Source organism: Pseudomonas sp. NFACC05-1 (assembly GCF_900100135.1).
In the GTDB taxonomy this organism is placed as follows: domain Bacteria; phylum Pseudomonadota; class Gammaproteobacteria; order Pseudomonadales; family Pseudomonadaceae; genus Aquipseudomonas; species Aquipseudomonas fluorescens_Q.
The window spans coordinates 171985-260076 of sequence record NZ_FMTR01000008.1 but is presented as its reverse complement, the minus strand read 5'-3'; the positions used below and the strand labels follow the sequence as shown (position 1 = coordinate 260076).

Below are 88092 nucleotides of genomic sequence, written 5' to 3'. Positions count from 1 at the left end.
ATTTCAACCTGACCCACAGCCAGCCCATCGGCGACTGGACCCTGGGCGCCAACCTCGGCTACTTCACCGGCAAGGAAAACGGCAGTGCGCTGGCCGGCGACCTGGACAACAAAACCGCGTTCGCCATGCTCTCGGCCAAGTACGGCGGCAACACCTTTTATGTCGGCCTGCAGAAAGTCGGCGGCGATGATGCCTGGATGCGCGTCAACGGCACCAGCGGCGGCACCCTGGCCAACGACAGCTACAACTCCAGCTACGACAACGCCAAGGAAAAATCCTGGCAACTGCGCCACGACTTCAACTTCGCTGCCGTCGGCGTGCCGGGCCTGACCCTGATGAACCGCTACATCAGTGGTGACAATGTGCACACCGCCACCGTTGACGACGGCAAGGAATGGGGTCGCGAAACCGAACTGGCCTACACCGTGCAGAGCGGCGCGCTGAAAAACCTCAACGTGAAATGGCGCAATGCGTCGATTCGCCGGGACTTCAGCACCAATGAGTTTGATGAAAACCGGATTTTCATCAATTACCCTATCTCGCTGCTATAAAACATCTTCGGTTCCACTTGATGAGTAGCGGCGTGCAGGTACGCCGCTATTTTTTCAATAATTTCTGCGCCAGCGCCAAGGCTTCATCTTCAGTGGTTGCGATGAGCATGGGATAACCCCAAAATTTTTCATACATGATTGCGAACGCTTTGCCTGCCAGCCGTTTGGCGAGACTTGATTCGATATGAATCGAGGCTTTGACATAACGCTTGAGTTCGCTTTTGTGGCGCTTCATCCACAGGGTCATTTGTTTCAGTTCCTCTGGCGAGTGTTCCGGTTGCTCCTTGTCCAGACCTTCATTGCTGATCAATACGAAGGGCTCATTGCGAGCAAGCACGGCTTCGAACTCGGCGAGAGACTCTTCTTGGCTATGGCCCAGTGTGGCTCTTTGCATCCAAACGAACGGAAATTGTGTGGCGTCTATACGCATTTCTATAGTCCTTCGACACGTTGCCAAACTTCTGTGATGTCCCGCGGTTTCAGGATACTCTGCAAGCGAGTCGGCTTAATTGCACAGTCTAGCCACAATATTGTTCAAATCAGCCGTTTTGAGGGGATTAGCGTGGGGCGCACACCTGTTATGGCGAACACGGCCAATAGAGACACGGTGACTGTTTGGGACGTCGACAGCATTTCCCGGCCTGTCGTTGCCCTCAGCGCTTCGATGGTGAGCAAGGATTGGGAGCAGGCCAGCCATCAACATCGTAAGGCGCAACTGCTTTATTCCGTGCGCGGCATCCTTAATTGTGAAATAGAAGATGGCATCTGGATCGTTCCACCCCAATGTGCCGTATGGATACCCGGTGGTTTGTCACATGCGACACGTGGTTCAGGAGAAACAGAATGTTATTGCCTGTTTGTTGAACCTGATGCCGCTCCGGATCTTCCGCGAAGCTGCTGCACGATTGGCGTATCACCGCTGTTGCGCGAGTTGCTGCTGAAGGCGGCGGCGTTCTCGGGAGACGCTGTCAATGTCGCGCGCGAAGACCGCCTGATCGCAACGTTGCTGGACGAATTGTCGGCAGCCCCCGTGGAGGACCTGCATTTGCCGATGCCTCGCGACACGCGTCTGCGCAGGCTCGCTGAAATGCTCTTGGCCGACCCTGCTGTTAAGGTTTCGGTGCGCGAGTGGGCTACTCGCATTGGCATGAGTGAGCGCAGCATGAGTCGCCTTTTGCTGCAGGAAATAGGGATGAGTTTTGGACGTTGGCGTCGGCAATTGCATGTGATTGTGTCACTGCAACGCATGACCAGGGGCGAGAGCGTCCAATCGGTTGCGTTGGAACTCGGTTATGAGGGACCCAGTGGTTTCATCACGATGTTCCGCAAAACCGTAGGCAAACCGCCTGTGCAATATCTCTCCGCACGCTCAGCCAGCGCTCTCATCTCAGGTGAATCATTGCCGGTGCCGTCAATCCTGTTTCCTGACGACCTGTAATGGCTTGTAGGCCATCTATCCGAACCTGACCATCCTCGTGGCGGAAGGAAAACGGCCAATCGCTGACATTGGCTGAACTGGAAAATAATCTGGCCATCCTTCGATATCTGGCAACGGCGGCTTGTTGCTAGATTGCGCGACAACGAATGCAAATCAGTTTCACTTGAGACTGATTTGTCACTTCTGTTTTCCGGCCTGGCGCCGGTTGAGTTGTCGGCCCTTTCTCAAACCCGTCTCTTGACGGTCGGCCGCTGTCTGTTTTTTTCTTGATAAGGAATGGCTGATGTGGAGTTCGTTGACTTACTGCGGTGAGAGGCGTCCTTGCGTGCCTGAGCGTTTGCTGAAAAATCCGGTTACTGCAGCGCTGTTGGTGCTTTTAGGCAGTTCGAATTGTGTAATGGCGCAGGACCCTGTCGAAGCCGATGAGAGCACTCAGTCTCAAGGCGTGATAATTCTCCCATCGGTGACGATAAGCGGGACGAGGACACCTGATACCACCCCGACGGAAGGGACGGGACTTTACACCATCGGTCAAACCACGGCCGCGACTCGCTTGCCGCTGACGTTGCGGGAGACGCCGCAATCCATTTCCGTGGTAACACGTCAGCGCATGGACGATCAAAAGCTGGATACAGTCCAGGGGGTGCTGGAGAACACGACTGGCATCTCGTCTTACCAATCAGATAGCCAACGTACGAGTTTTTATTCCCGAGGCTTTCTGATCGACAACATCCAGTATGACGGCATACCCGCCGTCATCGGCGATGTCATAAACGGCAGCGGAATCAGCGATCTGGAAACGGCATTTTACGACCGTGTCGAAATTGTGCGCGGGGCTAACGGGCTGCTCACCGGCACGGGTAATCCGTCAGCTGCGATCAACTTGGTGCGCAAAAGACCAACGCCAGAGTTCTCGGCCTCCACTTCTATCAGTGCGGGGTCTTGGGACAATTTCCGAGAGATGGGGGATATTTCCGTACCGTTGACAACCGACGGTCGTATCCGAGCACGTATGGTAGGGGTCAATAACGATGGTCACTCCTACATCGATGGTTACCAAACACAAAAGCAAGCTTTCTACGGGATCATTGAGGCAGATCTCACCGAAGACACCACCTTGGATATAGGGTACGACTATCAGAACAGTTCCCCTGAGCGACCGACATGGGGTGGTGTTCCTCTCTGGTTCAGCAACGGCTCAGAGGCAGAATGGTCGCGCTCCAAATCCCTGGCCGCGGACTGGAATCGCTGGGACAGCACCCGGCAGACTGCCTTTGCCGAACTTGAACACCGGTTTGATAACGGTTGGAAAGTTCACAGTATGGTGAACCAGTACCGCACTAAGTATGACTCCCAGTTATTGGGCGGCTTTGGTACACCCGACCAGGAGACTGGATTAGGTATTTTCCCTAATGGCGCTTATCCGGTTGCGTTGGCCGGCAAAGGGAAAAGCCGTCAAAACACCTTTGATGTGATGGCGAGCGGTCCCTTCGATTTTATGGGGCGCCAACATGATCTGGTAGTAGGCGCTATGAGTTCTCGGTATACGTCGAACAAAGACGATATCAGTCCCTTTTTTGTAGGGTTCACGCCCGGCAATATCTACAATTGGAATAATCATTTCCCCAAGCCCGACTTTGATTCAATGGCGTCTGTGCCGACCGATACCGAGGTTAAACAGCGCGGCTTCTATAGCACAGCGAGATTTTCATTGGCCGACCCATTGAAACTGGTTGTCGGAGGTCGGTTCAGTCGGTACGAGATCGACGAGACCGCAGGTGGGACGCCGTTCAATTATAAAAAGAGTAACGAGTTCACGCCCTACGCAGGTCTGATATACGAGATTGATAGTACGTATTCCGTCTATATCAGTTATACCGGCATATTTAACCCGCAAACATCGTTCCGAGACAGCAATGGCAATGTCCTCACGCCGACGGAAGGCAAGACGAAAGAGATTGGCGTCAAGGCTGAATACCTGGAGGGGCGATTGAATGCGTCTGTCGCATTGTTCGACACTGAACTGGACAATGCTGCACAACCGGATGGCAGTCTTCTTACGCCAGCCGGTGCGCAGGCTTACAAAGGTGTTGACGGCACCAAATCCCGCGGGATTGAGTTTGACATGCAAGGTGAAGTCGCTCGCGATTGGAACATCTACGCTGGCGTCGCCGCCTTCACTGCCAAGGATGGCAACGACGCCAGGCTGAACGCACAGGTACCGCGCACTACCGCTCAGATGTTCACTACGTACAAATTACCTGGCATGTTGGAAAAGTTGACTTTGGGCGGAGGCGTCAGATGGCAAAGCCGCTTCTTAAGCAGCAGTACGAGCACACGGGTAGCGGAACAAGACCCCTATGCGCTGACGTCACTGATGGCACGTTATGAGTTGTCAAGGAACATGGACCTATCAATCAATGTCAACAATGTGTTCGATAAAAAATATGCAACCCAGAAAGGCGATTTCGATACTGTCAGTTACGGAGCGCCGCGTAATGCCCTGATGACGTTGAACTATAAACTGTAGTTTGCGCGGCAACCGAATCACTCCATCACCTTAAGCTCCGCGGCCTCGTCAAACTTCGACCGGGCCGCTTCAACCTCGGGCAATTTGTCGAGCGTCCATTTATGCAACTCGCGAAATGGCTGCTGCAATGTTCGACCCAGCGGGGTGATCTCATACTGCACTGCCACGGGCGAGAACGAAATGATCTGGCGCGAGACGAGACCGTTGCGTTCCAGCCGCCGCAGGCACTGGGTAAGTGCCTTCTGGGTGACGCCCTCCAGGCGACGTTTGATGGCGTTAAAGCGATGCGGTCCGTCATCGAGCACCGCCAGAACCATCATTGACCACTTATCCGCGATCTGGTCGAACAACGCCCGACTTGGGCACTCCGACGAAAAACACTGCGGCTTTAATTCCAGCATTGAAGTTTCCTCACGTATACCTAGGCGGCTTTAAGTGCCTAATTGACATCAGGTTTACAAAATATACTTTATGGCCTCCGAAAACAAATGGAGTCCATCCGATGTCGATCCTCGATACCAGCATCTTATTCCGTCCTTTTTCCATCCGGTCGCTCGAACTGAAAAACCGCATTGTCATGGCGCCGATGACGCGTCTGTTCTCACCCGAGGGCATCCCGGGGGACGCGAGCACTGCCTATTACCGGCGGCGGGCAGAGGGAGGTGTCGGGCTGATTTTGTCGGAAGGCACCGTGATTGATCGCCCGGCATCGCGTAATGATGCCGGTATTCCTTTTTTTCACGGCGAAGCGGCGCTGGCTGGATGGAAGAACGTGATCGATGCCGTCCACACGGCTGGCGGGCGCATGGCACCGCAGATCTGGCACACCGGCTCCACGCGTTACATCAACGACTGGGAGCCAGATGCACCCGTTGAAAGCCCGTCGGGCCTTGTTTCGCCAGGTGACCTGCGTGGCGTGGTGATGAGTGAAGAGGACATCGCCGACACGGTAGCGGCGTTCGCCAAGGCCGCAGCAGATGCCAAGCGACTGGGCTTCGATACCGTTGAGATCCACGGAGCCCATGGTTATCTGATCGATCAGTTTTTCTGGTCTGGTAGCAATCTGCGCACCGACCGCTACGGCGGCCCGACAATCAAGGAACGCTCGCGTTTTGCCAGTGAGGTCGTCTCTGCCGTTCGTCAGGCTGTTGGCCCGCAATTCCCGATCATCATGCGCGTCAGCCAGTGGAAGCAACAGGACTACGGGGTGCGCGTTGCTGAAACGCCGGCGGTGATGGAGGACTGGTTGTTGCCACTGGTCGAGGGCGGTGTCGACGTCCTGCACTGCTCGCAGCGCCGCTTCTGGGAACCTGAGTTTCCCGAAATTGACGGTGAGAACGGGTTGAACTGCGCGGGTTGGGCGAAGAAAGTCACTGGCGCCACCACCATCAGCGTCGGTTCGGTTGGGCTGGAGAATGATGTCACTAACGCCTTCGCCGGAAAGGGCTCAACTCCCGCGAGTCTGGATCGGCTCATCGAGCGCATGGAGCGCGGAGAGTTCGATCTGATTGCAGTAGGGCGTGTGTTGCTGAGTGACAAGGATTGGGTCGCCAAGGTGGAAAGAGGCGATTACGCGGATTTGAAGGGCTTCAATCCGGCCTCTTTAGCTGAATTGGTTTGAATTGCGGGGTGGCCCGGGCATTTACGCGCAGGCCACACCTTCAATCTAATGAGAATGGATGCACAGCTTGAACTCAGTACCTCTCGATCATGTCGGCCGCCTGCTGGGTGGCCTGGCTGGTGCGGGTGGCCAGCTTGCGGACCTCGTCGGCGACCACTGCGAAACCCCTTCCGGCCTCACCGGCTCTGGCCGCTTCTATCGCCGCGTTCAAGGCCAGTAGATTGGTCTGTTTGGCGATGCTTTGGATGGCGGCGACTATCTGCGTCAGCTTGGCGAGGTTTTCCTGCATCGCTTGATGCTGACGTTCCTGAGTCTGACGCAACTGGCTTTCCTCGCGATGGGCGTGCACGTCTGTGATCGCCCCCACTGTACGCAAGGGCGTGCCGTCGTTGCTTCGCTGGGTCTGACCCCGGCCTCTGAACCAACGGTACTCGTCGTTGCGGTGCCTGAGGCGGTAGGTCACATCGAAGGGTGTTTGGCCGGAGCGGTCGGTGACATGTTCGACAAACGCTTGCACGGCCCGTTGGCTGTCTTCGGGATGCAGGCGGGACAACCAGCTTTCGAACACATTGGGAAACTCTTCGATGGTTTCGTAGCCGAGCAGGCGACGCATCTGTGACGAGAACCAGATGGCGTTATGGGGATTGGCTGGATCGCCTGCGATGATATTGATATCCCAGAGTGCATCCTGAATGCATTCGCGGGAAATCTCGAAGCGGGCTGAGAGCATCGCGAACTCTTCGTCTTGCAAGCGTTGTCTGTGGATGTCACGCACAATACCGACGCTGATCTGTGGCAGCCCCCGTTCGTCACGGAGCGTTTCGCCGACGATCTGGACCCAGCGGTATTCTCCCGAGTGGCTCGCGAGGCGCACCTCCACCTGGTAGGGCGCGTGCCCGCTGCGATCGGCCAGGTGGCGAGCCAGGGCATCCAGGTTGGCCTGGCGGTCGTCAGGGTGAAGGCAATCGTTCCAGGAGCCTAGATAGACGGGGAGGTCCGCCTGAGTGGGCAGGTTGCCGAACCATTGCAGTACTGCATCGCGGGCGGGCTGTAGGCTGCCATTGAACTGCAATTTCCAGAGCAAATCACCCGACCCGCAAGCCGCCAATTGCCAAAGTTGCGCTTGGTCGTGCAATTGCGTTTCGTATTCATCCAACTGAAGCTTGAGGCGTTGCAGTTCAGCATTCAGGTCGATCACGCTGGCCCGGAGCGCCGTGCGATCGGCGAGCAGGCGTTCGATGCCGGCCAGTACCCGTCGCAGTGACGAATCCTTCGCCGCTATCGATACTCCCTCGCCGTCGGGTTGTTCCAGTCGTTCGCCGAGCAGCTTCAATTCCTTGCGGGTGCTATTTCTGAAAAACATCAAATACCTCTAGTTTTACTCACGAGGTTTCGGGGCGGTTCTGGTTCTTGATGCCCCGAGCATTCCGGTCTTCGAATGCTCGGGGACTGTCTGACCTGGACTGGAGTCTGTCGACTCAGGCGGCCTGGTACAGGCGGCGCTCGATCAGCGCGCTGCCACGCAGGCGATGTGTTGCCTTGGCACCGGCCAGCACGGCCAGGTCCAACAGCGGTTCGAGGGTGACGACGGTCATGTAGGCACTGCCGAAGGTCAGAATTGACAGGGCGTTTCCTGCGGTGAAGCCTTGTCCATAGAAGGCCCAGAAGGCAACCCAGGCGACGATGCCGGCCTGGAAGGCGGTCGACAGCCCCAGCGCTTGTCTATAGCTCAGTTCCACATACGGCGTGTTTGGCGCGATGATGCGTTTCGCCAGGGCGGCGACTGTGAACAGCGGTACCAGAAGGGTGGTGACGTTCATGCCGTATTGCGGCAGGTCGAATGGCGCGAAGAACAGACTCTGGATCAGCAGTCCCAGGGCTAGACCCGCTGTCGCAGGTGCGGCGCCGAGCAGCAGAAACAGCGTTGACCCCAGGATGAGATGCACCTCGGAGACGCCGACTGGATGGTGCGGTAGTAGCTCGAAGAAGCTGAATACCAGGGCCGTGGCAGTGATAGTGCGAGCCAGCAGCGAGAAGACCCCACGCTCGCCTATGGCTTGGGCCGCGAGTTTGAGGGTGTAGGCGCCGGCACCCGCGGCAGTGACATAGCTCAGCCAGAGTTTTCCAGCTTCCACCAGGTTAGGTTCGATATGCATGACGATTGCCCCTTGGCCGCTTCGCGACCTCGAAAGTAAAAAACAGGACGACTCCGGCCTCAGCTGATGGCCCGGCTGATCGCTACCGGCTCATGCCGTGGCAAGTGCTCGTGGCCGTTTCCATGGGCCAGTGGGCAACTCGCATTGAGCAGCGTCACCGGTTGTCCGTGGGGGGTATTCAAGTAAGCCTGCTGCCATTCCTCGGTGCGCCGGCTGATATCTTCCATACCCGTTAAACCGAGTGTGGTGACCATTCTTTCCATCGCTGTGATCCATTGCCGGTAGTAAGTGTCGTTGACGCTTTCTCCGGGTTGCGCCGGGCTAGCCTTGATCTCGTCGCTGAATACCTGCACCCAGTCCTTCCAGGGGAATAGACCGATTTGGTGCAGGTGTACCAGCAGGGAAAACGCCTGGACCTGCCAAGGTTTGTCGAACACCGGGCCCTCATCGTCGGAAGACAGGCCGGCTATTGGGGGGATGTGATGCAGGCTGGCGCTCATACGGCCTCCAGATAGTTGTCCCACAGATCAATGCAAACGCTGTCCGGTCGCGCCACTCCCCACAGTTCTGTGGCAGTGAAGCGAACGGCATAGACCTGTTGGGGTTGTTCGCCGAGACCGTGGGCCATCGTGTCTGGGGTGGCAAACGCACCGTGTGCAATTTCGATGGTCCCGACCTTGCCGCGCGCGTAGCGCGGCAGTCGGGTGTGGGTGGTTGGATGGAGGTTCTTCGTCCGCACCCGGTCACCGACCCGGAAGCGGCCGTCGACGGGTTCCTTTGCCCGGGAAGAGGCGCCGCCGAGTACTACGGCCTCGACGATGTCCGGTGTTAAAACCGTGACGGGCTGTGCCGGTGGGGTTGGTTTGGCCGTACCCTGCAGTTCGCCAGTGCTGATCACGCCTTTTTCCAACAACAGGTTCTCGAAGGCATGCAGCCAATGCTCGTAGTAACTGGACTGCAAGTATTCAGCCGGTTCCATGCGTTCAATGGCGTGTCGGAATTCGTCGACATTGAAGTGTCCGCCGGCGAAGAGCGAGGCGAACAGCGGAAAGACCCTGCGCTCCCAGTCGTGATGGAAGATCGGTTCATCTTCCTCGGTAAGCACTGGGCCGAAACCGTGCATACCGCCTAAGTCGTGTACACCGTTCATGGGTTTTCTCCTTCTCGGGTTCAGGCTACTTGATCCGGATTCTTAGGCAGTCCGGTACCGATCATGGCGTCGCGCGTCACCAGCTCGACCAGTCGTTCCTCACTCCAGCCGTCAGTACCTGCCGGACGTTCCGGCAATACCAGATAGCGCAACTCGGCACTGCTGTCCCAGACGCGAACTTCCTTGTCATTGGGAATGATCAAGCCGAATTCGGCCAGCACGCTGCGCGGATCGATGACGATCCGTGACCGATAGGGCGCGGATTTGTACCAGACGGGTGGCAGACCCAGGGTCGGCCAGGGGTAGCAGGAGCACAGCGTGCAGACTGTCACGTTGTGTACGGTCGCGGTGTTTTCCACCACCACCATGTCTTCGCCCTGCACGCCGGAAAAACCCAGTTCGGCAATGGCCGCGGTGGCATCTTCCAGCAGCCGCTGCTTGTAATCGGGATCGAACCAGGCCTTGGCGACCACCTGAGCGCCGTTGCGCGGGCCGACCTTGTGTTGGTAAGTGTCCACCAGCGCATCCATGGCGGTTGGGTCGACCAAGCCCTTTTCGATCAACAGGGATTCGAGTGCCTTGACACGCAAGGCGATGGCCTCGGGTGGCTCGGTGTGATCGTGATCGTGATCGTGATCGTGATCGTGGTGATGTTCATGGGTATGGCTCATGTATTGGCTCCTCTGAAGTCGATACTCACTTTCAGTGCTACTTGCCGGTGTTCGTTCGCCAATGCGATGCGCAGGTCTACAACGTCCGCCAATCGACAGAAGCCTCGAATGCCGCTGCCGCTTGATAGAGGGTGCCTTCGGCATAATGTCTTCCGACAAGCATCAGCCCCACGGGCAGTCCGTCCACCAGGCCGCAAGGGATCGACAGGGCGGGGTGCCCCGTAATGTCTTGAGCGGCCGTATTGCCAAGCATCTCCAACGCACGCGTGACGGTCTCGGTGATTGAAGAACCCGGTTCCGGGAGCGGCTGAGCGGTGATTGGCACTGTCGGCATGACGAGCAGGTCATAGGTGTCCAGTGCCTTGTCGTAGGCCGCCCGGGCAAAGCGCGCAATGTTCTGGGCCTTGGCGTAGTAGCGACCGTTGTAGCGCTCCAGACCGAACTGGCCGACGAACATGCAAAGCTTGAGTGACGGCGACAATGCGTTCGCCTGGTCGCGCCAACCGGCCTGTTTGTCCAGCAGGCCCACGTCGTACAGCCCCTTCCAGTTAAAACCCGCGCCATTGCCGTGCATCATTTGCATGGTCAGGCCTTCACAACCGATAGGGCTCCATAACGACCCCGCCAGGTTGTGTTCGGGAACCGATACCTCCTCGACCCGCGCGCCCAACGCCTCTAGCCGGGCGATAGCGCTGCGTACCTTTTCTGCGATACGTGGATCCTGGTTAGCGAGTTGGAAGCCTTCCTGGAGGATCCCGATCCGGAGTCCGGTCACGCCTCGTTCCAGATAATCGCAATAGGCATCGACCTTGGGGGCGGCTTGGCGAGGGTCGAGCCCGTCGGCGCCGGCCATCACTTCGAGCATGAGCGCGTTATCGCGTACGTTGCTCGTCATGGGGCCGACATGATCGAAAGTGGACTCGATCGCCATGACCCCGGTGTAAGGCACTAGACCCCAGGTAGGTTTCATTCCATAAATGCCGCACCATGCGGCAGGAATGCGGATGGAACCGCCTTGGTCGCCACCGATAGCCAGGTCGACCGCGCCCGTCGCCACAAGCGCCGCGCTGCCTGAAGACGAACCGCCCGTCGTGTAACCATGGCGAAAAGGGTTGTGCACAGGCGCGGGGTCCGAGGTATGGCTACCACCGGAGAGGCAGTAATGTTCGCAGGTGGCTTTGCCGAGGATGGTTGCTCCTGCGTCGAGCAGACGCGTCACCACGGTGGCATCAAACGACGGTACGAAACCCTCCAGTGGCGCGGCGCCGTTCATCATCGGGACACCGGCCAGAGAGATATTGTCCTTGAGCGCGACCGTCTTGCCAGAAAGCTTGCCCGAACTGGCGCCCATCACCTCAGTTCTGTAGTACCAGGCGTTCAGCGGATTATCCGTGCTTGAAGGGCGGTAACCAGCACTGCGCTCGTAGCGCACTGGAGGGATGAAATCTGGCAACTCATCGACCAGGTCGTAGGCATCGAAACTGGATTGCATAAGCGCCAGGTATTCGCTGGCTTGCTCGGGTGTCAGCTGTATGTGCAGGCGGCTGGCGAGGTCCTGCACTTGTTCGAGAGTCGGGCGGATGATGGCCATGGGGTGTCCTGTGTCCTGTGCCAACCCGTAGGGGCTGGCAATGTCTGTTCAAACGTCATCTCGGGGATGCCCGGGCACGCTGCGCACTCTTGGCGAGCCGTGCTCGGGGCTGGTATCAAGCTATCTCCACAGATTGAGCAGCGCTTGGCTGAGGAGGACAGTCGCTTGGTTGAGCGGGACTCGCTTGCCCCTGTTTTTATAGCCACGCCACGGTAGCCGTCGGCGGCCAGAGCGAGCCCTGGCAGCCGTAGGCTGATGCCGAGCGCATTAGTCTTTGGATTCCGGCGTGGCCTGTTTCTGAGATGACTTCCCTGGTTTTGGCCAGACAACCCCAACGCTTCTCATGCCTTTGGCGGGGTCCATTTCCGGGTGCGCGAGCACGACGTCCCGATAGGAGGGGCTCCCGATCACCGCCGGTTTGAACTTGATGAGGAAGTCGTTGACCTCTTTGCGCAGATCCGGGGCCAGGCCGTAGTCGTCGTAGCACGCCTCGAGACAATCGAGCACCGCTTGCCAGTGCACCTCGGTCAGGCCCATCCCGCGATGCGCGGTGACCATGTCTCTACCCCGGTATTTGGCGCTTCCACCCCAGTGCTCGGAAAGGAAATCGACAAAATTGATGTGTTCCTTTTGGAACGTCGATTCCGACATATGGGCCCAGATGTGCCCGATGGCGGGGTGTCCCATTGTCTTTCTCAACACGGCGCCTGCGAACTGATAGATCGCGTCATAGCCGCCAAGACGGGTATAGAGGGAGGGTTGTTGTTCCATGGTGGATTGCTGGTCGGTCATTGTCTGGTTACTCCGTTTCGGGTGAGAGGCATCTCATTAGCCAACTGTCGCGCCGTTGGGCACACGCTTGGTTGATAAGGACAACGGGTGGTAGAGACGGGCGGGTCTAAAAAACCCTGACGTAACGCAGGTTCATGCGAAAGTCTTCTTTGGGGCCGTTCTCCACCGCAAGGTCGCGTCCAAGTTGCACTTGGAGTTGGTCCTTGGCGGTGAAAAACTTCCTGGCCGTGATACGGAAGTTGGTGGTTTCCATCCTGTCGTCCTGGTTGACACCATCGATCTGGTTTTCCCCGCCCCAACTGTGGCCGAAGCCGATAGCCAGCGCCGTGGTCTCGTCGGGCATGTAGCGCCCCATTAACTGAGCACCGTAGGAAACGTCCTGCTCCCGGCGGGCGGAGCTGGCGCCGAAGTCGTTGTTGTCTGCGTACCAGATGGCGTCACCGACGAGGTCGATGGCCCACTTCTGCGTGAAGTGCTTGACGTAAGCGGCCTGGAGATCAACCTTCCAACGGTTCTCGCCAATGTTGAGCGCGTCGTCTTTGTCATAGTCGCCAGTCGGCACGTACAAGTAGGCGGTCGCACCGAGGGTGTCGTTGGCGTCGTTGAGACGGTACTTGAGTGGCGCGGTGAGAATGAGGTCGCCGATGCCGCTGGCGTCGCCTAGACCAGAAGCGTCACCACCGCCCGAGACATGACCGAAGGGCAACAGGAATTGGGGCTCGATGGTCAGCCGCTCGCTCAACTGGTAGACGTGCAGCAGACGCAGAATGCCGATATCGGAAGTCAGGTTGAAATCGGAGCTGGTCTTGTGACCCTGGGCATAGGCACTGTCCGTGGTGGCGTGCTGGTAGTAGACCACGCCGATGGTCGCTCCGACGGGGAGCGGCTCGTAATCGCCAGGATCCACCTCGAGCGCGTGAGAAGAAAGGCTGGGGAGGAGGGCGGCAAGCGACAGGTAGCGGAACTGTTTCATGATCGACGATCCTTTTTTCGGGCAAAAAGAGCCCCGCAATCGCCAGTCAGGCAATGCGCAGGGCTAAAAGTGGAGTCAGCGATGAAGTCAGGTAGGCGACACTTGCGCGTCGCGCATCATCCCGGTCTGCGGGTGGCAGTTGATGTACTCGAACAGTTGCTGGCTACCGTCCGCTACCGAGACCTCGTGATACAGCCGCAGCTTCGAAAGGCCTCCGATTACTCGGAAGAACGTGGTGAAAATACGTAAATGAGTGGGGTGGGATTCTGCCCAGCGTTCCAGTTTGTCGAGGGATCGCCAGTGACCGATGTCATAGGCGATGTCGAGAAGATTGCCATCCAGGTCGACGTTGCGTACGAAGCGGTTGCTGTAGCAGCCCAGCGCCTGCCCCTCGTCACGCAGGAAGTTCATGCCGTCTTGCAGGGGCGGCAGCATCTCGTTGAAATAGAGCGCGCGCTCTTCCTCGCCGGCTTCGACCCAGTCTTGTCCGGAGCGGATCAGCGTCAGGTTGTCGTGGCCGCGCACCACGACCCTGCCGCCCTTGGCGGGGTCGCCTGAAATGACTTGCAGTTCGCTGGTCGGCTGCATCCAGTCGGTTTGTGAAATAGCAAAGCGGTCGCGCGCCGAGCCCCAGTAGCCGTGCTCCTCGATCTCGCCGCTGATGCCGTCCATGATCGCACCGACACCAGGCAAATCGTCCTGGAATGCATACAGCGTCTCGAACTGCTCGGCGCGCGGTGCGATGACTTCGCGGAAATACCCCAACCCCTCGTTCAGGCGCGCATCGTCGCCCCACCAATCGGCCACAGGCGCTGAAAGTAGCCATCGGTGGTAGGCGGCGGGATCACGCCAATAGCCCACGGCGATGAAGTTCCCATACCCCTGATTATCCAGGTGGTAGGTCAGGTCGTGATTCCCTGGGCCATCGGCGAGGGCAAAGCTGGCGTCAATGTAGCGCATGGCTTGCAGGGCGGCGGCGCGTTGCTCGTCGCGAAATTGCACCCCGAGGTAAGCCATCACCACTTGCTTCACGTTTTCGTCGGCTCGCCCCACATACATCGGGAAGGGTGGCTGGTAATCGTCGTGAACACGACGGGACAACGTCCGGGGACATTTGAGATGTTTATCAATCGCAGATTCCATGGGGAGCTCCTTTATTTCCGTCTCAAACGGACGGTTCGCTGTTCTACATCCCAGTGGATGTTGTTGTTTTGCGGTGAGTACCGCGCCATCGGCGTTGCAGCATCAAGGTCCCGAGCTGCACCAGGTAAGTGGCAATCTCTTCGGGTGCCATGTCCCATCGCTGTAAAAACCAGGATGAATCGGACAGTCGCTGCTGTTCTCGTGGATGCATGAGACACCTCATCATTCGTGCTTGTAGGGGCACGGCGTGGAGTAGAAATTATCCAGGGGGGATGCAACGTGCTTGGCTCGAATGGACAACCGTTTGGTTAAAAAGGACAGGCAAAAAAGGCCGGCATATCAGCGCGCAGCAATGGTGCGGGGCTAGTGAATCAAGGGGGCGAGGTGCCCCGAGAAGTGGCAGCAGGAGTATTGGAAGAATCGGCCCATGTAACGCGCAGGCACCTATCTTCCAGGTGTCTGACAGCGGGAATGAGGCGATGGCGATGGCCTGCTAATTGCTTGGCTCGCCAAAACGTTACCCCGCTTTTTTTGTTGAATCGCCGCCGCGAGGTGAATGCAATGAGCCAGACCTGTCAGTATTCAACGCTTGCCGTTACGGCCCCCCTCCGGTTCGATTACTGGAAGGAAGTGGTTTGTCACCACTGCCTGGACGCAGACAGCAAACTGCTGGCGCAGAGCGATTTTGACGGGGCGCTGGAGGTGCATGGCATGGGCGAGTTGGACATCTGCACGTTGTCCGCCCCCTTGCATTATTGGGAGCGCTCCGCCCAACACCTGCGCAGTGATCCCAATGACGACTTGTGGTTGGGCTTTACCAGGAGCGGTTATGGCGAACTGGAGCAGGCTGACCGACGGACGAAGCTGGCGGCGGACGATCTGTTTCTTTATGACGCATCCCAGCCGTTCAGATTCAGCTTCGGTGGTACTGATAACCACCTTGTCCGCATTCCGCGAAAACTGCTCAGTCAGCGCTTGCCCTCCATAGCAGACTGCACCGCTGTGGTTCTGGATGATCGTCGCCCGGGAGTGATTCCGTTACGCGAGATGTTACGTCAAGCCGCGAGTATGCCTTCAGGCTTCCATAACGAAGGAGTATCCAGTCGTTACTCCAGCACGTTGCTCGACCTTCTGGTGGTCAGCCTGGAACTCCAGGATTTAAAGCAGACTCATGACGAGTTGGATCTGCATGGCCGGATCATGAATTACATCCACCGGTATTTGACCGAGGCGGACCTGTCGCTCGAACGCATTGCTCAAGCCCACCATGTCTCCACGCGCACTGTGACGCGCGCTTTCGCCCGTCATCAGAAATCGCCGGTCGCAGAAATCTGGAAGGCACGATTGCTTGCCAGCCGCGACGCTATTGAGCGCGGTCAAGTCCGCAGTATTTCTCAGGCGGCGCTGGATTTCGGTTTCTCCGACTTCTCTCATTTCAGCCACGCTTTTCGCAAAGCCTTTGGCGTTGCCCCCCATACTCTCCTGCGACGAGAGTGAAAGAGGGGCTTGATCGCTCCTGAAGCGAAGCCTAACCATACAACCGCTGCTCAATCTCTTCGAGCGTGCTGCCGCGTGTCTCCGGTACCCATACCGCGACGAAGGTCAGGGACAGGAGTCCTGCTCCCACGAACACAAAGAAGGTTTGGCCGATCCCGATCATCGCAACCAAAGATGGAAAGAACATGCCGATCATCACGTTGGTCAACCAGAACGCTGCGATCGCCATACCCATGCATCCGCCGCGGATGCGCATTGGGAAAATTTCCGCCAGAAGCACCCAAAAAGCAGGCCCGATCAGCCCTTGCATGGAGGCCAGGAACATCGCCATGGCGCCGAGGATGAGCATGGCGCGGGTGACGGAGGGATCGACAAAAACTGAAACCAGGCCAATCAACAGCAAAGACAATGTGGTGCCAGTGAAACCGAGCAACATCATTGGACGACGGCCTACGCGGTCGAGCAAAGCAATGCCCACGAAGGTTGCGCCAATGGAGATAACGCCGTTTACAACATTGGCGATCAGTGCGCTACGTTGCTCCAGGCCTGCTTCTGTGAGGATCTGGGTGCCGAAGTACATGATTGAATTGACTCCGGTCAGCTGCGACGTAACAGCGATACCGATGCCAATCAAAAAGATTCGCCGCGCACCCTTTTGAGACAGGTCACGCCAGCCGCCTTTTTTGATGAATCGTTCGTTGCTGATCTGCTGGGTGATCGCCTCCATCTCAGCTTTGGCGTAGTACTCCTCCCGTACCAGTTTCAGCACCTCCAGGCCCTCTCTGAAGCGCCCTTTGGTGGCCAGCCAGCGCGGGCTTTCCGGCATGTAGAGCATTCCCAACCAGAGTGCCACTGCTGGCAGGGTTGCCAAGGCAAGCATCCATCGCCACACACCATCGAGATCGCTAAACAAATTGCCCAGTGTGGCGTTGGTGGTGAAGGCCAGGAATTGTCCGGTGACGATCATCAACTCGTTGCGGGTAATGATGCGACCGCGGATGCTGGATGGCGCCATCTCCGAAAGATACGCCGGCACGACGACCGATGCGCCGCCCACCGCTAACCCCAGCGTGAAGCGGGCGGCCACCATGACGTCGAGGGTTGGCGCCAGCGCACAAGCCAACGCGCCAAGAAAAAACACTACGGCGAGGAAAAGAATGATACGGCGGCGACCCTTGAGGTCCGATAAGCGACCGCTGAACAGTGCCCCCATCATTGCGCCGATCAATAGGGCGCTGGCGACCAGACCTTCCGTAAAGGGTGTCAGGCCCAGGTCATCTTTCATGTAGAGCAAGGCGCCGTTGATGACGCCGGTGTCGAAGCCGAATAGCAAGCCGCCAAACGTGGCAATCCAAGTGATTTTTTGCAGGTAGCGCTGTGCCTGGTGCTTTTCAGGGCTTACATAGGCGGCTGAAGTGTCTGCCGTATTTCCGTAGGAATTAATTGTCATTGTGATATTCCTGACTGAAACTCATGGGGATACTCACTCGCCATCGCGGTGAGCGTTTCAATATGCAATTACATGGGTTTTTCTCGTGGTGCGATTCAGATGGGTTGGGGTTTGAAATCGCTGGTGGCAACCGGCATGACGCTCTGTAGCAGTCTTACGGACTTTTCCAAACCCTCGAGGCTGTTGAGTAAAACGTCCTCATGCTCGATCGATAGCCAGCCATCGTAGCCAGCCATCTTCAGGCGGTAACAAAACTGCCGCCACCATTGCTCACCGTGGCCGAATCCAAGTGTGATGTAGGACCAGCTTCGGGATGAGATATCCATCAATGAGCCATTTTCCAGGAGTGAATCCACGGCCTGGACTGGCGCATTAAGCAAAGTGTCTTTGGCGTGCACATGATAAATGGCGTCGCCCAGTGCCTCGGCGGCGACCAGCGGATCAGCGCCCATCCAGAACAGATGCGAGGGATCGAGGTTGGCGCCAATTACCGGTCCGATGGCATTGCGTAGCTTCAGCAGCGAACGGACGTTGTAGACGCACTGGTTACCGTGCAATTCCAAAGCGATGCGCTCCACACCATTTTCCTTGGCCAGATCAGCTATCTCGCTCCAGAAGGGCAGCAGGCGTTCTTCCCATTGATAGCGCAGCATTGCCTGGGTTTCGGGAGGCCATGAGGCAACCACCCAGTTCGGCATCCTGTCGCCGGCCTGACCTTCAGGTAAGCCAGACATGGTGCAGACGGTCTTGACTCCCAACTCACCGGCTACGCGTATCGTGTCCCTGAGGCACTGGCCTTGTGCAGGCTGCGTGGGGTGCAAAGGGTTGCCGTTGGCGTTCAGGGAAATGATCTCCAGATTGTGTTCCTGGAAGCTGCGTTTGAGGGCCTGGCGGTGGTCGGCGCTGGCGAGCATCTGGGCCAAGTCAAAGTGCGGCGCGGTGGACCATCCGCCAGTGTTGATCTCCAGGCCCGACACTCCCAGCCGTTCAGCCTGCTTGAGCATCTCCCGCAGGGGCAGGTTGCCGAGGCTATCGGTGACGAATCCCAGCTTCATGACGTAGCTCCTTCTCGCGACCGGTAGAGGGGCGGTGCTTGCAGCGTCGGCAACACGATCCGGCGACGCTGATTGAGTGCCTCGATGCCGGCTTGGGCGACAATGGCTGCGCAATAGCCGTCCCAGGCATTCGCGGCATGGACTGGGAACCGACCTGTGTTGATGAACGCCACGAATGCTTTGTTCTGCAGGCGGTAGGCGTCGGCGAAACGCGGCCGCCAATCGGCCGCGTACCTTTCAAAACCCTGAAGACAGGTGTTGAAACGAGCATGTACGGGTGTGTTCAGTTGCACGGAACCTCGCTCACCCACCAACTCGCCACGGACGTCGTACCCGTAATGGGCGTTGTTGTTGATTTCGATGTTCACCAGATGGCCTTCCCGGGTTTCCAGCACCATGAACACCGGGGCGCCGACGCCGTCCTCAGACGTGTGGGTGGGTTGGAACACTGAGATGGCAACGTATTCAGTGTCGAGCACGTGACGTGCCACATCGAACTCATGCGGCGCGGAGTTACTGATTGCCATTTGCCCGCTGAAGTTGGCGGGGGCTTCTACGTTGCGGTGGAAGTTGTGCATCATCACAGCCCGACCTATCACGCCGTCGCTCAAGGCACTTTTCATTTCCCTATACGAAGGGTCAAACCGGCGCATGAAGCCCAGTTGCACGAATTGGCGACCCCGGGAGGCCTCTTTGTCGATGACTGCCAGGCACTGGTCCGGGCTTTGAGACAACGGCTTTTCACACAGTGCGGGCTTCCCTGCATCAATGGCTGCCATGGTCAGGACCGCATGGGTTTCGTCCGGGCTGGCGATGATGATTGCATCGACATCGGACCTTGAAAGCGTGAACAGTGGATCAGTGGAAACGTCAGCAGCGCCATAACGGTCAGCTATCAGCTTCGTTCGCTCTGGCGACGCATCACACACCACGTGCAAAGTGGCTCCCGGAAGGTCCTGGGCAATGATGCGGGCGTGATCCTCCCCCATAATCCCTGCGCCGATAACGGCGATTCGTATGCTCATATTCAACGACCTATCAATGGGCGACAGTCATCAACGCAACGTCGAACTCGCGTGCGTGTGGACTGGGAAGGGAGATGTATGTGGCCATAAGCGGCGTAGCCGTGGCGGTCGAAACCAACCGATGAGGCGAGTTATTCATGGGACTATCCTGGCGGTTTGTTGTGTTTGTTGTGCCTCGATTATTAGCACCGAACAAGCAATCATCAAGGCGCGCCATAGGCTATTTATGATGTGAAAAACCTCAAATTTGAAGGTGTAGTAGTGGTTTTCATTGCTCTTGAAAACAGCCATCAGTAATACGTATATGATGTAAATGACATCAAGAGAGAGCGAGCTATATGACCATGCAAACATCGGCGCGTTTATGGAAGGGGCCCACCGTTCAACAGGTCGCCAAGGTGGCCAGGGTCGGAGCAGCCACCGTCGACCGCGTGCTGAATAACCGCCCCGGCGTGCGAGAAAACACCCGTCTGAAAGTGCTGGCGGCGCTGGATAAGCTAAAGAAGGACTTGGCTGATGGCATGGCAACGTTGCAGATCAAGCTCTTTTGCGATTCGGGCGAAACCTTCAATGCAACATTGGCTGACGCCGAGGCATTGGTGAACGCTTCGACGCCAGGTGTCGTGGTGCATGGCTACTATGAACCGACCAACCAGGTCGATCCCGCCACGTTTGCTGATCAGGTTCAGGCGCAGGGCGCCTCGGCGGATGGGGTGATCGTCGTATCGCGCGAGCATCCGGCGATCAACCGAGCGATTCGCAAACTCTGCAGCCTGGGTATTCCAGTTGTGTGCCTGACCACCGACCTGCCTAATTCCGGGCGAAGCGCTTATGTAGGCAACGATCAATATGCGGCGGGCAGTGTCGCCGGGTTACTGATCGGCAATGCGTTACCTAAAGAGCCCGCGAAAATCCTGCTGGTGACCAGTGTGCCGTTTCGTTGTCAGCAAGAGCGGGAGATGGGGTTTCGCCGGGTGCTCCGCTCGGAGTTTCCCTATCTGAAGATCGACGAGCGGGTGATGTCCGATGATCGCCCTCAGACCACGACTGAACAATTGACGCGTTACTTTTCCAAACACGACTACCCGGCAGCCATCTACAACGTGGCCGGCGCCAATCGGGGCGTTGCTTGCGCAATAGATACCATTGCGGCTGAGGATCGGCCTATTTTCGTCGGCCATGAGCTTACGGTTCATACGCGGGCGATGCTGGAGTCCGGTGTCATGGATTACGTTATCTCTCATGATTTCGTTGGCGAGACGGCCGCAGCGGTGCGCTGGATACGAGGAGCGATCGAGGGCGCGGCGAGCGCGCCACCCTCAACACAGATCTTGATTCACACTCGATATAACTGTGGTGCGTAAGGCCAACGTTGCGTTCTACCCAACCGTGTCCCTCAGCAAAACCAAGGATGGAGGCCTATGTCGGAGTCAGTACCGATCGAGAAACGGTGCTCCTTGCCATGCAGCCGATACGATTACAGACTATCCGGATCCCCGAAGAACATTTTGACTGGGCTCCAGGACGGTAGTTACAGCCCGAAAGAAGGTCGCGTTGCACGCCTCATTAGACGCCACCAAAATACCTGCAAATGCAAAGCACGGTCGAGGTGGACAGTACTAAAAGAGTTGCAAAAATGCCGGCGTTACGACCAAAAGAATTGTCGTCTGTAAACGAAAGTGCGTAGCCATGTAGAATGCGTCCAACAAGTAGTACTGAACCGAGCGTGTGTAGTTGCCATTGCGGTGAGCCGGTTAATTCTAGAAATCCAATCAGCACGAGCGCCAGTGGAACGTACTCAGCGAAATTGCCATGTCCTCTAATGCGCCGAAACATGACGGAATTGCCACCGTCGCCAAGGCTAGGGCTGCCAGGCCCCATTCTTCCAATAATTACTCGGGCACTTAGTGCAATGAATAAGATTGCAAGTAGGCCACCGTAGAGAAGTGTAACCTTCACTGTATGCTCCCTGCCCCGCAAGGGGCCTAACTAGTGGCTAAAATTGCTCGCCTCGAAGCGTATGCACCCCGCGAAGGCTGTTGGCGCTTAGATCTTTGCTCTTCAATTGCGCTGCGCTAATCGGAGCTAAAGAACTGCTATTGGACGTTTCCCAAGGAAGGAGTGCGATTGTGATATTTAGCTGAAACAGGGCAAGGAATAGCTTGCCCTGTTACAGGGAATTACGCGTCAGCGCCGCCTAAAATATTCTCTAGTTGCATTTCTTTTAAAACACGGTCTTGAATGGGTTGTTTGGCAGCGTTAATTTCATCAACACCCCAAACCATGCCTACCGCTGTGCGTGTAGGACGTTTGCCGGCAGGCATATCTGCTAACGCTAAATAAGTATCGACGACCAACTGTGGATCTGGTGCCTGGTCAGACTGCATGAATTTCGCGAATTCTGCGAACATAGCATCAGGTATCTTTGCCAAGTCACCATAGCTCTCCAGTACGTCAAGACGGGAAGGCGCTTGCCCTCCAGCACTCAGACCAGTAGGGAACGGGCCTGGTTGCACGATGGCAACATCAATACCGAAGGGCGCCACTTCGTAACATAAGCCTTGGACGTAGCCTTCCAGAGCGTGCTTGGTGGCGGCGTATGTAGAGAAATACGGCGCCGAAATCTGGCCGACCATTGATGAGGTGTTAATGATCAGACCGGATTTGGCTTCCCGCATAGCGGGCAAGACAGCCTGTATAATGCGCATGGCGCCATAGTAGTTGGTTTCCATCTGTTCCCTGGCTTGGGCAATGCTAAATGCCTCCGTAATACCCAGGTACATTACGCCTGCATTGTTAATCAAAATATCAATCTTGCCCGCTTTAGCCAGCACACCAGCAATGGCTGTCTTGACGGATTCGTCGCTGGTGACATCCATATCTACGACATGGATGAGGTTGCTATACGCTTCCAGCGCGGTCTTGACTGCGGCGTTCTTGCCTTCTGTGCCACGCATGGTGGCGAACACTTGGTAGCCCTTGTCTGCAAAGTCTTTCACTGCTTTTAGGCCAAATCCACTGCTGCTACCGGTGATGATGACGCTTTTTTTGGCTTCGCTCATTTTTCTTTCCCGCTGGGTTGTCTATTAAGTACCATTCGGTACAAAATAGGAGGGGAGGGTGCCGTGTGTCAAGTTAAAATACCAGGTGGTACAAAATGAGCTTAAATCCGACAAAGCCTTCAAGGGGACGACCTAAGACCCTGGACCGTGATCACGTTTTGGATGTGGCAATGGAAGCCTATTGGAAAGAGGGCGTACGCAGCTTATCCCTTAATGAAATTTGCAGAAGGTGCGATATATCGAAGCCAGGTCTTTATCGTGAATTTTGGAATGAAGATGGCTTGATGAAAGCCGTTATTCTTAAATATCAGGAACAGGAGCTGGATTCTGTGCTGGAGATGTTAAAGGCAGAAAAGCCGTTTCGAGAGATGCTTGACAGCCTGGTGTCATTCGCCACCTCGGTGAGTGACAGTCAAGGGATACCAAAGGGATGTCTTTTGATAAAGATGCGCGAATCACGCATGCACTTGGGTGAGGCAACACGAGCACAAATCGATTTCATTCAAGAGCAAGCATTAACGGCTTACAGGAAATGGGTGGAGCGTGCAAAAGCCAAATGTGAATTCTCTGCAGACATGTCATCAGAGTTTGCATCTATCTATATTGATGCGCAATTAAGTAATGCTGCGTCACAGATATCTCGTGGCGAGGATCCGCAGATTGTAAAGAAGATGCTGTTAGTCGCTTTTTCTGTGTTCTGATGAGCATGCCTCTCAGCCCAGTGTTTCTGTAGAAGCAGGTATTCGTTCGTCTGGGGTAAAAAAGTGGCTTATCTGAATACTGTTTGATTGATATTTGCAGAGCCATTCATAACAATTCACGGCGCATGAGAATATTCTCGCTTCGCGCCCCGAAACTCCGGTGAGTGGGGCGTTAGGGTGTCTGCGTATAAGAAATTAATAGTGCTTTGTGGTGCTGAAAAAGCCGAGTTCAGGCTCTTGGGCGCACCCAGCCATGCGTGGGTTCTGTACGAAATCAGCTGAAACTCATTTGAACCCAGCAATCGTCGGGACTCAGTAAAGTCCGCGTCCATCAAAGGCAGGAGCCCAGTGTTCTGGTGCTCTGCTCGGGCGCTGCTAAAGAACCGCAAGATCATGCCCTCGGACGAAGCCGGGTCGGCCTGATGACGAAGATTCACATGCTGTGCGATGCCAATGGCGTAGCGTTGCGGCGCTACTGCGACCGCTATCGGATGCAGCCGGTTATCCCGCTGCGCACGATGAAGCGCAAATCCAAGCCAGGATTACCGAGACTTTGTGATCGCCCCAAATACCGACAACGCAACATCATTGAGTGCATGCTCAGCTGGCTGAAGGAGAACGGCCGCATCGTTGCGCGCTTCGACAAGCTCGCGAAAACTTATGCGGCGATGGTCTCACTGGCTTGCGCCATGCGGTGTTTGAGACAGTACTTTTCGTACAGTGCCTAGGCGCTTTGAATACAGATGAATGCGTCGCCGCTACACATTAGTACATTCTTATGTGTTAATGTGTTTGCACACTCAACTACCCCTATGAGCTCAACAATGTCCTCTCGCAGTCTTTTTGATGCTATGAACCTTGGCAGCATGGTGCTTCGAAATCGTATCGTCCTACCCCCACTCACTCGCTCCAGAAGCTCGCAGCCAGGTAACGTACCGAACTCGCTCATGGCAGCGTACTACCGCCAACGCGCTACAGCTGGCTTCATGGTCACCGAAGGCTCTCAAATCGAGCCACGTGGCCAAGGCTATGCTTGGACACCCGGTATTTACAGTGACGAACAGGTCGAAGGTTGGCGCCAGGTGACCGAAGCCGTTCATGCCGAGGGCGGCACCATCTTCTGCCAACTCTGGCACGTTGGTCGTGTTTCCCACGTCAGTTTGCAACCCGATAATCAGCCTCCAGTTGCCCCTTCAGCTATCCGTGCCACCAACGTTAAAGTGTTCATTGAAACCGGCCCTAACGAAGGACAGTTAGCAGATCCGAGCATGCCGCAAGAATTGACCACTCTCCAGGTCAAGGAGTTGGTAGAGCTTTATCGCCGAGCGGCTCAAAATGCGAAGCGTGCGGGGTTCGACGGCGTTGAGCTGCACTGCGCGAACGGATACCTCATCAACCAATTCATCTCAGAACACACTAATTGCAGAACTGACGAGTACGGGGGATCTCTCACAAACCGGCTGCGGTTCTTACGTGAAGTGACTGAAGCGGTCATTGGTGTATTCGCAAGCGAGCGCGTTGGTGTACGCTTCGCGCCATTATTTGAATCGACGGATGAAGAACGGGTCTATTTGGGGCTGGTCGAAAAAGATCCGCAAGAGACCTACGTCGAAGCGACCAAAATGCTGGAAGGCCTGCGCATCGGGTACCTTTCAATTGCAGAAGCAGATTGGGACAATAGCCCTGATCTTCCAGACTCATTCCGGCAGGCACTGCGTGAGACGTTCTCGGGCCCGATCATGTATGCCGGTAACTACACTCATGAGAAAGCCAAACGTATTCTCTCGACGGGTTACGGCGACTTTTTCGGCTTCGGACGTACGTTTATAGCAAATCCGGATTTGCCACTACGTTTCAAAGAAAACCACCCCCTCAACCCCGTGGATCCTTCAACTCTGTATGGCGGTGGGGAGCGGGGATACACCGACTATCCGCACAGCGCCTGACAGCGTGCGGGGTCACCCAACTGGGGGCAGCCCCACATTAGAGTCAAGGTTCAAGGTTTATGGAGTTAAGCGAAGCACTTAAGGTCTTGTCTCATCCGACCCGACGAGCTGTCCTCGCGTGGCTGGCAAACCCCCACGAGTCTTTCAAGAGCTACAGCCAGCTCTACGACTTCAGCGTATACGGTGTATGCGCAAGCTTGATTCAGGACAAAGCGGGGATGTCGCAACCTGCGACATCCCTTTGCCTGAAGGTTCTTCAAGACATGGATTTCGTGACAGCAACAAAAGTTGGAAAATGGACGTACTACAAGCGGAACGATGAGCAACTTTTTGCCGCGTTGTCCGAATTGCATTCCGAGCTGGACGTCTGAGCCCTGCGGCGGCCTGGGGCAAAATCGTATCAGCGCCAACAAGCGATGGGCCCCTGCTGGTTCGTGACTTGTTTGCGCCGGGGTGGCCTACTGGCCTCTCTCCACGGCTAATCGCGCACGTTCCGCTCCTTGAGTCGGTTTGCGTAGCGGAAATCAATGACCCTTGAATTCGAGCTCCAGGCGCGGCGTACCGGCCTTCAGGGCCTTGATGGCCGAAGCAAGCCCGTTCTTCACGTCTTCTGTCTCGAACAAGGGCATGGCAATGTTGAACATCACATCGTCGGCCGCCTGGATGCCGCCGTTGGCCCAGGCGCGCAGCAAGGCCTTGTGAGCGGCGTGGGCGCGTGTGGGGCCGTGCACGAACTTCGCGGCGAAGGCATGCGCCGCTGCAAGCAGTTCGGCATCGGCGACGACGCGGTTGATGACGCCGAAGCGCTCCATCGTCGCAGCGGGGACACGCTCGGAAGTCAGCGCCCATTCCATGGCTCGTACGCGTCCCGCGCGTTCGGCGACGCGGTAGATGCCGCCCAACAGGGTCACTAAGGCAAGCGACTGTTCCGGATGGCAGAATGTTGCGCTTTCGGCAGCAAAGATTACATCGGCACGCAACGCCAGTTCGAAACCACCGCCTGCGCACAAGCCCTGCACCATGGCGATGACAGGCAAGGGCAGACGTTCGAAGCGATTGAAGACGTCCATGTAACCCTCGAAGCGTGCACGCAACTGGCGGGGGGTGTCATCGGGCCAGGACGTGATGTCGCCGCCAAAGCTGAAGTTCTCGCCCTCGGCGCGCACCAGCACGACGCGTGCGTCACTGCGTTCGATCGCGCTGACTGCCGTAGCCAGTTCGTCAACCATCTGGTCGTCGATGCGGTTTTGCGGCGAGCGATCAAGAATGATCGTTGCTATGCCGTTCTCAATGGTATGGGTGAGATGAGACATGTCGGGCTCCTGCGTTGTCGCAAGCTGAAGTTAGGCGAGGTGTTCCTTGAACCAGTCCAGCGCGGCGGTACTTGATTGATCGAATCTGGTGATGTACGGATCGAAGTGGCCGCCGGGAATCGTCACGAGGCGCTTTGGCTCAAGGGCACGCTCGTAGGCGGCCAGCTCAAGATCGGTCAGCGTGATCGTGTCCTGCAGCGCGACGACCATCAGCAGTGGCGTGGGGGACACGCGCGCAATCCACGTGCCCGGTTCGTACATGCGCGCAGCGCGCGTCGAGCGCACCGTGACGCTGTTCTCCCAGGCGCCGTCGGGTACGGGCTGCAGATAAAACTCGACGGCTTCCTTGGTGCGGTACGAAGCAGGGACGGCCGGATCGGCGCTGACAATTGCCTGTCTACGCGGCGGCTCGCCGCGTGCTTGCGCGCGCTCGTCCGCCGCGAAGGCATCCTCGATGGCGGCGACCGCATCGGGCGGAATGCGGCGCAGTCCTTGCTCGAAGCCGCTGATCGTCGGCACCTGCGCGACGACCGCACGCAAGCGTCGTTCGGTTGCGCCAAGCACGAGTGCGTGACCGCCGGAATAGCTCGTGCCCCATAAGCCGATGCGCTTCGCGTCGACGGCTTCCTGGTCTTCGAGGAAGCTGATCGCGCGCCGCCAATCGGCGATCTGACACCATGGGTCGATATCCTGGCGCGGCGTGCCTTCGCTGGCGCCGAAGTTACGGTGATCGTGCAGGAGGACGACAAAGCCGTTGGAGGCAAACTGCTCAGCGAATGGCTCCAGGCCGTGCTCCTTCACGCCGGCATAACCATGCGCCATGGTGATGGCAGGATAGGGGGCGGTGCCGCCGATGGGAACATAGAGCCAGCCGCGCAGCGTGACGCCGCCCTCGGCTTCGAACGCGATATCGGTACGTCGAAACATGGAAGTTCTCCTTGTATAAAGAGGTCAGGCGGCGCCGTAAACCCTATGCGCAGCGGCAGTTCATGCCGTCCACCCTTTTGCCTCGGTCACTCGATGCCTGGTCAATTGCCTGGTCGCTTGAGCGTGAAGAGTTGCTCCGCGCCGATTTCGAAATAGTCGGCCGGCCCACCTCCGCGCAGGATCGGACGCGCCTGGGCCGTCTGATACACGCCGTCTTTGATCAGTTGCTGGTCAATGTGGATCGCTACTACTTCGCCCAACACCAGCCACGCCGGGAGCGCTGCACCGCCTTGCGCCTCAAGCTGCACGATCTGGGTGACCGCGCACTCGAACTGCACCGGGCTGGCCGCAACGCGCGATGGCCGTACTTTTGCGGAGGGCAGCGTCTCCAACTTGGCCAACTCGAATTCATCGATGTCCGCTGGCGCCATCGCTGCAGAGGCGTTCATTGCCTCTGCGAGTTCTCGCGTCGCCAGATTCCATGCGAACTCGCCGGTCGCACGCGCATTGGCGAGCGAGTCCTTCGCACCAAGCGAGCAAAAGCCGATAATCGGCGGCTTGTAGCTGAACAGGTTAAAAAAGCTGTAGGGAGCGAGGTTACGTACGCCATCGTTGGAGACAGTACTGATCCAGCCGATCGGGCGCGGAGCGACGATGGCGTTGAGCGGATCGTGCCGCAGGGAATGTCCCTGTGCCGGTTCGTAGAAATGCCAATCGGTCATAGCTTACCTCTTTGGGCGCGCGCAAGGACTGCCACCTGCTCGAGTCAATTCTGCTGCGCCGTTTCTAAAGAACGGGGCGGCGTTCGTATTTCTTACTTGTTTACCCAAGGCATGGAGAGGTCAATGTCAGAGACCAGCTTGCCACCGCCGAAGCTCATGTTCTCCAAGGGAACGGCATACATGATCAGGCTGATGTCGTCCTGGCTGACGCCCAATTTTTCTACCGCGTAACGGGTGACCAACTCCGCGAGCTTGCGCTTCTGCTCCACTGTCCTGCTCGAGCCTATCGTCACCGTTACGACCATGCGCTTGTCAGATCTCTTCATGTCAGGAAAAGTCGGATGGATGAAAAGCTCATCGTCCTTGTGCTCACTGATGATGACGAAGCGGTCATCCTTGGGCGTATCCATGGCTTCATGAAGAGCGAGATTCAAGGCATCCGCCAGCGCGCGTTTCTCTTCGCTAGAGAATTTCTGAGCTGGAATGTGGGCGTGAAAAATTGGCATGAGGGTTTCCTCAGTTGTGCTGTTCAGCTAATACGCGGCGACGAATTGGCCCGGCTTAGCTAAAGAAGTCTTGACCGAGTGTTTCTTCGAGTCGCTCTTTCAGGCCAGCCGAGAACTCACGAACGACGGGGAACGGGCTTTGAAAGAGCTTGATATTGTGGACGAGGCCAGACTCATTCCGAGTGATGATGGTGGTGCCGGCGATCGGCTTACCACCGTGGATGGCATCCCACTCAAGGTAAGTCTTCGCACCGTCAACCGTCTCCGCAGTGAACACGAAGTTTTCGTACATCGTGCTCGTCGCGGCAAAGAATGCCCCGATGGATGTCGGGCCGACCACCGTCTTGCTTAGGGCTGAGGTCTGAAGGCTGGCGTCAGCGGTGAACGACTTCGCGAAGTCGCTCGTTCCTTTCTTCTTGACGATTTGCATCCATGCTGTTCCCGGTGGGTTGGTGTCAGTAGTCATTACAATCTCCTATCGAGTGTCTGCAGTTTTGCAGTGTGTGTGCGTGCGCGTGCTAGTCAGCGAGGTGCCCGATGAGAAACTCGCCGGCTCTCTGGAGCGCGTCGTGGGCCTGGGGCAAAGAGGCTGTTTGAATGTGCCAGACGTGCAACATCTCCGGCCACACCTCAAGGTGCGATTCGCCACCGGCCGCGCGCACCTTTCGGTCAATTTCAAGCGCGTCGTCGAGAAGTACTTCGTCGCTTCCGACATGTATGAGCAGCGGAGGAAAACCGTGCATGTCGGCGAACAGGGGCGAGATGCGCGGATCCTTCAAATCGTGGTTGCCAGCGTAAGCCGCTACCATCTCCCGCATCGCGCTTGCGTTGACCATTGGGTCGCGGTGAGCCAGTTGCGTTAACGAGGGCAGCGTCAGCGTCAAGTCTGCCCATGGGCTAATGAGTAGCGCTGCTCGCGCGTCCTTGTGGCCTTTCGAGGCTGCATAGGCCAGAACGTTGAGAGCCATGCCCCCGCCACTGGAGTCACCTGTCACGGCGAATGGCTTGCCAAGCGCACGCAGTGCTTCGTAGCCGCGGATGGACTCGTCGTAGGACGCCGGAAATGGGTGCTCAGGTGCCTTGGAGTGGTCCAGAACGATGACCTGGGACTTTGCCGCTCGAGACAGCTCCCCAAGCATGCCTAAATGCGAGGAAGGAGAGCCAGCCACCCAGCCACCACCATGGAAATGGTAGATGACTCGGTCCTTGGAAGCGCCAGGAGCCGTAATCGCCACCGCAGCTACGCCACCGAGTTGGATCGTCTCGACGGTTAGGTCGGCCGCTGGCGGGTTCGCTTGTGAAATGGCCTCCATGCCGACGCGGAGCGTCTCGATGGTGCGTACGGGATGCGCAAAGTCGAAGGCAAACATCGCATCCCGAAGCTCACGGACGGAAGATGAATCGTAAGTCATGGTCAGTTCACTCCAGGTTGAGGAAAGTCGCCGGTACCCAGTCGTAGCCTTCGCCGTTGTCGGCTTTGCGAAGACGGCCCAGGCCAGGGAACGGCATGTGGGCTGCGGCAATCATCGTCTTGTCCGCAGCGAGTTTCACCAGCAGGTCTTCACGCGTTTTGACCGCCGACGCGCTGTCTGAGTCGAAGACGATGCTGATTTCCGGGTGCGGCATTTGGACGGCGCCAACATGAGCTACGTCGCCCCAGATGAGCAGCGACTGACCCTTTGAGGAAATCATGTAGCCGGTGTGACCGGGCGTGTGGCCGGGAATGGCATACGGTGCAATGCCGGGAACGATTTCGGCCATGCCTTCGTACGGCTTCCATTTACCCGCAGCGATATAAGGCGCGGCGCCATCCTGTGCGACCTTGAAGAAGATTTTCGATTCTTCCGGAGCCTTGGCCATGATTTCCTTCGACAGCCAGAAATCGGCGTCGGCCTTCGTCATCATCACGGTCGCGTTCGGAAAGACGCGTTTCCCGTTTTGGTAGATACCGCCAGCATGGTCAGCGTGAAGGTGAGTCAGTAGAACCAGGTCAATCTGCTCCGGCTTGTAGCCGGAGGCCTTCAAGTTCTGCGCGAGCTTGCCCAGTGTAGGAGGGCCCCAGTGACCGCCTGAACCGGTATCGATGAGAACGAGTTTGGAGCCGGTGTTGACGAGGAAGCCTTGGACGGTTGCCGAAACATGCTTGGGATCGTTTTGGAAGGAGCGCGCCAAGAGGGACTGAATGAGCGCGGGATCACCGTGTAGGAGACTGGAGTCGATACTACCGCCGCCGTCATAGAGCGCGGTGACTTCATAGTCGCCAATCATCGTGCGATAGAAGCCTGGAACCTGCTTGTGCTGCATCGGCGCAGCAGCTTGGACCGGAGCTACAGCAGCGAAGGCGCCCGCGAATGCTAACGATACCGCGAGTAGGGTGCGCGAAGTGATGGTGGAGAATTTCATCGTGTTCTTAACCATTGTGTGTGGTGGATATGTAGGTACGTACAGCTGTGATGACCTTCAGCAAAACGCCAACTCATCGTGCCATGTCGCTGTTACCGCCTTTCCGGCCATACGCAGCATCGAATTGCCGGTGTTACCCGTGATGAAAGCCCGGATGTTCGATTTTTTGCCGATCCGCCTGAGCTGTCATAGCGCTTGCATTGTGCAAGTGGTTGAATAATATTCGAGCACCTTGCACAATGCAAGTGGAAATTCGAGGAGAGTAGCTGTGCAACAAACAAGACGATCGGGCTGCCCGATCAACCTGACGCTTGAGCAGATCGGCGACCGCTGGAGCCTGATCGTTATCCGCGATGTCATGTTCGAGAACAGACGCAGTTATGGCGTCCTGCTGGAGAAAAACCAGGAAGGCATCGCCACGAACATCCTCGCAAGTAGGCTGAAACACTTGACCGCGTCTGGCCTGCTGACACGATGCCCGGATCCGAATCACCAGCAGAAAGTAATTTACAGCCTCACGGAAGCAGCAATACAGCTGGTACCTCTGCTCGCGCATGTGGCTGCCTGGGGTGTTCGGCATACGCAGCCGAGCAAGGAAGCGTCTTTGCGCGCGGAGGTGCTGGAGAAGGGCGGCCCTTCACTCTGGAGTGCCTTTATGGATGAACTACGTTACTTGCATCTCGGTGCACCGCGTCCGGAGCGTTCGGTATTGGACCAGCTCAGGGCCGACGACGAGCAGGCGATCGCTACTTAGTAGCCATCTTTGGCGTCATGACATGCAGCATGTGGTGCAAGGCTATCCATGCTCGAATAGCTTCCGCCTTGCGCGAGATGGGGCGTCATCGAGCGCACGCTGTTCATAAACGGGTGATTTTACCTTCGCGCCTTTGAGCCCGACATCGCTTACTCCATTTCGAGCAAGTGCTCCAGGAACAAGCCTGCCGCGACCGACAACGCCGTTCGCGACCTCACGCATACGCTGAGTTCGCGGGAGGCCCACGGCTCATCCAGCCTGATCACCTTCGCTCCGTCCATTTTGTAAATCGCCGCGCTCCCCTCGGGCATGATGCCAATGCCCAGGCCGGCCTGAACCGTCAGGCATAGCGCGTCGTAGCTGGAGACTTCCATTCGGATCCTTAGCGAGCGCCCCAGGTCGTTGGCCGCCTTGATCAACTGAAAGTTGAGATGAGTGCCACTGCGCAGTGAAAATCCATCACAGGCTATCCGGATCCCCAAAGAACATCTGAATCCGCGACCGCAACCAACGCTCCCCAGGATCGTTGTCCTGGGATCCGCGCCAAGCCATGTGCAGCTCAAAGCTACGCACTGGAATCGGTGGGTCTTCGGCGCGTACGCCGCCGGCGGCGGTCAGGGCGTCGGCGGTGTAGTCAGGGACGGTGGCGATGATGTCGGTGCCCGACAGCAGCGTGCTCAGGCCATTGAATTGCGGCACGGCCAGCACCACATGGCGCTTGCGGTCGAGTTTCGCCAGCTCTTCATCGATGAAACCGCTCAAATCACCCGCGAAAGACACCAGGGCATGGGGGCGAGCACAGAATTCGTCCAGGGTCAGTCGTCCCGGCGCGGTGTCGGCCCGCAACACTTTGGGCAAGCTGCGTCGCAGGACCTTGCGCTTGGCGTTGGCCGGCAGGTCGTCGGTGTAGCTGACACCGATGGAGATTTCACCGGACGCCAGCAAGCCAGGCATCAGAATGTAGTTGACCCGGCGCACCACCAGCACGATGCCGGGCGCCTCGGCCCGCAGGCGCTTGAGCAGCATCGGCAGCAGGGCGAATTCGGCGTCGTCCGACAGGCCAATGCGAAACACCGAGGTGCTGGTGGCCGGGTCGAATTCCGCCGCCCGGCTGACCGCCGTGGAAATCGAATCCAGGGCCGGGGAGAGCAGGGCGAAGATCTCGACCGCCCGGGCCGAAGGCTCCATGCTGCGACCGGTACGTACGAACAACGGGTCATCGAACAGGCTGCGCAGGCGCGACAGCGCGGCGCTGATGGCCGGTTGGCCTAGGAACAGTTTCTCGGCCGCGCGAGTCACACTGCGTTCATGCATCAATGTTTCGAACACGATCAACAGGTTCAGGTCGACACGCCGCAGGTCATTACGATTCATCTGGGGTCCTGGCAGATTCGGCAAGCTTGACGTGAGCGGCCATATGGGAACAATGGCCGGCATGAATCTTACGGGGAAAGACTGGTACTCTGCACCGGCTAATTGAGTTTTCTTAGGTTAAGTCCTACGCAATGGCTTGGTTTTTCTTGCTGCGGAATCAATGACAGGCATGTCGACTATTAATAGCCACTGATGGTCTTGGGTACAAAGCCCGGATAGAGTTCATGGCATTAGAGGTTACTTTGACGAGGTTTGCGATGTCCCGCACGATCCGTTTTCACAAGTTTGGTGGTGCCGAGGTGCTCAAATGCGAAGAGCATACGGCGGCTCTTCCTGCGCCAGGAGAAGTGCAGGTCCGTGTCGAAGCGATCGGCATCAGTTGGTACGACACCTTGTGGCGCCAGAACCTGGCGTCGTCCCAGGCGCGCCTGCCTTCGGGCCTGGGCCATGAAATGGCCGGCGTGGTCACGGCCGTCGGCGACGGCGTCGATGACTTGGCCGTGGGCGACAAGGTCGCCAGTTTTCCGGCCGAAAGCCCGAACGATTATCCGGTGTACGGTGAGGTCATCGTGCTGCCACGCACCGCCCTGACCCGTTATCCCGACGTGCTCAGCCCGATCGAAGCCGCCGTGCATTACACGCCGCTGCTGATCGCCTATTTCGCCTACATGGACCTGGCACGGGTCAAACCGGGGCAATTCGCCCTGGTCACCGATGCCAGCCATTGCGCCGGTCCTTCCTTCGTACAACTGGGCAAGGCCCTGGGTGTGCGGGTGATCGCGGCCACCAAGACGGCTGACGAGCGTGAGTACCTGTTGTCGCTGGGCGCCGAGAAGGTCATCGTCACCGAAGAGCAGGACTTGCTGATGCAAATCAACAAGCTCACCGACAACCGTGGCGTCGATGTGGTCTTCGACGGCCTCGGCGGGCCGCAGATGTCGCTGCTGGGTGACGTGTTGGCACCGCGTGGCAGCCTGGTGCTGTATGGCTTGCAGGGCGGCAACCAGACGCCGTTTCCAGCCTGCGCGGCGTTCCAGAAGAACATTCAGTTCTTTGTGCACTGCATCGGCAATTTCACCGGCAAGCCGGAACTGGGCATTCTCCAGGACCAGGTGGCCTTGCAACGAGCACTGCGCGATATCAATCAACTGACCGCCGACCGTGTGCTGTTGCCACTCAAGACTCGGGTCTTCCCGTTCTCCGAGTTTGTCGAGGCTCACCGTTACATGGGCGAATGCCCTTGCCGTGAACGTGTTGCCCTTCAGGTCATCGACCCGGTCTGAACCCTGCCTTGCGCAAGAGTCATCACCTGGGCTCTTGCGCTGCCTTCGTCCTGACACCTTCTTATCCTTTCTGACGGCACCTCCTGCCTGGCGGTGCTGCGTTCTTACCTGGCCTTTCGTGCCTTGAATGGCCTGTCCCGGTTCGCTCAAGCCTGAAACGGTCTGCCGACCAACATCTGAACTGGTTTTTGCCCTCAATCTGTATCTTCTAATCATTGTTTAAGTCTTGATAATTGAACGCTGATTTCCATATCAAGGAAGAAGTCGTGGTGCTGTATAACTTTTTCGAAGGTCTTCATCCTTCAAGATGCATTCAAGGGGCAATAAACGTTAATGGGTGCGGGGCTATCTATCGACCCCGGGGAAAACAGGGCGGGGTAGAGAGTCAATTAAAGTTCGGCAAGTTCTTTATTTCTCGTACTCATTGTCTGTGGGACGTTGTCGGAATTCTCCTAGGACGTGCCGTTTGGTCGGTTAGGCCCCCTGATTTAAAGGCTTTCGGCGGAGGGTTGCTGGGGCGTGAGCCGACTCTCAGTATATGTATCAAATGATTACAACAAGCAATGCTCGAGCGTATTGCTAATACTCTTTGAGTGCTAGAACAATCATCTAGACCAACACGTCGTGCAGTCACGTTGGTGCGGGTGCGACGCCGATAGTTGAATTTCCAGGTAAATGGCTATGAGTGCAATTCATGAGCAGGCAATGACTCACGTGTATCAACAGATACTGCAACGACTGTCAGGTTTTTATTCCCGGGCAGAACGTACCGCGTTGCAGCTTTTGATCCAGCGTTTAATTGTCGCCGCCGGAGGCATCGAGCGGATTGGCGATTATCGCGTGTTGACGGTCCTGAACGGGAGCCGGGAAAGCTTTTATGTGCTGACCGCCTTGCGGGCCGCACAGCTGAGTATCGCGGGGCGACATCCGGTGACCTTCACCTTGCGTGTCGCCACGCCACGCTTGAGCGAAACCACCCAGGCGACGCTGGAAAACATCCACCGCTGCTACAGCGCGCTGTTTGTCTACGATGATCCCCGGGTCGAATTGCTGATGGCGGATAACCGCGAGGTGTTGCCGTTCAATCACCGGCAGCCCTTGTCGGTGGCAGGGCACGAAGCCAATCGCATGGACCTGCTGGTCCTGGGGCATCTTCGTGCGGTCGACAGCCCCTTGGAGATTGGGGATGACGGCTACCTGGCGATGGCCGAATTCTATCGGCATATGGCTCGCTGGGAGTCGGGCGTGGATTCGTTGGTCAGCAGCGATACACCGCGCCAGCAAAAACAATTCATATCAGGCCTTCGCCGCGCGACTCGCAAGATCGGCCTGCAGACCGAGCACGCCTGCGGTTTCGACAACCTCTTTGCCCACCTCGACACCCTGGGTGGTGATATCTACCGGCATTTCTATGGGCCGGATCGCCTCGATGCCTGGAGGCCCGAGGGTCACTTCGAGGCTTGCCGGCGAGTGGGCCACGTCGGCATCGACGACCTGATCGTCGTTCGTTCGGAGGGGACCAACTGGCCGCTCTTCAACGAGTTCCTGCGGGTGCAGACCGAGGGGCTTGTGCCATCGGCGCCTGAAAACGAATACATCAGCCCGCTGCTGTCGGCCCATCTGCACGGTCTGCAGGCCTGCTACCTGCATGGACGCAGCTATGAAACCGGCTATGGAGACTACGCGCAGCGAGCGATCATGATCATGCATCGCAAGCAACTGCCGGAACACGCCTGCGAACAGGCCCGGGCACTGTTCGGCTCACCGTCGTCGATTCCCGAGCGTCGTGCCTACGCCGCCCTTGAAGCGCAAAAGATCCTGGGGCTCAGCGAAACGCAACTGGTGTGCATGCTGTTCGCGCCCTTCGTGGGGCAGGGTGCGGGCCTGGAGCATTTCCTGCGTTGCTGCCATCCCGGCATGCTGGTGGCGATGCCGGACCTGCACAAGGCCATGCAGGGCGCGACCGTCGTCGATCAGGTTGCGCAGTGGATGGTCGAGGTCAGCGGCCTGCCCATCGACATCCTTGGCAAGCTGTACCGGGCGAGCGTCTCACTGCCGGAACAACCGGACATTGCCCCGGGCGCCGATCTGCAGCAGACCATTGACGGCATCGACACTGCAGAAGCCGGGTCGCCTGCCGATGGGCTGCATGAACGCTCGGCAAGGCATTGAGGAACGAGGTTTGACGCAATCATCTACCTCGTCCCCAGTCCTTGTACCCGGCGTTGCGACTGGGTCGGCGGCGACCCGCTGTCCTGGCCTGAGCCGATGAAAGGTTGCCGGGAGACAGGCTTCGCCTACCAGGCGGTTTATCGCTACCTGACCACGCTGATCAACGAGCTGGAGGTTGATGCGCGGGTTCGCCTGCCGTCGCTGCGGCAACTGGCCGAGCGTCTGAACGTATCGATATCGACCATTCAGTACGCGTATTCGCTGCTGGAAAAGGAAGGGCGGGTCTATTCGATCGCCAAGTCCGGCTACTACGCGCTGCCAGTGCCCAGCATGGCCACCCTGGACGGCGGTGACGATTTGCTCGAGACCCTGTACGTCAATGCCCGACGACCAGGCATGCGGGTGCTCAGTGCGGACGAACCGGCGTCGATGCAGCCATTGGACAGCCCGCTGTTGCTGCTCGAACGCGAACTGCTGCGCCAGTACCCACGCTCCTCGCAGACACCCTCGCAACCCTGGGGTGAGCTGGAGCTGCGCACCGCGCTGGCTGCCCGCTACACGTCTTCGCCGGCCCGTTGCTGGAATGCCGATGACGTCTACATTGGCGCCGACCTGCGTGGCGTGCTGGAGATCCTGATCGCGGTGCTGGCACTGCGCGGGTCCGCCGTGCTGATCGAATCGCCCTGCGATTGGGCAGTGTTGCGCCTGCTGCAGTCGGCGGAGGTCAACGTCATCGAGCTGCCACTGCTGACCAGCGGCGAGCTCAATGTCGAGCAACTGGAACAACTGCTGGTGAACGAAACTGTACGCCTGGTGGTGCTGTCGTCGGTCTTGAACATGCCGAGGGGGACGCTCGTTCCTGAAGAGAACCGTCGTGCCATCGCGCATCTGCTGGAGCGGCACGGAACTTGGGTGCTGGAGAACGACAGCCATACGGACCTGGCGTTCGAGGCGAGGGGGACGCCTTTTCGAGACTTGCTCGACCCGGACCGGTTGATCGTCTATTCGACGTTCGAGAAAACCATCGGGCCAGAGGCGCCGTATGGCTACGTGTTGTCGCGCCAGTTGACCTTGCACCTGCAGCGACATTTCCTGCTGCGCGCGTTTTGCTTGTCGCCGATTCGCCAGAAAGCCATCGCCCGGCTGTACAGCAACGGTCGGATTGACCAGCATTTGCTGGTGTTGCGGCGCCTGCTGCGCGAAAGCGCGGTTTCGACGACGCAATTGCTGCGCGAGCGGCTAGGGGATAGCCTGCAATGGGCAGAACCTCAAGGTGGTGCGACGATCTGGATGCAATCGACGCGACGGGTCGACTTGCGGCGAGTCTTCCATCGGCTGCTTGCCCAGCGAATCGTCATCGCGCCAGGGGAGTTGTTCAGCCTCCAGGGCCTGTATGCGCAACATATGCGCCTCACCCATGCCCTGAACGGGCCACAGGACATGGACGCTGCCCTCTGCGCGCTGGCCGATGCCTTGAGGCTCGAACAGGCGTAGTCGGCAGCAATGGATCGAACCCATCGCGCCATGGTCGAACTGTCAGTAAACTGCACCCCATTTACCGAGCCACTCCACTCAGAGGTTTTGCATGACAGTCAGTCCATTTGCGGGCAAGCCGGCACCGGCAGAGTTGTTGATCGATATCCCGCGACTGGTGACGGCCTACTACACCGGCCGACCCGATGCCTCGGTTGCGACCCAGCGCGTGGCTTTTGGCACTTCCGGGCACCGTGGCAGCTCCTTCGACCTGGGCTTCAACGAGTGGCACGTGTTGGCCATCAGCCAGGCGATCTGTCTGTACCGCGAAGCCCAGGGCATCAACGGGCCGCTGTTCGTCGGTATCGACACCCACGCGCTATCGACCCCGGCGGGTGCCAGCGCGCTGGAAGTATTCGCGGCCAATGGCGTCACCGTAATGATCGCCGAAGGCGATGAATACACCCCGACACCGGCGGTTTCCCACGCCATTCTTTGCTACAACCGTGGCCGCACCTCGGGCCTGGCGGACGGTATCGTCATCACGCCGTCCCACAACCCACCGCAAAGTGGCGGTTACAAGTACAACCCTACCAACGGTGGCCCGGCCGATACCCACATCACCAAATGGATCGAAGCCAAGGCCAACGAATTGCTGGCCAACCAGCTCGCCGGCGTCAAGCGCGTCAGCTACGAGCAGGCCCTGAAAGCCGATACCACCCACCGTCACGACTATGTAAACACCTACGTGGCAGACCTGATCAACGTCATCGATTTCGATGCCATCCGTACTGCCGGGTTGCGTCTGGGCGTCGATCCGTTGGGCGGCGCGGGCGTGCGCTACTGGCCGGCCATTGCCGAGCATTACCGCCTGGACCTGGAAGTGGTGAACACTCACGTGGATTCCACCTTCCGTTTCATGACCGTCGACTGGGACGGGCAGATCCGCATGGACCCGTCCTCCAGCCATGCGATGCAAGGGTTGATTGGCCTGAAGGAACGTTTCGACGTGGCCTTTGCCTGCGACCCGGACCATGACCGCCATGGCATCGTGACCCCATCCGGTGGCCTGTTGGCGCCGAACAACTACCTGGCGGTCTCCATCGACTACCTGTTCCAGAATCGCCCGCAATGGCGCGCCGATGCCGCCGTGGGCAAGACGGTGGTGAGCAGCGGCCTGATCGATCGCGTGGCCAAGCGCCTGGGGCGCCGTCTCTATGAAGTGCCGGTTGGCTTCAAGTGGTTTGCCGATGGCTTGTTCGATGGTTCCCTGGGCTTTGGGGGTGAAGAAAGTGCCGGTGCTTCGTTCCTGCGCAAGGACGGAGGCGTCTGGAGTACCGACAAGGACGGCCTGATCCCGGCGCTGTTGGCAGCTGAAATGACCGCGCGCACCGCTCGCGACCCGAGCCAGGCCTACCGCGCGTTGACTGACGAGCTGGGCGAACCATTCTCGGTACGCGTCGATGCCAAGGCCAGCCCCCAACAGAAGGCGCTGTTGAGCAAGCTGTCGCCCGATCAGGTGGCCTCCACCGAACTGGCCGGGGAGAAGATCCAGAATATCCTCAGTCATGCGCCGGGCAATGACCAGGCCATTGGCGGTCTGAAGGTCATGACCGAAAACGGCTGGTTTGCGGCACGCCCGTCCGGGACCGAGGATATCTACAAGATCTACGCCGAAAGCTTCCTTGGCGATGCGCACCTCAAGCAATTGGTGGCTGAGGCGCAAACGTTGGTGGATGGGGCTATCACCAGCAAGTGATACATGTGATGTGAGCTTGTGGCGAGGGAGCTTGCTCCCGCTGGGCTGCGCAGCAGCCCCCCTCAAGCTCACTCAATCGACCTGATCCACCGCGTCGCCGGGTTCTAGGGCCGCTGCGCGACCCAGCGGGAGCAAGCTCCCTCGCCACAAGAGCAGGAGTGCTGCGATGCAGGGCTTAGGCGAGGTCAACGAGCACGATTTCGCTGTCTTCGATCGCGGTCACCCGCAATATCCGTTCATCTTCAATCGCAACACCGTCTCGAGCTTGTGCACGCAAGCCGTTGATTTCTATCAACCCTGTGGCCGGCACAAGATAGGCCCGACGTGCGGCGTCCAGCCGATACTCCGCACTTTCACCCGCCTTGAGATTGGCCGCTACCAGTCGTGCGTCAGCGCGAATGCGCAGGCTCTGGTCATCGCCGGCCTTGCCACTGGCCAACGTCACGAAGCCTTCGCGCGAGTCCTTGGGAAACGGCTTGGCCCCCCATGACGGTGCCAGGCCTTCTTCGTTGGGGATGATCCATATCTGGAAGATGCGGGTGGCCGTCGACTCCAGGTTGTATTCGCTATGGGCAATGCCGGTGCCGGCGCTCATGACCTGTACATCACCGGCCTGCGTACGGCCTTTGTTACCCAGATTGTCCTGGTGGCTGATCGCGCCTTCACGCACATAGGTGATGATTTCCATGTCCCGGTGCGGGTGTTGGGGAAAACCGCTGCCAGGGGCGATGACATCATCGTTCCAGACCCGCAAGTTGCCCCAGCTCATGCGCTGTGGGTCGTAATACTCGGCGAACGAAAAATGGTGGTGGGCATCCAACCAGCCGTGGTTGGCGGCGCCCAAGGTGGCGAAGGGCCTGAGTTCGAGCATGTTCGTGTCCTTTTCGCTGGGAGCGAAAGCGATGGTTGATGCGCTATTCTCGCGAAGGAAACCATCGACAAAAAGCGTAAAAAACGCGTCAAACCTATCGACTAACCAGATATGAATTCGTGAGCCAACTTTCACTTCATCGCCTAAACCCATGACTTAAAAGCTTTTGGGTGGAACCTGGCGGCAAATACAGACACCATAGCCGTCATGGTTCATGAACACCGGAGTCCCAGCGTGGCGCAACACACTCCCGATCTTCCCCCCGAGCTTTTATCCCTGGCCCAGATGCCGCTGTTCAAGCGCCTGGCCGCCCGGCTCTTCGGCCATGGCCTGACACGCCTGCGAGCCCAACATCGTGCCTCCTGGTTGCATGGCCAGGCCGACGGTTTCCGCAGCGGTCATACCGCCGGTTTTGACTATGGATACAAGGAAGGCCGGGCCGAAGGGCTTGAGGAAGGCCGTCAGGTCCTGTTGATCCGTGATTCGCGCAGCACGGAGCATCCGGCACCGCAGGTCGATGATCTGCTGTTCGATGACTGGCGCCTGCCGCTGACCGCTGAGTTGAAGAAACGCATCAAGGCAGATGTCGCCCGATCGCTGCCGGTCCATGCACAACCGAGTGCCGCGCAATGGAAGATGATTTTCAGCGACACGCCCTCGACCTCGGTGATCGCCGGGGCCGGGGCGGGCAAGTCCACCACCCTGGTGCTGCGCATTGTGCTGTTGTCCCATTACCTGGGTTTCGAATTGGACTCGATGACCGTGGTGACGTTTACCCGGGAATCGCGTAAGGATTTCATCCAGAAACTGATCGAAGTGTTTGCCCTGTGGGGACGTACCGTCAGCCTCAAGGAAGCTCGGGACTTGGTGCGGACATTCCATTCGCGAATCTTGCCCATGGTCCGCAGCTTGCCCGGGTTCGAACGGCTCCAGGCGTTCGAGACCCTGAGCCATCGCGCCGAAGCGGGTGACGATGATGCCCAGGGCAATCCTTTTGATTTGCGCATCAATGACGCCCAGCGCCAGCAACTCAACGCCTGTTATTACAACCTTTACCAGCGTGACCCGCGCTTCCGTGAGCTGATCCTGCCGTTGTCCCGCCACGCGCTGCAGCTCAAGGAACTGGAGCGCGATCACCCGGATGTACAAAAGCGGGTCGCCGTGACCGCGCTGGCAGCCCAGCGCGACGAAGAGTTGTGCGATGCCGTCGAAGACCTGTGGTTGCGCGCGGGTGCCTGGCCGATCAAGGGTATCGAGCCGAAACGACAAGCGTTCGAGATCAATGGGTCGACGTTCCACTGCCATGGTTACGCGCCTTCCCTGGATGCCTGGGTCATACTGGGGTTCGATCCACGGGAAGACGCCCGGCTCAGTCGTCCGGGCGCCAAGTTGAGCATCCGCGCGGAATGGGCGGTCAAGCGCACCCTGTTTCAAGCTTTCTGTCGTAAGCCACTGATATGGCTTGAAAGTTATGAGGCGTCAAAACGTGTATTAGCATCAATGGCCGGCGATGCCAGTGCCGGCCCAGGGTTCGATTACAAGGTCAAGGGCGAGCTGGGTTCGGCACCGTTGCTGGACTGCTTTGTCGCGGCGGCAGGCTTTATCGAGAACCTAGGCCTGGACGTCCCGGATGCCGTGGGTCGGATGTCCTTTGCCCAGGATGACCCCGATCGGTATTTCTTCGAGGCGCTGAGTCGCTACTGGCGGGCATTCGAAGACCATCTGCTCGACCAATCGCCGCCGGTCATGACCTACAACCGCATGTTTGCGCTGTTCAGCGAACACTCGCCGGAAAACTTCAAGTTGCTGGGGGATGCGTTGCTCCGGCCGCTTTCGCACCTGATGATCGACGAATTCCAGGACGTGTCGCCGCAGATCGTCTCCTGGCTGCGAGCCAGTCTTCGGGAAATACGCGGCCGTGGTCCCGCGATGCACGTGGGGCGCGGCGCCCAGCGTTCTTCCTTGTTGTGTGTCGGGGATGATTGGCAATCGATCTATGGCTGGCGCGGCAGTTCACCGAGCTATTTCATGGCATTCAACCAGCAATTCCCGTCGCCGACGACGACCCGGGTCATGCTCACTGACAACTATCGCAGCCACCAATACATCATCGATGCGGCCGAGCATATTGTTCGCGCCGCTGCGGCTATCCCAGGCAAGAAGGCCAAGGCCAGTGGCGTGTCTCGCTCGCTGAGCCCGGTCAATGTGTTGGATCGAGACGATGAAGGGCTGGCGCGGCGACTGGATGAGCACTACCGCAAGGGTGATTCGATCTTGATGCTGTATCGAAAAAGCAGCGATAAGCTATTGATAGAAAAGTATATTCAGCCAACAGTTAATGTGGATTCTAGCTTGCCGTGGGAGGCGAGGCGGCTCAGGCAGATGACTTACCACAGTGCCAAAGGGCTCCAGGCCGATGCGGTGTTCCTGCTGGGCGACTGCCAGCACCTGAGCAGTTCACCCTACAAGAACCAGGTCTACCGAATGGCCGGGCTAGGCAAGGACGGTGATGCCGAACCTTACGACTCGGCGCAAAAGGACGAAATCCTGCGCCTGGCGTATGTGGGCATCACGCGTGCGGTGCAGCACTGTTACTGGTACGTCGATGGCCAGGACGGCCAGGCGGCCAATGGGCCCAAGGCTTCGGATCGTATTGCCGGGGACAAGCCCTTTTTTGCTGACCATCGCCGGAGCGTGGCAAATGGCCGGCAAAAAGCCTGAAGCATGATGGCACCTTTGGATAAATGATCTACACCTATGGCAAGGGATTGCATTGCCAAGGTCGGCATGCGGTTGATCGATCGATCACCGCGCGAAATCTTCGCCACGCTCCCTCGATATCGTTCCCACCCGGCTGCCAGAGCCAGGCCTGACCGTGCCCGCTTGGCGGGCGCCAAGGAGGTGCGTCACATCGCTGAGCGTGGACCGTGAGCAGGTCTGGCATCGTGCCAACGCCTGATAACAGAAGGAGGCCCTGCGCATCGCTCAACCCTTCGATGGGACGGCAGGCGTCTCCCGATAAGGAGATATCGATGAAGCATTTCCAAGGAAAGATCGTTGCACTATTGGCCCTGACCGGCACGTTGTCCATGGCTGGCGCCCAGGCCGGGACGTTCCCTGATTACGGCTTCGCGCCACCCAAAAGTTCGTATCCCTCCGCATTTTTCCGGCTCAGTCAGGACTACCCCACCGTGGCGCCGGGCCCGACTTCGATGCCGTCGTTTTTCAAGCACCTGCCCGCCAATTTCAGCAATGATTTTGAAAGCTGGCGCACCTATATGAACGAGGTAAAGAACTACTGCCTGGAGGGCAATACGGAAGTCGGCTGGAACGTGCAGAAAAACAAGGTTCGTCAGTGGTATCACATGCCTTGGCAACACTATGGCCCCAACGGTCGTGAAGCTATTCACGGGCTGACCAAAGAGGCGCCTATCCAGCCCAAACAGTTGGCGAGTACCCAAACCGTGAATGGCCAGACCTATGCGGTCGGCATCTATAACGATATAGGGGCGTACACCATCGGCCAGGTTTGGAAGGATCCGCAGAACCCTGACCCGAGCTACACCTCGCAACCAAAGGGATTTCCCAATGGCACAGTGGTGTGCAAGGCGTTGTTCGCAGACATCGATATCAGTGCGGTGCCCTCGCTGGTCAATCCGGTACTTTGGAGTGCCTACACCACCAAGGACTTCTACTCAACCAAACGCGCCATCACCAAAGTCGCGTTGATTCAGATGGACATCGCCGTCCGGGACACGCGCGTCAAAGATACCGGCTGGTTGTTCGGCACCTTTCAGTACAACGGTGCGATGACCGGTAAATCGGGCTGGGACAACCTGGTGCCGGTGGGAATCATGTGGGGGAACGATCCGAAGGAGAACGGCAACGCGTTCACCAACCCGACGCCGACTGAAACCAAGATCAACCCGGCGCTGAAGCAGACCGCGATCAATGCCAACACCAAGGAGCTGCCACCGACCCACCTGGGCTGGAACGGCCGCCTCAACGGCCCCGTGGACAATCCTCAGGCCTCTTGCCTGAGTTGCCATATGACCGCCGAGTACCAGCAATTGGCGCCAATGAATCCGACCTTCCAAGCCAACCCGCCACCGGTGGGAGGCGAGGAATGGATGAAATGGTTCCAGAACATCCCGGCTGGACAGCCGTTTTCGCCGGGCACCCGCAGCACGGACTACAGCCTGCAATTGTCCGGCGCCCTGGCGAACTTCTATGAATGGAAATGCAACCACAGCGGAATCTATGCCGACGGCAAGAATGCTTGCGCCAAAGTCCAGCCCCTTAACCTGATGAAGGCGAGCAATGCGCCTGAACAAGAGGTGTTTAAAGTACAGCGCAGCCCTGAACTGGAAGAGCTCAAGTAGCGTGCCCCCGGCCTCGGACAAGCGCCGAGGCCGGACTTCCTGTGGGGGCGAGCTTGCTCGCGAAAAGGCCGGCACATCCAGCTTCGGTGTGACTGACCCGCCGTCATCGCGAGCAAGCCCGCTCCCATCGGGCCATGCGTTCGCTCAAACCAGGCGGCACCTAAGCCATCGGCGGCAACCGCCGCTTGACGGGCGTCTTCTTGACGATGGCCGTATTGGTCTCGGCGTGGGCATTGAGTTTGTCCAGCAATGTATCCAGCTGTTCCATCGAGCGCACGTGCAGGCGGGCGATGAAGCAGTCGTCGCCGGTCACCTTGTCGCATTCGGTGAATTCAGCGATGGCCTGGATCTGCCGCTCCACTTCCTGCAACTGCCCCGGCAGCGGGCGGATACGCACGATGGCCTGGAGTTGATAGCCGAAGCACTTGGGGTCCACTTCGACGGTGTAGCCCCTGAGCACACCACGTTCTTCGAGCCGGCGAAGGCGCTCGGCGACACTGGGGGAGGACAGGCCACTGAGGTTTGCCAGGGCCTTGAGGGAGCGTCGGGAATCTTCCATCAGGGCACTGATGAGGATCTGGTCAATATCGTCAGTCATTTCAACTCCATTAGGCGAATGTGTGAAGTTGCCTTGATAAAAAAGGTCGAATCGCAGTTTAGCCTTTTTCAAACCATGGAGAAGCCTCCCGACGGCTCGGCATACTGTGCCCACTTGCTGAAGGAGCCTGAAGATGGACAAGACCTTACGCCGCGGTTCGCTGGAAATGACTGCCGCCATGCTGATCTCCGGAACCATTGGTTGGTTCGTGCTGGTTTCCGGCCTGCCGGTGCTGGATGTGGTGTTCTGGCGCTGCGTGTTCGGCGCCGTGACCTTGCTGCTGATCTGCGCCGGTTTCGGCTTTTTGCGCCCCGGCATCCTCACCCGTACCACTTTCCTGCTGGCGGTACTCAGCGGTGTGGCGATCGTCGGCAACTGGGTATTGTTGTTTGCCTCCTATTCCCGCGCCTCGATTGCCATCGGCACGGCGGTGTACAACGTCCAGCCGTTCATGTTGGTGGGGTTGGCGGCGCTGTTTCTGGGGGAAAAAATCACCGCACAGAAACTGTTCTGGCTGGCGGTGTCGTTTCTCGGAATGCTGGCCATCGTCAGTGCCCATGGCGAGCAAGGGCAGGGTGGCGATGAATATCTGCTGGGTATTGCCTTGGCGCTGGGGGCTGCGTTGCTGTACGCCATCGCGGCGTTGATCATCAAGCGCCTGACCGGCACGCCGCCTCATCTGATCGCGCTGATCCAGGTTAGCACCGGCGTGTTGCTGTTGGCGCCCTGGGCGAACTTCTCGGCGTTGCCGCAGCAAACCGAAGCCTGGGCCAGCCTGCTGACCCTGGGCATGGTGCACACCGGCGTGATGTATGTGTTGCTGTACAGCGCCATACAACGCTTGCCGACCGCGTTGACCGGTGCACTGTCGTTCATCTACCCGATCGCAGCGATCTTCGTCGACTGGTTCGCCTTTGGCCATCGCCTGGAGCCGCTGCAATGGTTGGGCGTGGCGGCGATCCTGCTGGCGGCTGCCGGCATGCAACAGGGCTGGGGCATCAAGTCGCGGCGCCCAGTCCTGTCGTAGCCCACCGTTCGGGCGTGGATCAGAAGATGTAGTCAGTGGTCAGGAAGTTGGAATCGCGCTCACGGATGATGTCGCTGATCAACGCCTTGTTGTTCTCCTGGAACTTGGTTGCCACCAGCGTGCGGATGGAAAAGGTGCGCAGTGCATCGTGGACCGACAAGGTACCCTCGGCCGAATTCTTCCGGCCATTGAACGGGAACGTGTCCGGGCCACGTTGGCACTGGGCGTTGATGTTGATGCGTCCGACCTGGTTGGCGAAGGTGTCCACCAGCTTGCCGACTTGTGCCGGGTTGGTGCCGAAAATGCTGAGCTGCTGGCCGAAGTCGGACTCCAGTACGTAATCGATGACGGTATTGAGGTCGCGGTACGGCACGATGGGCACGACCGGACCGAACTGTTCCTCGTGGTAGACCCGCATCGCTGTGTTCACTGGGTACAGCACCGCGGGGTAGAAAAACGAGCTTCGCGACTCGCCGCCATGGGCATTCTTCACTTCTGCACCTTTGGCGAGTGCATCGGCGACCAGCGAATGCAAGTAATCGACTTTGCTCGCTTCGGGCAGCGGCGTCAGCGCCACACCGTCCTCCCAGGGCATGCCAGGTTTCAGGGTGGCGAGCCTAGCGTTGAACTTCTCGATGAACGCCGGCGCCACATCCTCATGGACAAACAGAATTTTCAGCGCCGTGCAGCGCTGGCCGTTGAATGACAGCGAGCCGGTCAGCGCCTCGTTGACCGCGTTGTCCAGGTCGACGTCCGGCAGCACTAGGCCAGGGTTCTTCGCATCCAGCCCCAGGGCGGCGCGCAAGCGGTGTGGCCGTGGATGGAGCTTCTTCAGGTCACTGGCCGCTTTGTTGGTGCCGATAAAGGCGAAGATGTCGATCTTGCCGCTGGCCATCAGCGCGCTGACCGTTTCGCGGCCGCTGCCGTAGATCACGTTGATCACGCCCGCCGGGAAGCTGTCGCGGAAAGCTTCCAGCAACGGCCGCACCAGCAGGACGCCGAGCTTGGCCGGCTTGAACACCACGGTGTTGCCCATGATCAAGGCCGGGATCAGCGTGGTGAAGGTTTCGTTCAGCGGGTAGTTATAGGGGCCCATGCACAAGGCCACGCCCAGGGGCACGCGTCGGATCTGCCCGAGGGTGTCCTGTTCCAGCTCGAAGCGGCTGGAGCGCCGGTCCAGCTCCTTGAGGGCGTTGATGGTGTCGACGATGTAGTCGCAGGTGCGGTCGAACTCCTTCTGGGAGTCCTTGAGATTCTTGCCGATTTCCCACATCAGCAACTTGACCACGGCCTCGCGTTGCTCGCGCATGCGTGCCAGGAAGGTTTCCACATGGCGGATGCGCTCGGCAACGCGCATCGTCGGCCACTGGCCCTGGCCGCGATCGTAAGCCCGCACGGCAGCGTCCAGGGCGGTGAGGGCGGTCTCGGCATCCAGCAGCGGCGTGCTGCCGAGAATCACTTGTTCATCGCCCAGCTCACCCGTCAGGTAAACGGGGCTGCGGACGACGGCCAGTGGCCCTTGCCAGGTTTCCAGGACGCCGTCGACCAGGTATTCACGCTGTTCGATCCGGCCTTCGAGGCGGTAGGCCGGCGGGATGTCGGTGGCGCTGGGAAAAAGGTTGGCGAGGAAGGGGACGGTGGTCATGTCGTTACTCCATCAATGAAATGAGCCAGGGCAGACGGCTTGCAGGTATAAATCGCTTTTAGCGTTATACGCCTTAATGGAGGTGTTTTTTAAGTGGCGGCAGTTTGCTTGTGCCGGACTTATGCAGGAGCCGCCTCGCTTCGCTCGACAGCTCCCACAGGCCCAGCCTTGGAAAGCGGTGGGCGTTATCAGCGACTCACCAGCGCATCCGCACGCCCATGCTGGTAATGATGCCATTGAGGTCGTTGTCGTCGACGTCACTGCTGTAATCGGCGCTGACATACAGGCTGACCGCCGGCGTGACCCGGGCGACCAGGCCCAGGCCGACTTCGACGGTGGAGGATTTTCGGCTGCTGCTGATCTTGTCGACCTTGTCCAGGGACACCGTGCTGGCGTCCTGGACGGTGTGCCACAGGTTGGTTCGCAGGTAAGGCTCCACACCGAGGCCGTTGACCTGGTAGTTACCCTTGAGGCGTGCGCCAACGCGGCCGCTCCAACTGCTCAGTTCATCGCCGGTGCCGCTCTCGGCATTCGGCGTATCGAGGGTGATGCGCTGGTTGATCAGTTGCGCCTGGGGTTCGACCACCCAGTGGGTGCTGATGCCAATAGGGAAGCCACCTTCGACCGACAGCGTCACCGCATGGCCTTCGGTGGCCTGGCGCTGGCCTTGTTCGGTGCGGCTGTAGCCATTGATCCGGCCGCCGCTGGCGCTCAGGTCGACGTGCCAGCCCGCGGGGCCGGTCAGGCTCCAGTAGGCGCCGAGGCTCGAACCTTTCAGGTTGACGGCATCTTTGTCCGGGTCGGCCAGCGCGGGCATCACCAACAGGCCGCCGCCGGTTGAAGTGATCTGCTGTTGCCCACTGATCAGTCCCATGCGCTGGGTATGACCGTCGCCGTTTCGCACTGTGAACAGGGCGGGGCTTTTGCCGGAAGCAGGCTCACTTCCAACCAGTGCGGTATCGAGGTGGATGGATGATGTTCGGTCGTACCAAGGCTGCACGGTCTCTTCGGCAGGCCAGGCCTGGACCTCCATGGATGAAAGCAGCAGCAACGATGTCGAGACGGTATGGAAAGTGGTGGTGAGCGCTTGTGGACGGAGGGAAGTTTTCATGGGGGCCTGCCTTGCAATCGCATGCGTTTCTCGCTTTTTGGCGTCTCTCCTACCCCGAATGAGGGGCGACCGAATGGATTGAGGCAAGCCTCTGGCGGCCCGTGTTGGCGGGTTCCAGAGGCCTGCCCCTGACTGTATTTCCGGGGGTAGTACGGTGTAGTCAAGAAGACCGATGGCGGCGCGTCAAGAAAATGAACGATGAATGGCAAGATGAAATCAGCGCTAATAAAGCGCTGATTTCAATTGGTTATTGTGGTGGGTATTCGGGCGTCAAACCTCTGTCGTAGACCCTGCCTACCAACTGATCCGAAAACCGACGTTGCCCATGACACTGTGTTGCTGGTTGCTGTCGAGGTTTTGGCTATAGTTCGCGCCAGCGTACATGGCGACGCTGGGCGCCAGGCTCACGGTGACGCCAATCCCGAGGTCGCCGGTGGAGGCGCGCTGTTGGGTCTCGACCCGTTCGGTGTCGTCGAATATCACTGAGTCGGTGCCGGAAAACGTATGCCAGAGGTTGGCGCGCAGGTACGGCTCCACGGGCATGCCGCTGACCTGGTAGCGGCCCTTGAGGCGCGCACCGAGGCGGCCGGTCCAGGCACCGTCGGAATCGAATTCGACCTTGGAGACCCCATCGTTTTGCGTATCCAGGGAGACCTTTTGGTAGATGATCTGGGCCTGGGGTTCAAAGTCCCAGTCAGCGGTCACCTTGAAGGGGTAGCCGGTCTCCGCCGAAGCGGTCAAGGCGTGCCCGCGATTGTCGATTTTCAGGCCGCGCTCGGAACGGTTGTCGCCGTTCAATCGCGTGCCCATCACCACGGTGTCGACGTAGCCGCCGTTGGGGTCGGTGAGCGTCCAGTAGAGCCCGTAGCTGTCGCCGTCGAGTTCTATCTTGCCGGCGTGTCGGCCTTCGAAACCCAGGTTGAAGCCTTTGACATTGCCGTTCAATTCCGTGTGCCCGACGAAGAAGCCAATGCGCTGGGTCTGGCCGCCGGACAGAAGCGAACTGTATAGGTCGTTGCCCACCTGGAACCCTTTGATCGACCCATCGAACTGCGGCGTCACCGTACCGGCCCAGGTTTTATCCAGGTCTACGCCATAGACCCGACCCCAACCCGCGCCGAACGCGCCGGTTTCCGTGAGCAGGCGCTGGTCACCCTGGCGGTCATGGAACGTACCGAGGGCCATCAACGTCAATTGCGCCGCCGCCGGAGGCAGCACCGACCAGGTCGGCACTTCCGGGCGATACAACGGGATGGGGGCCGCGCCGGGCACTGCGGTTGGCAAGGGCGGTAGCGTCGGGACGGGGGGCGCGCCCGGCGCGGGGGGCGCCGTCGGGATGGGCGCCGCTACCGGCCCGGCGACCACGGTGGAGCGCAGGTACCAGTTGTTTTGATTACCCGTCACGCCGCCTTTGAACAGGCGGTAATCGAACGCGCCGGCCGAGACGGATTGCGCCAGAGAAAAGGCATCGATGCTACTGACCGCGCCTCCCTGGGCCTGGACCACTTCAATGCCATCCTGAGTCGTCAGTGCGCCCGTGCCGCCCAGGTTCGTGACTGTGATGGCGGTATTGCCGGTGAGCGTCCCGCCGTTGACCACCAGCTTGTCGCTGGCGGAGCCATCGGCGCCGATTGCCGTTTGCACGTGCAACTGGCCGTTGTCGCCGACGTAGTTACCCTGGACGGTGAGGGTATCGATGGTGCGGGTGTTGCCCTGGGTAAGGTCTATCGTGCCGGCATTGTTGAGCGTCGCCAGTTGACCGGCAGTAAAAGGGGCGACAACGCCTTGGGTCGCCGTCAGCGTGCTGCCGCTCTCGATGTTGAGCGTCCCTGTGCCGGTGGCGCTGTCACCCAACGTCAGCGTGTCATCAAGGTCCAGTTGCGAGCCTTGGGTGAGGTTGACCGTTTCCCAGTTGAGGTAACGGGCGCCGGTGCTGGAGGTGCTGCCTTCAAAGGTCAGGACGTCTTGGCCCAATCCGCCATTCACGCTGGGGGTGATGCTCAGCCCGGTCTCATCGAGGTTGCTCAACAGCGCCGTGTCGCTGCCGTCACCCATCAAAATAGCCGAGTGAATGAGGCCACCGCTCCACTGCAACTGGTCGTCGCCGGCACTGGCCCGGACCTCGCCGAGGATTTCGCCGCCGCTGACGGTAATGCTGTCGTTGCCGCCGCTGACGCTGACATTGCCGCCGATGCGTCCGGCGGAGAGGATGATGGTGTCCTGGCCGAAACCGGTCACCAGGTTGCCAATGATCTGCCCGCCTGACATATCGAAAACGTTGTCATCGAGCTTCATGTCGACCCGGCCGATCGTGCCGCCGGTCATCTGCGCAACGTCGCCGTCTTCGAACGCGTCGACGATGGTGCCGCCGGTCATCAAGAACGTATCGAGACCGTCACCTTGTGCCAGGGACAGGATCCTGCCGCCATTCATGATGAAGTCGTCCACGCCGGAGCCTTGCTGGACATCACCGTCAATCAAGCCGTTGGCATTGATCACGATGCGGTCGACGCCGGCACCGAATGTGACGTCGCCGCTAATGACACCACTGCCGTTGGCGGGCATGGTCAGGCTGTTGTTACCCGAAAGGTCCGTCAGCCCGGGGCTGGTGCCGCTGTCGCAGACATAAGCGTCATCGCCTGCGGTTGGCGTCAGCGTGCAAGCGGCCATGGTGGCCGGGACGGGTAACAGGAAGGGGGCTGATATCCACACAGCGTTGAACAGCCGATTGAATCCTCTATCGTGCCGAATCATGTGCTATCCCTCTGCATCGGCATCTCGTAAATGCCGGTTTCAGCATCGGTTGCACAACAGATGGCACACAGGGCCTGGCAACGCTCGCTGTATGGAATGGCACCCTAGCAATGAAAAACCAGCGTCGCTACTGTCAGAACTTACAGGTCCGCGGGCAGAAAGAGCAGAAAAGGCCCGCTCTACAAATTAATCCCGTTCACTTAAGGCCATCGACAAACCCGTGGCGAGGGAGCTTGCTCCCGCTGGGCTGCGAAGCGGCCCCTGAACCTGCCAAATGCGCAGCATCAGACACACCGCACCCGCCGGTTTACGACTGCTTCGCAGCCGAGCGGGAGCAAGCTCCCTCGCCACAGGTCCATCATTTTCTTAAGTGAACAGCATTACGCTCTACAAATGCACTTCCACCGAAAGCGGCAGGTGATCGCTCAGGTGCGTCCACGGTTTGTTGCCCAGGATTTGCGGGGCATGGCTGCTGGCGTTGCGCAGATAAATACGGTCCAGGCGTAACAGCGGGAAGCGGGCTGGATAGGTCCTGGCGGGGCGACCATGGTGGTGCTCGAAGGCTTCATGCAGATAGCCACGGCGGGCGAGGGCGAGGTTGCCACGCAGCTGCCAGTCATTGAAGTCGCCGGCAATGATCACCGGGGCGTCCTCGGGCAGCGAATCGAGCAGTTGGCAGAGCAGTTTGAGCTGCAATTGGCGATGGCTTTCCAGAAGACTCAAGTGCACGCAGATCCCATGGACAGCGGCGTGCCCGGGCACATCCAGCACACAGTGCAACAACCCGCGCCGCTCCGGGCCGGTGATGGACACATCGAGATTGCGAAACTGGCGGATCGGGTATTTGGAGAGCAGGGCGTTGCCATGGTGGCCATCGGGGTAGACGGCATTGCGGCCGTAGGCGAAGTCGCTCCACATGCTGTCGGCGAGGAATTCGTACTGGGATGTCTGGGGCCAGTTGTCGTAGCGTGACGCGTGTCGGTCATGTTCGCCCAGCACCTCTTGCAGGAACACCAGGTCGGCGCCGGTACTGCGCACCGCTTCGCGCAATTCGGGCAGGATGAAGCGACGGTTGAGGGCGGTGAAACCCTTGTGGGTATTGACCGTCAGGATTCGCAGCCGATGAACCGCCGCAGGCAGCTCCGATGGCATTGGTTCGACGGCCCGCCAATCGGGATCTTGAGTCACGTTCCCTCCTGAATCAGACGTACCTGTTCATGCGACTGACCCAAGGCGTCGGCAGTTCCGGATTTTTCGTGTCCTTGCCGAGCGCTATCGCGAGCTCGCTCGCGATAGCGGTGTATCCGAACCACCACCATCACGAACAAGCCCAGTTCCTACAGGCACGTGTTCAGATGAAGACAATCTCATACGGCATACCCATCCGATCCAGGATAACCCGGGGCACCAGCGGGGCGATGCCGCTCGCCGGTTCGCCGTTGAGTTGGCTGACGTAAGCGTACATGGCGTGACGCTTGCGGGCGGTAGTCCAGACATCCAGGCGCAGTTTACGGGCCCGGTGCCAGGGGATCTTATTTTGCTCACGGACCGGCCAGTGCCAGGCCCATACCGGTAGTTCGTTGTACGCCACCCCGATCCTGTCGGCGGCCAGGGCCCCGGCGCGCCCGACGGTCTCGTGGTCGCTGTCGCCATCCTGGCGCCAGGTGCTGAACACCACGTCACCGGGGCGCAGATGACGTGCAATGAAGTCGGTGAGCTCGGCCTCGTGTTCGGTCAAGGCCTTTTCCGGGAAGCCACCGCGTACCCATTGCAGGCCATGGGCTGCTATGCCCAGGCGATGCAGGGCGTCCACGCTTTCCTGCGGGTGAGGGCGGTGTGTACGCAGGCGCTCATCGGTCCACAACGGTGAACCGGGATGGATCAGGGCTCCATCGGAGACCGAGATCAGCAACATGGGCTGATCAAGATTGTTCAGCAACTGCAGCAATCCGCCACAGGCACCGATCTCATCACCCGGATGCGGGGAGAGGACGACCGCGCGGGCGCCGGCGGGAATGAGCGTCTGGGTACTGATAATCGGGATATCGGCCAGTTGCGCAGCGCTGTTCCAGATTTGCGGATGCTGCCGGCCGGGCAAGCGAGAGGCGGGTTTCATGAGAGACATCCTTGTGTGTATTCAATCTTTCAGCCATCTACCGGGCCTACTGTCCGATGACGCCCGCGTGGGTATGGCTGCGATTCACAGCGCTCCGAATCCTGGAGACTACCGCATGTGAAGTATTGACCATGTCGGCCGATTCGTCTTGCGAGATGTGTGTCTGAACTGCACTTTTTTCTTAAAACTGGGCTGTGTGCAGCGAAAAACCGCGTCCTTGCGGTCTCTCTGGCGGTTTACAACCGGTACTTCATTCCTCTTCTTCGCGTTGCAGCTCAAACAGCAGCAGCGAGCGCCCGGTGACGGAATATTCGGAATCGAAATCGAAGCGCTCTTGTCCTCGAACGGTCGGCTGGTTGGTGTCGACCATGCAGGTCCAGAAACTGCCCTCGGGGACTTCCGGCAAGCGGAAGTTGACGATGTCATGGTGGGCGTTGACCACCAGTAGCAGCGTTGCATCGCCGGCCTTGCGTCGAATGCCGGTCTCCTGGGCGCGGCCGTCCATCAGCATGCCGAGGCAGCGACCATGGCTGTCCTGCCATTGTTCAATGGTCATTTCGCTGCCGTCCGGGGCCAGCCAGGTCACGTCCTTGACGCCGATGTCCTCGTTGTAGTTACCCACCAGGAACCGCCCGCGTCGCAGGATCGGATAGGTCAGGCGCAACTTGATCAGGCGCTTGACGAACTTGAGCAGCGTCGCGCCATCCTCGCTCAGGTCCCAATTGATCCAACCGATCTCGCTGTCCTGGCAATAGGCGTTGTTATTGCCGTGCTGGGTACGGGCGAATTCGTCGCCGGCGACGATCATCGGCGTGCCTTGGGCCAGCAGCAGGGTGGCGAAGAAGTTGCGCATCTGCCGATGACGCAGCGCGTTGATCTCTGGATCGTCCGTCGGCCCTTCGACGCCATGGTTCCAGGACAGGTTGTTATTGCTGCCATCCTGGTTGTTCTCGTCGTTGGCCTCGTTGTGCTTGTCGTTGTACGACACCAGGTCATGCAAGGTGAAACCGTCATGGGCGGTGACGAAGTTCACCGAGGCGTACGGACGCCGACCACGCTGGTTGAACATCTCGCCCGAGGCCGTCATTCGGCTGGCGAAATCGGCAAGCTGGCCGTCGTCGCCCTTCCAGAAGGCCCGCACCGTGTCGCGGAACTTGTCGTTCCATTCGACCCAGCCCGGCGGGAAGCGTCCCACCTGGTAGCCCCCGGGGCCGCAGTCCCAAGGCTCGGCGATCATTTTTACCTGGCGCAGCACCGGGTCCTGGCGGCAGGCCACAAGGAAGCTGTGGCGCTCATCGAAGCCGTCATGGTAGCGGCCCAGAATGGTCGCCAGGTCGAAGCGGAAGCCATCGACGTGCATCTCCGTGGCCCAATAGCGCAGGGAGTCGGTGACCATTTGCAGAACGCAAGGATGGCTCAGGTCCAGGGTATTACCGGTGCCGGAATCGTTGATGTAGTAGCGTTTGTCGTCGGGCATCAGCCGGTAGTAGGAGGCGTTATCGATGCCGCGCATGGACAGGGTGGGCCCCTGTTCGTTGCCTTCGGCGGTGTGGTTGTAGACCACGTCGAGGATGACTTCCAGGTTGGCCTCGTGCAGGTGGGCGACCATCTCCTTGAACTCGGCGATCTTGCCGCTGGCCAGGTAACGTGGGTCCGGGGCAAAGAAGGCGATGCTGTTGTAACCCCAGTAGTTGGTCATGCCTTTGTGCAGCAGGTGCTGGTCATTGACGAAGGCATGGATGGGCAGCAGTTCCACCGAAGAGACACCCAGCTTGCGGATATGCTCCAGCACATCATCGACCATCAGCCCGGCGAACGTACCACGCAGGTTCTCGGGCACCGACGGGTGACGCATGGTGAGGCCGCGCACGTGGGTCTCATACAGGATGGTCTTGTCCCAGGGGACGCTGACGCGATGGTCGTGGCCCCAGGTGTGCGCAGGGTCGATGACTTTGCACTTGGGGACGAACGGGGCGCTGTCGCGCTCATCGAAACTGAGGTCGCCATCGGGATGGCCGATGGTGTAGCCGAAGAGGGCTTCCGACCACTTCAACTGGCCGACCAGTTGCTTGGCATACGGGTCGATCAGCAACTTGTTGGGGTTGAAACGGTGGCCGTTCGCCGGGTCGTATGGGCCGTAGACCCGGTAGCCATAGATCAAGCCCGGGTGGGCATCTGGCAAATAACCGTGGTAAATCTCGTCGGTGTACTCCGGCAGCTCGATGCGTTCGAGTTCGACTTCGCCGGCATCGTCGAAAATGCACAGTTCGACCTTGGTGGCATTGGCTGAAAACAGCGCGAAATTGACCCCGAGGCCATCCCAGGTTGCACCCAGTGGAAAAGGCAGCCCTTCACGAATCCGCGAAGCCTCGATCACGGGCGGCGGCGTGTTTTTTTTTGGACGGGTCATAGTTGCTCCTGCAAAAGACAGACAGATTCAGCGATGCGGTTCACTTGGGGTGGGTGGTTCCACCCTTCACCTGTGACGAGGGGATTTGTCCCCGCTATGCGGGACAACAGTTGTTTCTCTGTGGGAGCAAGGCTTGCCCGCGATGCAGCAATGCGCGCCTGCTGGAATCGAGGCGCCTGTTTCGCGAGCAGGCGTTGCTCCCATCTGACGAGGAGACCGATAGGATCAATCAAACAGCCGGCGGCTTGCGCGGTGCCCGGGGCTTCTTGTCCGCTGTTTTGTTGGCGGGTGGCACTACTGCTGCAGTCGCTGCGGAGGGTTTGGCCGCAGGCTTGGCCTTGGGGGACGTGTTTTTTGCGGCAGTCTTGGCCGTGGCGCTTTTGGCGGCAGCAGGCTTGGCGCCATCGGTTTTGCTGGCCGCGGATTTGCTCGCCGCCTTGGGTGGCTTGCTCGGCGCCAGCGCTTCGGCTTCGGCCAGTTTGCGCGCCATCTCCCAGTGGCGTTTCTCCTGCCCGGCGGGCTTACCCTCGGACTCCCAGATCTGATAGGCGAATTCGCGAATGCGTTTATCGTCGGTACTCATCGCAGTGCTCCTGATTCAACTCAAGGTTGGATAAAGACATTGACCGGGAAATTCCCCAGAGCGGTGCTGATCAGCAGCTCCCTTTGGGGTGTGACTGTTGTGCTTGAAAAAAGTCCCTTCAGTTTTTCATCCCCGGCGGCGAACGGTAACGACACACGGGTATCGCCCCAATCCGACGCAGCCACCAGCGGCGTGGCACTGTTTTCCAGCAACGGCGCCGCATGGACAGGTACAACAATGATCGCCCGTTGTTGCGAGTCTTCACGCATGAAGGCCAATACTCGCTCCGCTTGCTCGCCGAGCACTTCCAGCGGCTGGTAGCGACCCTGGCGCCATAGCAGCGGATACTCGGCTCGCACGGCCAGTGTCCTGGCGATCAATGCCTGTTTGATCCGGCCGTCACGCCAATCGCGAATCAACGCGGCTGGCGTGCTGTCGGCCCCTAACGCCTCGCGGCGTGCCTGGAAATCCACCGGACGGCGGTTATCCGGGTCCACCAGGCTGAAATCCCAGAACTCGTTGCCTTGGTACAGGTCCGGTACGCCGGGTACGGTCATGCGCAGCAAAGTTTGCGCCAGACTGTTGAGGGCGCCCGCCGGGGCGATGGCCTGGACCGCCTCGGCGATGGCGCTGCGCAAGGGCAACCCCTCATCGCCCAGCAGTAACCGTTCGAGGAACATCTGGGTGGCTTGCTCATAAGCGTCGTTGACCGCCGCCCAGCTGCTTTGCAGCTTGGCTTCGCGCAGGGCCTTGCGTTGCCATTGCCACAGGCGCTCGTTGTAGGCGGCCAGGGCTTTGTGGTCCTGGAGGTCGAGGTCCAACGGCCAACTGCCGAGCAGGGCCTGGTACAGAATCAGTTCATCCCCGGCCGAGGGCGCCGCCGGGTCACTGTGCAGCGAAGGCGAGAGGATGCGCCATTGCTCCACGCAGGCGGTGTACCAATCGGCGCGTTCGCTGAGCACGGCCAGCCTGGCGCGGGTGTCTTCGCCGCGCTTGTGGTCGTGGGTGGCGGTGGTGATCAGGTTGTCGGGGAAATGTTCGAGTCGATCGAGGCAGGCGTGGTGGAACACCTGAGGCGGGGCGCTGAAGCGCTCGGTGTCATAGCCCACGTCATTGCGTGACAACAGCACCGCCGAGCGATAGAGGGCGGTGTCCTCCACCGCTTTGGCGGCGGCCGGCGAGGTCAGTTGCTGGAAACGCACGCAGGCATGGCGCAAGCGTTTACGCTGGTTGCCGCGCGGACGTTGCCGCCAGGGCATCCCACCGAGCCAGCCGGCCAGGCAATCGATCACCGGCCAGTCAGCTTCGCTCAGGGTTTGCCGGGCGCCTTCCAGGGCCTGGTTGAAGAACACCTCGTCTTCGGCCGAGCGCCCCAGGGGCGTGATGTAGGTGCGATACACCGGGAAATGCACGATCAGTTCCTGCAAGGCCCGCCGAATTGCGCCCAGGGTCAGGTCGCGGGTCATCACATCGTCACGGGCCACTTGCAGCAAGGCCTGGGCGACGCTTTCGAAGTCTCCGGCCAGGGAGCCATTGAGAATCTGCTGGCGGGCCAGGCGGGCTTCTTCGATGAAGTGCGCTGGCCGCTCACTGTTCCGGCTCCAGAATTCGGCGAGGGGGGCGGCACCGGCCGGGTCATGCTGCAGCAGCGAGACCTGGTTCATGAACTCGTAGCCGGTGCTTCCGTCGATGTTCCAGTCCTGCCGCAACGTCTCGCCATCGCCGAGGATCTTCTCGACGAAAATCGGCAGGTGCCGGGTCGGCGACAGCGAATCGACGCGCCTGCGCAATTTGCGGCAGTAACCGCGAGGGTCGGCAAGGCCGTCGATGTGATCGATCCGCAGGCCGTCCACCAGGCCTTCGCCGATCAATTGGAAAATCTTGGCATGGGTCGCCTCGAATACCGCCGGACGTTCGACCCGCAGCCCACCCAGCTCGTTGACATCGAAAAAGCGCCGCCAATTGATGTCGTCCGCCGCCGTGCGCCAGCTGGCGAGCCGGTAGCTCTGGCGCTCGAGCAGTTGGTGCAGACGCTCGAAGCCTTCGGGTTGAGTAGAGTCGTAGCCGTTCAGGTTGTCGTTGATGGCGGCGAGGATGCCCGCTTGCGCCGCCAGGTCCTGCAACTCTTTTTGCAACGGGCGGGCGAGGGTATGGGCATCGGTCTGGTAATTCAGCGTGGTGAAGCGCTCGGCCAGGGCCCTGAGCGATTCGGTTTGCTCGGCGGGCAAGGTTTCGCTGGGTTTGAGCAGTTCGCCGTAGTGCATCGGGCAAATCGGAAAGCGGTGTTCGTAGTGCTCGACATAGAAGCTGCCTTGGCTGGCATCGAAGTGCAGTTGCAAGGTGCCTTCCTGCAACGCCACACCGTAGTCGCTGCCCAAGAACGGCAGCAGCAATTGGCCTTCCATCAGTGGGTCGGGGGAATGCCACTGGATGTCGAAGAACTCACCGTAGGGGCTCAGGCGACCCCATTCCAGCAAGTCCAGCCACCAGGGGTTGTCGTTGCCGCCGACGGCCATGTGATTGGACACGATGTCGAGGATCAAGCCCATCCGATGCTCGCGCAAGGTCGCGACCAGGCGCTTGAGCGCGGCTTCGCCACCCAGTTCAGGGTTGACCAGGGTCGGGTCGACGACGTCGTAGCCGTGCATGGACCCGGCGCGCGCCTTGAGCAGCGGCGAGGCATACAGGTGGCTGATGCCCAGCGAGGCGAAGTACGGCACCTGGGGGATGGCGTCGTCCAGGGTAAAGCCTTTATGAAACTGCAGGCGCAATGTTGCCCGCAGGGGTTGGATCAACGTCTGTTTCATCGGTCACGCTCGTTCGCCTGAAGCCTGGCACAGGCGAGTATTTCCAGACGCCGGGCAGCGTCCGGGTGATCCAGCAACGCCTGGCTTTGCCCGGACAGGCGGCGACGCCAATTGGGGTGGGTGTCGATGGTGCCCGGCAGGTTGGCCTGCTCCTCGATCCCCAGGGCGTCTTCGAGCGGCAACAACACCAGCGGTGCGCGGGTGTGACCGAGGAAGCGCACGCTGGCATCGAGCACCTGGTCGGTCTCGCGGTGTTCTTCGCGAAAGTTCTGCGGGTCCTGGTTCAGCACGTGGCGCAGGCCTTCGCGTTCGCGCTCGCGGTGTTTGCGCCAGTCCATTTCGGTGTGGGAATCGATCAGGTCGAGCCGGGCGTTCCAGTCGATGTCGTGACCGTGCCACCAGCCATTGAGCGTCGGCAAGTCATGGGTGCTGGTGGTGGCCAGGGCATTGTCCGGCCAGTCGAGAATTGGCTTGAAGTGGGTGTTGTCCTGTTCGAACAACAGCACGCGCATGCCCAGGATCGAGCGGGCGCTGAGCTTGTCCCGCAGGCCATCGGGCACGGTACCGAGGTCTTCGCCGAGCACGATAGCCTGATGACGATGGGATTCCAGTGCCAATAGACGCAGCAGGTCGTCTACCGGGTAATACAGGTAGGCGCCATCGCAAGGTGGAGCGTCGTTAGGGATCACCCACAGTCGTTGCAAGCCCATGACATGATCGATGCGCAAGCCTCCGGCATGGGCAAGGTTGGCCCGCAGCATTTCAATGAAGGCGCGAAAGCCGTTGCGCACCAGGCCTTCCGGGGAAAACGCCGAGATGCCCCAACCTTGGCCGGAGCGGTTGAGAATGTCCGGCGGGGCGCCCACAGTCAGCGAGGCGAGCAGTTCGTTCTGCCGGCTCCAGGCCTGGCTGCCACCGCCATCGGCACCCACCGCCAGGTCGGCGATCAGACCGATGCCCATGCCGCTGGATCTGGCTGCGCTCTGGGCGCGCTCCAGGCAGCGGGCGATCAACCATTGGCAAAAAGCGTAGAAGCCGATCTCATCGGCATTTTCCTCGGCGAAATGGGCCAGGGCGGGGCTGCGCGGGTCGCGCCATTCTTCCGGCCAGTGGCGCCAGTCGAGGCTTTCCCCCCGGGCGGCGCGTTCGGCCTGCAAGGCCTCGAAGCGGCAATGGTTTTCCAGGGCTTCGCCGCTGGTGTGGCGGAAACTGCTGAAGTCCTCATGCAACGGATGCTCACCCTGGCTGAAACCGTCGTACAGGGCACGCAGGATTTTCTGTTTGGCCTGGGCGGCGACCGGCCAGTCGATCAGCGGCTGCTCTTCCAGGGTGCGCAGTTGATTGGTCAAGCCAGTGGCGTCGATGGCGGTGCGCAGCGCGCGTTCACCGAGGATGGTGCCCGGCGCGGCGTAAAGGCTGTTGAAAAACAGTCGGCTCGACGGTGAGTAGGGGCTGTAGCGCCCGGTGTCGCTGCTGAACATCGCGTGCATCGGGCTGATGGCAATGGCCTCGGCGCCGCGCTCGCCGGCCACCCGCGCCAGCTCCTCCAAGGCCTGGGTGTCACCGAAGCCACCGTCACCGGGGCGGCGCAGGGCATACAGTTGCGCGCTCAGGCCCCAGGCCCGGGGCGTCGGGTCGTCCACCGCATCGGCCACGCTGTAGCAGCGGGCCGGCGCGACGGCCAGGGTGAAATGCTGGTCCTGGATGCTGACATGCTGATAACCCACCGGGACCATCCCCGGCAGCTTGGCATCGGCATCGAGGTTCAAATTCAGTGTCGCACCCTCTTCGAGTTTGATTTCGCAGGGTGTCCCGGCCTCGAAGTAGCGGCTCAAGTCCAGGCTGACCCCGACGTCGGCGGTGATCAGCGGTGGCAATTGATGGTTCTGTTGAGCTTCCTGCAACTGCAGCAGGCTGGCGTCGATTTCCTGGGCGCTGCCGGCCGGATGGCCCAGGCCGCTGAGGATCGAACGCAAGACCGCCGGCGAGACTTTCTGGGCCCGGCCATTGGCATCGATCCAATCCACCGCCAGGCCCGCTCGGCTGGCGAGGATTTCCAGTTGCGCATCGCTCATAGGCGCTCTCCAGTGATGTTGGGCAAGGTTGTCGCCTGCGTCAGACTGACCAGCGCGCTGTAGGGCGCAAGGACGCCCTGTTGCAACAGACCCATGACCTGCTGCGGATGTTCGAAAAGAATGCGTGCCTCTTCCGGGGCATTGTGTTCGACGGGCTGGTCGCCGAGGTTGAAGTCGATGCGCAACACGCTGCCATCGCCCAACCGCCAGCGTGCGCTGATGGCGCCATGGCCCAGCACATCGGTCCCCAGGGCCTGGGCACCGGGCAGGCGCGGGACGATCTCTTCACGGCGGATTTTCAGCAGTTGCCGATACAGCGCCTCGTTGGCCTGTTGCTCCGGGCCTTGCGATTCCAGGCTTGGGCGTGACGCCTCGAAGGTGCTGGCGGCGTTGGGGTCGGGGATGCGTTCGCGCTTCTGTGGATCGGCAAAGGCGGTGAAGGCCTTGAACTCGTTGCGTCGGCCTTCGCGCACCCGCTCTGCCAGCTCGCCGTGGTGGCTGGTAAAGAACAAGAACGGTTGTTCGGCCGCCACCTCGTCGCCCATGAACAGCAGCGGGATCATCGGTGATAACAGCAACAAGACTGTCGCTGCTTGCAGGGCCTGGGGCGCGGCGAGCTGATGCAGGCGTTCGCCCAGGGCACGGTTGCCGATCTGGTCATGGTTCTGCAGGAACAGCACGAACGCGCTCGGCGGCAGGTGGCCGCTGGGCTCGCCCCGGGCTTCGCCATGGCGATTGAGATGGCCTTGGAAGACGAAGCCCTGGCTCAGGCAACGTGCCAGTTGTTCGGTCGGCTGCTCGGCATAGTCGGCGTAGTAGGCGTCGGTCTCACCAGTCAGCAGCACGTGCAGGGCATTGTGTCCGTCGTCGTTCCACTGGGCGTCGTAGACATGCTCCAGCAGGTGGGCCTGGTTGTGTTCGTTTTCCACGGTCAGCCAGACATGCCGGATCGGGTCCACCTGCTCGCGCACCCGGGTCGCCAGTTCCTGGAGAAAGTCCGGGTCTTCAATGGCGTGTATCGCGTCCAGGCGCAGGCCGTCGAAACGGTACTCCAGCAGCCACATGAGCGCATTGTCGATAAAGAAGTCCCGCACTTCGCGGCGGCGGAAATCAATCGCCGCGCCCCAGGGCGTGTGCTTGTCTTCACGGAAGAAGCCCTTGGCATAGCGGTGCAGGTAGTTGCCGTCGGGGCCGAAGTGGTTGTAGACCACATCCAGGATGACGGACAGCCCATGGCCGTGGGCGCTGTCGATCAGGTGCTTGAGCTGTTCGGGCGTGCCGTAGGAGGCCTGGGGCGCGTAGGGCAGGACGCCGTCGTAGCCCCAGTTGCGATCACCGGGAAACTGCGCCAACGGCATCAGCTCGATGGCGGTGATGCCCAGCCCGGCCAGGCGTGCCAGATGCTGTTCGACGCCGTCGAAACCACCCAGGGCGCCCACGTGCAATTCGTAGATGACGGCTTCGTGCCAGGGGCGACCGGACCATTGGGTGTGTCGCCATGAGTAGGCATGCGGGTCGACCACCACGCTGTGGCGGTCGATGTCGCCGGCCTGGGCGCGCGAGGCCGGGTCCGGCACCTCCAGCTCGCCATCGATGTTGTAGCGGTAGCGGGTGCCGGCGGGGCAACGGGTCTGGATCATGAACCAGCCGTCGGCTTGGGGCAGTAGCGGTATTGAATCTCCAGTGTCGAGCTCGACACTGACAAAAAATGCATCCGGGGCCCAGAGGGCGAAGCGGGTGTGCTCTTCATCCAGCATGACCGCCCCGTGGGTCCATGTCTCAGGCGTCCTTGACGTCATTGTTACCTCATTGTCTGGCCGATTTTCCCAGTGACTTAGCCACCAGCTGTTCGTAGAGTTCGGCATAGGGTTCCACGGCCTTGCACCAGTTGAACGGCGCCGACATGGCCCGGCAGCGCATGGCGTTGAGCAGGTCGGGGAACTCGAAGACCTTGAAGGCCCGGCTCAAGGCCTGTTTGTAGCTTTCCGCGGTGGACTCATCGAACAGGAAACCGGTGATGCCATCTTCGATGGTGTCCGCCAACCCTCCGGTATTGCGCGCCACCGGCAGCGAGCCGAAGCGCTGGGCGTACATCTGGCTCAAGCCGCAGGGCTCGTAGCGCGACGGCATGAGCAGGAAGTCGCTGCCGGCGAACATCCGCCGTGCATCGGTTTCGTTGAAGCCGATACGCACACCGATGCGTCCGGGGAAACGCAGTGCCAGTTCACGCATGGCCTGTTCTTCCTCCGGTTCGCCACGGCCGATGATGGCGATCTGGCCGCCGGACTCGACGATGAACTCGGCGACCGCTTCGGTCAGGTCCAGGCCTTTCTGGTAGACCAGGCGCGAAACCACGGCGAACAGCGGGCCAGTGGAGTCGTCGAGGCCAAAGAGTTCGCGCACATGGGAGGCATTGACCGCCTTGCCTTCCCAGTCGCCCATGGCGAACTGACGGAACAGGTGGGTGTCGGTGGCCGAGTCCCAGCTTTCATCGATACCGTTGGGAATGCCGCTGAGCAAGCCTTGTTGGGTCTTGGCAGCGAGGAAGCCGTCGAGCCCGCAGCCAAACGCCGGAGTGGTGATCTCCTGGGCGTAGGTGGCACTGACGGTGGTGATATGGCTGGAGTACGCCATCCCGGCCTTGAGAAACGACAGTTTGCCGTAGAACTCCATGCCTTCCTGTTGCAGGGCGTGCTCGGGGATGCCCAGTTCCGGGCAGGACGCCAGGCTGACCACGCCCTGGTAGGCCAGGTTGTGAATGGTAAACAGGGTCGGGGTGCGTTGCCCGCGCCAGTGCATATAGGCCGGCGCCAGCCCGGCTGGCCAGTCGTGGGCGTGGACCAGGTCCGGGCACCAATGGATCTGCGCGAGGTTGGCGGCGATGTCGGCCGCGGCCAGGCCCAGGCGAGCGAAGCGAATGTGGTTGTCGGGCCAGTCGCGACCGTTGTTGGCTCCGTAGGGGGAGCCTTCGCGGGCAAAGAGTTCCGGGCAGATCAGGACGTAGATCACCAGGCCGTCGGCCATGTCCATGCGCCCGATCTTGCAGGGCGGCAGTGCTGCGTGACCGCCCAGTTCGCCGATGATGTGGATCGGATTGCCGCTGTTCATCACTTGCGGATAACCGGGGATCAGCACCCGGACATCATGCAGCCCGGCCATGGCCCGGGGCAGTGCGGAGGAGACGTCGCCCAGGCCGCCGGTCTTTACCAGGTCGGCGATTTCCGAGGTAACGAATAATACTTTCTTGCGGTTGGGATTCTGTCGAACGACGGGGAGCAGTGCCTTGCCGCCGGTGGCCAGCACCGGTGCCGTTGGCGATTCGGCCGCGGGCGGTAGTTGAGAACGAACTTGTTGTGGTTCCAAGGCAGCACTGATCATAAATATCTCCCATTTTCTCGATCTGTTTCCGGCAAGCGCCAGAGCTGTTGTTTCATTGGCCAAATCCTGCGGCCAGGCGCACAAGCGCTACGCAAGGAAAGCGAACGGCTACCCAATGCGGCGAAGCGAATCAGCTGAAGGAGCTGTTGCAATGACTAGTGCAAGGACTGCACCAGTCGCGGTTGCCCTACCTCTAACCTGACCTGTCGCCGTTGCGAAAAGTTTCGACTTTTTTTCGTCTGGATGACCGGTTGGTTTTCCCCCCGGTTAGGCAGTCTAGGTCAGAACGTAGAGCGGTGCGGCTCGGTTCGTCGCATTGTCCGACAATCACGGTTTTTGTCGGCAATCTCTTACATGACAAAGGGGGATACGCACCGACGAAGTGCAGTTTTCTGAAACCAGAGGGGTGTATGGGAACGGCGTTGTTTCATCGGCGTGCGCGATGGAATGGCGGGGTGCACCATTGGAGGGCGGGTGGTATAGAGGCGTTTTAATGGCCAATAAAACACAATGTCTCCTGTGGGAGCGAGCTCGCGATAGCAGTGTGCCAGTCACCGAACTTGCAACTGATCCGCCGCTATCGCGAGCAAGCTCGCTCCCACAAGGGAAGGTGTGTTGATGCTCTAGGTTCAGCCTGCTGGCGTCAGTAACCGGATCGGCTGGCCCGCCGCCCAGGCCAGCAGGTCTTCGATCATCAGCGAATAGAACCGCTGGTAATTCTGTCGGCTGACATAGCCCACATGCGGCGTGGCCAGTACGTTATCCAGGGTTCGGAACGGATGGGCGGCGGGCAAAGGTTCCTGGGCGAATACGTCCAGGGCGGCGCCGGCCAGGCGCTTGTGCTGCAGCGCGTTGATCAGGGCGGTTTCATCGACGATCGGCCCGCGGGAAGTATTGACCAGCAGCGCCTCGGGTTTCATCCAGGCCAGGGCCTGGGCATCCACCAGGCCGCGGGTGCGTTCGCCGAGCACCAGGTGGATCGAAAGAATATCGGCCTGCTCGAACAATGCCTGTTTGCTCACATACGTCACGCCCACTTCGGCGGCGCGCTCGGCGCTGAGGTTCTGGCTCCAGGCGATGACCCGCATGCCAAACACCTGGCCAAACTGCGCCACCCGCGTACCGATGCTGCCCAGGCCGAGGATCGCCAGCGTCTTGCCGTGCAGGTCGCCGCCCAAGCCTTGCTGCCACAGGCCGGCGCGCAGGGCGTTGGCTTCCTGCATCAGGTTGCGGGTCAGGGCCATGATCAGCGCCCAGGTCAATTCAGGCGTGGCGTGCTTGTAGCTGTCGGTGCCGCATACCTGGATACCCAGCTCAGCGGCAGCCTTCAGGTCCAGGGCGGCATTGCGCATGCCGCCCGTGAGCAACAGCTTCAGATTGGGCAAGCGACGCAGCAGGCCTTCGTCGAACAATGTGCGTTCACGCATCACGCAGATCACCTCGAAGCGCTGCAAGCGCTCGGCGAGGGTATCGCGGTCAGCGGGATAGTCATGGAGAAACGTCACCTGGCCGACGCTGTCCAGCACCGACCAGTCCACGACGTCACGTGCCACATCTTGCCAATCGTCGATGATTGCTATTTGCACCGCCATGGAACACCTCGTCAGGGAATGGGTTTGTCCAGCCAGCTCAACAGGGCCTTGTGGAACCGATCCGGCTCCTCCATCTGCGGGGCATGCCCCAGATTGGGGAACTCCACCAGCGTCGAGCTGGGAATCAGCCGGGCGGCTTGCTTGCCCAATACCTCGTAGTGGCCCAGCTTGGCCTTGACCGCCGGCGGCGCGATATCGCTGCCGATGGCGGTGGTGTCCGAGGTGCCGATCAGCAGCAGGGTGGGTACCGTCAAGTCCTTGAACTCGTAATAGACCGGTTGGGTACAGTAGTTTGCAGTGTGGGGATCTACTTAACACCTGTGTAGAATGGCCCCAGCGGCCCCAAGCCCCAGCAAATACGGTGGTGAAATTGAATAACGCATATTCCTACATCCGCTTCAGTACCGGCAAGCAGCAGAAGGGTAGCAGCCTGGAGCGTCAACAAGCCATGCTAGACCGCTGGGCCGACGCCAACCCTACATTCACCTTAAACCGTGAGCTGTCGTTTAAAGACTTGGGCATCTCTGGCCGTAGCGGGAGACACCTCAAGAGCGGTTTCGGCAAACTCCTTGAGGCAATCGAGAAGGGTGCCATTGGCGCTGGCGACGTTGTGTTGGTCGAAGCTATTGACCGTGCAGGACGTATGGAGCCGGGCATCATGTCGGGGATTCTGATCGACATATTAAATGCTGGAGTGTCACTTGTGACGCTTGATGACAATCAGGTGTACACACAGGAGTCCTTAAGGGGCGGTAGCTTCTACATTCTTGTTGGTAAGGTGCAAGCAGCCTTCAACTACTCAGAAAGCCTCAGTGTCCGTATGAAGGCCAGTTACAAAAGTCGTAATGCTCTTGCAGTGGCTGGAGTCACACCAAAGCGTCACACACCTGTATGGCTTGAGTCAGATGGCACGCTTAGAGAAGGCATTGCACCATTCATAAAACAGGCATTTGAAGACTATGCAGCAGGACTGGGAGAACGTCGAGTATATGAACGTATAATGGAGAAAGTGAACACCCTTCCTAATGATGAGAAGAGTGATAAAGTTCGTGCATGTTTTGTAAGGATGGCACCTAGCACTGTCAAGCGATGGATGACAAATCGCACTGTGCTAGGTGAATGGCAAGGTGTACCAAATGTGTATCCGAAAGTCGTAGAACCTGAGTTGTTCTATCGTGTGCAGAAACGTAAGGAAGAGAAATTCTCCCCAAGGGGAGTTCCAACCAAACACAAATACACAGGGTTGGTTGTTTGTGGTGAGTGTGGGAAGAACTTCAACACAAAGAGTTACAGTAAAAGGATAAAGGGAGCTATCCCGCCTCCTGTAATGGAATGTTCAAGCCGTGCCCGTAGAGGCTCCACAGCATGCTCTAACAGCAAAGGCATTCCAGAGAGTGTCATTGCTTATGTGTTTAATTTATCGTGCTGGAAACACATCAAGGACGCCTTAGAGGGGCAGATACTGACAGAGAGTCAGAAGCGTGAAGTTGTGATTGATGGTGAGCTAAGAGATTTGAGTGTGAGGATTACCAAAGTGGCTAGGGCTGTCGCTGAGGTTGAGGATGTAGAAGAGTTGATTGTGTCGTTGAACGAGTTGAAAGCCCAACGCCGTGCCTTGGAATCTGAGAAGCAATCATTGCAACATGGCAATGTTACTGTTAGGGATCAGATAACCAACATGACAGGGATTATGGAAGATCCACTTAAGGTAAACGCTCTGCTTCAGTCAGTTGGTTATAAGATAGTCTGCAATGTGAATAGAATGATCGACACGCCAGTTGGGATATTCGTCTATCAAGGTTGGGGACGAGCTGAGGACGTACACAAGGTTGTTAACCCTCAAGGCCAGATGATGAAGTTGCCAGTTGTCAGGCAGCAGCCCAGGAAGGCAGCAGCCAAGGAGGGTAAAACAATTGACATTATGTCTGGGCTTTCTGGAAAGCTTGAAAGGGTGAAGTTGGTAAACGTTAACATACGCCTTTAACCTCATGTGGGGCTCTATGGAAGCTTCTGTGAGGATATTGATATGTCTCCCTCCGATACAGCTTTAGACGCCTTGTACGTCATCTCAAGTGCCTTCAGGGTTGCCCACATAACACCCACACATTTCTGTGGAATCTTCTACAGTATAGACGATTGACAGATTGAGACTGTGTGTTACTATGTAACAATGAGCTATGCAACATATTGCCCTCCTTGTCTTTGTTGTGTGGCTCATACAGTTTCCTAGTGATTCATTGATAGTGGTTCCACTAACTCCCTTACATGTAATGTGTCCGGGAGTTTTTTTTTGCCAATTTGTCAACCGTTTGTCAAATATTAGTGGCATTATGTTATAACATGTGGTACTATAATAGTGGTTGTTAGGAAAGAGAGTTCTCTGTTGATTGTATGTGTACTGGGCTTGGTACGTTTGAGAGGGGCCACCATCGTGTGGCCTTTTTCATGTCCGCTCTTCCGTACAGTTTCCATAAGTGTCACAAACCCCCATAACCGAGTTCATCAGCCTTAAAGAAGGTAGGTATAAAACATGATCATTACACAACGAGTATGTCAGCACTGTGGCTGCAAAATGCCCTGCAAGACGATTCGCAAACAATTCTGCAAAGCCCAGTGCAGAACCAACCATCACAAGCAAAACGCTTTCACAGTAGCTGTGAGGATGTTTGCTACACATAGAGGATACAGATATGGCCCTACAGGTTTCGACGATTAACGAATACACAAAGTATGACAGGCAATACAAAATCACGATTGGTGATTACGTCAACGGTGACGGTATTGAACTGATTAGCACAGAAGTTGATGCCCCCCTTCAGATTACGTTTAACATTGAGAAGACAGCAGACACCAAACACAAAAATGGAAACTCAGGTTCCATAGAAATCTACAACCTGAACCCTGAGCAAGAATTGCTTATGGACAGGAAAGACATCGAAGTTTCTCTTTATGTCGGATACAAAAATAAAGATGGTTTGAAGCTCCTTGCTTCTGGAAACATGACCAAAGGTAAGACGGTTAAGTATGGCACAGACACTATTTCTGTTATTGAGCTTGGCGAGGGTTATGTTGAGTTAACGCAAAGCCGCCTAAGCCGTATTCTTTCCCCCGGCCAGAAAGTAGGGGATGTCATTGAAGTCATTAGAGAGTCTATGCCGGGTGTAGCCCGTGGCTCTATCGTTGGAACAAACCTGAATAGCCCGATCCTAGGCAGCTACCGATTGAGTGCTACAGCCAAAGAAGAGCTAGACAAACTCACCAAAGCATATGGCTTTCAATACCATATCACCAATGGCGTGTTGAACGTTACAGACGTCAACGGTCCTAACTCTAGAAATATTGTCGATGTTCCTGTGATCAATGAAGATACAGGCATGATTGATGAGCCATTTCACACAACTGAATACTTGAAACTTCCTAAGGGCGATAAGCGTGCACGTTATGGCGTGCAAGTGATTACTGCCCTGGACGCTAATATTGTTCCTAGTTCTGTTGTGAAGATTGAGTCTGCCAAGATCACAGGTTATTACCGTGTGAACACTGCTCGTTATACAGGTGATTTCCGTGGTAATGACTGGCAGGTTGAAATTCAGTGCTCTGAAATGACGCCTGAAGATATCGACGTTCTAGAGTAAGAAACATCCCCTACGTGCAAGCCCGCACACACTGTCCAATAAGGAAACACATTCATGGCAATCAAGACCAAGAAACTAACCATTGAGGGTGAGCAATACCTCATCACGCAACATCCAGCCACTGAAGGCTGTCTGCTTATCGAGAAGTACCATAACGCTGTACGTGCATTCATTCTTAACCAAGAAACAGCTCTATGGGAAAACAAAGAACTGTTCCCACTGATTCCAGTTCAGGCCGTATTTGTTGACGGCCGTATGTTGGCTGTATTGATGTTCTTTGACAAACTCGCAAACCCTGACGTTCCATACGAGATGTATAAGCAACCTAATCAACCATCTGAAAAACTCTCGCTTAAGGAACTCCTTGAGGGTAAGACACTTGAAGAGCGACCGCCAGTAGAGCGTATTCGAACCCCGATGAGCTATCTGATCAACTACGGTGCAACCATAGAGCAGGATATGTCTCTGGATTACGCTGAAGCGCTGGATATGTTCCTGAAGTATGTCACGTTTGATGGCGTTCCACTGGATTATGACTCGCTGTCGTACACCACTATCCATGCATTGCTTGTTGAGGTGATCAACTTCAACTTCCTGAACGTTTGGACTAAGAAGCGCTGGAGTTTACCAGAGGGTTACAGTGCTGGTGGTGTTCAGGCCCCAAGAAGCCTAGAGCGAGTATCAGAGAACTTTGGTCAAAGCAACATCATTTACACCATCCTCAAGAGTGAGCTTGATCTAGCAAGCCTCTCTGACTTGGCACTTCACATGAGTGTTGAAGATGCGTATGACGCTAATGAAGCTGCACACCGTGATTATTACGAGCGTGCAGAAATGCAGAAAGAAGCAGAGCGTCAGGCCAAGAACAACCAACAGTAAGGGGGCCGTATGGCTGAGACAGTTAAAGAGAAGCTGAAAAGACTTCGAAAACATATTGATGTATTAGAGAGCACGGAACAGCACCAAGCCTGTTACATGCTGACAGGTCGTGTTGACCTTAACCGTTTAGGTCGTCACTTCAACATGATGCTTAAGCGTAGATACCCTGATGTAGTAGGCACACGTCACCATTTCTTTTGGTTCAAGACTAATGAAGGTGTGGTTGTGTCGTATACAGGCAACATGTTTTTGCTAGGGGCTGTAGATGAGTTTATTGAAAAGGCTGTTGCTATCGGGATTGCTGGTGCAGCAGAAGAACTTTACTACGGACGTAGCAAGGACAGTTTTATGGCTGCTGTTATGAAGCAGCTTTCACAATTCAAAACCAACTCCAGTGGTCGTTCCTTTGGGGGCGCCCAACTGGGTTAAACAAGGAACAATCTATGGACAAGGGAATTCTAGGGAAACCCGTCACAAGGCTACAAGGCATCATCACTGTATTTCTACTCACCTGCTTCATTGCATTCACGCCCATCATAGTCTTTGGCAGACTTGATGAGTATGAATGGCGTAATGGCTTTCATCAGAAAGATATTGTAGAGAAGAGGGTGCTTAAGGTTGAGAATAAAGTGTCTGAACTTGAATATCGTGTGCAGGATGCTGAAGTTAATATCACCACACAGATAGCTCTAGTTGATGCAGCTACAAATAGGCTGGAGGGCGCCATGTATGACGCTGATTCTAACTCAATGCGTAGGCTGACAAGGCTTCAGTTGAAAGAAGCTGAAGAAAGGGTATTCAAAGGCATGAGCATTAAACAAGACGCAAGCCCGACAATCACCGTTAACCCAATCATCAATGGGAACAACTAATGAACACAACAAGGAACATCCATGATTACAACAAAACTAGACATGAAAGGGCTAGCCAATCTTGCTAAGAGAATGCAGACGCTTCAAAAGACTAAAACACAAGTAGGATTTTTTGAAGACTCTGTGTATGAAGATGGTATGCCAGTAGCTACGGTTGCTGCATACAACGAGTTTGGTACACGCTTTCACCCTGAACGCCCCTTCATGCAAGAAACCCTGCAAGACAAACTGACTATCAAGAAGATTATCAGTGTGCTGAAACTTGCTGCACAGGCTTCCATTCAAGGCAAAGGTAGAGCAAGAGCCATTATGGCAACTCTTGGCCGTATAGTTGCTGAAGAAATCAAGATCACGATTGCCAACTACCCAGGACACAACAGCCCAAGAACTATTGCAGAGAAAGGCTTTGACCGCCCTCTGTACGATACAGGCAAGATGCTGGAGAGCGTTAAGTTTAAGGTGGCTGTATGACGGACACTGTTAACGCCCAAGCTGACATTCAAGAATACACCCCGCCAAGCTTCTCAGAAGAGCTTCTAAGCCTTATGGCGAAGCACGCCAGTACATTGACCCTCCCAGCAAGAGAAAGAGCCGCTAAGGCGTTCCTACGCTCTCTGGAGTGGATGCGGGACAATCCCCATGCATGGGAAATCAAACATATACAGCCAATCACCTACATCAACGAATTGGACAAGCCTCAAAAGCTGATCGTTCGTGGAAGAGTGGTTGATGTCTATAAGGCTGTCACTCTGACAGGCACTAACTAATCTGCAAGCCCCTATGAGGCCGCTAGAGCCTCGCTAAGCAATATACCAACCCAACCCCACACACAAGCTTACTAACACGACTCCTGCGAGCTTGTGGGGGCTACTACATTCGCATATAAGGAACAATACAAATGGCTGACCAAACATCCGGCTTTTTCATTACGCGTAACGGAGGGGACGTATTGTGGTTCGACGCAATCACAGCCCTATCTGAGCAATATAGTGCCAGCGTCACCAAGCACCCGATGTCTAATGGTGCAAGTTACACCGATCATACGACAGTTGATAATCTGAAGTTTTCTGTGAGTGGCATTCTCTCTGACGCTGACTTCAACACCTCTCGACCATTCATGAATATTGGCGACGTCAATACGACTAAGCAGTTCACAAACAACACGCGGGTTGTCTATCCTGTCGAGATTACTAGCAAGAGCAGCATTAATAAGCTACTGCCTGAAGTGATTGCACAGTTTACAAAAGATACGATACCAGATGCGTATGTCACGCCACAGCCGAAGGTTAAGCTTGCTGTGGCTGTCAAGGCTGACCTAATCACCATGATCAACAACAGAGAGGTTTTCGCCTTTGTTGAGTATGTCGGTGACACCATCGTCAGGTCTTACCCTAATTGCATCTTGACGAGCTTAAACTTTACAGAGGATACGAACAGTGGAGAGGGGCTTTTCCCTGTCATGCAGTTTGAACAAGTGCGCTTTACTCAAGTGAAGACTATCAAGGTGAAAATCAACAAAGGTCGTAAGACCGGAACTAGTAAGAAAGTCCCAACTGAGAAATCTCCTGCAAACGCTCCGTCTAGTTACACTGAGAAGAGTTCTTACGACTACCAAGGGAAGAAGAGCCAGGGGTGACAGATGTTTGCGATGTAAGGCTGCCCCTGTCCGACAGGACAGAGTAGTAACCAATACACACACAACATAGTAACAAGAAACTAGATCAAGTAGTCAGCGTAGACCGTAGGTCTGAATAAACATCTCTACAGGCGTTGCCTGTGTCTTGCACCAACCAGAAGATCAAGAGCGGTCAGCTCTTATGTGGTTGTTGTACTGTTATTTGATTTGTATGGTAACAACCTTCAAGTGGTGTCCCATCTCAAGTGTGAGCGTAGACCGTAGGTCTGAGGGTTGCACATCCCAGGGCGAATAGCCCTGAGAGTTCGCACACATCAAGTGTGAAAGCTTCAAGGTTGTCCCTCTTCAAGTGTACCAACATACAAACCAAACATAGAAAACCTAAGATATCAGGTAGGTGCAAAACGAGTCGGTACGACTCAGGGTGACAGCCCGGTCTGTAAGACCAAGTGTAGATCCCTTTGAAGATTCTTTGGTTGCTATTGTTGGTTGCTTGTTGGGTATCAGTTGGGGGAGGGTGCAGGGGAAGGCGGTACGCCTGAAGGTGTCAACTTTGGAAGTGGGAAATCCTTAGAGGATGTTTCTTTATAATAAGGAAAACTACCAACCCCCTGTAAACACTGGGTCAAACAGGGGAAAAACTTACCAACCGCCCACAACTGGTAACTTTTTTACGGCTAAGGTTTAGTAATCATACACACGTTGTCGCTACAAGGCGAGCGAGTTGCACGACAAAGCATGACCGTTCGTCGGCAGGAGAAAATATAAGCATGCAAAGGTCTTGCCAATTTTCAGAAAACTGGTACAATATACATGAAGCGAATGTTTTATGTTCGCCCACAAAAATATCAGATCAGGGAGACCTTAAAGAATGACAGCTATGCACCACGCAAAAACAAGAACTACATCCAAGCTCGATGGGAAACTGCTTCCCACAGCTAATCGACTTGAAGCAACACAGTACATCAACGGCTTTATGGTTGTAAAGGCCACAGGCGAAATTATCGAAGAACCTTACTCGACAGGCATGGTTTCCGGGCCTTCCCACAGCGAAGAGGCTTATCACCGCATCACCGCCGTTTTGCCTGAAGACTTCACCAGCACCCACCAGATGAGCGGTTGGCTGGATGCCGTAATTGACAAGCGTAAGCTGATCCACAAGAACGATGTTGTTAGCGTCCACGACCAAACAGCTGGGCTAGTTCTCCGTAATGGTGGAATCCCGATGTTCTCTGTTCCCGAATTCCGCAAGCTTGACCGCATCGTCAAAGCCTTGAGCTACCGCAATGTTCTGATCGGCACCACTGAAGGAGTGGCCGAAGCGTTGGGCGTTTCTGTTACTCATCTTCAGCGTGACCTGAAAGGCTTGGTTAACCGTGGGATCGTGAAGTTCTTCAACGCACGTAGCGGTATGGCTAAAGGCATGGTGAAAATCATCGTTAGCCCGTTGCTGGGTTGGAAGCATGAGTCAAGCAGCTTTGACCTTTCTCGTGCTACCGCCCTGCAAGCTTGGTACGCGCCGGAAAGCATCGACCTGCTGAAAGTAGCCACCGCCCAAGAGGCTGGGGTTAACGTGCTGGTGACTGAAGATGAGCTGTTCCCAGTCGAGCCGGTTAGCATCTACGTTGACCAGTATGAAACACCAGCGAGCGCCACACTGTTTATGCAAGCCGCTAAAACCATCATCCAGGGAGGTACACGAACATCATGCAACTGATCTACTCACTCAATCTCAGGCCACAGAATGAGCGTGACCGCAAGGCAGAACGGCTTGCAGACAATTGGATGGATGGGAAGGTGAAAGTGCTGGAGACAATCCCAGTCCCAACAATCACCAAATACCACCTAGCACAGATTCAAGCACTGTGTATCTCAGGTGGTTCACTCCCTCAAGGTTGGAGCCACAAGACGCCTACAGCGTAACCGTGGTGAGCTTTCCACACTGATCAACACCTACGGTGAAGAGCCTTTGCTGAAAGTGTGTCACGACCTGGATGTTAATCCTGTTGAAGTTATCACGATTGATAAGTGATAGTGATTGACATGACATATAGTAGGCACGTTAAAAATATGTCAGTTTTTGACAGGTAGTAGTTGACATTTATCAAGTTCCGATGTACAATATCATACACAGAGAGGGAAAGCTTAATGTTGCTTTCCTTCCTGATAGAATTCCTGAATCTGCCCTGAATCTGCCTTGTCAAAGCTCCTATCCTTCTGACTCATGGTAGTTGCTGTATCGAGTTTCCTCCTTTCCCGATACAACACACTGAGCAACGTTAGCGTTTGTTGAATCACGCTACACCCTCCAGCCTTCCGGGTAGGCCGCTCAAAGCCCGGACAATCTCAAATTTTCTCGCCTTCTTTTAAACGTTGTTTGGCGAGAGTTGTTCGCAAGGGTTTCGGATTCCCTTCCAATGGCCTTAACAGGGAGCCAGCGAACGTAAACCCTGTCCGCTAAGCTGCCTTGCATCAGCCGACCTCAAAGCTTTATCAAGTAGCTCGCGGAACACTTGAACGCATGTCATTACGCCTTGTTAGCCTCTGTTGATAAAAGAGCCACTTAGCAGTTGTGGTGCGGATAACTGCTGCCTATTTAGATTCCTGTTGATTCGCAATGAGTCAGCAAGACAGCACAGAGCAAACTCAATAAATAATGAGCGGCAACTTTTTCACTGCTTCAGGGTGGCAGGTGCGACAACCCTAACAACTTCCTTGTACATCGACTGGGGCTTTCGAGCCTCTTTCTTTGTACCTGACTAAAGATATGTTTCTACAATCGTTTCAATCCTCGCCACACCCTCAACTTATAAGGAACCTTATTCATGCTCACTTATAGAAAGTGCGAATGCTGTGGAGCACAGTTTATCGCCGCTCGCTCTGATCATCGATTCTGCAAAGCCAATTGTAGGTTGATTAATCATCGTGCAAAGAAGTCCACACCAGAAGTAGAACAAGCTAAAGCCAGCCTCTTTGACTTCTACAAGCAACAAATCTCCCAGCTATCCAAACAAGAGATTCTAGGGGCGGTTGCTGAACTGTTTGCTGAAACTCCAGAAGATCGCAGGAACAGAAAACAATCCATGCTCTACAAGCTGCTTAACAAGGAATCTCAGCATGTTTGACCCAATTACAGTGGTTGTATTCTGTATTAGTTTCGCTGCTATCGGTTACACCCTTGGTGTTGTATCGATGATCATCACCACAAGGTAAAAGAACATGACTCATGAAATCGGAGTGCAAACAACGCTTACAGATAGAGAGTGGATTAAAGCTTTCCTGGCATCTCTTGATGATGACACCGACCATACACACGACACATACACATTCCTGAAGAACAATCGATTCCCTGATGATGGGTTTGATGAAGAGCTTCAAGATTACCAACAACTCTGCAATGAAAAAGGAATCAAGTTTTAATGACAGACGTACAAGCCCTAAAAGATGAAGCCCTTAATCAGTATGAGAAGCAAGGGAAGTATGAAGTGATCTACACCAACTTTCACGTAGACATGTTCAGACGATACGACGAATTGATTAGCCAAGGCTACAAGCGTGCTCCTGATTCTTATATTACCGCCTCTAACATGAACTGGTCTGTTGTGCAGGTTGTTCATATGGAGAAGCCTGTAAAGCTACAGGCGCAAGAACTGAAAGCAATCTATGCAGCCATCGACGCTGACGACCAATAAGCAACACTACCAAGGAAAACAGAAATGACAACTCTAGAAGAACACAACATCGAAACCCGTAGGCTAGTTACAGAGATGCAGTTGCTTTGTTTGCGCAGACTGGCAGCACGACAAAATCTCGAAATCTCGAAACTTAAATTGGCGAATGCTCAGGCAAGGTATGGTCAATTGCGTAAGAACTTTCTTAGTCAGGCGAGCGGACAACCTTCTGTAAGCTGATCCCAGTACACAACACCAACAAGGAAAACCAAATGTACATCACTCAATACACACAAGAATCCCTGAGCCTCTTGAAGCCATTTGTAGCCCCTCTAGCCATCGTCCGTGAGGACGGACTGAGCAATGAGCAGTTTGCTCTTGTAGAGGCTGTAGACGCCTTCCAAGCAGCGTTTGAGGATGCTAGTGAGGCTCTTGCTAAAGACTGCTCTGACACCATCCTAGAAGCTTGTATGGACGCTGTAAGCGACACCCTGGAATTGCTGACAGGCCAGATGAGTTTCTTCAACGTAAACACCAGAGTTGCAACCAGTTCAAGAGTTATCTTTGACAATACCCAAATCACCAAAAGTGCAGTAGCACGATAATCCTGCCTAGAACACAAGGGAAACAAATAATGACACTGACAATCAAGAAACACGACAAAGAAGAACTTCAAGCCTACATTGACGCTGAGCTGGCATGTTATGCCATCCGTCTAGACGGTATTGATATAGACACAAGCGCCCAACCTGACAACCGTGGCAACTTTCCGCGTAAGCACTTCCTAGGGGCGATTGAGCAGATTGTCGAACGTAATCTGTTCTTTGCAATGAACACTCTTCAAGAGTGTATTGGCCAAGGCTACAAAATCTTCATCAGTCAAGCATGTTCCCCAGAGATTAGCCCTGCTGGGGCGGGCATTCTATACGTGACTAAGCCTCAAGATGTACAAGGCATCGACAAAGCCAAGATCATTGCCGAAGTGACAGCCAAGTATGAGGCTGACATTGATGCACACAACGACAAAGTGTTTGAACAAGAAGCTGCTGCCCTACGTGCTGAAGAAGATGAAGCCCGTAAACAACTTCTACGTGAAGAGGCTTCCAAAGCCAATGCAGACTTCGAGAAGCGTGTTCAACAGCGTCTACGTGGCATGAGAGGGTCTAAGTGATGACTAACTATATCTACATCCAAGAAGTGACCATCAACAAATTCCTTTCCGAAATTGTCGAGCATTTGGCCCAAGGCTACACACTGACTGAAGAGTCCCGCTATGTACCTGCAACAGCTCCAAGCACTATCCCCCTGTTCGCCGTCAAGCTGATCAAGCTGATCAAGCCGCAGGACTTTAAGTGATGACTCCATTTGATCCAATGCTGATGGATGACATCAGACAGGCTCTAGGTCTTGATGACCCAAGAGCCACAGAGCATGTTTGGTATGCAATGCAAGCTCTAGAGGTTTCTGGTGTGGAAGTTGTGCTGAAGAGTGTTGAAGCCCCGCCACAGCTAACATCTGCTGACCTGACAATGCAGATGTTGCAAGAGAAGTACAAGAAGTAATGAGCCGACAAGCCCAATACGATGAAGATGAGTGGGGTGATACAGTCCCCTCTAACTCCAAGCCAAGACACAAGAATAAACACCGTCAAGGCAGGAATACAAAACGACAACAAGAAGAGGATAGCAATTAATGGCTAGACGTAACTTCCCGAGTGTTGATGACAGGATGAGGTATGCAGGACGTGTGTATAAGCAACTCATCAAGCCTCTTGAGAAAGCCATAGAGCGTGCCAAAGCTACTAACTTCCCTGAGGCACACATCAACCAACTAGAACACCTCCTGGAGCTTTCCAAGGCTCTATACGCACTTGAACTTGAACCTGAGCCACTTGTAGCCAAACGTAAACAAGGCCGTCCACGTAAGGAAGAGCCTACCGTGTTGGAGCAGTGTGCAAGAATCTTTGATGAAATCTGCCCAATCTTCATTCCTGTTAAGGAACAAAAGAAACAGGGTGTAGATAGAAAAGGTAAGGTGAGGCCGCAAGAAGGCATCAAGTTTAACTTTGCACCTTAACTAAAAAGCCAATGGAGACGACATAGAATGACTGAAGCACAACACGCACTGATTCTCAAGTATCAGGCCAACACCCCAAGCAACTATCACCACATCATCAATCACTTGGTATCGACCAATCAGCTTGCAGCCGCTTCTATGCTTGTCGCCACTCTTGAGCAAGAACAGGCTAAGCCGAAAGAGGCGGCACTAAGGTTTGAATTGAATACCGTTAAAAGCGACATCCGCTATGTACAGGACAAGCTGACAGCAGCCCAAGAAGAAACACGGCTGGCTTATATGCAAGCTGAAGGCTTCAGGGTTCGTACGGAACAGCTACTGACTGAGAATGCAAAGCTGAAGGCTCTTGTCTGAGAGTATTCACCCTTACATTCTGAATGTCTGCAATCTGAACATCTTCAAGGGGCTATATGCCCCTTTCTTTTATAAAGGAACAAACACAATGACACAACTAACCCGTACACATATCACCTTCTTTGAAGACTTTGCTAAACAGTTTTTCCGTGAGCAATTAGAGCAAACTGCTGGTGACGATGTTGATGTAGAACACATCTTGTCCATGATCGATTATAAAGACTACGCCAAACGCTTTGGAGCTGTCGCACTGGAGCATGCCTCTTACTCTGATTTGAAGTATGCAGATAAGGTGCTAAAGGATGAGCGAGTCGTTCGGGCGTCCACAGCTATTAACCATGCAATCCTAACTTGCTTGCCCTCCACTGAAGAAGAATTGAATATCGGTTTTATTGCACAGATGCTTGCATCTAAGAGCGATCCTGATGATTTGTTTAGTGGTATCGCTGATGCTCCTGATGAAGTGCGTGAAGCTGCCCTGGTCGCCCTACAAGCTCGCCTAACGGCTGTAAGCAAGGGGTAAGGCGTATGAGCATGACTGATCAAACTCTAGCCCAGCTCTACGCTACAATCGGCTTCAAGGTAGACCAAACAGGAATCAAACAAGCACAGCAACTTCTAAGGGCTATAGAGAAGCAAGCACAGGCAACAGGCAGAGCGATTGACAAAGCACTTAAAGGCTCTGGTGGTCGGAATGCCAATAATCTTGTAGCAGCACAGAAAGCAGCAACACAACAACAGTTCGCACAACAACTACAGAACGCAAAGCTCACTAAGATTCAGGGTCAAGCAGCCGCCTCTAATGCTGCATCTGGACTCAAGACACAACAGCAACAAGTTAAGCTTGCTATTCAACAACAGAAGTTGGCTGCAACTACAGCAGCTACACAAGCAGCCGCTGCTAAACAAACTCTTCAGCAACAAGCGCTCTCCCTAGCCAACCAGATCAAACAACACAGCCTGACTAATCGTAACGCTGCTGCTGCCCAACAATATCAACTACGTCAACTGAGAATCCAAGCTGCACAACACAGAGCTAATCGTCAGGCCGCTGGCCTTAGTGGTAACAGTTTCCATGGGTACGGTGGACATGGGGGAGGTGGCTTGCTTGGTATTGGTCATAGCTCGCTGCATGGCTTCGGTGGCATTGGTCGCTTTGCCGGTGGTGTTGCCGGTGGTACTGGAGCTGTGGTTGGCCTAGAAGGTCTTGCGGGTGGTTTGGGACGTGTGTCTGTGGGGTTGGGTGCTGTCGCTGGTAGTGCTGCCCTTGTTGTTGCTGCATTCGCTGCTATCAATGCCGCTGCCCTGGGTTACGCCCGTGAAGCTGAACGAGCTTCCAACACACGTAACGCACGTATGGGACAGTTTGAATCTGTAGGCGACCGTACTACAGCGAACGCAGAACGCATGAACAACCGCTTTGAAAACTTCGCACAGAAAGAGGGGCTTTCTACTAAGGAGCTTGGCCCTGATTACGCGAAGATTGTAGGCGCTCTCTCGCCCAAGGTCGGTGTAGACAAGGCGGCTGATACCACTGAAGGCGTCTTCAGGTACGGTAAGGCTCAACACCTCTCCAACGAAAACATGTCCAAGATTAGCTTGGGTATGCGTCAGGCTCTCGGTAAAGGTCAGTTGTTCTCTGAAGAATGGACAGGCCAGATTGCTGAACACCTCGGGGCACACGCCAACGAGTTTGGTGCTGAAGCATGGCAACGAGCATCAGGCGGCAAGCTAACCGGTGATGCTGCTCAGAAGGCATTTATCAAGGATCGTCAAGACCGAAAGATCAGCGGTGACGCCCTAACAAAGTTCATGGTTGAACTAGGCCAAGTGCTAAACCAACATGCTAACGATGGTGGGTTGCTGGACAAGGCACGTAACACGCAAGACTCTTGGGATAACCGTATCGCTAACCAGTATCAAGCCAACATGGTTAAGGCTTACGACAATACCGGCCTACACGACACAATGACAGGGAATGGTGGTTTGTATGACAGCTTCTTGAAGTTTATGAATGAGCTTCAGCCGGAGTTTGTAGCTATCGGCAGTGTGTCTAACTCTGTCCTGCAAGGTTTGACAGGTATCACCAGATGGCTGACAGGTGTTGCAGCATGGTTCAACAACGGTGAAAGCTACTTTGATCCTAAGTTCACTAAGGATATGGGGAATGCTTTTGCAGAACTTGGGCAGTCGCTAACAACTCTATGGAACACAGTATCTCAAATTCTAGGATTTTCTGAGGAAGCTGGGGTATTTAAAACTTCTGGCGAAGTGGTGATTGGTGTCCTTACAAGTATGGTGGATGTATTCACTATCCTTGCTGATGCTGTAATCGGCACAATCCGTCTGATCCAAGATGCATTACACACACTGCCTGATAGTCTCGGTGGTATCAGTGATGAAAGCTACGCCAAGATTGTTGCACAGCGTCAAGTTGATGATAAGAAGCGTGCAGACATTGCAGCAGTAAGAGAGCTAGACCGTCAAGGCGGCGGCCCAATGCCTAACCCTAACGGCAACGTTGATCCTAACGCCCCTTGGAGACTTACAGACGGTAGCGACATTCCCACTGTATCGAACGCCCCAAAAAACTGGCGTGTGACTGATGGAAGTGATATCCCGGTAGTAGACAGTAAGGCTGTAGCTGCGATGTCTCAAGCTCCAATCACTAACCCTGTTCAACCTGCACTCAACGGTAAGGCTCTTGCTCCAACTACGGTGAATAACAACATCGTTGTTAACCAAGCTCCAATCAACATCAGTGGTGTTGAGACTGATAAGGTTAGCGGGATGCTTGAAATGCACAGAGAAGAAAGCAAGAAAGAGCTTCAGCAACTCGTTGACAAGCTTTCCCCACAATCTAACGGCTTCAGAGCCAGAGGCAACTAATCCCTATGCCCCCAGCTTCTAACGTTGTCTGGGGATGGTTGTTCGCTGCTTGTATCTTTGTCTTGGTGGGGTGTTCCATCCTCACTGTGAACGCCCACATCACTCTTAACGACTATCAAGCAACTAGATCAGCAGACATAAGTATGTTGAGGCGGGAGATTGCTAACGCTTCCCTGTCTCAGTCTGAAACTCTACGAACACTCATCGTCAACAACAATGAACAAACTAAGCAATACATTGACGTGCAAATTCCCCTCAAGGTGAAGGACGCTGTTTCAAGCATTGTTCCTCAAAGTATCACGCTAACACAAACAGCCAATCCCGCCATTCAGGCAAGCCCAACACTGAACAACAAAAAATAGGAGACTCTTCAATGAGAATCGCACAACCAATCACTGTAGAAGGCATCACTTACCCTGTCTACTTCAGTACACAATCCAATGCAATGAAAGCAGCTTTCAATCATTTCAAGGATAAGATGATTCAGAAGTTTATCATCATCTCTTTTCTATGGAACAAACAAGCTGGATATCGTTATGTAGTTCAGGACAGTAAGGGCAATGCTCTTGCTTTGGGGGCATAACATGGCATGGCATGAAGAGATTCAAAGACAGATTTACAACAACAACGAGGCGATGAGTAACGCTTTCCCTGCTGTCATTGTTGGTATCTCTAGGCAGTATCCCCCAATCGTCTCCGTCAAGCCTCTGTGTCAACGTTACACAGATGGTGGTGAGAACATGGACGACACGCCAATCATCAACATCCCTGTAGCTATGCCAAGAAGTGGAACAACCATCTTCTATTTTCCAATCAAAGTTGGCGATACAGGTATGTGCATCGTGTCTGATAACGACTCAGAGCACTTCAAAATCGGCAATGGAAACCCTACAAGGGTCAATTCCAATCGTATGAAAGATCAGATGGATTCTTTCTTTTATCCGGGGATTGGGCCTACACCTGTAATGGCTTCACAAGCTCAGAGTATGGTTTTGCCTAAAGACTTCTCTGATGTATTCATTGTGCACAACATTGGAACAGGGCAAGAAGCTAGCGTCACAATCAAAGCTGATGGAAACATTGAGCTTAATAGTCAGTTCACTGTGAAGATTGCTGCTAAGGATATCGATCTAACAGCAACCAACAGTATTAGCCTCAACGCTCAATCGATGAACGTCAATGTAGCCAGCACACAATGGACAGGGCAAGCCTACGTTACTGGTGAAGTGACAGTTAACGGTATTCCTGTTTCTACACACCACCATCTTGGAGTTACACCGGGTAATGGTGTGTCTGGATTGCCTATGGCATAAAATCCGGTGGTGTTCAGTCACCGGATTGTGTCACATTTCATTTTTCAGGGTAGAGTTTACGAGTGAATTGTTTGTATTCGTTGCCATCCTTTTTGATGGATCGAGCAATAAACTCTTTGTTGCCAATCTGGGCTACATAGTAAATTTTCTTAAGCTTGAATTCAGTTGCCGCTTCAACAAGAACTGATGCGAGCCTTTTCTTGATGGCTTTGTAATCTTCATCCTTTTCAGGGTCGGCTTTGCTATAGCGAATAGTCCAAACAGTATCAACGTCCTTTGTTTTAAACCAATTCTTGCTTTCTAAGAAGTCATAGAAATCATCTCTTTGGTCTTCTGAGTCGATCAAGTCAAGAGACAGTAACACCCTAATCATTGCAGCTTCCTTTCATCGCGCATCGTTAACCGTGAAGTACGGTGTGATCAAGATGTGGGGATGCGATGGTGGCTTTTCAATGGCTGTTAGCCATTATTGTGCTATTTTTTTTCTTTCAGTAAAAATCTGGATCGTAGCTATCAGCGTTAGCGTCATCTCTGGCTGACTGGGACATCCTGACGCCCACTTCAACGTTAGCCCAGTCTTTAACACTCTTCGCTACACCATGAAATCCTGGAAATAATGTTGAGCCATCTACACCAAATCGAGCACAGAGATTCAGCAGATCAGGAGCTTCAGAAACTGGCATCGTTACCTTAATCAATGGGTGGTAAGCACCGGTTTTGTAGTAAATCTCTTGAACTTCTTCAAGTGCTTCCACTTGGTAGGAATCAGTAAAACTATAATCTTTCACATTGTGTGTGGTGAATAAGCCTGACTGAGCAGCTTGGTTTTTGCTTGTTCCCCCTGGAGTCCTAATAACCTTCACTGTTTCCCAGTGTTTTGCTTGAGATGTATCAAGTGCCCAGATGGCAATTCTAGGCATGTTTGTATCAACCTCAAGATTTGCTGATGACGCAGCGAAGTAGCATGCAACTAAGGCTCTTTCTGTCCAATCGAGCAATCGAGTAGGCACATCGTAGTGTTGTGCTACCGCCATAATCTCGTAAAGGGACGCAGGCGGCCAAGGGATATGAGCGCTCATGAATGAGTTTATTTCATTGTGAAACTTGTTTTTGAGATGTTCTGTGTAACCGGGGACAATCAATCCAGACTTATCACAACCATCCAAAAACTTCTTAAGAATATCCAGCTCAAATGACACTTGCCCATTGCTTGAGGTGTCGAACGTTCTTCTAGCTGATCCATAGGCAAATGAACCGGCCCCACGTCTACAGACAGACGGTGTGAGCTTATAGGTAGCATCGGGCTGCCCTCTGAAGATATACCGCCCTGTGTCCCACATCGTATTAAGAGGTGACACACAGTCGAAGAGCTGGCGAGCAGTGCTGAAGGGTATTTCAAGCGGAGTCATCAATTCCCTAATTCCTATGCACGTTGAACATTCCTCAGTGTACAGGATACCCATTCCTAGCGGCAACTTCACAATTACTAAACTCCAAAGCCTCTACAAGCTCGTACAGAGCATTTTAAGCACTGAGTTATGCAATGCCATTCCTTTGTGCTTAGAACGTCCTATGACGCAATACAGGAGCTTTCATATGCATACAAGGACAGCTATTCATGCTTACACAAGAACAATTATCTATTATCGATAAAGAAGTGAGCGGTAAAGCGGACGCTTGGCTGTCTCGCAACCTCAAGTTAACCCAAGTAGGTGAGGCACAGCAACCCAAATCAAACAGGGGGCCTAAGCCAGAGATGTTAGAGAATCCATTTTATGGCTATGTAGGCACTACTACCGATTATGGCAAATACCCAGAGTTTGCAATTGATGTTATTGAAGGGGTTGCACGCCTAGACTGGTACTCAAAGAAGGAGAGGAACATTCCTCTGTCTGTCTCTAAGCTGTGCATGATCTTGGAGAGTCAGCAAGTTGTTAGCAATCAAACGATCCAAGATCAGTTCCAGTTTGATAAGCGACATGCTCAACGATACTTCAAGGCTATTGAATTGGCTTTGCCCAGAATGATGGCTTGCCGTCCCCAAAGACTGATTGATGAGATGTTGGGTGTTTTTCCTGAACATACTTCTGAATGGGATGACCTTGATAGTGCGCACACACCAACACCAGAAGAACTAGCAAAGCTCCATCATGACCTACGCACATTCACAGAGTATGGCCCTGAAGAGTTCTACAATGAAGTGTGGGGCATGGCTCACGCTGATCAATACTCTAATGGGGGTGAACCTCTTAGAAAGGCTCTTGAAGCTTCAGAGAAGGCCAGAGAGCACCCTAAGAAGGCTGTTGTACTAAGATTGTTGTCTCAGGGTATGGCTGTTGCTAAGGTGGCTAGAGAAACTGGGGTACATAGAAATACGGTCAATGCTTGGAAGAAAGCAGCCTAGAGCTACCACAAAAGTGCACATTAATAGGGACGCATTATATATAGAGGGTAAAACCCTCTGTCATGTTTCCCCGTTTACCACCTACCACCTACCACCTGTCCCGTCAAAGAGAACCATGTAATCAACGGGACAACCTTGGGACAAACAATGTCTCAGACATCACTGCCTGTTTAATCAGGGTTGCACTATCAATCCGTAGGATTAGTGGTGTGGATGTATGTGTGCCATATGTTTTCATTGTGACTGAATGCAGAATTGTAGTCACATATTATGGCTAGGCCAATACTGGGTTGAGTTGTGACACTTGTAGGGGTTCCACACACTGAGGGTGTTGTTAAGCAAATCATTTTCTCTCTATCAAACAAAATTTCAAAAAAGTGGTAAATAGTAGAAAATATCACCCCAGAATCACAGTCCATTAACATAGTCAACCACTTTATAATGAATTTCTGCACAATCCATTCTCATGTGTGAATGACACATGTTCTCATGTGGTTTCGCACCATTCAGCCTAGAGCTTCAAATAGACTCTCCCTAAAGCTGACTCCCATACAAAACACAACACATACAAACACTATCTAGATGCAAAAGCCTCTGTGGCAGGCCACAGGGAGGTATAACTCTTCATTGGGTATAACCCCATACCGAAGGTATGAGGGCTTCCCTGAAAAGCTTTTGGGGCTTTCTGTTGATGGTTGATGTTCGCTATGTAGTGTTATGTTGTTTCACTACTGGTGCAGAACACTTTTAGGAGGTGCTGTTCTGTGCTTAGGCACAGAGAGTTACCTACTGTCAAGTGATGGTTGGCATCCTGCCTATATAATGAGGCTCTATCAAATTAATGCCTTGACACATCATCAAATGCCTGAAGCTCTGACAGTGAGAGCTGTCATTTTACATTCTCTATACGCCCATATAGAGATTGTCATATGTCATAACCACACGTAGAATGAGTCACACAGAAAATGATAAAGGG

Annotated in this window: 80 protein-coding genes and 4 pseudogenes; 41 read left to right on the top strand and 43 right to left on the bottom strand. The window is 56.3% G+C overall.

Annotated elements, in window-relative coordinates:
- A partial coding sequence (locus BLO97_RS15385; RefSeq protein WP_139197689.1) for an OprD family outer membrane porin occupies positions 1-551 on the top strand: 551 nt, incomplete at its 5' end.
- 46 nt (positions 552-597) lie between these two features.
- Here BLO97_RS15385 and BLO97_RS15380 read toward each other — a convergent pair.
- Positions 598-981, bottom strand: a complete 384-nt coding sequence (locus BLO97_RS15380; protein ID WP_092346666.1) for a hypothetical protein — start codon at positions 979-981, stop codon at positions 598-600.
- Positions 982-1131: 150 nt separating this feature from the next.
- On the opposite strand from BLO97_RS15380, the gene BLO97_RS15375 reads away from it, so the two are divergent.
- Both BLO97_RS15375 and BLO97_RS15370 read left to right on the top strand, forming a co-directional pair.
- Positions 1132-1989 carry an AraC family transcriptional regulator gene (locus tag BLO97_RS15375; RefSeq protein ID WP_092346663.1) on the top strand — a complete coding sequence of 286 codons (858 nt, stop codon included), beginning with the start codon at positions 1132-1134 and terminating at the stop codon, positions 1987-1989.
- Positions 1990-2314: 325 nt separating this feature from the next.
- Complete coding sequence (locus BLO97_RS15370; protein WP_256571951.1) at positions 2315-4519, top strand: TonB-dependent siderophore receptor; 2205 nt, start codon at positions 2315-2317, stop codon at positions 4517-4519.
- Between the two features lie 17 nt (positions 4520-4536).
- Here the strand turns inward: BLO97_RS15370 and BLO97_RS15365 are convergent, their stop codons facing one another.
- Entirely contained in the window at positions 4537-4920 is a 384-nt protein-coding gene (locus BLO97_RS15365; RefSeq protein ID WP_092346660.1) for a winged helix-turn-helix transcriptional regulator, read from the bottom strand.
- A gap of 101 nt (positions 4921-5021) precedes the next feature.
- On the opposite strand from BLO97_RS15365, the gene BLO97_RS15360 reads away from it, so the two are divergent.
- Positions 5022-6140 carry an NADH:flavin oxidoreductase gene (locus BLO97_RS15360; protein WP_092346657.1) on the top strand — a complete coding sequence of 373 codons (1119 nt, stop codon included), beginning with the start codon at positions 5022-5024 and terminating at the stop codon, positions 6138-6140.
- 79 nt (positions 6141-6219) lie between these two features.
- On the opposite strand, the pseudogene BLO97_RS32330 reads toward BLO97_RS15360, so the two are convergent.
- The 10 genes and pseudogenes from BLO97_RS32330 to BLO97_RS15315 all read right to left on the bottom strand — a co-directional run.
- Positions 6220-6480: pseudogene (locus tag BLO97_RS32330) on the bottom strand (methyl-accepting chemotaxis protein); the annotation flags it as partial.
- 30 nt (positions 6481-6510) lie between these two features.
- Positions 6511-7503, bottom strand: a pseudogene (locus BLO97_RS15355) (PAS domain-containing protein); the annotation flags it as partial.
- Between the two features lie 115 nt (positions 7504-7618).
- Positions 7619-8296: an energy-coupling factor ABC transporter permease gene (locus BLO97_RS15350; RefSeq protein WP_092346654.1), complete on the bottom strand. Its 678-nt coding sequence runs from the start codon at positions 8294-8296 to the stop codon at positions 7619-7621.
- 59 nt (positions 8297-8355) lie between these two features.
- The gene (locus BLO97_RS15345; protein WP_092346651.1) at positions 8356-8796 is read right to left on the bottom strand and encodes a nitrile hydratase accessory protein; all 441 of its coding nucleotides are present in this window, start codon (positions 8794-8796) and stop codon (positions 8356-8358) included.
- Positions 8793-9446, bottom strand: a complete 654-nt coding sequence (nthB, locus tag BLO97_RS15340) for a nitrile hydratase subunit beta (protein WP_092346648.1) — start codon at positions 9444-9446, stop codon at positions 8793-8795. The genes BLO97_RS15345 and nthB overlap by 4 nt, the downstream gene beginning before the upstream one ends.
- Positions 9447-9466: 20 nt before the next feature.
- Positions 9467-10117 carry a nitrile hydratase subunit alpha gene (gene nthA / locus BLO97_RS15335; RefSeq protein WP_092346645.1) on the bottom strand — a complete coding sequence of 217 codons (651 nt, stop codon included), beginning with the start codon at positions 10115-10117 and terminating at the stop codon, positions 9467-9469.
- 76 nt (positions 10118-10193) lie between these two features.
- Entirely contained in the window at positions 10194-11708 is a 1515-nt protein-coding gene (locus BLO97_RS15330) for an amidase (protein WP_092346642.1), read from the bottom strand.
- 267 nt (positions 11709-11975) lie between these two features.
- Positions 11976-12500, bottom strand: coding sequence for a group I truncated hemoglobin (locus tag BLO97_RS15325; RefSeq protein WP_092143062.1), 525 nt, complete (start codon positions 12498-12500; stop codon positions 11976-11978).
- Positions 12501-12606: 106 nt separating this feature from the next.
- Entirely contained in the window at positions 12607-13473 is an 867-nt protein-coding gene (locus tag BLO97_RS15320) for a transporter (RefSeq protein WP_092346639.1), read from the bottom strand.
- A gap of 87 nt (positions 13474-13560) precedes the next feature.
- Positions 13561-14616, bottom strand: a complete 1056-nt coding sequence (locus BLO97_RS15315) for an aliphatic aldoxime dehydratase (protein ID WP_092143067.1) — start codon at positions 14614-14616, stop codon at positions 13561-13563.
- 561 nt (positions 14617-15177) lie between these two features.
- Between BLO97_RS15315 and BLO97_RS15310 the strand changes: the two genes are divergently transcribed.
- The gene (locus BLO97_RS15310) at positions 15178-16113 is read left to right on the top strand and encodes an AraC-like ligand-binding domain-containing protein (RefSeq protein WP_092143070.1); all 936 of its coding nucleotides are present in this window, start codon (positions 15178-15180) and stop codon (positions 16111-16113) included.
- Positions 16114-16144: 31 nt separating this feature from the next.
- Here the strand turns inward: BLO97_RS15310 and BLO97_RS15305 are convergent, their stop codons facing one another.
- The 3 genes from BLO97_RS15305 to BLO97_RS15295 all read right to left on the bottom strand — a co-directional run bounded on the left by BLO97_RS15305 (position 16145) and on the right by BLO97_RS15295 (position 19643).
- Complete coding sequence (locus tag BLO97_RS15305; protein WP_092346636.1) at positions 16145-17563, bottom strand: sugar porter family MFS transporter; 1419 nt, start codon at positions 17561-17563, stop codon at positions 16145-16147.
- A 95-nt stretch (positions 17564-17658) separates the two neighbouring features.
- Positions 17659-18618, bottom strand: coding sequence for a sugar phosphate isomerase/epimerase family protein (locus tag BLO97_RS15300; protein WP_092346633.1), 960 nt, complete (start codon positions 18616-18618; stop codon positions 17659-17661).
- Positions 18615-19643: a Gfo/Idh/MocA family oxidoreductase gene (locus BLO97_RS15295; RefSeq protein ID WP_092346630.1), complete on the bottom strand. Its 1029-nt coding sequence runs from the start codon at positions 19641-19643 to the stop codon at positions 18615-18617. The genes BLO97_RS15300 and BLO97_RS15295 overlap by 4 nt, the downstream gene beginning before the upstream one ends.
- A 338-nt stretch (positions 19644-19981) precedes the next feature.
- Here BLO97_RS15295 and BLO97_RS15285 point away from each other — a divergent pair, with 338 nt between their 5' ends.
- On the top strand, positions 19982-21007 hold the full coding sequence (locus BLO97_RS15285) for a LacI family DNA-binding transcriptional regulator (protein ID WP_092143082.1): 1026 nt from the start codon (positions 19982-19984) through the stop codon (positions 21005-21007).
- Positions 21008-21209: 202 nt separating this feature from the next.
- Here the strand turns inward: BLO97_RS15285 and BLO97_RS15280 are convergent, their stop codons facing one another.
- On the bottom strand, positions 21210-21602 hold the full coding sequence (locus tag BLO97_RS15280) for an MAPEG family protein (RefSeq protein WP_175489850.1): 393 nt from the start codon (positions 21600-21602) through the stop codon (positions 21210-21212).
- 221 nt (positions 21603-21823) lie between these two features.
- On the bottom strand, positions 21824-22705 hold the full coding sequence (locus BLO97_RS15275) for an SDR family oxidoreductase (RefSeq protein WP_092346621.1): 882 nt from the start codon (positions 22703-22705) through the stop codon (positions 21824-21826).
- Positions 22706-22800: 95 nt separating this feature from the next.
- On the opposite strand from BLO97_RS15275, the gene BLO97_RS15270 reads away from it, so the two are divergent.
- The 4 genes and pseudogenes from BLO97_RS15270 (at position 22801) to BLO97_RS15255 (ending at position 25723) form a co-directional block, all read left to right on the top strand.
- Complete coding sequence (locus BLO97_RS15270) at positions 22801-23406, top strand: TetR/AcrR family transcriptional regulator (RefSeq protein ID WP_086936564.1); 606 nt, start codon at positions 22801-22803, stop codon at positions 23404-23406.
- A gap of 368 nt (positions 23407-23774) precedes the next feature.
- Positions 23775-24134, top strand: a pseudogene (locus BLO97_RS15265) (IS5/IS1182 family transposase); the annotation flags it as partial.
- Between the two features lie 96 nt (positions 24135-24230).
- Positions 24231-25352: an alkene reductase gene (locus BLO97_RS15260; RefSeq protein WP_092143094.1), complete on the top strand. Its 1122-nt coding sequence runs from the start codon at positions 24231-24233 to the stop codon at positions 25350-25352.
- Between the two features lie 59 nt (positions 25353-25411).
- Complete coding sequence (locus tag BLO97_RS15255; protein ID WP_092143097.1) at positions 25412-25723, top strand: ArsR/SmtB family transcription factor; 312 nt, start codon at positions 25412-25414, stop codon at positions 25721-25723.
- A 153-nt stretch (positions 25724-25876) separates the two neighbouring features.
- Here BLO97_RS15255 and BLO97_RS15250 read toward each other — a convergent pair whose 3' ends face one another.
- The 7 genes from BLO97_RS15250 to BLO97_RS15220 all read right to left on the bottom strand — a co-directional run bounded on the left by BLO97_RS15250 (position 25877) and on the right by BLO97_RS15220 (position 31223).
- Entirely contained in the window at positions 25877-26665 is a 789-nt protein-coding gene (locus tag BLO97_RS15250; RefSeq protein ID WP_092346618.1) for an enoyl-CoA hydratase/isomerase family protein, read from the bottom strand.
- A 30-nt stretch (positions 26666-26695) separates the two neighbouring features.
- Positions 26696-27592 carry an alpha/beta hydrolase gene (locus tag BLO97_RS15245; protein WP_092224139.1) on the bottom strand — a complete coding sequence of 299 codons (897 nt, stop codon included), beginning with the start codon at positions 27590-27592 and terminating at the stop codon, positions 26696-26698.
- A gap of 101 nt (positions 27593-27693) precedes the next feature.
- The gene (locus BLO97_RS15240) at positions 27694-28314 is read right to left on the bottom strand and encodes a flavin reductase family protein (RefSeq protein ID WP_092346615.1); all 621 of its coding nucleotides are present in this window, start codon (positions 28312-28314) and stop codon (positions 27694-27696) included.
- 92 nt (positions 28315-28406) lie between these two features.
- Positions 28407-28820 (bottom strand): tautomerase family protein, encoded by a 414-nt coding sequence (locus BLO97_RS15235; RefSeq protein WP_092346605.1) that lies wholly within the window; start codon positions 28818-28820, stop codon positions 28407-28409.
- A 55-nt stretch (positions 28821-28875) separates the two neighbouring features.
- Positions 28876-29286 carry a hypothetical protein gene (locus tag BLO97_RS15230; protein ID WP_092143112.1) on the bottom strand — a complete coding sequence of 137 codons (411 nt, stop codon included), beginning with the start codon at positions 29284-29286 and terminating at the stop codon, positions 28876-28878.
- A gap of 52 nt (positions 29287-29338) precedes the next feature.
- Entirely contained in the window at positions 29339-30232 is an 894-nt protein-coding gene (locus BLO97_RS15225; protein WP_063321004.1) for an alpha/beta hydrolase, read from the bottom strand.
- 7 nt (positions 30233-30239) lie between these two features.
- Positions 30240-31223, bottom strand: coding sequence for an MBL fold metallo-hydrolase (locus tag BLO97_RS15220; protein ID WP_063321005.1), 984 nt, complete (start codon positions 31221-31223; stop codon positions 30240-30242).
- A 268-nt stretch (positions 31224-31491) separates the two neighbouring features.
- Here BLO97_RS15220 and BLO97_RS15215 point away from each other — a divergent pair, with 268 nt between their 5' ends.
- Positions 31492-31977, top strand: a complete 486-nt coding sequence (locus tag BLO97_RS15215; protein WP_092143118.1) for a winged helix-turn-helix transcriptional regulator — start codon at positions 31492-31494, stop codon at positions 31975-31977.
- Positions 31978-32126: 149 nt separating this feature from the next.
- Here the strand turns inward: BLO97_RS15215 and BLO97_RS15210 are convergent, their stop codons facing one another.
- Together BLO97_RS15210 and BLO97_RS15205 are read right to left on the bottom strand one after the other, a co-directional pair.
- Positions 32127-32459: a LysR substrate-binding domain-containing protein gene (locus BLO97_RS15210; protein ID WP_256571948.1), complete on the bottom strand. Its 333-nt coding sequence runs from the start codon at positions 32457-32459 to the stop codon at positions 32127-32129.
- On the bottom strand, positions 32437-33351 hold the full coding sequence (locus BLO97_RS15205; protein WP_069970812.1) for a LysR family transcriptional regulator: 915 nt from the start codon (positions 33349-33351) through the stop codon (positions 32437-32439). Before BLO97_RS15205 ends, BLO97_RS15210 begins: the two co-directional genes overlap by 23 nt.
- A gap of 257 nt (positions 33352-33608) precedes the next feature.
- On the opposite strand from BLO97_RS15205, the gene BLO97_RS15200 reads away from it, so the two are divergent.
- The 4 genes from BLO97_RS15200 (at position 33609) to pgm (ending at position 40038) form a co-directional block, all read left to right on the top strand.
- A complete protein-coding gene (locus BLO97_RS15200) occupies positions 33609-34634 on the top strand; it encodes a zinc-dependent alcohol dehydrogenase family protein (protein ID WP_072345999.1) in 1026 nt (341 codons plus the stop codon).
- Between the two features lie 681 nt (positions 34635-35315).
- Entirely contained in the window at positions 35316-36806 is a 1491-nt protein-coding gene (locus tag BLO97_RS15195) for a hypothetical protein (protein WP_092143124.1), read from the top strand.
- 96 nt (positions 36807-36902) lie between these two features.
- Entirely contained in the window at positions 36903-38300 is a 1398-nt protein-coding gene (locus tag BLO97_RS15190) for an aminotransferase-like domain-containing protein (protein WP_092224169.1), read from the top strand.
- A 91-nt stretch (positions 38301-38391) separates the two neighbouring features.
- The gene (pgm, locus tag BLO97_RS15185) at positions 38392-40038 is read left to right on the top strand and encodes a phosphoglucomutase (alpha-D-glucose-1,6-bisphosphate-dependent) (protein WP_092346602.1); all 1647 of its coding nucleotides are present in this window, start codon (positions 38392-38394) and stop codon (positions 40036-40038) included.
- 175 nt (positions 40039-40213) lie between these two features.
- Here pgm and BLO97_RS15180 read toward each other — a convergent pair whose 3' ends face one another.
- Entirely contained in the window at positions 40214-40909 is a 696-nt protein-coding gene (locus BLO97_RS15180; protein WP_092143129.1) for a pirin family protein, read from the bottom strand.
- A 234-nt stretch (positions 40910-41143) separates the two neighbouring features.
- Here BLO97_RS15180 and BLO97_RS15175 point away from each other — a divergent pair, with 234 nt between their 5' ends.
- Positions 41144-43630, top strand: a complete 2487-nt coding sequence (locus tag BLO97_RS15175) for a UvrD-helicase domain-containing protein (RefSeq protein ID WP_092346599.1) — start codon at positions 41144-41146, stop codon at positions 43628-43630.
- Between the two features lie 311 nt (positions 43631-43941).
- Positions 43942-45291, top strand: a complete 1350-nt coding sequence (locus tag BLO97_RS15170) for a hypothetical protein (protein ID WP_092224177.1) — start codon at positions 43942-43944, stop codon at positions 45289-45291.
- A 160-nt stretch (positions 45292-45451) separates the two neighbouring features.
- On the opposite strand, the gene BLO97_RS15165 is transcribed toward BLO97_RS15170, so the two are convergent.
- A complete protein-coding gene (locus BLO97_RS15165; RefSeq protein ID WP_092346596.1) occupies positions 45452-45889 on the bottom strand; it encodes an Lrp/AsnC family transcriptional regulator in 438 nt (145 codons plus the stop codon).
- Positions 45890-46022: 133 nt separating this feature from the next.
- Here BLO97_RS15165 and BLO97_RS15160 point away from each other — a divergent pair, with 133 nt between their 5' ends.
- Complete coding sequence (locus tag BLO97_RS15160; RefSeq protein ID WP_092346593.1) at positions 46023-46916, top strand: DMT family transporter; 894 nt, start codon at positions 46023-46025, stop codon at positions 46914-46916.
- Positions 46917-46935: 19 nt separating this feature from the next.
- Here BLO97_RS15160 and BLO97_RS15155 read toward each other — a convergent pair whose 3' ends face one another.
- The 13 genes and pseudogenes from BLO97_RS15155 to BLO97_RS15095 form a co-directional block, all read right to left on the bottom strand.
- Positions 46936-48561 carry an NADP-dependent glyceraldehyde-3-phosphate dehydrogenase gene (locus BLO97_RS15155; protein WP_092143139.1) on the bottom strand — a complete coding sequence of 542 codons (1626 nt, stop codon included), beginning with the start codon at positions 48559-48561 and terminating at the stop codon, positions 46936-46938.
- A gap of 196 nt (positions 48562-48757) precedes the next feature.
- Positions 48758-49672 (bottom strand): autotransporter domain-containing protein, encoded by a 915-nt coding sequence (locus tag BLO97_RS15150; RefSeq protein WP_092143142.1) that lies wholly within the window; start codon positions 49670-49672, stop codon positions 48758-48760.
- 294 nt (positions 49673-49966) lie between these two features.
- On the bottom strand, positions 49967-52426 hold the full coding sequence (locus BLO97_RS15145) for an autotransporter family protein (RefSeq protein WP_092143145.1): 2460 nt from the start codon (positions 52424-52426) through the stop codon (positions 49967-49969).
- Positions 52427-52813: 387 nt separating this feature from the next.
- A complete protein-coding gene (locus tag BLO97_RS15140; RefSeq protein WP_219737683.1) occupies positions 52814-53578 on the bottom strand; it encodes an endonuclease/exonuclease/phosphatase family protein in 765 nt (254 codons plus the stop codon).
- Positions 53579-53777: 199 nt separating this feature from the next.
- Entirely contained in the window at positions 53778-54542 is a 765-nt protein-coding gene (locus BLO97_RS15135; RefSeq protein WP_092346590.1) for a PIG-L deacetylase family protein, read from the bottom strand.
- 250 nt (positions 54543-54792) lie between these two features.
- Positions 54793-56952 (bottom strand): glycogen debranching protein GlgX, encoded by a 2160-nt coding sequence (glgX, locus tag BLO97_RS15130; protein WP_092143151.1) that lies wholly within the window; start codon positions 56950-56952, stop codon positions 54793-54795.
- Between the two features lie 229 nt (positions 56953-57181).
- Positions 57182-57535 (bottom strand): DUF2934 domain-containing protein, encoded by a 354-nt coding sequence (locus BLO97_RS15125; RefSeq protein WP_092143154.1) that lies wholly within the window; start codon positions 57533-57535, stop codon positions 57182-57184.
- Positions 57536-57555: 20 nt separating this feature from the next.
- Positions 57556-60342: a malto-oligosyltrehalose synthase gene (locus BLO97_RS15120; RefSeq protein WP_092346587.1), complete on the bottom strand. Its 2787-nt coding sequence runs from the start codon at positions 60340-60342 to the stop codon at positions 57556-57558.
- On the bottom strand, positions 60339-62417 hold the full coding sequence (gene malQ, locus BLO97_RS15115) for a 4-alpha-glucanotransferase (RefSeq protein WP_092346584.1): 2079 nt from the start codon (positions 62415-62417) through the stop codon (positions 60339-60341). The genes BLO97_RS15120 and malQ overlap by 4 nt, the downstream gene beginning before the upstream one ends.
- Positions 62414-64216, bottom strand: a complete 1803-nt coding sequence (treZ, locus tag BLO97_RS15110; protein WP_092224191.1) for a malto-oligosyltrehalose trehalohydrolase — start codon at positions 64214-64216, stop codon at positions 62414-62416. The genes malQ and treZ overlap by 4 nt, the downstream gene beginning before the upstream one ends.
- Before the next feature lie 7 nt (positions 64217-64223).
- Positions 64224-65795, bottom strand: a complete 1572-nt coding sequence (gene glgA / locus BLO97_RS15105; protein WP_092143163.1) for a glycogen synthase GlgA — start codon at positions 65793-65795, stop codon at positions 64224-64226.
- Positions 65796-66424: 629 nt separating this feature from the next.
- Positions 66425-67387, bottom strand: coding sequence for a D-2-hydroxyacid dehydrogenase family protein (locus BLO97_RS15100; RefSeq protein ID WP_092346580.1), 963 nt, complete (start codon positions 67385-67387; stop codon positions 66425-66427).
- Between the two features lie 11 nt (positions 67388-67398).
- A pseudogene (locus BLO97_RS15095) lies at positions 67399-67671 on the bottom strand (alpha/beta fold hydrolase); the annotation flags it as partial.
- Positions 67672-67757: 86 nt separating this feature from the next.
- Here BLO97_RS15095 and BLO97_RS15090 point away from each other — a divergent pair.
- The 22 genes from BLO97_RS15090 to BLO97_RS14980 all read left to right on the top strand — a co-directional run bounded on the left by BLO97_RS15090 (position 67758) and on the right by BLO97_RS14980 (position 84712).
- Positions 67758-69371: a recombinase family protein gene (locus tag BLO97_RS15090; protein WP_175489849.1), complete on the top strand. Its 1614-nt coding sequence runs from the start codon at positions 67758-67760 to the stop codon at positions 69369-69371.
- A 706-nt stretch (positions 69372-70077) separates the two neighbouring features.
- A complete protein-coding gene (locus tag BLO97_RS15085) occupies positions 70078-71022 on the top strand; it encodes a hypothetical protein (RefSeq protein WP_092346575.1) in 945 nt (314 codons plus the stop codon).
- 54 nt (positions 71023-71076) lie between these two features.
- Entirely contained in the window at positions 71077-71901 is an 825-nt protein-coding gene (locus BLO97_RS15080) for a hypothetical protein (protein ID WP_092346572.1), read from the top strand.
- A gap of 9 nt (positions 71902-71910) precedes the next feature.
- Positions 71911-72330 (top strand): hypothetical protein, encoded by a 420-nt coding sequence (locus BLO97_RS15075; protein WP_092346569.1) that lies wholly within the window; start codon positions 71911-71913, stop codon positions 72328-72330.
- Between the two features lie 14 nt (positions 72331-72344).
- The gene (locus BLO97_RS15070) at positions 72345-72773 is read left to right on the top strand and encodes a hypothetical protein (protein WP_092346566.1); all 429 of its coding nucleotides are present in this window, start codon (positions 72345-72347) and stop codon (positions 72771-72773) included.
- Between the two features lie 21 nt (positions 72774-72794).
- Entirely contained in the window at positions 72795-73244 is a 450-nt protein-coding gene (locus BLO97_RS15065) for a hypothetical protein (protein WP_092346563.1), read from the top strand.
- Positions 73241-73540, top strand: a complete 300-nt coding sequence (locus BLO97_RS15060; RefSeq protein ID WP_092346560.1) for a hypothetical protein — start codon at positions 73241-73243, stop codon at positions 73538-73540. Before BLO97_RS15065 ends, BLO97_RS15060 begins: the two co-directional genes overlap by 4 nt.
- A gap of 131 nt (positions 73541-73671) precedes the next feature.
- The gene (locus tag BLO97_RS15055) at positions 73672-74409 is read left to right on the top strand and encodes a phage baseplate protein (RefSeq protein WP_092346557.1); all 738 of its coding nucleotides are present in this window, start codon (positions 73672-73674) and stop codon (positions 74407-74409) included.
- 880 nt (positions 74410-75289) lie between these two features.
- Positions 75290-76126, top strand: a complete 837-nt coding sequence (locus BLO97_RS15050; RefSeq protein WP_092346554.1) for a hypothetical protein — start codon at positions 75290-75292, stop codon at positions 76124-76126.
- Between the two features lie 1108 nt (positions 76127-77234).
- Positions 77235-77534, top strand: a complete 300-nt coding sequence (locus BLO97_RS15045; protein WP_092346551.1) for a hypothetical protein — start codon at positions 77235-77237, stop codon at positions 77532-77534.
- Positions 77535-77628: 94 nt separating this feature from the next.
- On the top strand, positions 77629-77829 hold the full coding sequence (locus BLO97_RS15040; RefSeq protein WP_092346548.1) for a hypothetical protein: 201 nt from the start codon (positions 77629-77631) through the stop codon (positions 77827-77829).
- Positions 77829-78101 (top strand): hypothetical protein, encoded by a 273-nt coding sequence (locus BLO97_RS15035; RefSeq protein ID WP_092346545.1) that lies wholly within the window; start codon positions 77829-77831, stop codon positions 78099-78101. Before BLO97_RS15040 ends, BLO97_RS15035 begins: the two co-directional genes overlap by 1 nt.
- Positions 78102-78352: 251 nt before the next feature.
- Entirely contained in the window at positions 78353-78685 is a 333-nt protein-coding gene (locus BLO97_RS15030) for a hypothetical protein (RefSeq protein ID WP_092346542.1), read from the top strand.
- A gap of 29 nt (positions 78686-78714) precedes the next feature.
- Positions 78715-79251: a hypothetical protein gene (locus BLO97_RS15025; protein ID WP_092346539.1), complete on the top strand. Its 537-nt coding sequence runs from the start codon at positions 78715-78717 to the stop codon at positions 79249-79251.
- Complete coding sequence (locus BLO97_RS15020; protein ID WP_092346536.1) at positions 79251-79436, top strand: hypothetical protein; 186 nt, start codon at positions 79251-79253, stop codon at positions 79434-79436. The genes BLO97_RS15025 and BLO97_RS15020 overlap by 1 nt, the downstream gene beginning before the upstream one ends.
- The gene (locus BLO97_RS15015) at positions 79436-79642 is read left to right on the top strand and encodes a hypothetical protein (RefSeq protein ID WP_092346533.1); all 207 of its coding nucleotides are present in this window, start codon (positions 79436-79438) and stop codon (positions 79640-79642) included. The genes BLO97_RS15020 and BLO97_RS15015 overlap by 1 nt, the downstream gene beginning before the upstream one ends.
- 130 nt (positions 79643-79772) lie before the next feature.
- Positions 79773-80156 (top strand): hypothetical protein, encoded by a 384-nt coding sequence (locus tag BLO97_RS15010; protein ID WP_092346530.1) that lies wholly within the window; start codon positions 79773-79775, stop codon positions 80154-80156.
- A gap of 27 nt (positions 80157-80183) precedes the next feature.
- Positions 80184-80510 (top strand): hypothetical protein, encoded by a 327-nt coding sequence (locus tag BLO97_RS15005; protein ID WP_092346526.1) that lies wholly within the window; start codon positions 80184-80186, stop codon positions 80508-80510.
- Between the two features lie 88 nt (positions 80511-80598).
- Positions 80599-81033: a DUF7375 domain-containing protein gene (locus BLO97_RS15000; RefSeq protein WP_092346523.1), complete on the top strand. Its 435-nt coding sequence runs from the start codon at positions 80599-80601 to the stop codon at positions 81031-81033.
- An 11-nt stretch (positions 81034-81044) separates the two neighbouring features.
- Positions 81045-83399 carry a tape measure protein gene (locus BLO97_RS14995; protein ID WP_139197687.1) on the top strand — a complete coding sequence of 785 codons (2355 nt, stop codon included), beginning with the start codon at positions 81045-81047 and terminating at the stop codon, positions 83397-83399.
- A gap of 373 nt (positions 83400-83772) precedes the next feature.
- The gene (locus BLO97_RS14985) at positions 83773-83982 is read left to right on the top strand and encodes a hypothetical protein (RefSeq protein WP_092346515.1); all 210 of its coding nucleotides are present in this window, start codon (positions 83773-83775) and stop codon (positions 83980-83982) included.
- Between the two features lies 1 nt (position 83983).
- Entirely contained in the window at positions 83984-84712 is a 729-nt protein-coding gene (locus BLO97_RS14980; RefSeq protein ID WP_256571929.1) for a Gp138 family membrane-puncturing spike protein, read from the top strand.
- 37 nt (positions 84713-84749) lie between these two features.
- Here the strand turns inward: BLO97_RS14980 and BLO97_RS14975 are convergent, their stop codons facing one another.
- Entirely contained in the window at positions 84750-85085 is a 336-nt protein-coding gene (locus BLO97_RS14975) for a hypothetical protein (protein WP_092346511.1), read from the bottom strand.
- 115 nt (positions 85086-85200) lie between these two features.
- Complete coding sequence (locus BLO97_RS14970) at positions 85201-86121, bottom strand: FRG domain-containing protein (RefSeq protein ID WP_256571926.1); 921 nt, start codon at positions 86119-86121, stop codon at positions 85201-85203.
- Positions 86122-86330: 209 nt separating this feature from the next.
- On the opposite strand from BLO97_RS14970, the gene BLO97_RS14965 reads away from it, so the two are divergent.
- Complete coding sequence (locus BLO97_RS14965) at positions 86331-87116, top strand: helix-turn-helix domain-containing protein (RefSeq protein WP_092346509.1); 786 nt, start codon at positions 86331-86333, stop codon at positions 87114-87116.
- The last annotated feature ends 976 nt before the right edge of the window (positions 87117-88092 follow it).

Excerpts from the sequence above, each read along its gene's own strand:
- BLO97_RS15380 (WP_092346666.1), bottom strand. The coding sequence starts at position 981 with ATGCGTATAGACGCCACACAATTTCCGTTCGTTTGGATGCAAAGAGCC.
- BLO97_RS15375 (WP_092346663.1), top strand. The coding sequence starts at position 1,132 with ATGGCGAACACGGCCAATAGAGACACGGTGACTGTTTGGGACGTCGAC.
- BLO97_RS15365 (WP_092346660.1), bottom strand. The coding sequence starts at position 4,920 with ATGCTGGAATTAAAGCCGCAGTGTTTTTCGTCGGAGTGCCCAAGTCGG.
- BLO97_RS15360 (WP_092346657.1), top strand. The coding sequence starts at position 5,022 with ATGTCGATCCTCGATACCAGCATCTTATTCCGTCCTTTTTCCATCCGG.
- BLO97_RS15350 (WP_092346654.1), bottom strand. The coding sequence starts at position 8,296 with ATGCATATCGAACCTAACCTGGTGGAAGCTGGAAAACTCTGGCTGAGC.
- BLO97_RS15345 (WP_092346651.1), bottom strand. The coding sequence starts at position 8,796 with ATGAGCGCCAGCCTGCATCACATCCCCCCAATAGCCGGCCTGTCTTCC.
- nthB (WP_092346648.1), bottom strand. The coding sequence starts at position 9,446 with ATGAACGGTGTACACGACTTAGGCGGTATGCACGGTTTCGGCCCAGTG.
- nthA (WP_092346645.1), bottom strand. The coding sequence starts at position 10,117 with ATGAGCCATACCCATGAACATCACCACGATCACGATCACGATCACGAT.
- BLO97_RS15330 (WP_092346642.1), bottom strand. The coding sequence starts at position 11,708 with ATGGCCATCATCCGCCCGACTCTCGAACAAGTGCAGGACCTCGCCAGC.
- BLO97_RS15325 (WP_092143062.1), bottom strand. The coding sequence starts at position 12,500 with ATGACCGACCAGCAATCCACCATGGAACAACAACCCTCCCTCTATACC.
- BLO97_RS15320 (WP_092346639.1), bottom strand. The coding sequence starts at position 13,473 with ATGAAACAGTTCCGCTACCTGTCGCTTGCCGCCCTCCTCCCCAGCCTT.
- BLO97_RS15315 (WP_092143067.1), bottom strand. The coding sequence starts at position 14,616 with ATGGAATCTGCGATTGATAAACATCTCAAATGTCCCCGGACGTTGTCC.
- BLO97_RS15310 (WP_092143070.1), top strand. The coding sequence starts at position 15,178 with ATGAGCCAGACCTGTCAGTATTCAACGCTTGCCGTTACGGCCCCCCTC.
- BLO97_RS15305 (WP_092346636.1), bottom strand. The coding sequence starts at position 17,563 with ATGACAATTAATTCCTACGGAAATACGGCAGACACTTCAGCCGCCTAT.
- BLO97_RS15300 (WP_092346633.1), bottom strand. The coding sequence starts at position 18,618 with ATGAAGCTGGGATTCGTCACCGATAGCCTCGGCAACCTGCCCCTGCGG.
- BLO97_RS15295 (WP_092346630.1), bottom strand. The coding sequence starts at position 19,643 with ATGAGCATACGAATCGCCGTTATCGGCGCAGGGATTATGGGGGAGGAT.
- BLO97_RS15285 (WP_092143082.1), top strand. The coding sequence starts at position 19,982 with ATGACCATGCAAACATCGGCGCGTTTATGGAAGGGGCCCACCGTTCAA.
- BLO97_RS15275 (WP_092346621.1), bottom strand. The coding sequence starts at position 22,705 with ATGAGCGAAGCCAAAAAAAGCGTCATCATCACCGGTAGCAGCAGTGGA.
- BLO97_RS15270 (WP_086936564.1), top strand. The coding sequence starts at position 22,801 with ATGAGCTTAAATCCGACAAAGCCTTCAAGGGGACGACCTAAGACCCTG.
- BLO97_RS15260 (WP_092143094.1), top strand. The coding sequence starts at position 24,231 with ATGTCCTCTCGCAGTCTTTTTGATGCTATGAACCTTGGCAGCATGGTG.
- BLO97_RS15255 (WP_092143097.1), top strand. The coding sequence starts at position 25,412 with ATGGAGTTAAGCGAAGCACTTAAGGTCTTGTCTCATCCGACCCGACGA.
- BLO97_RS15250 (WP_092346618.1), bottom strand. The coding sequence starts at position 26,665 with ATGTCTCATCTCACCCATACCATTGAGAACGGCATAGCAACGATCATT.
- BLO97_RS15245 (WP_092224139.1), bottom strand. The coding sequence starts at position 27,592 with ATGTTTCGACGTACCGATATCGCGTTCGAAGCCGAGGGCGGCGTCACG.
- BLO97_RS15240 (WP_092346615.1), bottom strand. The coding sequence starts at position 28,314 with ATGACCGATTGGCATTTCTACGAACCGGCACAGGGACATTCCCTGCGG.
- BLO97_RS15235 (WP_092346605.1), bottom strand. The coding sequence starts at position 28,820 with ATGCCAATTTTTCACGCCCACATTCCAGCTCAGAAATTCTCTAGCGAA.
- BLO97_RS15230 (WP_092143112.1), bottom strand. The coding sequence starts at position 29,286 with ATGACTACTGACACCAACCCACCGGGAACAGCATGGATGCAAATCGTC.
- BLO97_RS15225 (WP_063321004.1), bottom strand. The coding sequence starts at position 30,232 with ATGACTTACGATTCATCTTCCGTCCGTGAGCTTCGGGATGCGATGTTT.
- BLO97_RS15220 (WP_063321005.1), bottom strand. The coding sequence starts at position 31,223 with ATGAAATTCTCCACCATCACTTCGCGCACCCTACTCGCGGTATCGTTA.
- BLO97_RS15205 (WP_069970812.1), bottom strand. The coding sequence starts at position 33,351 with ATGAATCGTAATGACCTGCGGCGTGTCGACCTGAACCTGTTGATCGTG.
- BLO97_RS15200 (WP_072345999.1), top strand. The coding sequence starts at position 33,609 with ATGTCCCGCACGATCCGTTTTCACAAGTTTGGTGGTGCCGAGGTGCTC.
- BLO97_RS15195 (WP_092143124.1), top strand. The coding sequence starts at position 35,316 with ATGAGTGCAATTCATGAGCAGGCAATGACTCACGTGTATCAACAGATA.
- BLO97_RS15190 (WP_092224169.1), top strand. The coding sequence starts at position 36,903 with ATGAAAGGTTGCCGGGAGACAGGCTTCGCCTACCAGGCGGTTTATCGC.
- pgm (WP_092346602.1), top strand. The coding sequence starts at position 38,392 with ATGACAGTCAGTCCATTTGCGGGCAAGCCGGCACCGGCAGAGTTGTTG.
- BLO97_RS15180 (WP_092143129.1), bottom strand. The coding sequence starts at position 40,909 with ATGCTCGAACTCAGGCCCTTCGCCACCTTGGGCGCCGCCAACCACGGC.
- BLO97_RS15170 (WP_092224177.1), top strand. The coding sequence starts at position 43,942 with ATGAAGCATTTCCAAGGAAAGATCGTTGCACTATTGGCCCTGACCGGC.
- BLO97_RS15165 (WP_092346596.1), bottom strand. The coding sequence starts at position 45,889 with ATGACTGACGATATTGACCAGATCCTCATCAGTGCCCTGATGGAAGAT.
- BLO97_RS15160 (WP_092346593.1), top strand. The coding sequence starts at position 46,023 with ATGGACAAGACCTTACGCCGCGGTTCGCTGGAAATGACTGCCGCCATG.
- BLO97_RS15155 (WP_092143139.1), bottom strand. The coding sequence starts at position 48,561 with ATGACCACCGTCCCCTTCCTCGCCAACCTTTTTCCCAGCGCCACCGAC.
- BLO97_RS15150 (WP_092143142.1), bottom strand. The coding sequence starts at position 49,672 with ATGAAAACTTCCCTCCGTCCACAAGCGCTCACCACCACTTTCCATACC.
- BLO97_RS15145 (WP_092143145.1), bottom strand. The coding sequence starts at position 52,426 with ATGATTCGGCACGATAGAGGATTCAATCGGCTGTTCAACGCTGTGTGG.
- BLO97_RS15140 (WP_219737683.1), bottom strand. The coding sequence starts at position 53,578 with ATGCCATCGGAGCTGCCTGCGGCGGTTCATCGGCTGCGAATCCTGACG.
- BLO97_RS15135 (WP_092346590.1), bottom strand. The coding sequence starts at position 54,542 with ATGAAACCCGCCTCTCGCTTGCCCGGCCGGCAGCATCCGCAAATCTGG.
- glgX (WP_092143151.1), bottom strand. The coding sequence starts at position 56,952 with ATGACCCGTCCAAAAAAAAACACGCCGCCGCCCGTGATCGAGGCTTCG.
- BLO97_RS15125 (WP_092143154.1), bottom strand. The coding sequence starts at position 57,535 with ATGAGTACCGACGATAAACGCATTCGCGAATTCGCCTATCAGATCTGG.
- BLO97_RS15120 (WP_092346587.1), bottom strand. The coding sequence starts at position 60,342 with ATGAAACAGACGTTGATCCAACCCCTGCGGGCAACATTGCGCCTGCAG.
- malQ (WP_092346584.1), bottom strand. The coding sequence starts at position 62,417 with ATGAGCGATGCGCAACTGGAAATCCTCGCCAGCCGAGCGGGCCTGGCG.
- treZ (WP_092224191.1), bottom strand. The coding sequence starts at position 64,216 with ATGACGTCAAGGACGCCTGAGACATGGACCCACGGGGCGGTCATGCTG.
- glgA (WP_092143163.1), bottom strand. The coding sequence starts at position 65,795 with ATGATCAGTGCTGCCTTGGAACCACAACAAGTTCGTTCTCAACTACCG.
- BLO97_RS15100 (WP_092346580.1), bottom strand. The coding sequence starts at position 67,387 with ATGGCGGTGCAAATAGCAATCATCGACGATTGGCAAGATGTGGCACGT.
- BLO97_RS15085 (WP_092346575.1), top strand. The coding sequence starts at position 70,078 with ATGGCCCTACAGGTTTCGACGATTAACGAATACACAAAGTATGACAGG.
- BLO97_RS15080 (WP_092346572.1), top strand. The coding sequence starts at position 71,077 with ATGGCAATCAAGACCAAGAAACTAACCATTGAGGGTGAGCAATACCTC.
- BLO97_RS15075 (WP_092346569.1), top strand. The coding sequence starts at position 71,911 with ATGGCTGAGACAGTTAAAGAGAAGCTGAAAAGACTTCGAAAACATATT.
- BLO97_RS15070 (WP_092346566.1), top strand. The coding sequence starts at position 72,345 with ATGGACAAGGGAATTCTAGGGAAACCCGTCACAAGGCTACAAGGCATC.
- BLO97_RS15065 (WP_092346563.1), top strand. The coding sequence starts at position 72,795 with ATGATTACAACAAAACTAGACATGAAAGGGCTAGCCAATCTTGCTAAG.
- BLO97_RS15060 (WP_092346560.1), top strand. The coding sequence starts at position 73,241 with ATGACGGACACTGTTAACGCCCAAGCTGACATTCAAGAATACACCCCG.
- BLO97_RS15055 (WP_092346557.1), top strand. The coding sequence starts at position 73,672 with ATGGCTGACCAAACATCCGGCTTTTTCATTACGCGTAACGGAGGGGAC.
- BLO97_RS15050 (WP_092346554.1), top strand. The coding sequence starts at position 75,290 with ATGCACCACGCAAAAACAAGAACTACATCCAAGCTCGATGGGAAACTG.
- BLO97_RS15045 (WP_092346551.1), top strand. The coding sequence starts at position 77,235 with ATGCTCACTTATAGAAAGTGCGAATGCTGTGGAGCACAGTTTATCGCC.
- BLO97_RS15040 (WP_092346548.1), top strand. The coding sequence starts at position 77,629 with ATGACTCATGAAATCGGAGTGCAAACAACGCTTACAGATAGAGAGTGG.
- BLO97_RS15035 (WP_092346545.1), top strand. The coding sequence starts at position 77,829 with ATGACAGACGTACAAGCCCTAAAAGATGAAGCCCTTAATCAGTATGAG.
- BLO97_RS15030 (WP_092346542.1), top strand. The coding sequence starts at position 78,353 with ATGTACATCACTCAATACACACAAGAATCCCTGAGCCTCTTGAAGCCA.
- BLO97_RS15025 (WP_092346539.1), top strand. The coding sequence starts at position 78,715 with ATGACACTGACAATCAAGAAACACGACAAAGAAGAACTTCAAGCCTAC.
- BLO97_RS15020 (WP_092346536.1), top strand. The coding sequence starts at position 79,251 with ATGACTAACTATATCTACATCCAAGAAGTGACCATCAACAAATTCCTT.
- BLO97_RS15015 (WP_092346533.1), top strand. The coding sequence starts at position 79,436 with ATGACTCCATTTGATCCAATGCTGATGGATGACATCAGACAGGCTCTA.
- BLO97_RS15010 (WP_092346530.1), top strand. The coding sequence starts at position 79,773 with ATGGCTAGACGTAACTTCCCGAGTGTTGATGACAGGATGAGGTATGCA.
- BLO97_RS15005 (WP_092346526.1), top strand. The coding sequence starts at position 80,184 with ATGACTGAAGCACAACACGCACTGATTCTCAAGTATCAGGCCAACACC.
- BLO97_RS15000 (WP_092346523.1), top strand. The coding sequence starts at position 80,599 with ATGACACAACTAACCCGTACACATATCACCTTCTTTGAAGACTTTGCT.
- BLO97_RS14995 (WP_139197687.1), top strand. The coding sequence starts at position 81,045 with ATGACTGATCAAACTCTAGCCCAGCTCTACGCTACAATCGGCTTCAAG.
- BLO97_RS14985 (WP_092346515.1), top strand. The coding sequence starts at position 83,773 with ATGAGAATCGCACAACCAATCACTGTAGAAGGCATCACTTACCCTGTC.
- BLO97_RS14980 (WP_256571929.1), top strand. The coding sequence starts at position 83,984 with ATGGCATGGCATGAAGAGATTCAAAGACAGATTTACAACAACAACGAG.
- BLO97_RS14975 (WP_092346511.1), bottom strand. The coding sequence starts at position 85,085 with ATGATTAGGGTGTTACTGTCTCTTGACTTGATCGACTCAGAAGACCAA.
- BLO97_RS14970 (WP_256571926.1), bottom strand. The coding sequence starts at position 86,121 with ATGACTCCGCTTGAAATACCCTTCAGCACTGCTCGCCAGCTCTTCGAC.
- BLO97_RS14965 (WP_092346509.1), top strand. The coding sequence starts at position 86,331 with ATGCTTACACAAGAACAATTATCTATTATCGATAAAGAAGTGAGCGGT.